The organism is Solihabitans fulvus, from assembly GCF_008386585.1.
GTDB classification, from domain to species: domain Bacteria; phylum Actinomycetota; class Actinomycetes; order Mycobacteriales; family Pseudonocardiaceae; genus Solihabitans; species Solihabitans fulvus.
The window spans coordinates 114,465-226,886 of sequence record NZ_VUOB01000041.1; the positions used below are offsets into that span (position 1 = coordinate 114,465).

The window sequence follows — 112,422 nt, forward strand, 5'->3', positions numbered from 1 at the left end:
CATCGGCGTCCAGCGTGCGGACCGTGCCGTCGGCCGTCCAGCCGACCGAGAGGTAGAACGCGAGCGACGCGGCGTCCGCCTCGGGCACCCAGGCGATGCCCCGCGTGGCGCCCCGCTTGTGCAGGGCGTGCGCCGCCGTGGCGAGCAGCCGGCCGCCGTGGCCCCTGCGGCCCCAGCGCGGCTCGACCAGCAGCGTGCCGACCAGCACGGTGGTCTCGGCGTCCGCCGGCAGGCCGCCGTCCGCCGCGGCGACCTCGTCGCGCGGCGCCGGCCCCGCGGCGCAGAAGCCGACGACCCAGCTGCCCTCGGTGGCGACGAGGAGCGTGACCCCGTCCTCCTCGACGGCCTGCCGCCAGGACCCCGCGACGCCGTCGACGTCGAGGCCGGCGAGCACCGCCTCGGGCAACAGCTCGTTGTAGGCGGTGCGCCAGGTGTCGACCTGGATGCGCGCGATCTCCGGCGCGTCGTGCAGGGTGGCTGGTCGGACGGCGGCTTCGGCCATGCGCGGAAACCTAGCGGACCCGCGCTGTGCCGGAGGCGCGCAGGTGTGGCTCAAGTGGCCCACTTCGCGGGGATCGGCCCCGCGCTGTCGGTGGGTGGTGAGAACATCCGGTCGTGCAGACGATGAGCCCGGCGGTCGCCCGCCGCACCGCGCTGGCTGCCCAGGGTTTCGCCGACCCCCGGCCTTCCGGCCCGCCGACGCGCCGCCACCTGCAACGGGTGCTGTCCAGGGTTCAGCTGATCCAGCTCGACTCGGTCAACGTGGCCGTCCGGGCGCACTACGCGCCGCTGTTCAGCCGGCTGGGGGCGTACGCGCCGGAGCTGCTGGACAACGCGGCGTGGGCGCACCAGGCGAAGCGGCCGAGGCTGCTCGCCGAGTACTGGGCGCACGAGGCCAGCCTCGTGCCGGTCGCCGACTGGCCGCTGCTGCGCTGGCGGATGCGGCAGTTCGAGACGAAGCAGGGCAGGTACTGGCAGGCCGCGCACCGCTCGCCCGCGCTGGTCGCCGAGGTGCTCGCGGCGGTCAAGGAGCTGGGTCCGGTCGGCGCGGGCACGCTGGAGCGCGCGCTCGGCGGGGAGTCGGAGCGGGTGCGGGGCGGCTGGTGGAACCGCTCGGACGTGAAGATCATCTGCGAGTGGCTGTTCGCCATCGGCGAGCTGACCACCGGCACGCGTCGGGGCTTCGAGCGGCAGTACGACCTGCCGGAGCGGGTGTTCCCGGCGGAGGTGCTCGCCGCGCCCGAGGTCTCCGAGGCCGACGCGGCCCGCGAGCTGGTGCGCAGGGCGGCGGTGGCGCACGGCGTGGCCACCGAGCCCGACCTGCGCGACTACTACCGGCTCCGGCCGAACAGCAGCCGGCAGGCGGTCGCCGAGCTGGTCGAGGAGGGGCTGCTCGAACCCGTGACGGTGCCGGGCTGGCGGCACCAGGCGTACCGGCACGTGGACGCGCGGACGCCCCGGCGCGTCACCGGGCGGGCGTTGCTGTGCCCGTTCGACCCGCTGATCTGGGAGCGGGACCGCACCGAGCGGCTGTTCGACTTCCACTACCGCATCGAGATCTACGTGCCGGAGCCCAAGCGGGTGCACGGCTACTACGTGTTCCCGTTCCTGCTGGACGAGGAGCTGGTGGCCAGGGTGGACCTCAAGGCCGACCGCGCGGCCGGCGTGCTGCGCGTGCCGGGGGCGTTCGCCGAGCCCGGCGCCGACCAGGCGAGGACGGTCGTCGAGCTGGCTGCCGAGCTGCGGCTGATGGCCGACTGGCTTGGCCTGGACAGCGTCGCGGTCGGCAAGCGGGGCGACCTGGCGGCGAGCCTGCGGAAGCTGTGTCGCTGAGCGCGCGCCGGGGCGGGTGCGCGCCCCTCGCCGCACACCCGCCCCGGCCGGATGCGCCCCCGGCGCACCTCATCCACTGACGTCACCCCAAGGCCAGCGCTCCCGGGCGGCTCAACCGACCGAGGTGGTGACCACCACGTCGCCGCTGCCGGTGCGGCCGCGCACGAACAGCGACGGCTGCTCGGCCGGTGGCTGGCTTGCGACCTCCAGCTCGCTGCGCGCCTGACCGGAGCTCGAGGCCAGGTCGACCTGCGCGGCGGTGCCCGAACGGATGCCGACGCGGATCTCCCCGGAACCGGTGGCCAGGGTGACGCGGCCGCATGCGGCGTCGGCGATGGTCAGGTCGCCGGTTCCGGTCCGCGCCTGCACGTCGTTCTGCACCGCGCCGAGCCACACGTCGCCGCTGCCCGTGTGCAGCATCGTCTCCCCGCCGACCGAGGACACCTCGATGTCCCCGCTGCCGGTCTTCGCCCGCAGCCCGCCGAGCATCGGGCCGAGCCGGACGGCGCCCGACCCCGACGTCACCTGGGCGGATCCGTCCGCGCGGTCGACGGACACGTCGCCGGTGCCGGCCGACACGTCCAGCCTGCCCGCCGACCCGGTGACGGTGACGGCGGCCGCCCCGGTGCGCACGGTGACGTGCGAGCCGTTCTTGGCCCGCACCACCACCGCGAGCGGGGTGGTCCGCAGCGGCAGCGCCTTCGCCGAGTGCACCCGCAGCACCTGGCCGGTCAGCTCGATCCTGGCCTGCCGCACCGCCTCGGCCGGCGTCGAGTCCTGCCGTTGGCCGCCGAACTGGTCGTTCACCCAGCTCAGCAGGCCGTTCAGCTCCTCGGTCCACGACCCGCCCTGCGCAGGCTCGTGCCGCACCTCGACGTCGACCCCCGGCTCGTCGACGAGCCGCACCTCGACGCGCCCGGTCGTCACGGCGAGGTCGAGTTCGATCGGCCCGTCCGCCTCGAAGCTCTGCCGGCGCACGACGGCCTCCGGGCCCTCGGCGACGCCTTCGGCGGTGAAGTCTTCCGACATCGTGTCCACGTCCCCCTCAGCCCTGTACCCAGCCACGGACGCGGGACGAGCCCCGGCCGCCGTCGTCGCCCCGGTCCGGTCGGCCGCCGCCGCCCCACGGGCCGCCCTGGCCCCATGGCCCGCCGCGCTGCCCCCACGGGCCGCCCTGCCCCCACGGGCCGCCCTGGCCACGGCCCCGGCCGGCGCCGTGCAGCGCGCCCTGCACCGCCTGCGCCACGAAGGTGTTCAGGGACACGCCCTGGGCCGACGCGGCGCGCTCGGCCTTGCCCTTGATCTCGTCGAGCAGCCGGAGCGTGATCCGGCTGATGTCGCCGGTGGCGTCACCCATGGGCGGCGGTGACGTCATCTCCTCCTGCTCGGGTTCCGGCTCCCGGTGGGTCGCCCCGCTGACGACGACCTGCACGTCCCTGCCGTCGAGCCGCACGTCGACCACGCGGTCCTCGAGGGCCACCGTGACCTCCGCTGCCAGGTCGGACAGGGCGTTCATGATCGCCAGCCGGGCGGCCGGCTCGATCGCGGCGGACAACACGGCGGCGGTGCGGCGGGTCTGTTCGTCCCCGGCGGAAGCGGCGGTCGTGAGGTCCTCGCGCAACGTGGTGATGTACGGCGTGAGATCCATGACATCACTATGACGTCACCTGCGACGTCGGTCAAGCGATTCCTGACGCCGGGTGACGTCACCTCGGCGTCGTCCCCGGCCGGCGGTTACGCTGCGCGCGGCAGTCGTGGGGTGCAGACCCGCAGCATGGGTGGGTGCGCCGAGAACAGAAAAGGGGCAGCAGACCGTGACCGAGACGGTGTCGCCGAAGGTGCAGTTGATCGCGAAGACCGAGTTCTTCCCGCCGGAGGACGTGCCCTGGTCCACCGACGCGGAGGGCGGCGAGGCCCTGGCCGAGTTCGCCGGCCGCGCCTGCTACCAGTCGTGGAAGAAGCCGAACCCGGCCACCGCGACCAACGCCGGCTACCTCCAGCACATCATCGAGGTCGGCCACCTCTCGGTGCTCGAACACGGCTCGGCCAGCTTCTACCTCACCGGCATCTCCCGCTCGCTGACCCACGAGCTGATCCGGCACCGGCACTTCTCCTACTCGCAGCTGTCCCAGCGGTACGTGCCCGAGCGGGACGCCGCGATGGTCGAGCCCGACGTCATCGCCAACGACCCCGAGCTGCACGCCGCGTTCCTCGCCGCGGCCGAGGCCAGCGTCGCCGCCTACAACGAGCTGCTCGCCGGCCTCGAGCGGAAGTTCTCCGACGTGCCGAGCGCGACGCTGCGCCGCAAGCAGGCCAGGCAGGCCGCGCGGGCCGTGCTGCCCAACGCCACCGAGACCCGCATCGTGGTCACCGGCAACTACCGCGCCTGGCGGCACTTCATCGCGATGCGCGCCACCGAGCACGCCGACGTGGAGATCCGCCAGCTGGCCGTGGAGTGCCTGCGCCAGCTCCAGAAGGCCGCCGCCAACGTGTTCGCCGACTTCACCATCTCCGCCCTTCCCGACGGCACCGAGGTGGCCTCCAGCCCGCTCGTCCTCGAGGGCTGACCGGGATGAACCGGCTGACGATCGACGTCCGGCCAGGCGAGTACACCGTGGCGCGGCTGCCGCAGGACGCGCCGGTGCCGCCCGGCCTGTTCGACCATCCCGGCCTGGTGTCGGTGACCAGGACACCGGACGAGCTGTCGATCGTCTGCCCGAGCGAGCACGCCCCGGCCACCGACCAGGTGCAGGACGGCTGGCGGCTGCTGACCGTGCGGGGGCCGCTGGAGTTCACCCTGACGGGGATCATGGCCGCGCTGTCCGGCGGCCTTGCCGCCGCCGGGGTCAGCCTGTTCGCGCTGTCCACCTACGACACCGATCACCTGCTGGTGAAGGCCACCGACCTGGACCGCGCCGTCCGGGCGCTGCTGGCTGGCGGCAACGAGGTGCGCGGCACCGACTGACGTCGTCCGGCCCGGCGAATTCCACTCGATCAGCTCTCAGGGCGGCAGTTCCCCCGTTAGGGTGACTGCCGTCCTGAGCTGGTGGAGGAGACCGACGGTGACAGAGCAGCAAGGACAGGCGGTATCGGCCAGACTCGTCGCCGGCAGGTACCGGATTCTCGGCGAGATCGGCCGAGGCGGCATGGGTGTGGTCTGGCGGGCCGAGGACCAGGTGATCGGCCGCCAGGTGGCGATCAAGGAGCTCCGGCTCCCTGCCGACGTGCCGCCGGAGGAGCGCGCGGTCTTCGAGCAACGAGTGCTGCGCGAGGCCCGCACCGCGGGGCGGCTCAACGACCCCGCCGTGGTCACCGTGTTCGACGTCGTCGCCGAGGACGGCACCAGCTACATCGTCATGGAGCTGGTCGAGGCCCCGACGCTGAGCGACGAGGTGACGCGCCGTGGCCCGCTGCCGCCGGAGCGCGTCGCGGCCATCGCCGGGCAGCTGCTGTCCGCGCTGGAGGCCGCGCACACCGCCGGTGTCGTGCACCGGGACGTCAAGCCGGGCAACATCATGGTGCTGCCCAACGGCAGGGTGAAGCTGGCCGACTTCGGCATCGCGCAGGCCGTCGACGACCCGCGCCTGACCACCAGCGGAACCCTCATCGGCTCGCCAGCATTCATGGCGCCGGAGCGGGTGCACGGCCACGAGGCCGGCCCGCCGTCGGACCTGTGGGCGCTCGGCGCGACGCTGTTCTTCGCCGTCGAGGGCTTCATCCCGTTCGAGCGATCCTCCACCGCGGCCACCCTGCACGCGATCATCAACGAGGTGCCGTTCCTGACCCGCTGCCAGGGCCCGCTGGCCTCGGCGATCAGCGGACTGCTGATCGCCTCGCCCGCCGCGCGGCTGTCCACGGCCCAGGTGCGGGCGCTGCTCGACCAGGTCGCTCCCTCGGCGGCCGGCGTGACCGCGCCGATCGCCCCGCCGACCGCCCGCTATCCCTACCCGCAGGCCACCGTCCAGGTGCGGCCACCGGCCCCCGCCCGCCGACGTCGTTGGGGCGTCACGATTCCCGTCACCCTCGTGCTGGTCGCCGCGCTGCTCACCGCCGGCGTGCTCGCGGACCGCTACGTGCTCAACCGCCCCGACACGCCGGTGTCGGCCATGCAGCCGACCTGGACCTACGGCGAAGGCGGCCAGCTGCCCGCCTTCGGGCTGTCGAAGAGCTACTGCGCCAACGGGCGCCTGGAACAGGGCCACCGCTACGCCTCAAGCGGCACGGTGAGCTGCAAGGAACCGCACGACATCGAGGTCTTCGGGGCCAGCGAGACCTTCGACTCCGCACCCAAGCTCGCCTACCCGGGGCTGGCGCCGCTGAGCCGCTACGCCGAGGGATGGTGCTCGCTGGTCTTCTCCTCCGACCAGATCACCATGGCGGACAAGGACACCGCGCTGCACTACGTCGCGATCGTGCCGACCGACAAGGCGTGGCAGTCGCCTGGCGAGGACAAGATCGGCGCGCGCGACGTCTACTGCGTGCTGTGGCGCAAGGACTTCTCGCAGCTCACCAATCCCGTCCTGAAGGAGCGGGAGTAGCGTTCGCCGCATGAGTGTGGCGCGCGAGGAACGTCGGCTGCTCTGCGACCTGTTCGCCGAACTGGGACCCGACGCGCCGACCCGGTGCGAGGGCTGGCAGACCAGGGACCTCGCCGCGCACCTGGCGCTGCGCGAGCGACGCCCGGACGCGGCCATCGGCATCGCGGTGTCCTCGTTCGCCGGGCGCACCCGGCGCGTGCAGGAGAGCTTCGCGGCGCGGCCGTGGGCCGAGCTGGTCGACCTGGTGCGCTCCGGCCCGCCGCGCTGGTCCCCGTACGCGATCACTGCGGTGGACGGGCTGGTCAACGCGGCCGAGTTCTTCATCCACCACGAGGACGTGCGCAGGGCGCGGGAGGACTGGCAGCCGCGGCCGCCGGAGTCCGCGCGCGACGAGGTGTTGTGGCGCAACGTCACCAGGGCCGGCAGGCTCACCTACCGGCGCAGCCCGGTCGGCGTCGCGCTGCGCCGCCCGGACGGCACCGAGGCGACCGTCCGGCGCGGCCCGAACACGGCGACCGTCGTCGGCGAGCCCGGCGAGCTGTTGCTGCACGCCTTCGGCCGCGACCGCGCGGTGGTCGAGTTCGACGGCGAACAGTCCTCGATCGCGGTCGTGCAGGGCCTGGACCGAGGCATGTGACGCGGCCCGCGACACCCCTGACCACCACGTCTAACAGATGCGGGCCCCGTGGACATGCAGGACGCCTGGTCGGCGGCCGGGGGGCCACGCGGTAGCGTCATCGCCATGACCGGATGTCCCACCGCCTCCAAGGGCCGACCCTTCGGCCGGGTGCTCACCGCCATGGTCACGCCCTTCGACGCCGACGGCGCGCTGGACCTGGACCGGGCGCAGCGGCTCGCCGTGCATCTGGTGGAGCTCGGGAACGACGGCCTCGTGGTCAACGGCACCACCGGCGAGTCGCCGACCACGACCGACGCGGAGAAGGCCGACCTCATCCGGGCGGTCGTGCAGGCCGTCGGCGACCGGGCCACCGTCGTGGCAGGCGCCGGCACCAACGACACCGCGCACAGCATCGAGCTGGCCCGCGCGGCCGAGCGGGCCGGCGCACACGGCCTGCTCGTGGTGACGCCGTACTACTCGCGCCCGCCGCAGGCCGGCCTGCTCGCGCACTTCACCGCCGTCGCGGACGCGACCGAACTGCCCGTGCTGCTCTACGACATCCCGCCCCGCTCGGTCGTCCCCATCGAGGTCGACACCCTGCTGCGGCTCGCGGAACACCCCAGGATCGTCGGCGTCAAGGACGCCAAGGGCGACCTGTACGCCGGCAGCCAGGTGATCGCCGGCACCGACCTGGCCTACTACTCCGGCGACGACCCGCTGAACCTGCCGTGGCTGTCCGTCGGCGCGGTCGGCTGCGTCAGCGTCATCGGCCACGTGGTGGCCGACCGGCTGCGCGCGATGCTCGACGCGCACGACAGCGGCGACCTGGCCACTGCCCGCGCCGTGCACCACTCGCTGCTGCCGGTCTGCCGCGCGATGGGCCGCGTCGGCGGTGTCGTCTTCGCGAAGGCCGCGCTCGGGTTGCGCGGACACGACGTCGGCGGCACTCGCCTGCCGCTGCCCCCGGCGACCACGGACGACATCCAGTCCATCGCCACCGACCTCGTGGCGGCAGGCGTGTCCCTCGCGGACACCGCCGCCACCACCAACACGAACATCGGGACGGTCCGCAAGTGACGGCAGTGAACCAAAGCAAGAAGGCCACCCCTCCGCCGCCGTTGGCTGAAGGCGGCCTGCGCATCGTCGCGCTCGGGGGCATCGGCGAGGTCGGTCGCAACATGACCGTCTTCGAACACGCCGGACGGCTGCTGATCGTCGACTGCGGCGTGCTGTTCCCCGAGGACGACCAGCCGGGTGTCGACCTGATCCTGCCGGACTTCCGGGCCATCGAGGACCGGCTGGACGACATCGAGGCGCTGGTCCTCACGCACGGCCACGAGGACCACATCGGCGCGGTGCCGTTCCTGCTCAAGCAGCGGCCCGACCTGCCGGTGATCGGCTCCCGGTTCACCCTCGCGCTGCTGGCGGCCAAATGCCGCGAGCACCGGCAGACCCCCACCCTGATCGAGGTCGCTGAGGGCCAGCACAGCTCGCACGGCCCGTTCGACTGCGAGTTCTTCGCCGTCAACCACTCCATCCCGGACGCGCTGGCCGTGGCCATCCGCACCTCAGCCGGCCTGGTGCTGCACACCGGCGACATCAAGCTGGACCAGCTGCCGCTGGACGGCAGGCTGACCGACCTCGCCGGCTTCTCCCGCCTCGGCGACGAGGGCGTCGACCTGTTCCTGGTCGACTCCACCAACGCCGAGGTGCCCGGTTTCGTGGTGCCCGAGCGCGAGATCGGCCCGGTGCTCGACGGCGTGATCCGCAAGGCGAGCCAGCGCGTGATCGTGGCGTGCTTCGCCAGCCACGTGCACCGGGTGCAGCAGGTGCTCGACGTCGCCGTTGAGCACGGCAGGCGCGTCGCGCTGGTCGGCAGGTCGATGGTCCGCAACATGGGCATCGCCGCCGACCTGGGGCTGCTGCACGTGCCGGAGGGCCTGTTCGTCGACCTCGACGTGGCGATGCAGCTGCCGTCCGACCAGGTGCTGTTCGTGTCGACCGGTTCGCAGGGCGAACCGCTGTCGGCGCTGTCGCGGATGGCGCGCGGCGAGCACCGGCAGATCTCCATCGAGCCAGGCGACACCGTGGTGCTGGCCAGCTCGCTCATCCCTGGCAACGAGAACGCCGTGTTCGGCGTCGTCAACGGCCTTGTCCGGCTCGGCGCGCAGGTGGTGCACCAGGGCAACGCCAAGGTGCACGTGTCCGGCCACGCCCCGGCGGGCGAGCTGCTGTTCCTGTACAACTCGGTGCGGCCGAGCAACGTGATGCCGGTGCACGGCGAGTGGCGGCACCTGCGCGCCAACGCGGCGCTGGCGGTGCGCACCGGGGTGGCCGAGGACCGCGTGGTGATCGCCGAGGACGGCGTGGTCGTCGACCTCGTCGACGGCAAGGCGCAGATCAGCGGTCGGGTCGAGGTCGGGCACGTGTACGTGGACGGCCTGTCGGTCGGCGACGTCGGCGAGTCGACCCTGTCGGACCGGCTGGTGCTCGGCGAGGGCGGGTTCATCTCGATCAGCGTGGCCGTGCAGTCCAGCACCGGCCGCGCGGTGTCGCCGCCGACCGTGTCCGGGCGCGGGTTCTCCGACGACCCCAAGGCGCTTGACCAGGCCGTGGCGCTGGTGGAGATGGAGCTGTCCCGCACCGAGGCCGAGGGCATCACCGACCCGCACCGGATCGCGCAGGCCATCCGCCGCGTGGTCGGCCGCTGGGTCGCCGACACCTACCGCCGCCGCCCGATGATCGTGCCGACGGTCATCCCAGTCTGAGTCACGTCATGAGGGTCCCGTCAGGACNNGTCCTGACGGGACCCTCATGACATCTCGACCGGGAGGGGTTCCGGGGCGGACCGCCTGCGGCTGACCAACTGCACGACCAGCGCGCCCACCAACAGCACCGCGCCGCCCGCCAGCTGGGCGGGGCTCAGCGCCTCGCCGAGCAGCACCCAGGCCGCCCCCGCCGCGACCACCGGCTCGATCAGCGAGAGCACGCTCGCCACCGACGACGGCAGGTGCCGCAGCGCGGTGATCCCGGTCAGGTAGGCCAGCACGGTGCCGAGCAGGGCGAGGGTGACCAACATCGACCACACCGGCGGATGCCACGGGCCGAAGTCGGTCGGCCGGCCGAGCACCGCACCGTCGAGCAGCTGCCACGGCGGGCTGAGCAGCACGACCGGCACCGCGCCGACCAGCATGCCGAGCGTCACCAGCCCGACCGGGTCGCCGGAGCTGACGGCGCGCTCGCCGAGCAGGAAGTACGAGGCCGAGCAGAGCGCCGCGCCCAACCCGGCGAGCAGGCCGACCGCGTCCAGCCGCAGGCCCTGCCAGACCTGCGCGACCATCGCCAGCCCGAGCAGGGCGAGCAGCGTGCCGGCCCACATCGTCCTCGGCAGCTGGGTGCGGCGGACAAACCTCACCCACAGCACCACCAGGATCGGCGACAGGTACTCCAGCAGCATCGCGATGCCGACCGGGAGCCGGGACACCGCGACGAAGTAGCACAGCTGCACACCCGCGACGCCGAGCAGCCCGTAGCCGAGCAACAGGCGCCACTCGCCCCGCGCAGGCCGTAACCGCCCCGGCGCGGCGACGCCGACGACGAGCAGCAGCATCAGCGCCGCGAGGCAGATGCGCGCGCTGGCCACCTGCGGCGCGCTGAGCCCGACGTCCATCACGGCCTTGGCGAGCGGCCCGGAACTGCCGAAGCAGAACGACGACAGGACCAGGAGCGCCGTGCCCAGCCTCGGTCGGACAACTGGTCGGGCACCCGAGGCAGCGACGTCGACACTCACCCGCCGAGTATGCAAGACGCGACCGACACGCTCGTCCGATTTGCCTGGCACGGAAGGAAGCCCTGGGCCATCGCTGCTGAGCTATCCACAACAGGCCCGGTCATCCACAGGCGACCGCACCTCGCTGGCCCCGGCCGAAGATCGTCCGTAGGCTGGCACAGGGCACGGCCCCCAGGGCGGGTGGGGTTCCGGCAAAGTCGGTGGACCTGGTGTGGAGCAAGCACGCCCCCCGGGTTGATCATGTGGTTGTCGAAGCTCGCGGAGCTGGGCGCGCGCCGCGATCCCCGTCACCGGGCGGCACCAGCCGCCCACCGAGTCCACGCTGCGCCGCCTCCTGCACCGAGTCGACGGTGACCACCTGGACGCGGCACCCGAACTCGCGCCCGACGAGCCTGTCGTGATCGCGGTGGACGGCAAGACCCCGCGCGGCACCGTGCCCCGCACCGCCGACGCCCTGCACACCACCCGCGACCACGTCCACCACCGCACCGGCCACGGCGCGCACTACGTGTTCACCGTCAATGCCAACCAACATCTCCTGGCCGCCCGCCTGAAATACCTGCCCTGACCCGACAACACCGGGCCCGATAACACCGGGCACGACAACACCGACACCGGGCACGGTCGTACCGAACACCGCGTCCCGACCACGCTGCCCGCACCCGCCGATCTCGGATTCCCCGCCGCGGCGCAGGTCGCCCCCATTACCTGCCACCGCACCCACCGCGGCACCGGCAAGGCCGAGACCACCCACATCGTCACCAGCCTGCCCACCGACCAGGCTGGTCCCACCTGGATCGCGGACTGTCTACGAGGGCACTGGCAGATCGAGAACCGTCTGCACTGGGTACGGGATGTCACCTACGGCGAAGGCGCCCCCGGGTACGCACCGGACACGCACCCCGGGCGCCCCTAGGGTCGCCAGGGGCTGCGGCGGCCGTCGGTCGGCCGCGTCGGGTCGTGGAAGCGCGGGCCGTCCGGCTCGTCGGCCCGCAGCGGTGCGAGCCCGCCCGCGATCGACCGCATGATCCGCTCGTGCGCGCGGACGGCGTCGCCCGGCGTGCCGGCCGTGAGCCCGCCGAGGTCGACCGGCGCGCCGAAGTGCACGCGGAACCTCGGCCGGTCGCGCACCGAACGCAGCCACGACGCGGCCAGCGGCGCGAAGTCCGCCCAGCCGTCGACCGTCTCGGTGCCCCACCACACCGCCTCGTGCGCGCCCCACTGGCTGATCGGCACGACCGGCACGCCCGCCGCGAGCGCGATCCTGGCCACGCCGGTCTTGCCGCGCTCCGGCCACAGGCCCGGTTCGTGGCTGATCCGGCCCTCCGGGTAGGCCAGCACGGGCGCGCCGCCCCCGCGCAGCGCCGTCACGGCGCGGTCGAACGCCTCGGCCGCGGTGGCCTTGCCTCGGTCCACCCGCAGGTGCCCGCAGGCCGTGAGGGCCGGTCCCATGATCGGCGCGTCGAGCATGCCGGCGGCGATCATGAACCTCGGCGCGAAGCCGAGCCTGCGGCAGGCCGCGATCAGCACGAACGCGTCGAACACGCCGATGTGGTTGGCCGCCAACACCATCGGCCGGCCGCGCAGCGTCGCCGGCAGGTCGCTGGTGACCTCGAGCCGGCCGGTGAGCCCGACCATGCCCTCATCGATGGCCGCGAGGGTCCGCCATAACAGCGGGGTTGACGAAACGGGGTGGCTACGGCGTGTCGACTCGTACCCGCCGGTCTTCAGGGCAACCATGAACCGGAGCATGGCACGAGGCTTGGCCCGTGCTTTCCGAGCCTGCCCGTGAGTTGCCGGTCCGTGACACGGGTGACCCATGTGGCCGGTGTGACGAAACGACTAACGTAGGGAACCATGGCGGGCCGGACAGGGACCTCCCGGAAGGGCACGACACGCGGCGGAGGCGGGTCGAAGCCCCGGTCCGGCGCATCCAGGGCACGCAGGCCCGCCGCGAAACGGCCGGCCGCGAAGCGATCCAACGCGTCGTTCGGCAAGGGCGTCACCGCGACCTGGGGGCTGCTCGCCAAGGGCGTCGGCGGCATGGCACGGGCGGTCGGCCGCACCAAGGAGCTGGACCCGGCGCACCGGCGGGACGGGCTCGGGCTGGTGCTCATCGCGCTCGCCGTGATCACCGCGGCCGGCGTGTGGTGGCGGGCGGGCGGGCCCGTCGGCGGCTGGGTGGAGATCGCGGTCCGCAGCTCGATCGGCCGGCTGGCCGTGCTGCTGCCGATCGTGCTCGTCGTGCTCGGCATCGTGCTGATGCGCACCGAACCCAACCCCGAGTCCCGGCCGCGCCACGTGATCGGCTCGCTGCTGGTGTCGCTGCCCCTGCTCGGGCTGTTCCACCTCGGCGCGGGACTGCCGACGGCGGGCGAGGCGCGGCGCGACGCCGGCGGCGCGCTCGGCTTCCTGTCCGGCGACTTCCTCGCGCAGGGCCTGACCGGCTGGGTCGCCGCGCCCCTGTTGGTGCTGCTGATGGTCTACGGCCTGCTGGTGCTGACCGGCACCCCGGTGCGGCAGGTGCCCGAACGCCTCCGCGAGCTGTTCGCCCGCCGGACGGAGCCGCTCGACGACGAGGAGGACGCGTCGGCCGAGACGGCCGAGGACGCCCCGCCGGCGAAGCCGCGCCGCCCGTCCCGCCGCCGCCAGGCCTCGATGAGCGACGAGGACCAGCCGGAGCTGCCGCTGGCCGAGGAGGAGCCGCCGCCACCGTCGGCCCGCCCGAGCCGGGCCAAGGCGGCCGAGCCCGCCGAGAAGGCGGCCAAGGCCGCCAAGTCCGAGCAGCTGTCCATGACCAGGACCGTCGAGGGCGACTACCGGCTGCCGCCGCCGACGATCCTCAAGGACGGCGACGCGCCAAGGACGCGCAGCAGGGCCAACGACACCATGATCGAGGCGATCACCGGTGTGCTGGACCAGTTCTCCATCGACGCGCAGGTGACCGGCTTCACCAGGGGGCCGACGGTCACCAGATACGAGGTCGAGCTTGGGCCTGGCGTGAAGGTCGAGAAGATCACCGCGCTGACCAAGAACATCGCCTACGCGGTGGCCACCGACAACGTGCGGCTGCTCGCGCCGATCCCCGGCAAGTCGGCTGTCGGCATCGAGGTGCCCAACAGCGACCGCGAGATGGTGCGGCTCGGCGACGTGCTGCGGTCGGGCACCGCCGTGCACGACAACCACCCGATGGTCATCGGGCTCGGCAAGGACATCGAGGGCAACTTCGTCACCGCGAACCTGACGAAGATGCCGCACCTGCTGGTGGCGGGCTCCACCGGCTCCGGCAAGTCCAGCTTCGTCAACTCCATGCTGGTGTCGCTGCTCGCGCGGGCGACGCCGGAGGAGTGCCGGATGATCCTGATCGACCCGAAGATGGTCGAGCTGACGCCGTACGAGGGCATCCCGCACCTGATCACGCCCATCATCACCCAGCCGAAGAAGGCGGCCGCCGCGCTGTCCTGGCTGGTGGAGGAGATGGAGCAGCGCTACCAGGACATGCAGGTCAACCGGGTGCGGCACATCGACGACTTCAACAAGAAGGTGAAGTCGGGCGAGATCACGGCGCCGCCGGGCAGCGAGCGGGTGTACCGGCCCTACCCCTACATCATGGCGATCGTCGACGAGCTGGCCGACCTGATGATGACCGCGCCGCGCGACGTCGAGGACGCCATCGTCCGGATCACCCAGAAGGCGCGCGCCGCCGGCATCCACCTGGTGCTGGCCACCCAGCGGCCCTCCGTCGACGTGGTCACCGGCCTGATCAAGACGAACGTGCCGTCCAGGCTGGCGTTCGCCACGTCCTCGCTGACCGACTCGCGGGTCATCCTCGACCAGCCGGGCGCGGAGAAGCTGATCGGCATGGGCGACGCGCTCTATCTGCCGATGGGCGCGTCGAGGCCGGTGCGCGTGCAGGGCGCGTTCGTCGGCGACGAGGAGATCGCGGAGATCGTCAACTTCGCGAAGAACCAGGCGCAGCCGGAGTACACCGACGGCGTCACCGCGGCCAAGGCAGGGGAGAAGAAGGAGGTCGACGCCGACATCGGCGACGACCTCGAACTGCTGATCCAGGCGACCGAGCTGATCGTGACCAGCCAGTTCGGCTCGACCTCGATGCTGCAACGCAAGCTGCGGGTCGGCTTCGCCAAGGCCGGTCGGCTGATGGACCTGCTGGAGACCAGGGGCGTGGTCGGCCCGTCCGAGGGCTCCAAGGCTCGCGAGGTGCTGATCAAGCCGGACGAGCTGGAGTCGGTGCTGTGGACCCTGCGCGGCGGCGGCGGTGCCTCGGAGGACGACCCCGAGGACTGACGCCCGCGATCAACGCTCCGTCCGCCGAGCCTGCCGTCGGCGTTGTTGGTCGCGACTCCCGTCGCGACCAACAGCCCGACTATGCCGCGTCCACGATGGCGACGCGGCTGCCGCCGAGTTCGCGGACGCCGAAGTAGTAGATGTCGGCGGTGCGCCGGCACGCCCAGTTGCCGCCGCAGACGTGGTACATGTCGGCGCGGAAGTTGTCGTCGATCAGCTTGCGGTTGGGCTCGGTGAACCGGCCCTGCCGCTTGTAGTTGCGGTAGCCGAAGTCGTGCCGCTCGCAGGCGGGCAGGAACCGGAAGCCGAACGGGCTGTTGGGCACGTGCGAGCAGCCGTCGGAGGACCAGTCGAGCTGCCCGGCGTAGGGCGCCTGGTCGCGGATCGAGATGAAGTCCGACAGCGAGTGGTGGAACAGGTAGTCGTCGGTGATCGACTGGATGTCGGCGGCCTGCGCGGTGCCCGCGCCGAGGAGCAGCGCGGCCGAGGCGGCGATGGCGACGGCAGCGCGCCGGAACACGCGACGCAGGGAAGTCGCTGTCATGGTGGTGCTCCCTCGTGGAGTGATGTGGCCCACGTGGTTTGTACCTGCCAAGATCGACCCCGGACAGCGCCGTTCGGCGTACCCGACGCGAACATCGGGTGATGCTGGGGTGACCGACCGTCAGAGGTTCAGCAGCATCCGCGTGTTGCCCAGTGTGTTGGGCTTCACGTAGGACAGGTCGAGGAACTCCGCGACGCCCTCGTCGGCCGAGCGCCGGATCTCGTCGTACACCTCGGGGGACACCGGGGTGCCGTCGATCTCGACGAAGCCGTGTCGGGCGAAGAAGTCGGTCTCGAAGGTCAGCACGAAGATCCTGGCGAGGCCGAGCTCCTTGGCCACCGTGACGAGCTGGCTGACGATCGCGTGCCCGATGCCGCGCCCGATGGCCTGCGGCACCACGGCGATCGTGCGGATCTCGGCCAGGTCCTCCCAGAGCACGTGCAGCGCCCCGCAGCCGAGCAGCTCACCGCCCGCCTCGGCCACCCAGAACTCCTGGACGTCCTCGTACAGCGTCACGAGCTGCTTGGTGAGCAGCACCTTGCCCGCGTACTGGTCGACGATGGCCTTCATGCGCCGCACATCTCCGGTGCGGGCACGACGCACCACGATGCGGTCGTTCACAGCTACGTAACCTAGTCGGTCGCTCTCGGGGGCGTCTCGGCAACTGATCAAGCGAGTGAAGTTTGCTTCCGGGGGCAGCCTGAGGCTCATTCGTGAGGTTAACTTGCACGAACACGAGTGAGTCTGTGCTGAGGGAGGTGTTCTGTGCTGCGCAGCTTCCGGTTGGGCAACCACCGATCGATCTGGGGCGAGCAGGAGCTTCTACTCATGCCGGCCTACGACAAGGACCGTCCGGCGCTGCCGGTGACCGCGATATACGGGGCCAATGCGGCGGGTAAGTCGAACGTGCTGGACGGTCTGCGGTTCATGCAACGCGCGGTTCGTGAGTCGTACGGCTGGGAGCCGGGCCGCGGTGTGCCACGTCAGCCCTTTCGGCTGGATTCGGCAGCCACGCGAGAGCCGTCCACTTTCGTCATAGAGGTGCAGCTCGAAGGAATTCGCTATACGTATGGTTTCTCTGTTGATGGTGAGCGAGTGTTGGAGGAGTGGCTCCTCAGCTATCCGCACAAGCGTTCGCGAGTGATATTCGAGCGTACCCTGGACGAGATCAAATTCGGTAGCACGGTTCCCGCTCAACGAGGAAGAACTGAAATTCTGGAAGAGCTCACCCGGTCGAACGCCCTCTTTCTGAGCGTCGCGGCCAGGACGAATTTCGAGCTCGCGCTGCCGGTGTATGAATGGTTCAGCTCCCGACTGGTCTTCGCTGAAGTCTCTGTCCGATCCAACTCCTTTCGGCGGGCCGCGGAATTCCTGGTAAGCGAGCCGGGTCGTACGAGCGAAATGGTTGGTCTACTCCGGGCGGCTGATCTCGGAGTTCGTGATCTCGCTGTGGTCGAGGTTGATCTCTTTGCGGGCTATTCGCCAGAGGAAAGACGTCGGATCATGCAATATGCTGAGCGTGGTAAGGAAAAGAATTCTGAGATCAGGCTTGTGCACGGCAAGAGTGGAGTAGCTTTCGAGCCGAATGAGGAATCGGCCGGAACGCGCGTATGGCTCGGCTTGCTCCCGTCGGTGCTCGCCGCGCTCGCTGACGGTTCGCAGTTGGTGGTCGACGAGATCGACACGAGCCTGCACCCTGGCCTGACCCAACGTCTGGTGGCACTGTTTCGTTCGCCCAGTACGAACTCGGGCGGCGCTCAGTTGATCTTCACCACGCACGACACGACTCTGCTCGACCCGCCGCTGGCGGAAGAGGGATTGGGGCGAGACGAAGTCTGGTTTGTCAACAAGGACGGCCGTGGGGCGACTGACCTGTATCCGTTGACCGATTTCACTCCACGTAAGGAGAGTAATCTGGAGCGCCGCTATCTCTCGGGCAGATACGGCGGTGTTCCGGAAGTTGACGAGCAGGACTTCCGCTCGGTGCTCAAGAATGTAGATCTCGTTGAGGCCGGCAATGACGGCATCGCGTAGAAACAGTCAGCATCGCGATGTCATTCGGAAGCGTTACGAGCGTTGTCAGATCCTGATCATATGTGGCGGGCAGAGGACTGAACCAGCATATTTCACTGGCTTGAAGAGGCTTAGCAGTGTGAAGCTGAAAGTTAAGTCGAAGGTGGATTCACCGGAAAGTTAAGTCGAAGGTGGATTCACCGGAAAATCTTGTCCGGTATGCCGTTGAACTCAGGCGTCATCGCGATGAGGAGTTCGACGAGGTTTGGTGCGTCGTCGATGTCGATGAATTTGATATTGAGCGGGCCGCTGGTCTGGCGCGTCGACATGGCGTGCAACTCGCCGTGTCGAATCCTTGCTTCGAGTACTGGCTTCTGCTGCATTTCAAGGACCACGTTAGCTTTCTCGATGGCTACAAAGGCGTTCGTGCAGTGCTGGGCAAGTACGTCTCCGGATACGACAAGAAGCTCGACTTCACCCTGTTCGAGCCCAAGGTCGAGGACGCTGTCCGGCGGGCCAAGGATGCTGGTCGGATCGGGCAGGAACACGCCGTCAACCCCTCGACCGGCGTGTGGCGGCTGGTCGAGCGGGTGGTCGACGCCCCGTGAGTTCCTGATCAAGGGCTGCTGGCGGCTACCCTGAGCGCCGTGTCTTCTCCCACCACCCCACGTCGCGTCGCCATGCTGACCCTCGGCTGCGCCAGGAACGAGGTCGACTCGGAGGAGTTGGCCGGTCGGCTCACTGCGGGCGGCTGGGAGCTGGTGGACGCCGAGGCCGACGCCGGCGGGGCCGACGTCATCGTCGTCAACACCTGCGGTTTCGTCGAGTCCGCCAAGAAGGACTCCGTCGACACGCTGCTCGCCGCGTCGGACACCGGCGCGAAGGTGGTGGCCGTCGGGTGCATGGCCGAGCGGTACGGCGCGGAGCTGGCCGAGAGCCTGCCCGAAGCCAACGCCGTGCTCGGCTTCGACCACTACCAGGACATGGCCGCGCGCCTCGACGACATCGTCGAGGGTCGCAGCATCGAGTCGCACACCCCGGTCGACCGGCGCACGCTGCTGCCGATCACCCCGGTGCACCGGCAGGCCGCCGCGCAGGACGTCCAGGTGCCAGGGCACGGCTGGGGTCCGCGCGTGCTGCGCACCCGCCTCGACGACGCGCCGGTCGCCTCGCTGAAGATCGCCTCCGGTTGCGACCGCCGCTGCTCGTTCTGCGCGATCCCCTCCTTCCGCGGCGCCTTCGTCTCCCGGCACCCCGACGAGATCGTCGCCGAGGCCGCGTGGCTGGCCGAGCGGGGCGTCCGCGAGGTCTTCCTGGTCAGCGAGAACTCCACCTCCTACGGCAAGGACCTCGGCCGCGAGCTCGGCGGCGGCAGCGCCCTCGACCTGCTGCTGCCGCGCCTCGCCGCGGTGCCCGGCATCGACCGGGTCCGCGTCTCCTACCTCCAGCCTGCCGAGACCAAGCCCGGCCTGGTGCGCGCCATCGCCACCACCGAGGGCGTCGCCGACTACTTCGACATGTCCTTCCAGCACTCCAGCGAGCCCGTGCTGCGCCGGATGCGCCGGTTCGGCTCCACCGAGTCCTTCCTCGGCCTGATCGAGCAGATCCGCGCGCTGGCCCCCAAGGCCGGCATCCGCAGCAACGTCATCGTCGGCTTCCCCGGCGAGACCGAGGACGACGTCGCCGAGCTGGAGCGCTTCCTCACCGAGGGCAGGCTCGACGCGGTCGGCGTCTTCGGCTACTCCGACGAGGACGGCACCGAGGCCGAGGGGCTGGCGGACAAGCTGGACGCCGACACCATCGCCGAGCGCGTCGCGCGGGTCTCCGCCCTGGTCGAGCAGCTGACCACGCAGCGAGCCGAGGACCGGGTCGGCGACGAGGTGGTCGTGCTGATCGAGCAGGTCGAGACCGAGGAGACCGACTGCACCGGCCGCGCCGCGCACCAGGCCCCCGAGGTCGACGGCGAGTGCGTGGTGCTCGACGCCGACGACCTCGCGGTCGGTGACCTGGTGCGCTGCGTCGTCGAGGACTCCGAGGGCGTCGACCTGGTGGTCCGCCCGCTCGAGGTCCTGCCGCGAAGCGGACCGCGGTGAGCGCCCGGGGCGAGGACAGCCCGTCCGGTGCCGAGGCCGCGGGGCCCGTGCCGACGGTCGTCCCGCTGCTGAACATCGCCAACGTGCTCACCTTGTCCCGGCTGGTGCTGGTCCCGGTCTTCCTGGTGACCCTGTTCGTCGGCGACGGTCACGAGCCGCTGTGGCGGCTGATCGCCTGGGGCGTGTTCGCGGTCGCCTCGATCACCGACCACGTCGACGGCAACCTCGCCCGCCGGTACGGCCTGATCACCGACTTCGGCAAGATCGCCGACCCGATCGCGGACAAGGCGCTGACCGGTTCCGCGCTGTTCGGCCTCAGCCTGCTAGGCGACCTGCCCTGGTGGGTGACGATCGTGATCGCGGTCCGCGAGATCGGCGTGACGGGCCTGCGGTTCTGGGTGATCAGGCACGGCGTGATCCCGGCGAGCCGGGGCGGCAAGGCCAAGACGCTGACCCAGGTCGTCGCGATCGGCCTCTACCTGCTGCCGATGCCGACCGCGCTGGTCCCGGTCAGGTACGTGGTGATGGGCGCGGCCGTGGCGTTGACCGTGATCACCGGGGTCGACTACGTGATCAGGGCGGTCCGGCTGCGGGCGCGCGGACGCAGGGCCGGGGTCGGGCCGGCGTGACCGAGCTGCTGACCGCGCTCGGCCTGTCCACGGACCGGTTGACGGCCCTGGTGGCCGGGCTGCGGGCCAGGGCCGAGACGGTCGCCACCGCGGAGTCGCTGACGGCCGGGCTGGTGTGCGGGGCGCTGACCAGCATCCCAGGGTCCAGCGCGGTGCTGCGGGGCGGCCTGGTGGTGTACGCGACGGACCTCAAGGCGACGCTCGCCGGCGTGGACGCGGCCCTGCTCGCCGAGCACGGCGCCGTGCATCCCTCGGTGGCCGCCCAGCTCGCCGAGGGCGCGCGGGACCGCTGTGGGGCCACCTGGGGCCTCGGGCTGACCGGTGTCGCTGGCCCGGACCCGCAGGACGGCGTGGCCCCCGGGACGGTCCACCTCGCCGTCGCCGGTCCGAACGGGACGATCGTGCGCACGCTGACCGAGCGCGGCTCGCGGGCGGACGTCAGGGCCGCGTCCGTCGCGGCCGTGCTCGAGTTGCTCGCCGAACGGATCCTTCCCCCAATGGGGTGATCATGATCCCGGTCGGTGCGGCCCTGAGCGGCCTTGACGCAGGAAAAGCCCTGTTGGGGGCGTCAGGACCGCCGAACGGAGGAATCTCTCCGGGAACATCTGGCGTTTCCCGCTCGTTCGCCCTTGGCGGACGTGTCCCGAACTCACTGCCCGTTGTCACAGTGGCTGGGTACCGTGGGGGCACGGCTGGCCGGAAGGAGGCGCGCGATGACCGTGCTGCTACGCGAGGCGATCGGTGATCGGCTTCGTCATGCCCGCACTACCCAACGCCGCACGCTGCGCGAGGTCTCCAGGGCCGCCCGCGTCAGCCTGGGCTATCTCTCGGAGGTCGAGCGCGGCCGCAAGGAGGCGTCCAGCGAGCTGCTGGCCGCCATCTGCGAGGCGCTCGACCTGCCGTTGCACGACCTGCTGCATCGGGTCGCCTCGGATATCGGCGCCGTTGAGCCGGTGACGAGTCCGGCGCCGCTCACCCGCCGTCCCGGCGTGCCGGAGCCCGCCAACGCGGGGTCGTCCGGGTCCGGCATCGAGAGCGGCCGGCTGGTGCCGACGCTGCTCGGCGACGACCTGTCCGACCTCCGGCTCCAGCCGATGCTCACGCACCGGCTGTCCGCGCCGATCACCCAGCCGCGCAACGCGGTGGTGGCCGCCTGACCTGGTGTGGCGTGTCTCACTGACGGCCGTCGCCCCACCGTTCGCCCTTGTCCGATCGGGTGACACGGTGGGGTGACGCGACGTCCATGCTCGGCACCCGGCAGGATTGGGCGCGAGGTCGCCGTGTGGGTGCTCGACGTTGGTTCCCGGATGCCCTGACCCAGGGTTTCCCGGATATCTCCCGGGGTCGGTGGAAGCAGGGCGACTCACCTGACACGATGGAACCAACACCGGTACCGGGTCGTTGCCTGGTCGCGGCGACTCCGCGTATTCGAAGCGGGCGCACCCAGCAGCATGGAGAAGGCAGGCGGAGGAGATGGCCAACCCTTTCGTGAAGGCTTGGAAGTACCTGATGGCGTCGTTCTCGTCGAAGATTGACGAGCACGCCGACCCGAAGGTGCAGATCCAGCAGGCCATCGAGGAGGCGCAGCGGCAGCACCAGGCGCTTTCCCAGCAGGCCGCCGCAGTCATCGGCAACCAGCGTCAGCTGGAGATGAAGCTGAACCGCCAGCTCGGCGACGTGGAGAAGCTCCAGGCCTCCGCGCGCCAGGCGCTTGTGCTCGCCGACGAGGCGCGGAGCAAGGGCGACGAGACCAAGGCACAGCAGTTCGAGAACGCCGCCGAGAGCTTCGCGACCCAGCTCGTCACGGCGGAGCAGGGCATCGAGGACCTCAAGACGCTGCACGACCAGGCGTTGCAGGCGGCCGCCCAGGCCAAGACCGCCGTCGAGCGCAACGCGATGGTGTTGCAGCAGAAGCTGTCCGAGCGCACCAAGCTGCTCAGCCAGCTGGAGCAGGCGAAGATGCAGGAGCAGGTCTCCAGCTCGCTGCGCCAGATGACCGAGCTCGCGGCGCCCGGCAACACCCCCTCGCTCGAGGAGGTGCGGGACAAGATCGAGAAGCGGTACGCCACCGCGGTCGGCTCCGCGGAGCTGGCCGGCAACTCGGTGCAGGGCCGCATGCTGGAGGTCCAGCAGTCCACCACCGCGCTCGCCGGCAGCGCGCGGCTCGACCAGATCAGGGCCTCGCTCAAGGGCGGTTCCGTGGCTGGCGAGGTGACCAGCGGCTCCTCGGCGTCGACCTCGGCGAGCGCGAGCATCCAGCAGGAGATCCAGCAGCGCGTCCAGCAGGCCCAGCAGAACCCGCCGGCCAGCCAGAGCTGACGTCGGCATGGCGTTGGAGCCGAGACGCGGGGTGCCCGACCAGCTCGCCGAGCTGGTCGGGCAGCAGGTGCGCGGTCTCGTCTCCGAGCAGCTCAGGCAGAAGGTCTCCGACTGGCGCAGCCCGAGGGCGAAGCTGTTGCGTCGCCGTCGGCGCGCCGTTCGGGCGACCGCGACCTGGGGCACCATCGGCGGGGTCACCGGCGCTGGGGCCACCGTGCTCGAGGTGGCCGGCGGCCAGGCGACGTTCGCCGTGGTCGGGCTGTTCACCGTCGCGGGGGTGACCGGCCTCGCGACGGTCCGCGCCGCGATCAGGTCCTATCGGCTGCACAAGACGCCGCTGCCCGAGGTGCCACCCGCGCCCGTGCTGCTGCCGCCGGCCGGCTCGCTGGCCAGGGAGCCGATGCAGCGGCTGGCCGAGGCCGAGGACGCGCTCGGCGAGCTGTTGCGGCAGCTGGAGTCGCCCGCCATGACCTCCGTCCCGGCCGACTCGGTCACCCAGGCCAGGGCCACCGGCGCCGAGGCGGCCGGCGCGCTGCGCGCGGTCGCCGGCCAGTTGCAGGCCGTCGAGCGGGCGAGGGACACCGCGCCGCCGCTGCAACGCGGGCCGCTGGTCGACGGCGTCCGGCGGTTGCGGGCCCAGCTCGACGAGGGCGTTGACGGCTACGGCGGCCTGGTCGCTGCCGCGGGCCGGGCCGTGGTGGAGAGCCGCGTGTCCGATCCGAAGCGGCTGCTGACCGACGCGACCGACCACCTCGCCGGCCTGGCCTCCGCGCTGCGTGACCTGTCGCCACGCGGCGGTGTGGCGCCCGACACCGCCAACTGATCCACTTCGTCCGGATCCGCCGTTACGTCACGTTGCGTAATGGTATTAGGCTGATTCCCGCCTCGACAGCGGGTTTCTTCCGGCATTCGTGTGATTACCGGATAGTTATCAACGCCAAACGGCTACGACGCGTGGCAGGATTCCGGCAGAGACGGCTGCCGGGAGGGCATTGCGTGGCGTTGTGGACCGTGCACGGCGACGGTCGGCTGGTTGCCGACAGTGAGGCCGTCGCACCAGACGAGCGGCTGAGCTGGCCGCTGACCGTGGGTTTCGGCGCGCAACACCTTGTCGCGATGTTCGGCGCCGTCGTGCTCGTGCCCGTCGCCACCGGTCTGCCCGTGACCACCACGCTGCTGTTCTCCGGGATCGGCACGCTGGTGTTCCTGCTGCTCACCCGCAACCGCGTGCCGAGCGCGCTCGGCTCGTCCTACGCCTTCATCGCCCCGCTCCAGGCCGCGCACGAGCAGGGCATCGCCGCCCAGCTCGGCGGGGTGCTCGCCGTCGGCCTGCTGCTGGTCGTGGTGGGCATCGCGGTCAAGGCCCTCGGCGTGCGCCTACTGGAGTCGGTGATGCCGCCGGTGGTGACCGGCGGCGTCGTCATCCTCATCGGGCTCAACCTCTCGCACGTGGCCACCGCGTCCTTCCAGGTCCAGCCGCTGCTCGCCTGGATCACCGCCGGCACGATCCTGCTCGTCGGCGTGCTCGGCAGGGGCCTGCTGACCAGGGCGTCGGTGCTGATCGGGGTGCTGGCCGGGTGGCTGCTCGGCGTCGGCGTAGGGGCCATCGGCGAGGACCGGATCGACAGCCTGCGCGCGGCGTCGTGGTTCGGTCTGCCGGAGTTTCACGCGCCGGAGCTGCGGCCCTCGGTCACGCTGCTCGTGCTGCCGGTGGTGATCGTCCTGGTCGCCGAGACCGTCGGCCACGTGAAGGCCGTCGCGGCGGTGACCGGTGCCAACCTGGACGGCAACGTCGGCGACGCGCTGATCGCCAACGGCCTGTCCAACACCATGGCGGGCGCGGGCGGCGGCGTCGGCACCTCGACCTACGCCGAGAACATCGGCGTGATGGCCGTGACGAAGGTGTACTCCACCGCCGCCTACGCCGTCGCTGGTGTCGCGGTGGTGCTGCTGTCCTTCTCGCCCAAGTTCGCCGCGCTGGTCAACACGCTGCCGCCGGGGGTGACCGGCGGCGCGACGCTCGTGCTGTACGGGCTGATCGCGCTGATCGGCGTGCGCATCTGGCTGGACGCCAAGGTGGACCTGTTCCACCCGGTGAACTTCATGGTGGTCGCGGCGGCCCTGGTCGCCGGCGTCGGCAACCTCACCCTGACCGTCGGCGGCATGCAGCTCGGCGGCATCGCGTGGGGGTCGATGCTGATCGTGATCCTGTACCCGGTGCTGCGGCTGCTCAGGTCAGCGCGCGATTGATCCGGCGGATCAGGCCGGGACCCTGGTAGATGAACCCCGAGTAGGTCTGCACCAGGCTCGCGCCCGCGTCCAGCAGCCTGGTCGCGTCGTCCGGCCCGAAGATCCCGCCGACGCCGATGATCGGCAGCGCGCCGCCCGTCTCCGCGCTGACGAAGGCGACGACCTCGCGCGCCCGCGCGGCCAGCGGCCGGCCGCTGAGCCCGCCCGCCTCCGTCGCCAGCGCGGTGTCGCTCGCGGCGAGACCGTCGCGGCCCAGGGTCGTGTTGGTGGCGATCAGGCCGCTCACCTGGTGTTCCGCGCAGACCTCCAGCAGCTCGGCGATGGCCGAGTCGGTGAGGTCGGGGGCGATCTTCACCAGCAGCGGGGTGCGGCGGCCGCCCCTGGTGCTCGCGAGTTCCGTCGAGGTCGCCTGGAGTTCGCCGAGCAGCTCGCCGAGGGCCGTGCGGTCCTGGAGGGTGCGCAGGCCGGGGGTGTTGGGGGAGCTGATGTTCACCGCGAAGTAGTCCCCGTGCCGGTAGAGGGCGCGCAGTGAGGCTCGGTAGTCCTCGACGGCCTCCTCGACGGGGGTGACCTTGGACTTGCCGATGCTGATGCCGAGCGGGACGGGCAGCGGGCCGAGCCGGTCCAGTCGCGCGGCCAGGGCCTGCGCGCCGGCGTTGTTGAAGCCCATCCGGTTGATCAGCGCCTCGCTGTCGGAGAGCTGGAACAGGCGCGGCCTCGGGTTGCCCGGCTGCGGGTGCCTGGTCACCGTGCCGACCTCGACGAAGCCGAAGCCCATGGCGGCCCACGCCGGGATCGCGCGGCCGTTCTTGTCCATACCGGCGGCGAGCCCGACGGGGTTGGGGAAGCGAACGCCGAACACCGTGCGAGCCAACGACGGCGTGCGCACCGAGACGGCTCGCTGGGTCAGCGACATCAGCGGCCGGGCCGCGCTGAGCCGGGCCAGCAGGTTCACCGTGGTCTCGTGCACCCGCTCGGCATCGCTGCCGTGCAACCGATACAGCGGTTTGCGGATGAGCTGCCTGTAGAACACGGTTCGCCTGACCCTCCACTCGCGACGGTGTTTGGACCGCGCATCACGCTACTGGAGTGCGCCTGAGAGTCCGCGACGTGGGCCGACGCCGTTTCCGGCGGCTGTCGGGCCTGTGATCAGCGACGCAGCGGCGGCAGATCGGCAGGGTCGAGGGTCACCGGCACGGGCGTCGCTGTGCTGAGCGTGGTCCTGGTGCCGGGCTTCAGCGTGGCCTCTTCGACATACGCGCCGCCCTGCAACCGGTGGACGACGATCTCCGGGGCACCCGCGCCCGCGGCCTCGACCCGCCAGTAGAACGGCACACCGGCGGCCGCGTAGCTGGCCGGCTTGGTCAGCCGGTCCCGTTTGGTGCTGCCGGGCGAGACGATCTCGACCGCCAACACGAGGTGATGCACGTCGAAGGAGGCGCCGATCGGCGGGATGTCGAGGATGGCGAGGTCGGGCACGAAGGCCTGATTGAAGCTGATCTTGATCCCGATACCGCTCACGACAAACAGATCGTCGCGGTCTGCGGCTCGCAGCGCGTCTCGCAGGATGTAGCGCAGCTCGTCGCTGGCGTACTGATGCTGACCGGTGGGTGGCGGTGTGATGGCGAACTCCCCGTTGATCAACTCCACCCTTGGCCAGTTGGACTCGGGAAGCGATTCCCAGTCCTCAACGGTGTAGCGGCCGTGTCCGTGCACAGCACTGCTCACGGTCGGCACCACCTTCCTGCCCGGAGTTGGTTCCAGTGTTGCACGACGGCGTCCGTCACGTCAGTGCTGGTCAGACCGGCTGAACTGGGTCAGCAGGGGAACGGGGCAAGGTGCGGCGGGGGCAGCTGAGCTGCCGGACAACTGGACGCACGCTCGGGCCGAACGGACTCTGCGGGAGACCATAGGCCACGTCTCGGGCTCAGAGAAGTCCGTTTTGCGCGCTTCACTCGAATGGGTTCGGGCCTGGCTGGCACTTCGGGCAGAACCACGTCGGCCGCTCCCGGGTGCCCGTGCCCTGGATCGCGCGGTGGACGGTCGTGCCGCAGCGGCGGCAGCGCTGGCCGCCGCGCTCGTACACCCAGTGCTGCCGGCCGCGACCGAGCTCGCCCGTGGTGCTCTGCTCGGGACGCCAGGCGTTGCGCAGCAACAGCTTCCGGCACAGCTCGACCGTCCTCGCCGGGTCGACGGCGGCGGCCGGGGTCCACGGCGACACCCCGAGCAGGAAGCAGACCTCGGCCTTGTACAGGTTCCCGACGCCGGCGAACACCGTCTGGTCCAGCAGGGCGAGGCCGAGTTCGCGCCCGCCCGCCTCGGACAGCCTGCGGACCGCCTCGACCAGGAGCTCCTCGCCCCACTCCTGGTCAAGCAGGTCCGGGCCGAGGTGGCCGACCAGGCCGGACTCCTCCGCCGTCGGCAGCAGGGCCAGGTCGTGCAGCAGGAAACCGACCGCGACCCGCTCCCGCGTGGCCAGCACCGCGCGGGCCTGGTGCGCCGGGCGCTGCCACCGGTCGCCCGGCCGGTAGAGGTGCCACGAACCGTCCATCCGGAAATGGCTGTGCAGACTCAACTCACCGGAGAACCGGGTGAACAGATGTTTCCCGACGGTCCGCACACCGAGCACGGTTCGCCCGCTCAGGTCCACCGTGGACAGCTCGGGATGTCGCAGCTCCCCGCACAGCAGCACCTGTCCGGCCAGCGCCTCGTCGAGCCTGCGCCCGGCGAGGAAGACGGTGTCACCCTCGGGCATCGGCTCAGCCGATCTCCTGCGCCGTCCCTCGGGCGATCACGCCAGCTCCTCCTCGGCCTCCTGGCGCACCGCGCCCCTGCGGCTCCGGCTCATCCGCAACACCCTGGCCAGCACCAGGTTGAACGCCAATGCCACCTCGCGCGCGCCCGGCGTGCCCCACTGGTGGATCGGCATGCACGCGCCCTGCGCCTGCTGCACCGCCAACCGGTCCGGCAGCGCCACCGGCATCACCAGCGGGCCGAAGATGTCGCGCAGCTCGTCGATGCGGAACTGGTGCTCGTGCGATCTTGGCCGCACCCGGTTCACCACCACGCCGAGCGGCTGGAGCTCGGGGTTGTGCACCTCCCGCTCGGCCTGCACCGCCTCGAACGCCCGCTGCACGCCGGACACCGCGAACATGGTCGGCTCGGTGACCAGCAGCGCGCGGTCGGCGGCGACCAGCGCCGAGCGGGTGAGCTGCCCGAGCGACGGCGGGCAGTCCAGCAGCACCAGGCCGTAGGGCACGTCGTCCTCGGTGACCAGCTCGGGCAGCTTCGCCAACGCCTGCCGCAGCCTGGCCAGCCGCTTCTGGCTCGGGTCGGGATGGTTCAGCGACTCGGCGTCCTCGGAACCGACCAGCACATCCACACCCTCGCCCCACGCGCTCGGCGAGATCGCGGCGGCGAGGGTGGAGCGCTTCGGGTCCTCGAGGACGTCGTAGATGCTCGCCTCGGTTTCCTCCGGCTCGAGCGTCGATGTGGCGTTGCACTGTGGATCCAGGTCGATGACCAGGGTGCGCACTCCTCGGCGAAGGGCCGCCGAGGCCAGTCCGAGCACCACCGTCGTCTTACCTACGCCACCCTTGAGGCTGAGCACCGCGACCGTATGCACGTCGTGCAGCCTACGGTCTCTACCCTTGGTGTCCATGCGACCGGACGCCGTACACCGTGTGCTTGACGCCGAGCTGACCGCCGCGCGCCAGCGGCTCGGCGGCCAACCACCCAGGGTGCTCGACGTCGGCGGGGGCAGCGGCGTGTGGGCGGTGCCGCTGGCCGCGGCCGGCTGCGCCGTCACGGTCATCGAGCCGAGCCCGAACGCGCTGGCGACGCTGCATCGCAGGGCCGTCGACGCCGGTGTCACCGACCGGATCACCGCCGTGCAGGGCGACACCGACGCGCTGGCCGAGCTGGTCGGGGTGGGCAGCGCGGACCTCGTGCTCGCGCACGGCGTGCTGGAGGTCGTCGACGACGCTGGCTCGGCGCTGGCGGCCCTCGCCGAGGCCACCGCCCCCGGCGGCGCGGTCTCGGTGCTGGTGGCCAACCGCTACGCGGCCGTGCTGCACCGCGCGATCGCCGGTCGGCTGGTGGACGCGCGTCGGCTGCTGGACGACGAGGCCGGTCAGCTCGCCGGGAGCAAGGACCCGCTGCTGCGCCGGTTCACCGTCGAGGGCCTGGAGGGTCTGATGGTCGCCGCCGGCCTGACGGTCGAGCTGTTGCAGGGCCACGGCGTGGTCGCCGACCTGGTGCCAGGAGTGGTGCTGGACGCCAGCCCCGGCGCAGCGGACGCGCTCGCCGAGCTGGAACTCGCCGCGGCGGCGCACCCGCCGCTGCGTGACGTCGCCGCTCGGCTGCACGTGCTGGCGCGCCGGGCCGCCTGAGCCAGCACGATTTCCGTATCCGGGTATTTGCCCGAATCATTTGGCTGATTGTCGTTTGCTTCTGGAAAAGTATGGCTCCATTTGCGTGCCCAAGCGACCGACTGGTCCTAGAAGTAAAGGACAGGGTCCAACCCGCCGGGCACGTTGGGACGCCTCATGAGCAGCTTGCTCGAGAACCACCGAAGCGTGGATCACGTGCAGTGCGCCGTCGACGGCGACCGCTGGGCGGTCGAGCGGCTGCTCGGGTCGATCCGGCCGCTGGTGGTGCGGTACTGCCGCGCGCGGGTCGGCCGGCAGGAGCGGTCCTTCGACTCGGCCGACGACGTGGCCCAGGAGGTGTGCCTCGCCGTCCTCACCGCGCTGCCCGGCTACCGGGACACCGGCAGGCCGTTCCTCGCGTTCGTCTACGGCATCGCCGCGCACAAGGTGGCCGACGCGCACCGGGCCGCCGCGCGCAACCGCGCGGAGCCGACCGCGCGGGTGCCGGAGGTGTTGGCCACCGAGCCGGGCCCCGAGCAACGGGCGCTGCTCGGCGAGCTGTCCGAGCGGTTGGGGCTGCTGCTGCGCGGCCTGCCCGACCGGCAGCGGGAGATCGTGCTGCTGCGGGTGATCGTCGGGCTGTCGGCCGAGGAGACGGCGGACGCGATCGGCTCGACACCCGGCGCCGTTCGGGTGGCGCAGCACCGGGCGCTCGCGCGCCTGCGCGCGGCACTGTCCGGAGAGGACGTTCGATGACTTGGGGGCTCTTGGGGCGACCGTCGGCCGATTAGCCTCCTGTCAGGCCGGTTGGCGTAGTTGACTATGCGGCATGGTCGACGCGATCCAGCGGTTCTACGATCAACTAGCCGCCACCTATCACCTGGTCTACGCGGACTGGGAGGCCAGCGTCCACCGCCAGGGGCAGGCGCTCGACCAGTTGATCCGGGCGAACCTCGGGCCGGGCGGGAAGGCCGTGCTCGACTGCGCGTGCGGCATCGGCACCCAGGCGCTCGGCCTAGCCGAACTCGGCCACACCGTGACCGGCAGCGACCTGAGCCCGGTCGCCGTCGCGCGGGCGAGGGCCGAGGCGGCGCGGCGCGGCCTGCGGTTACCCGCGGTGGCGGCGGACATGCGCGGCCTTCCGTTCCGGGAGCACAGCTTCGACGTGGTGGTGTGCGCGGACAACGCACTGCCGCACCTGACCACCCAGCAGGACGTCCTGCTCGCCACCATCGGCATGCGCCGCCTGCTCAGACCCGGCGGCCTGCTCATCGTCACCACCCGCGACTACGACGCGATGCGCGCGACGAGACCGGCCTCGACGCCGCCGACGGTCAACCTCACCGAGAACGGTCGGGTGGTGACCTTCCAACTGCTGACCTGGCATCCCGGCGGCGCGCACTACGACTACGAGCACTTCCAGGTGCACGCGGTCGGCCAGGGCTGGCACACGCAGATGCGCCGCGCCACCTACTGGGCGGTGACCAGGGCCGAGCTCGGCGAACTGGTGACCAGGGCGGGCTTCGCCACCACCACCTGGCACGAACCGGACAGCACCGGGTTCTTCCAGCCCGTGTTGACCGGGCGAGCGGGCTGCCCGACCGAGCGCGACCTGCTTGCGGGCCACTGTCCTGTTCGGACCGACCGCATTGGCCGCGACCCGGACTGAGCGCTCGGCCGAAGGCGTGGACTGGCTGAAAGCGCGAACTAGCGGCCGCGCCGGAACCGCTCGGCCATCGCGGGATCGTCCTCCCACCACGGTTTCATCGTCTGCTGCACCGGTGCGGGAGCGTCGCCGGGCGGCACCGGCTCGCCTGCCTCCTCGGCCGCCCTGCGGTCCAGTTCCTCGTCGATCGCCACGGCCTCGGCCTCGTCCTGCCGCATCATCCTGCGCAGCAGCGCGACGAGGAACGGCAGCCCGGCCAGGTCGCCGATCAGCCACAGGCAGCCGGCGCCGATCACCTGGTCGACGTGTGGGCTCGGTCCCCAGTCCCTGGCCAGCGCGAGGTAGTGGTCGCCGGCCACCAGGTGGCTGGTCAGCGCGAGGGTGACCGCGAGGCTCGCGTCCAGGATCACCTCGGCGAAGGTCAGCCACACCGAGACGATCTGCGGGTACTCGCGGGGGACGGGGTCCAGTTGCAGCCGCGACCAGAAGTACAGGAAGCCGGTCAGCACGAGCTGCACGTGCAGCAGGCCGTCCACGACGCCGTTGCGCAGGCTCAGCTCGTACCAGGGGCTGAAGTACAGCGTGATCGGCGTCGCGATCAGCAGCGCCGAGCTGATCAGCGGGAACGTCACGAACCTCGCGGGCCTGCTGTGCAGCACGGCCTCGACCCTGCCGCGCGCGGCCGGTGACAGCGTGGCGAGCAGCAGGGTCACCGGCGCGCCGAGCGCGAGCATCAGCGGCGTCACCATCAGCAGCCAGATGTTCTGCACGGCCCTCGGCCAGAACAGGGTGTCCTGGTAGACGCCGAGGAAGGACGACTTCACCAGCAGGTAGCTGCCGAGGCCGAGCGCGACGAAGCTGATCGTGCGGGCGCGCGGCCACGAGCCGCCGTCCCGGCGCAGCCCGCGCACCGCGCGCAGGTACCAGGCGGCGGTCAGCAGCACGATCGCCAGCACGACGGGATCGACGCGCCAAGCCGTGAACACCTGGACGACGCCGAGCGGGCTCGGTCCGTGATAGGCCGCGAGGTGGGCCGGCGTGATCATGTCGCTGCCTTCGTCGTGCCGGTGGGGTCGGACGTCCGGGACTCCCCCGTCGGCGAGCGTATCCGACCGGGGGAACCGGCCGTCGGGCCAGGAGGTTCCGGTTAGAATTCGCTCGATTCGAACGTTCGTTCGAGTGACTGGGTGAGCTGAGTGGAGGCGGGATGGGGCGCAGCGGTGAACTGCCGCGCGGGCTGCTCGACCGCTTCCGCGCGGTCGAGGACGGCTGGCCCGAGGACGACGGCTGCCCGATCCTGCACGTCGACATGGACGCGTTCTTCGCGTCGGTCGAGCTGCGCAAACACCCCGAGCTGCGGGACGTGCCCGTGGTGGTGGCCGGCGGCAGCGTGCGCGGGGTGGTCCTGTCGGCCAACTACCCGGCGCGCGTATTCGGGGTGCGCTCGGCGATGCCGGTGGCGCGGGCCCGCAGGCTGTGCCCGCAGGCGGTGTTCCTGCCGCCCAACTCGGCCGACTACCGCGAGGTCTCCACCGGCGTCATGCGGATCTTCCGGGAGATCACGCCGTTGGTCGAGCCGCTGAGCCTCGACGAGGCGTTCCTCGACGTCGGCGGCGCGCTGCGGCGGCTGCGGATGACGTCGGGGGAGATCGGCCAGGACATCAGGGCGCGGGTCCTCGCCGAGCACGGCATCAACTGTTCGGTCGGGGTCGCGTCGGTGAAGTTCGTGGCGAAGCTCGCCTCCGGCATGGCCAAGCCGGACGGCATGCTCGTCGTGCCGCGCGGGGAGACCCTGGCGTTCCTGCATCCGCTGCCGGTGTCGGCGCTGTGGGGCGTCGGCAAGCGCACCGGCGAGCACCTCGAACGGCTCGGCCTGGAGACCATCGCGGACGTCGCGGCCGCCCCGCTGGCTCGGCTGCGCCGCGTGCTCGGCACGGCCGCCGCCGACCACCTGCACGCCCTCGCGCACGGCAGGGACGCGCGGGCCGTGGTCGCCGAGTCGGCCGAGAAGTCGATCGGCGCGGAGGAGACCTTCGAGGTCGACCACTACGACAGGGTGCTGCTGCGCCGCGAGCTGCTGCGGCTGTCCGAGCGGACGGGCGCGACGCTGCGGGCCAGGGGGCTGCGCGGGCGCACCGTGTCGATCAAGGTCCGGTTCGACGACTTCACCACGATCACCCGCTCGCGCACGCTCGCCGTGGCCACCGACCTGACCCACGAGATCTACCGGATGGCCTGCGTGCTGCTGGACGAGCAGGTGCCGCCCGGCGCCGTCCGGCTGATCGGCGTGCGGGTCGAGCAGTTGGTCGCCGGGGACGGGGCCGGCGAGCAGCTCAGCTTCGACACCCCGGACCGGGGCTGGCGGGAGGCGGAGATCGCCGCCGACGAGGCGCGGTCGAAGTTCGGCACCTCGGCCGTTCGGCCGGCGGCGTTGCTGTCCAAGGACAAACCGCTGCTGTCCAAGGACAAGCCGGCACCGCGCTAGTTGTCGGTGCGGTGTCCGGGGACCGGTCGTGCCGGGATGACGCTCGCCGATAAGGTCCGAACCCGGGGCGGGTTGCGCAGACCGGGAGGAGCCGACGTGACGGGCCGGTTCGGCGCGCTGTTGCGGACCCTGCGGCGACAGGCGGGCCTGACGCAGGAGGAGCTGTCCGATCGCTCCGGCGTCGGTGCGCGCAGCATCCGAGGGTTCGAGACCGGGGAGCGGGCCGACCCGCGCGTGGTCACCGTGGGGTTGCTGGCCGACGCGCTGGAGCTGACGCCGGACGTGCGGGACCAGCTGCTGGCCGCCGCCGTCGGCACCGACCACGGGGATACGGGCGATGGCGGTGCGGCCGGGCGGGTGCCTCGGCAGCTGCCCGCGCCGCCTGGCGTGTTCGTGGGCCGGCACCACGAGCTGGCCGCGCTGGACAAGGCCCTGGACACCTCGGCAGGCCACGGCGGGACGGTCGTGGTGTCGGCGATCGGCGGTGGCGGCGGGGTCGGCAAGACCTGGCTCGCCTTGCGGTGGGCGCACCACAACCTCGACCGGTTCCCGGACGGCCAGCTGTTCGTCGACCTGCGTGGCTTCGCCCCCGACGGCGAGCCCTCCGCGCCGGGGCAGGCGGTGCGGGGGTTTCTCGACGCCCTCGGTGTGCCGGCGTCCTCGGTGCCCGCCGACCTGGACGCCAGGGCCGGTATGTACCGGAGCCTGGTGGCGGGCAAGCGGATGCTGGTGGTGCTGGACAACGCCCGCGACACTGCCCAGGTCGTCCCCCTGTTGCCCGGCAGCCCCACGTGCACGGTCCTGGTGACCAGCCGCGATCGGCTGACCGGCCTCGCCGTCGCGCACGGCGCGCTGCCGGTGCCGTTGGACGTGCTCACCGACGCCGACGCGCACGATCTGGTGGCCCGCCGCATCGGCCACGACCGGTTGGCCGCCGAGCCCGAGGCGGCGGCCGCGTTGTTGCGGCACTGCGCCGGGCTGCCGCTGGCGTTGGCCGTGGTCGCCGCCCGCGCCGCGCTGTACCCCGACATCGCGCTCGCGGTGCTGGCCGGCGAGCTGCGCGACACAGCCACCCGGTTGGGCGCGCTGGACGCGGGTGATCCCGCCGCCAGCGTCCGCACGGTGCTGTCCTGGTCGCATGCCGCGCTGGAACCCGAGCAGGCGCAGGTGCTCGCCCTGCTCGGGGGCGCGCCGGGCCCGGACATCTGCCTTGCCGCCGCCGCGAGCCTCACCGGCAGGTCCGAGAGCGAGGTCGGCGCGGCCCTGCGGGCCCTTGAGCGAGTGTCGGTGATCGAGCGGCACACGCGCGGCCGGTACCGGATGCACGACCTGGTCAAGGTCTTCGCCGCCGACCAGGCCCGCCGCGACCTGCCCGAGGACACCGTCGACGACGCGCTGCGCAGGCTGGTCGGCTTCTACCTGCACACCGCCGACGCGGCCGACCGGCTCCTGGCCCCGCACCGACAGTCCGCCACGCCTGACCCGCTCGAACCGGGCTGCGTGCCCCTGCCGCTGACCGACGCAGCGGCCGCCCTCGCCTGGTTCGACGCCGAGCACCAGTGCCTGCTGCCAGCCGTGCAGACCGCCGCCTCCCGAGGGTGGCACCAGGCCGTGTCGAATCTGGCCTGGTCCCTCGGCACGTTCCACGCGAGGCGGGGGCACCGCCACGACCAGCTCGCCATCTCGCAGATCGGGCTGGCGTCCGCCGAGCACCTGCCCGACCCCGCCGCCCGCATCCGCGCCAACCGGGTCCTCGGCTATGCCTACAGCGACGTGGGGCGGCACGACGAGGCGATCGTGCACATGGACCGGTCTCTCGGCCTGGCCGAGCAGCACCACGACCGGCTCAGCCAGGCGCACGTCCACCGGATGCTCGGGCGGGCCTGGGAACAGCGGGGCGACGACCGGCGCGCGCTGGAGCACGCCACCCGCGCCCTCGACCTCTATCGCGCCCTCGACCATGTGATGGGGGAGGCCGACGCGCACAACCTGACGGGCTGGTTCCACGCGCAACTCGGCGACTACGACCGGGCCCGCGCACACTGCCGGGCCGCCCTCGAGACGCATCGCCGTCGGCACGACCCCGAAGGACAGGCCGGCGCCCTGGACAGCCTCGGCTACATCGACCATCGCACCGGCGATCACCACCAGGCCGTGCGCCACTACCGGCAGGCCATCTCGCTGCGCCGCGACCTCGGCCACACCTACCAGATCGCCGAGTCCCTCGAGCGGCTCGGCTACTCGCACCTCGCCCTCGGCCAGCGCGAGCAGGCCCGCACGGTGTGGCGGGAGGCGCTGGAGCTGTACCAGGCCCGACGCCCGAGCGCGGACGAGGAACGGATCCAGGACGCCCTCGACTCGCTGGACACCGGCCAGCCGGAGGCCAGCGCCTAAGACGTGTCCGGTCAACTAGGGCGATCCGGTGACATCGGGCGGCCTAGCGACTTCCGGCGGTGGCGAGAAGGTCGCCGAGCGGGTCAACGTGGTCCCTGGCGGTGCGATCCACTCCTGCACGGGTCTGCTCCGCCGCCTTTTCCCAGCACGGCACCCTGCACCGAACTGATGGAAAGGACCCGTCATGGTCAGACGTCTCCTGGGCGTGTTCGCGGCCGCGATCGTGGGGGCGCTCGCCCTCTCGTCCGGCGTCGCGACGGCGGCCCCGACCCAGACCCCGGCCGCCCCCTCGGTCACCGTGGACTTCACCGGCATCGTGGCGCTCAGCAACTGTTCCGGCTCGGTCGTGCGGATGGCCAACTCCGGCCCGAACGACCCGGCGTTCGTGCTCTCCAACGGCCACTGCCTCGAGTCGGGTTTCCTGAGCCCCGGCCAGGTCATCGTCAACCAGGCGTCCCGGCGCACCTTCGACCTGCTCGACCCGACCGGGCAGTACTCGCTCGGCACCCTGCGCGCCACCAAGATCGCGTACGCGACCATGACCAACACGGACGTGTCGCTCTACCAGCTCAGCTCGACCTACGCGCAGATCCAGCAGCGCTACGGCATCAAGGCGCTGGAGATCTCCTCGGCGCACCCGACGCAGGGCGCGGACATCCGGGTCGTCTCCGGCTACTGGCAGACGATCTACTCCTGCAACCTCGACGGCTTCGCGTACCGGCTGCACGAGGGTGACTGGGTCTGGCAGGACTCGCTGCGGTACACGTCGTCGTGCGACGTGATCGGGGGCACCTCCGGCTCGCCGGTCATCGACACGGCCAGCGGCAAGATCGTCGGGGTCAACAACACCATCAACGAGAGCGGCGAGAGCTGCACGCTGAACAACCCGTGCGAGGTCGATCAGGCCGGGAACGTCACGGTTCGCCAGGGCATCGGCTACGCCGAGGAGACCTACCTGTTCAACTCCTGCGTCGCCGCCGGCAACAAGATCACGCTGACGCTGCCGGGCTGCACCCTGCCGAGGCCCTGACTCGGGTCGTGCCGCAGGGCCGGTTGGGCGAAACGTCCGGCCGGCCGGCCCGGCGGCGCGTTCGGCCCGATCGCCGTGGAGTGGTCAGCAATATTTTCGATCATGGTGATTGGGCCGCGTGGCGGTATGGCGGAGGCCTGCTGCTGCGCCGGGCGGATGATGGTGACCAGCACCAACCGCACTCGAGGGCAGACTGGGTAGTCGAGTTGGCGCGCGACTCGTATCCTGAATGGTGACGTCCCCCAGAGGGGCGCCCGCCGGGTCCGGCGGCAACCGTGAACACCCGGCGCCCGCGACCGCTGTGCCGGAGGAGGAGCCATGCCACTCTCCGAGCACGAGCAGCGACTGCTCGACCAGATCGAGCGCGCGCTCTACGCCGAGGACCCGAAGTTCGCATCCACTGTGCGCGGTGCCCGCCTGCGCCGTCCGTCTCGACGGCGGCGGCTCCAAGGCATCGCGCTGTCCGTGCTTGGTGTCGCGCTGCTCGTCCTTGGTGTGATGCTGCCGCTCAAGCTCGCCGGCATACCGGTGGTGAGTGTGGTCGGATTCCTGCTCATGTTCCTCGGGGTCGTCCTTATCGTGAACACGTTGCGTCACGGTGATGAGGTCGTCGAGGAGAACGAACAGGAAGCCCACCGCACGAGCCGCAGTCGCAGTTCGTTCTCCCAACGGATGGAAGAGCGTTTCCGCCGTCGCTTCGAGGACGAGTAAACGCCGAACGAGAACTGGGCCCGTGCCACCGATCCGGTGGCACGGGCCCAGTCTCCTGTGCTGGCTGACTGTCGCGGCTGGCTAGCTGTCGCGCCGCTCCTCGGCGTGCAGCACCGACCTCGGCAGCACCTTCGCGCGCAGCGCCAGCGGCGCGTTGCGGCCGAGGCTGCGCCGCACCTCGTCGACGGCCTTGGGCAGGGCGGGGTCGACACCGGACCTGCCGTACCAGGACAGCTCGATCGCCCCGATGACCGCGCGCAGGCCGTCGCGGCCCTGCTCGTCGAGGCTGTGCTCCCTGGCCAACCTGCGGGCGGCCGCCCGCACGGTGTCGCTCGCCGGGATCGTGGTGCCCCGGTCGAGGGACTCGGCCAGCAGCTCCTGCCACGCCGCCCCGGCCGCGTCGGACCCGAGCGCGGCGACCGCGCGCAGCCGCCTTCGTCGCCGCAGCCGCCTGATCGCCGACGGCGTCGCCGCGACACCGAGCAGCAGCGCCAGCACGGCGAGCCACCAGGACACCAGCGCCACCGCGAACATCGCCGCGAGGCCCCAGCTCACCACGGCCACCGGCACCGCGGCAGGACCGAGCCTGCGGACCCAGCCAGGCACCCCGCCGGGGCCGCGCGGCCGGGGTGATCCTGGGTCGTCGTCGCCGTCGTCGGGGGAACTCCGCCCGGCGGGCAGCGCGGCACCGTCCTCCGGTGTCGGCCGCCGGGACAGCCAGGCCACCAGCGCGGCCAGCGCGCCGATCACCAGCAGGACGCCCGCCGTCCACGGGATCCACGGCTGGGAGCCGCCGCCCCGCGTGCCGGCGGCCTGGACCGTCGAGGTCGTCGTGGTGGTCGGCGCGACGCTGCTCGGCACGATCACCTGGCTCGACGTCTGGGTCTTCGACCCGTCGGGCAGGTTGCCCTGGGTGTTGTTCGGACCGGTGTTGGCCAGCATGTACGGCGGGGTGACGCCCCGGCCGTCCGACAGCGGGGTTGGGTCGAAGGTCATCCAGCCGTAGCCGGCGAAGAAGACCTCGACCCACGCGTGCGCGTCCTGCGTGGTGATCGTCCTGGAGTCGCCGGACTGGAAGCCGCCGGTGAACCCGATCGCCACCCGCGTCGGAATGCCGAGCGTCCGCAGCATCACCGCCATCGCCGAGGCGTACTGCTCGCAGAAGCCGGTCTTGCCGTTGAACACGAAGTCGTACAGCGCGTCCGAGGTCAGGTCGCCCTTGGTCTGGGTGCTGTACTTGAACGCGCTGCCCTGCCCGTTGAAGAACCGGTTGATCGCGGCCACCTTGTCGAAGGTGCTGCCCGCGTTCTGGGTCAGGTCGGCCGCGAGCTTGCTGACCCTCGGGTCGACGCCGCTGATCTCCGTGTAGCTGCGGTCGACCTGGGCGTCCCCGCCCGCGGCGCGGAGGCTGTCCGAAGTCGGCTGCCCGAGCACGGCCTGCTCGACGTAGCTGCCCGGCTTGCTCCTGCGCTGGCTGTAGACGACGCCGGTGGTCTTGTCGTACCGCCAGCTGTCGTCGACGTTGTCCAGCTTGCGCGGTTCGCCGTAGATCGGCAGCCAGTTGTCGGTCCAGCCGACCGGCTCGATCTCGATCCTGGTCGTCTTGCCGGCGCCGTCGTCGCCCGCCTGCGGCGGCAGCGGGCCGCTGGCGGACACGCCGGGATCCATCGCCGAGTCGCTCTTCCAGCCCTCGTTCGCCGCGTAGGTCCGCAGCGTCACCGCCCGCAGGTAGGTCGCGTCCGGCAGGCCCTTGACCCGGAACACCTCCTGGGGCGTGCCCTGGTTGAGCAGGCCGCGCAGGGAGGTCATCGGCTTGAGGCCGATGCCGCCGGCCCCGCCGCCGGAGTTGCCGCCGCCGGGCAACCGCCCGACCGTGCCGACGAAGGTCAGCGTCGCCCCGGCGATCAGCGCGACCACAAGAGCGAGCGAGGCCACCGTCGTCGCGGTCGGGCCCGAGCCGGACGAGCTGCCGGTGCGCGACCGCCCGCGCCACGCGTCGTGCCGGTGCTGGCCGTCGACCGCGAGCAGCAGCGCGAACGCGCCGGCGCCGAGCACGAAGGACCACCACGGCAGCATCGCGTCGGACAGCGAGGCCGGCACCGCGAACACGCACAGCAGCACCAGGCCGGAGGCGGCGGGCGCGGACGCGCCTACGGCGAGGGTGTCCACCACGATCGCGACCAGCCCGACGGTGAGCACGATCAGGCAGCGCATCCCGGGGCTGGCCGCCACCGGCGGCACGCCCGTCTGGATCTCGTCCATCGACTGCTGCAACAGCGTCGCGAGGTCGTGCATCGCGGCAGGGCCGGGCAGGATCACGAACAACCCCGACCGGCTGAACACCGCGACGGCCAGGCACAGCAGGGCGAACGCCTGCCCGATCGCCACGAACGGCACCGGCAGCCGCGTCGCGCGCAGCCCGATGCCGACGGCCACCACGACGGTGATCGCGACGGCGAGGTAGACCAGCCACAGCATCCCGTCCACCACGCCGGCCAGCGCCGTGGAGGCGCAGAGCACGGCGAGCCCGGCGATCACCGGGGTGGTGGAGGCCGGCCAGGACCGGCCAGCGGGCGATGGCGGGGCAGGCGATGGCGGGGTGGGAGTTGTCAGGTTTGGGTCGAGAGCTGTCGGGTTGTTGTCAGCCACGGCTCAGACCACCTCCGTGCGGGCGGCGACACGGACCGCGGTGGGGCGGAGTCGTTGCGGCGCCTGGTGTCGGGTTGTTGTCGAGCACGGCTCAGACCACCTCCGTGCGGACCACGCCGCCGCGGTACGCGGCGCTGAAGCACAGCTGCTGCCACACCTGGTTCATCGGCGTGGACGGCTTGGCGATCGTCACGCCCCAGCCCGCGCCCTGGAGCAGCCGCTCGGCCTCCTTGGGCTCCGGCGCGGAGTCCTCCGAGCCGCCGGCCCACGCCGAGACGTCCAGCAGCACGGCCAGGCTCCTGGTGCCGCGCGGCCGGAACCGCACCAGCTCCGAGATCGCGCCCGGCGCCGCCGCGCCGAGGATCGCGATGACCTCCTGCCCGCCGCCGGGATCCGTGCCACAGGCCAGATCCCTGCGGTGCGACGGCTGGAGCGCGGCGAGGGCGTCGAGCACCACGTCGTCGCTGTGCCCGCCGTCGCCGCTCCCGCCGGCCAGCACCTTGCCGTCCTCGGACACCAGGCGAATCTGGTGCCCGAAGTGGTGCAGGTGCAGGCAGACGCTCGCGGCGAAGGACACCGCCCACTCCAGGCTTGAGCCCGGCCCGCTGCCCCGGTGCGCGGCCGCCCGGTGGTCGAGCAGCACCGTGGTGCCGCCGCGCCACGGCCGTTCCTCGACGCGCACCATCAGCTCGTCGCGCCGGGCGGTGGACCGCCAGTGCACCTTGCGCAGGTCGTCGCCGTGCCGGTACGGCCGGACCACCGCGTCGTCCTCGCCCTGCCCGGCGCGCAGCCGGATCGAGCCGTCGTCGCCGGAGCCCATGCCGGAACCGCCGGGCAGCCCGGCCAGCTGGGTCACCTTCGGCACCACGATGAGCTTGCTGCGGCCGGCCAGCTCGCGGTCGAACTCGGCCAGCCCGAACGGATCGGTCACCCGAGCCATCAGCGGGCCGACCTGCTGGATGCCGCGCAGCACCGGTTGCAGCGGGTACCGCAGCGGCGTGACCGCGTTGCGCGGCAACCGTTCCACCACGAAGCGCGGCTTGCTGCCGAGTGCGTAGGGCACGCCGTCCTCCAGCAGCAGGCCGCCAGATGGCAGGCGCCCGTTGCTGCGGATCTCCACCCGCACCTCGGTGGCCCCGCCGACCGGCACCCTGCTGGGATACAGGAACCGCGCCGCGCGCAGGCCGATCCTGGCCCGCGACGCGAGCATCGCGGCGAGCACGGGCAGCGCGATCACGAACGCGGCCACCCGCAACAGGTCCCGCTCGTTGAGCACGATCGAGCACAGGCCCGCGGCGAACCCGGCGGCGAGCAGGCAGCGGCCGCGCGTGGTGAGGCCAGACAGCGTGCCGGCCATGGCTACCTGCCAGCCCGGTTGTCGCGCGCCCACTGACCGGTCGGGTCGGCGGCGCCGTGCGGCACCGGAACCCGCTGGAGCAGCGCGCGGATCAGGTCGACGGGGGAGCGGCGCGCGGCCTGCGCCTCCGCGGTGAGCACCAGCCGGTGGGCCAGCACCGGCACGGCGACGGCGTGGATGTCGTCCGGCACCACGAAGTCCCTGCCGGCGAGCGCGGCCTGTGCCCTGGCGGCCCGCACCAGGTGCAGCGTGGACCGTGGCGACGCGCCGAGCCGCAGCTCGGGCAGCCTGCGGGTGGCCGAGACCAGCTCGACGGCGTACCGCTGGACCTCGGGGGACAGGTGCACCCTGCGGACCGCGGCGACGAGCTTGCGCACCTGGTCGGCGTCGGACACCGGGCGCAGGTCGCGCATCGGGTCGTGGCCCGCGTGCTCGTCGACCATGGCCAGCTCGGCCTGCGGGTCGGGGTAGCCGATGGAGACGCGCGCGGTGAAGCGGTCGCGCTGCGCCTCGGGCAGGGCGTAGGTGCCCTCCATCTCGATGGGGTTCTGCGTCGCGATCACCATGAACGGCGAGTCCAGCGTGTAGGTGTTGCCGTCGACGGTGACCTGGTGCTCTTCCATGCACTCCAGCAGCGCGGACTGCGTCTTGGGCGAGGCGCGGTTGATCTCGTCGCCGACCACGATGTTCGCGAACACCGGACCCGGCCGGAACTCGAAGTCGTTGTCCTGCCGGTTGTAGATGGACACACCGGTGATGTCGCTCGGCAGCAGGTCCGGGGTGAACTGGATGCGGCTGACCGTGCAGTCGATGGACCTGGCCAGCGCCTTGGCCAGCGAGGTCTTGCCGACGCCCGGCACGTCCTCGACCAGCAGGTGGCCCTCGGCGAGCAGCGTGACCAGCGCGATCCGCACGACGTCCGGCTTGCCGACCAGCACGCGTTCGACGTTGCCGGCGATCCGCTGGACCGTGGTGTGCAGTTCGGCCAACACGTCGTCGACGCGACGGGCCGGCTCGATCCCGTGATCGCCGGTGGCGCCGCCGTACGAATGGTCGGGCAGCGCGGTTGGCGGGGTACTCGGCGTCACTCGACCTCCAGGTTGCTCAATGGCAACAACACAGCCGGCGGGCGGATCCCGCGCACCGGCGCACGAGCCCACCGCACACGAGAAGCCTTTCCTGCGCGGTGAGCGTTTAGAGCAGTGTGTCAAACCTGGACGCGGCCACCGACCCTGTTGGAACACTTTTCGCGTTGCCGCCCAGGGCACCCGTGATCGGTCCTGTTCCATCATGACGCCGAGCGACCCTCGTGGTTGCCCCACAGTTCCCCACCGGGCGCCGTCCGTGGCCGCTTTTCGGGTGCCGCGGGGGGCCTGGCGGACCCGTTGGGGCTACTCGGCCGGGCGAAGGGCGCCACCACGCCCCACTCCGCCCCCACCGGCCCTACCTGCGAAAACGACTCCCGACGCGCCGTGCCGTCGACGCGTTCAGCGTTGACTGTGGTGAAAAGTGGGGTACTGTGGCGGCCGGTGGGGCAGACGGGGGCCCTGCTGCCGGTCCGGCCCCACGACGGGTCTGGCTCGGTGGGGAGGTGGGAGCCGATGTTCCTCGGCACGCACAGCCCCAAACTGGACGACAAAGGTCGGCTCACGCTGCCAGCGAAGTTCCGGGACGCGCTAGCGGGGGGTCTCATGGTCACCAAGGGCCAGGACCACTGCCTCTATGTGTTTCCCAGGGCCGAGTTCGAGCAGATGGCGCGCAAGGTCGCGGACGCACCGTTCACCAACGAGGCGGTCCGTGCCTATCAGCGTTACCTGTTCGCTGGCACCGACGAGCAGCGGCCGGACGGCCAGGGCCGGGTCTCCATCGCACCGGAGCTGCGTCGCTACGCCGGACTGACCAAGGAGTGCGTGGTCATCGGCGCGATCACCCGGCTGGAGATCTGGGACGCGGAGGCCTGGCAGCGCTACCTCGACGAACACGAGGACAGCTACGCCAAGGCGCAGGAGGAGGTGCTGCCCGGCGTGTTCTGAGCATCCGTTTCCACACACCATGCTTTGCGCCGCTTCGGCTCGAAGCGTGGCCGACGGAGACGGATCGTGGCCGCAGTCGCGGTGACGCGTGACTCGGGTGCCGTGAGGCCTCGGTCCGCTCGGCTATCGGCCCTGGCGCACCTTCCCCGGCGCCAGGTTCGACGGGCGGGCGGGGACCTGACGACACCCAACCCGGAGGGGGTCCGGGCACACGCGCCCGACGCGTCGGCGTCGAGTGGATCGCGCGCGAACATCCAGCGAAACCAGCGGTGTTGGCGCGGTAGGAGACCTGTGGAGGCGGGCCGAGCGAGTGAGAGGGGGTTGGCCATGTCGGAACGACAGCAGCACGTCCCCGTGCTGCTCGATCGGGTGCTGAGCCTGTTCGCCCCGGCACTTGCCGACCGCCCCGCCGTGCTCGTCGACTGCACTCTCGGCCTCGGCGGGCATTCCGACGCCCTGCTCGGCGCGCACCCGCAGCTTCGGCTGATCGGGCTGGACCGCGACCCGCAGGCGATCGAGCTGGCCGGCAGGCGGCTCGCGCCGCACGGCGACCGCGTCACGCTGGTGCACGCCGTGTACGACGAGCTGCCCGACGTGCTTGACGACCTCGGCCTGCCTGCCGTCGACGGCGTGCTGTTCGACCTCGGCGTCTCCTCGCTGCAACTGGACGCGGCGGAGCGCGGCTTCGCCTACGCCAAGGACGCCCCGCTGGACATGCGGATGAACGTGGGCACCGGGCCGACCGCGGCCGACGTGCTCAACACCTATTCGGTCGGCGAGCTGACCAGGGTGCTGCGCGACTACGGCGAGGAGCGCTTCGCCAACCGCATCGCCAACACCGTGGTGCGGGAACGCGAGCGCGAGCCGTTCACCACCAGCGCGCGCCTCGTGCAGCTGCTCTACGACACCGTGCCAGCGGCGACGCGGCGGACCGGCGGCCACCCGGCCAAGCGGACCTTCCAGGCGCTGCGGATCGAGGTCAACGGCGAGCTGGAGGTGCTGCGCAGGGCCATGCCCGCCGCGCTCGGCGCGCTGGCCGTCGGCGGCCGGATCGTCGTGGAGGCCTACCACTCGCTGGAGGACCGCATGGTCAAGCGGGCCATCGGCGAGCTGGCGGTGTCCACCACCCCGCCCGGCCTGCCGGTCGAGCTGCCCGGCCACGGTCCGCAGGTCCGCCTGCTCACCAGGGGCTCGGAACAGGCCGACGAGCAGGAGATCGAACAGAACCCCAGGGCCGCCTCGGTGCGGCTGCGGGCAGCGGAACGGATTCGGGAGGCGACATGACGGCACCACCACGGAGCCGCACGGCCGCGCCCCCGGAGCGCTCGGCCGCCACGCAGCCGGAGCGCACCGAGGGCCGCCCCCGTTCCGCCGCGGCGGAACGCGCCTACGCCCGCCGCGCGCAGCGGCAGGGCGGGCAGCGCCGCGTCTCCCCGCCGCGCCGCGCCAGGACCGTCGCACCGAGGGCGCCGTTCGTCGTGATGGTCATGGTCGTGATGGTGGTCGGGCTCGCCGCGATCATGTGGCTGTCCAGCCAGGCCGCAGGCGACTCCTACCAGCTTCAGAAGGCGCGCGAGCAGGCCACCCAGCTCACCGAGCAGGCCGAGCAGCTGCGCAAGGACGTCAACGACGCCGAGGCGCCGGCCGCGCTGGCCAAGTGGGCCGAGGAGCACGGCCTGGTCCGGCCGAGCGACCCGGCGCGGCTCGTCGTGCAGCCGGACGGCTCGGTCAAGGTCTACGGCGACCCGAAGCCCGCCGAGAGCCCGTCGGCCAGCCCGCCGCCGCCGGCCCAGCAGCAGACGCCGCCGCAGCAGACCTCGGTGGCACCGCCGCCGTCCGGCCAGCAGACGGCGCCAGGAGGTAACTGATGCAGCGTGCGGGCAGCGGACGGCCTGGGCGGCGCCCGCTGTCGGTGCGCGGCGCGCGGCAGACCAGGCGGCGACCCACCGGCAACCACAAGGTGCGCATCGGGGTCGGCAGGCTGCTGATGGTCGCCGCGCTCATCGCGGCCGGCGTCAAGCTCGTCGTGGTGCAGGGGTTCGAGGCCGACGCGCTGGCCGCGCGGGCGGAGAGCCAGCGCACCACCCCGCAGCCGATTCCGGCGGCAAGGGGCGCGATCCTCGACCGCAACAACCGGCAGCTCGCGTTCAGCGTCGAGTCCAGGGTGCTGTACGTGATCCCGAGCCAGCTCAAGAAGAACTGGGACGACCTGGTCGGCAAGCACCAGCAGCCGGCGGGCGCCACCTTCGAGTCGATGACGGCCGACATGGCCGCGTTCGTGCACAAGGTGATCGGCGACGAGTCCTACGGCGAGAAGCTCGACGAGCCGAAGATGCTGGAGAAGCTGCGCTCCGGCGACCCCTACGCGGAGCTGGTGCAGAACGTCGACCCGGCCAAGGCCAGGGTGATCACCGAGAAGTGGGGCGGCGAGATCGGCGCGGACCCGCGGGCCGTGCGGCTCTACCCCAACGGGGACCTCGCCTCGAACATCATCGGCGCGGCCAACTGGCGCAAGGAGACCAAGCCGCCGGCCACGCACGGCATCCTCGGCCTGGAGAACTCCGAGGACAACACGCTGGCCGGCCGCAACGGGCGGCGCGTGGTGGACACCGCGCTCGGCAAGGACGGCGTCGTCATTCCCGGCACCGAGCGCGATCTCGACCCGGCGACCCCTGGCTCCAGCCTCCAGCTGACGATCGACACCGACACCCAGTACGAGGCGCAGCGGCTGCTGACCGACTACAAGAACCGCAGCGGCGCGAAGAGCGCCAGCATGGTCGTGATGGACGCGCGGACCAGCGAGATCTACGCGCTGGTCAACGACAAGACCTACGACCCGAGCAACTTCGGCGAGGCGTCGGAGGACCAGCGCAACAACATCGCCGTCACCTCGCCGTTCGAGCCGGGCTCGGTGAACAAGATCGTCACCGCGTCGGCGGCGATCGAGGACGGCGTGGTCAAGCCGGACACCGTGATCAGGGTGCCGGGTTCGATCCCGGTCGCGGACGTGACCGTGCGGGACGCGTGGCCGCACGGCCCGGTCGACATGACCTTCACCGGGGTGCTCGCCAAGTCCTCCAACGTCGGCACGCTGCTGACCGCGCAGAAGGTCGGCGAGGACAAGTTCGCCGCGATGCTCAACAAGTTCGGCCTCGGGCAGTCGACGGGCTCCGGGCTGCCCGGCGAGGCCGCCGGGATCGTCCCGCCGCAGGGCCAGTGGTCCGGCAGCACCTTCGGCAACCTGCCGATCGGCCAGGGCCTGACGATGAACCTGTTGCAGATGGCCGGCATGTACCAGACCATCGCCAACGACGGGCTGCGCGTGCCGCCGAAGATCATCCGGTCGGAGGTCGGCCCGGACGGCACGAGCAAGGAGCCGCAGCGCCCGGACAGCGTCAGGGTGGTCAGCCCGGAGACGGCGAAGACGGTGCGCGACATGTTGCGCGCCACCATGCAGAAGGTCCCGACCGACCCCAACCAGAACGGCACCGGGTCGTCGGCCGCGCTGCCCGGGTATCAGATCGCCGGCAAGACGGGCACCGCGCAGACCGTGGATCCCGCCTGTGGTTGCTACAGCAACTCGTCCTACAACATCACCTTCGCGGGAATCCTGCCGGCGGACAGCCCCCGGTTCGTGGTGGGCATCGCGCTGCTCAACACCGCGCCGCTGCCGGGCAATCCGGCAAGCGTCTCGGCCGCCCCGCTGTTTCACCAGGTGGCCTCCTATCTGACCCAGCGGTACCAGATTCCGCTGTCCAACCCGGCCGAGGTCCCGCCTGCCACGCTGATGCCCTGACCGGGTGCGGCGGGCGCCCGCGGCGCCGAGATTTCGCAGTGCCGGTGAATTCCCTCCCGGAAGGGGGAAGTCCCGCCGCTCTTTTACGCTCGTCGGGCAGGTTCCCCCGATTGGCACAGCGCCATTCCGCTACCTTGGGCCCATGTCACAGAAAACTGGCCCCGGGATCCGTCGGCGCCTGTTGGCGAAGGCGTTGACCAAGCTCCGGGAGCGGGCCGGGCTGGGCTTCGATGACGTGATCGGGCACCTTGGCTTCTCCAAGTCCAAGATCAGTCGAATCGAGTCGGCGGCCACCGGCGTGTCCATCGTGGACACCCAGGCGCTCGGGCGGCTTTACGGGGCCGACAACGGCACGCTGGAGTGGCTGGACCGAATGGCCCGAATTGCCAAGAAACGCGGTTGGTGGCATGTCTACGGGACCGTGCTGGTCGACTGGTTCGTCGAGTACATCGCGCTGGAAACCGAGGCGATGTCGGTCGGCACCTACGAGATCGACCTGATTCCCGGCCTGTTCCAGACGCCCGCCTACGCGCGCTGGGTGGTGCGCGCCGGGGTGCCCGACGCGACGGACGAGATCGTCAACAAGCGCGCCGAGCTGCGGCAGACCAGGCAGCGCAGAGTCGAGGACGGGTCGCTGACGGTGTGGGCGATCATCGACGAGGCCGCGCTCCGGCGGAACGTCGGCGGCCGCGAGGTGCACGAGGAGCAGCTCAACCACCTGCTCAAACTCACCGAGAAGCCGAATGTCACCTTGCAGGTCCTGCCATTCGGCAAAGGCGCGCACATGGCCATGGGCACCGCCTTCACGCTGCTGAAGTTCAACGAATACCCCAGCGTGGTGTACATCGACAACCTGACCGGCGGGCTCTATCTGGACGACGAGACCGAAATATCGCGCTACGGACTGGTGCTTGAGCACCTGCGCGCCGCCGCCCTGGATCCCCAGGAGTCAATGGTGCTGATCCGAGAGGTGCTCGCGGCGGACTGAGACAACACTGGGAGGACAGGCCATGCACGCCGCCCTATTCGCCCTTGCCGTCTGGCGGACGAGCAGCCGCAGCAACGGCATTGCGAACTGCGCCGAGGTGGCCGTGACCCCTCGCGCGGTGGGCCTGCGGGACACCAAGAATCGCGGCGGCGGGACGCTGGTCTTCGCCGGCGGGTCAATGGTCGCGTTCCTGTCCTCGGCCAAGCAAGGCGAGTTTGATCTCCCCTGATCACCGGTCGGATACGCGCGAACGGCCACGCAACGATCGAACACGCTGCGTGCGCCGGTAGCCTTTCGCGACGTGCCTGCCAAGCTCAAGGGTCCTGCCGAACAGACAGGCAAGGTCGTGCCCGCGCCACCGCGCCCCAGCCACATCGAACCCGTGTCCGTCGCGGAACTCGCGTCCGTCGCCGACGCGCTGCTCACCACGCCTGAGCAGTCGCACGTGACGGTGCGCGGCGCGACACTGCGCGCCCAACACGTCCAGCCCGGCGACCTGTTCGCCGCGCTGCCCGGCGCGCGGGCGCACGGCGCCGACTTCGTCGAGGCCGCGCTGGCGGCCGGAGCCGCCGCGGTGCTCACCGACCAGGCCGGCGCGGACCGTGCCGCGCTGCGCGAGGCTGGCGTGCCCGTGCTGGTGCACGCCGATCCCCGAGCGGTGCTCGGCGTGCTGGCCGCCCGGATCTACGGCAACCCCTCGCGGCACCTGAGCGTCTGGGGCGTCACCGGCACCTCGGGCAAGACCACCACCAGCTACCTGATCGAGTCCGTGCTGCGGGCCGACGGGTACGACACCGGGCTGATCGGCACCGTGGAGACCCGCATCGCGGGCGAGCGGCTGGACAGCGCCTTCACCACCCCGGAGGCCCCCGACCTCCAGGCGCTGCTGGCCGTCATGCTCGAACGCGGCGTCAGCGACGTCGTGATGGAGGTGTCCAGCCACGCCCTCAGGCTCAACCGGGTTGCTGGCGTCGAGTTCGCGGTCGGCGCGTTCACCAACCTCTCCCAGGACCACCTGGACTTCCACCCCGACATGGAGGACTACTTCCAGACCAAGGCCGCGCTGTTCGACGGGCGCGCCGACGTCGAGGTGGTCTGCGTCGACCAGGACTGGGGCCGCAGGCTGGTCAAGCCGGACACGATCACGGTGTCCACCACCGGGGAGCCCGCCACCTGGACCGCCTCGGACGTGACGGTCACCCCGTCCGGCGAGCAGTCATTCCTCGCGCACGGACCCGACGGGCTGACCATCCCGATCACGTTGCGGCTGCCCGGTTCCTTCAACGTCGCCAACGCGCTGCTGGCCATCGGCTGCCTGCACCACGGCGAGACGCTGCCGAAGATCATCGCGGCCGGGCTGGCCGGCGTGCAGGTGCCCGGCCGGATGCAGCGGGTCGACCTCGGCCAGGACTTCACCGCCGTGGTCGACTACTCGCACAAGCCCGCCGCCGTCGCGCTCGCCCTGGACGCGGTGCGCGCGGGGGCGACTGGCAGGGTGATCACCGTGCTCGGCTGCGGCGGCGACCGGGACGCGGCCAAGCGCCCGCTGATGGGCGAGGAAGCGGCAAGGCGCAGCGCGCTGCTGATCGTCACCGACGACAACCCGCGCAGCGAGGAGCCGTCGGCGATCCGGGCCGCGATGCTGGCCGGCGCGCTGGACGTGCCGGCCGCCGAGCGCGGCGAGGTCGTCGAGATCGGCGACCGCAGGGCGGCGATCCGCGCGGCGGTGGCGCGGGCGCGATCCGGCGACGTGGTTGTCGTCGCCGGCAAGGGACACGAGACCGGCCAGGAGGTCGCAGGCGTGATTGCACCGTTCTCCGACGTCGAGGAGCTCGCGGCGGCCATCGAGGCGGCGCGATGATCCCGCTGACGCTCGCGGAGATCGCCGGGGCCGTCGGCGGTCGCCTGCACGGAGCCGACGGCACCGAGCGGGTCAGCGGCACCGTGGAGTTCGACTCGCGCAACCTGGGTGCGGGCGGCCTGTTCGTCGCCGTGCCGGGCGAGCGGGTCGACGGACACGACTTCGCGCGGCGCGCGGTCGAGGCGGGCGCGGTCGGCGTGCTCGCCGCGCGCGAGGTCGACGCGCCAGCCGTGATCGTGCCGCCGGTGGGCGACGCGCACCGAAGGTCGGTCGCCCTGACCGGCGACAAGGACGGCTCCGGCGCCGCGGTCCTGGCCGGCCTAGCCGCGCTGGCCCGGCACGTGGTCGACCGGTTGCCGGGACTCGCCGTCGTCGGCGTCACCGGGTCCTCCGGCAAGACCTCGACCAAGGACCTGATCGCCCAGCTGCTCGCGCCGCTCGGGCCCACCGTCGCGCCCCCCGGCTCGTTCAACAACGAGCTCGGCCACCCGTGGACGGTGCTGCGCGCCGACGAGTCCACCAGGCACCTCGTGCTCGAACTGTCCGCGCGGGGGCCGGGCCACATCGCGGCGCTGTGCGCGACCGCGCCGCCGAGGATCGGCGTGGTGCTCAACGTGGGCACCGCGCACCTCGGCGAGTTCGGCTCGCAGGAGGCCGTCGCGCAGACCAAGGGCGAGCTGGTCGAGGCGCTGCCGGCCGCCGAGGACGGCGGCGTCGCGGTGCTCAACGCGGACGACCCGCTGGTCGCCGCGATGGCCGCGCGGACCTCGGCCCGCGTCGTCCTGGTCGGCCTCGACTCCGGCGCGCAGATCCGCGCGACCGACGTCGTCCAGGACGAGCTGGCCAGGCCGAGGTTCACGCTGGTCACCCCGCAGGGCTCCGCCGAGGTCTCGCTGGAACTGCACGGCGCGCACCACGTCGGCAACGCGCTCGCCGCCGCCGCCGTCGCGCTGGAACTCGGCGCGAGCGTCGCCGACGTGGCCGCCGGGCTGTCCGGCGCGCAGCGCATGTCGGCCCGCCGCATGGAGGTCAGCACCCGCTCCGACGGCGTGACCGTGCTCAACGACTCCTTCAACGCCAACCCCGAGTCCATGCGCGCCGCGCTCAAGACGCTCGCGACGATGGCGCGGGCCGGCGAGCCGAGGCGACGGGCCTGGGCCGTGCTCGGCGTGATGGGAGAACTCGGCGACGCCTCCGTCGCGGCGCACGACGAGATCGGCCGCCTCGCGGTCCGGCTCGACATCAGTCGGTTGATCGTGATCGGCCAGGACGCCAGGCCGATGCATCAGGGGGCCTGCCTCGAAGGCTCCTGGGGAGAGGAGTCGGTGCTCGTGCCGGACGTCGACGCGGCCATCGCGCTGCTGCGGGCCGAGCTGCGGCCGGATGACCTGGTGTTGGTCAAGGCGTCCAAGTCGGCCGCCCTGTGGCGGGTCGCGGACGCGATTACGGAGGCGACAGCGTGAAGAGCATCCTGATCGGTGGGGCCGTCTCGCTCATCGTCTCCATCATGCTCACGCCGTACCTGATCCGGGTGTTCTCCCGGCAGGGCTTCGGGCAGGAGATCCGCGAGGAGGGGCCCGCTGGCCACAAGGCCAAGCGCGGCACGCCGACCATGGGCGGCGTGGCGATCCTGGTCGCCATGTGGGCCGGCTACCTCGCCACGCACCTGGTGAACCAGCTGTACGCGTCCTCGTCGGGGCAGACGCCGTCCGCGTCAGGGCTGCTCGTGCTGCTGCTGACCAGCTCGCTCGGCCTGGTCGGCTTCCTCGACGACTTCATCAAGATCCGCAAGCAGCGCAACCTTGGGCTGAACAAGACCGCCAAGCTGGTCGGTCAGTTCGTCGCCACCATCGTCTTCGCGATCCTGGTGCTGCACTTCCCCAACAAGTCCGGTTTCACGCCGGCCTCGGTGAACCTGTCGTTCGTCCGGGACATCACGGTGGTGTCCTTCGGCGTCGTCGGCTTCGTGGTGTTCTGCTACGTCGCGGTCAGCGCCTGGTCGAACGCGGTGAACTTCACCGACGGCCTCGACGGCCTCGCCGGCGGCTCCACGGCGATGGTGCTGGCCACCTACGTGGTCATCTCGTTCTGGCAGTTTCGCTACAACTGCTCGAACAACGCCTTCGCCGGCTGCTACTCGGTGCGCGACCCGCTGGACCTCGCGCTCGTCGCGGCCTGCGCCACCGCGGGCTGCGTCGGCTTCCTGTGGTGGAACGCCGCCCCGGCCAAGATCTTCATGGGCGACACCGGTTCGCTCGCGCTGGGCGGCCTGATCGCCGGGCTGTCCATCGCCACCCGCACCGAGCTGCTGCTGATCGTCATCGGCGGCCTGTTCGTGGTCGAGATGATGTCGGTGGTCCTCCAGATCGCGGTGTTCCGCGCGAGCGGGCGACGACTGTTCCGAATGGCGCCCTTCCATCATCACTTCGAGTTGGCCGGCTGGGCGGAAACCACGGTGATCATCAGATTCTGGCTGCTGGCCGGGATCTGCTGCATGTTCGGCCTCGGCCTGTTCTACAGCGACTGGCTCAGCGCCTGGGGAGGCTGACCGTGCGGCAGAGCAGTCTCACCGGCCGGCAGGTCCTCGTCACCGGGGCCGGCGTCTCCGGTCCCTCCGTGGTGCGGGCGCTGCGCGGGGTCGGCGCCGAGGTCACCGTCACCGACCGGGCCGAGGACCGGCTCGCCGAGCTGGCCAAGATCCCCGGGGTGCGGGTCGCGGTGGGGCTCGCCGAGCCGCCCGACGGCACCGATCTCGTGGTCACCAGCCCCGGCTGGCGCCCGGACAGCCCGCTGTTCGTCGCGGCGGCGGCGCGCGACATCGAGGTGATCGGCGAGGTCGAGCTGGCCTGGCGGCTGGCCGCCGAGCTGCCCGACCCGCCTGCCTGGCTGGTGGTGACCGGCACCAACGGCAAGACCACCACCGTCGGCATGCTGGAGTCGATCCTGCGTGCGGCCGGGCTCGACGCCGTCGCCTGCGGCAACATCGGCCTGCCCGTGCTCGACGCGCTGCTCGCCGGGCACCGGGTGCTCGCCGTCGAGCTGTCCAGCTTCCAGCTGCACTGGTCGCCGTCGGTTCGCCCGACCGCTGGCGCGCTGCTCAACCTCGCCGAGGACCACCTCGACTGGCACGGCGGCATGGCGGCCTACGCCGCGGCCAAGGCGCGCGCGCTGACCGGCGCGGTCGCCGTCGGCGGGGTCGACGACACCGCCGTCGCCGAGCTGCTTGCCGACGCGCCGACCGGCCGCCGCGTCGGGTTCACCCTGGCCGAACCGGACCGCGACCAGCTCGGCGTCCGCGACGGCGTGCTGCTGGACCGCGCGTTCGCGCAGGACCCCGGCGTCGAGCTGGCCAGGGCGCAGGACGTGCGCCCGCCCGGCCCGTCCGGCGTCGCCGACGCGCTCGCCGCCGCCGCGCTCGCCCGCGCGTTCGGGGTGCCGGCCGAGGCGGTCCGGGACGGGCTCGCCGCGTTCCGGCCGGCCGCGCACCGCGCCGCGCTCGTCGCCGAGGCCGACGGCGTGCGGTACGTCGACGACTCCAAGGCCACCAACCCGCACGCGGCGGTCGCGTCGCTGCGCGCGCACGACAGCGTCGTCTGGCTCGCCGGCGGCCAGCTCAAGGGCGCGTCGGTCGACCAGCTCGTCGCCGAGACCGCGCACCGGCTGCGCGGGGTGGTGCTGTTCGGCGTCGATCGGGGCGTGATCGCCGCCGCGCTCGCGCGACACGCGCCCGATGTCCCCGTTCGAGTGCTTGACACGGGAGACGATGAGCCCATGACTGCGGCGGTGCGCGCGGCCAGCGCAATGGCACGACCTGGCGACGTGGTGCTGCTCGCACCCGCCGCCGCGTCGTTGGACATGTTCACCAACTACATGCAGCGCGGCACCGCGTTCTCCGACGCGGTGCTGGCGTTGACCAGGCACGGTCAGGAGCGGTGACCCTCGTGGCTCGACAGCCCAGGGACACCCGCGCGGTCGGTCGGGTCGCGACCCTGCGCAGCGCGTTGACGGCGTGGCTCGGTCGGCCGTTGGCGGACTTCCACCTCATCCTCGCGGTGTTCGGCCTGCTCACCGCGATCGGGCTGGTCATGGTGCTGTCCGCGTCGACGGTCGAGTCCTACACCGCCGACGGCTCCGCCTACGCGGTGTTCCAGAAGCAGCTCGTCTACGCGGCCGTCGGCATCGTGCTGTTCTGGATCGCGCTGCGGGTTCCGTTGCGCCGCATGCGATACCTCAGCAGCGCGGCGATCCTGTTCAGCGTCGTCACGCTGGTGCTGGTGCTGCTGATCGGCACGAAGGTCAACGGCGGCAAGCACTGGATCCGCATCGGTCCGCTGTCCTACCAGCCGGTCGAGTTCGCCAAGCTGGCGCTCGCCCTGTGGGGCGCGCACGTGCTGGTCACCAAGCGCGCGCTGCTGCACCAGTACCGGCACCTGCTGGTGCCCGTGGTGCCGATCGCGCTGCTGATGTTCGCGCTGGTGATGGTGCAGCCCGACCTCGGCAGCACGGTCACGCTGATGGTGGTGCTGGTCAGCCTGCTGTGGTTCGTCGGCGCGCCGATGCGGCTGTTCGGCGTGATCGCCGCCGGGATCCTCGCCGGCGTCGTCGTGCTGGCCATCGGCGCGACCTACCGGCTGGCCAGGGTGCTCTCCTTCATCAACCCCGACGCCGATCCCGACGCCGCCTACCAGGCCAAACAGGCGCTGTTCGCGCTCGCCGAGGGCGGCCTGCTCGGCAAGGGGCTCGGGCAGGGCAGCGCGAAGTGGCGATACCTGCCCAACGTGCACAACGACTTCATCTTCGCGGTGATCGGCGAGGAGCTCGGCTTCCTTGGTTGCCTGGTGGTGCTCGGCCTGTTCGGGCTGCTCGCCGTGATCGGCCTGCGCATCGCCATGCGCAACACCGACCCGTGGATCCGGCTGGTCGCCGGCACGCTGACCGTGTGGCTGGTCGCGCAGGCCGCGATCAACATCGGCTACGTCGTCGGCCTGCTGCCCGTCACCGGGCTCACGCTGCCGCTGATCTCCTCCGGCGGCACGTCGTTGGCGGTGACCATGCTGGTGATGGGCGTGCTGGCGAACTGCGCGCGGCACGAGCCCGAGGCCGTCGCCGCGCTGCGCTCGCACGGCCCCGGTCGCGTCGGAGGGTTGCTCAAACTGCCGGCCCCCGAGCCGTACCGACCGCTCGGCCGCCGCAAACCGGGGCGGCCGTCCACGCCGCCGCGCGGCCCGGGCCGACCGACCGGGGCGACCGCGCGGGCCAACACCGCACAGCTCATGGACGAACGCAGGCGGCAGCGTCGACCGACCGCGCAGAGCGACCCGTACCGGCCGTCCCCGCGTTCGTCGGGGTCGCGCCGCCGGTGACCCGGCTCACACCTGGCGGCAGGTCCAGTCGTCAGCGGGGTTCTGCGCGTCAGAGCCGGCAGACCAGGAGACCAGTCGGCCCGGAGAGGATGGCGAACCGTGGCCACCCGCGATGACACGCAGCGAGCGCAGGCGCGCGCCAAGCAGCAGCAGGCGATGGAGCAGCACAAGCAGGCGTTCGAGCAGCGCAAGCAGGCGATGGCGAGAGCGCGCGAGGACGTCACGCGCGTTCTGGGGGAGCCGACCGGAAAGCGCCTGCGGGCGTTCGACGACGGCGGGCTGTACGTCGAACCGGGCTGGCCCCAGTTCTGGGCATGGCTGATCGATTTCTTCGTGGTCGTCGCCGCGGTGGCCGGCACGGCAGGCGCGTATTACGCCGCCCACCGTTATGACTTCAACGCCGCCGGCAGGGCGACGGGAATCGGCATCCTGCTCGTTGTGGTTGCGCCGCTGGTGTACGGCCTGTTCTACGGCAACGGCCGCGCCATCGGCGGGCTGCTGGCCGGCACGCGACTGGTCAGGAAGAAGGACGGCAGCCGCATCGGACTGGCCAAGGCGGGCTGGGCCATGCTGATCCGCACCATCGGGTTCGTGATCCTCGTGCTCGGCGCACTCGCCGGAGACTCGTCGGGCGTCGAGGAGGTTCGCGTCAGCATCGACGTCCGTGCGACGGCCCTGCTGCACAACGCGGGCTTCCGGAGCCTTCCCCGCTGAGGGCGACGCCTTCCCGTTGGTAGGGTCGCGCTTATCCCGAGCTTCGTCATCGTTGCATCCGCAGTGGAGGACACCCTGTCTGGCGACCGGCTTACCCAGAATGGTCCGTGCGTGGTGGTGGCCGGAGGCGGCACCGCGGGGCACATCGAGCCCGCGTTGGCGCTCGCGGACGCGATCATGCGGCTGCGCCCCGACGCCAGGGTCGTCGCACTCGGCACCGAGCGCGGGCTGGAGAGCCGGCTGGTGCCGGCGCGCGGTTACCAGCTCGAACTGATCCCGCCGGTGCCGATGCCCCGCAAGCCGAGCCCCGAGCTGCTTCGCCTGCCGCTGAAGGTCCGCGAGTCGGTGCGCCGCACCAGGGAGGTGTTCGAGCAGGTCCACGCGGACGTCGTCGTCGGCTTCGGCGGGTACGTCGCGCTGCCGGCCTACCTCGCCGCGCGCGGCCGACTCCCGATCGTCGTGCACGAGGCCAACGCCAAGACGGGGCTGGCCAACAAGGTCGGCGCGCGGTTCGCCGCCAAGATCGCCGCGGCCACCCCGGACAGCGGGCTGTCCGGGGCCGAGGTGATCGGCATCCCGCTGCGGCACTCGATCACCACGCTGGACCGGGCGGCGCTGCGCGCGGAGGCCCGCCAGCACTTCGGCCTCGACCCGCACGCCCCGACGCTGCTGGTGGTCGGCGGCTCGCAGGGCGCGCGGACGCTGAACGTCGCGGTGTCTGGCGCCGCCGTCGCGCTGGCCAAGGCCGGCATCGGCGTGCTGCACGCGCACGGCCCCAAGAACACCCTTGCGGTGCAGGCGGTCGAGGGCGCGCCGCCGTATGTCGCGGTGCCCTACCTGGAGCGGATGGACCTCGCCTACGCCGCCGCCGACGCCGTGCTGTGCCGGTCCGGCGCGATGACCGTGGCCGAGGTGTCCGCGGTCGGCCTGCCCTCGGTGTTCGTGCCGCTGCCGCACGGCAACGGGGAACAGGCGCTCAACGCGCGGCCCGTGGTCGACGCGGGCGGCGGGCTGCTCGTCGCCGACGAGGAGATGACCCCGGAGCGGATCATCGAGCAGGTCATCCCGATGCTGACCGACCCGGCCCGGCTGGCCGGGATGAGCAGGGCCACCCAGATCGCCGGCCACCGCGAGGCCGACGAGGTGCTCGCCAGGATGGTCCTCGAGGTGATCAAGAAGTGAGCGACCCGACGGCCGAGTCCGACGTCCTGGCCCGCGTGCACCTGGTCGGCATCGGCGGTGCCGGCATGAGCGGCATCGCGCGGATCCTGCTCGCCAGGGGCGGCAAGGTGTCCGGCTCGGACGCGAAGGACTCCCGCACGGTGCTCGCCCTGCGCGCGCAGGGCGCGGCCATCGCCGTCGGCCACGACGGGGCCAACCTCGACCAGCTGCCCGGCGGGCCGAGCGCGGTGGTGGTGTCCACCGCGATCAAGGAGGACAACCCGGAGCTGGCCGAGGCGCGCAGGCGAGGGATCACCGTGCTGCGCAGGGCCGAGGCGCTGGCCGCGCTGATGGCCGGCCACCGGGTGGCCTGCGTGGCCGGCACGCACGGCAAGACGTCCACGACGTCGATGCTCACGGTGGCGCTCCAGCACTGCCGGATGGACCCGTCGTTCGCCATCGGCGGCGACCTCAACGAGTCCGGCGCGAACGCGCACCAGGGCAGCGGCGGCGTGTTCGTCGCCGAGGCCGACGAGAGCGACGGCTCGTTCCTCGCCTTCTCGCCGTCCGTCGCCGTGGTCACCAACGTCGAGGCCGACCACCTTGACCACCACGGCACCGTGGACGCCTATGTCGCGGTGTTCGACGCGTTCCTGGCCAGGATCGAGCCGGGTGGTGTGCTGGTGACCTGTGCGGACGACCCTGGCGCCGCCGCGCTCGCCGACCGTGCCGAAGCGGCCGGCATCCGGGTGCGCCGCTACGGCCGCGCCGCGACCGGCCCCGGTTCGGCCAGGATCCTGGACTACCGGCCGGACGACGGCGGCGGGCTCGCCACCGTGGAGGTCGACGGCTCGACGGCGGAGATCAGGGTCGCGGTGCCCGGCGAGCACATGGCCGACAACGCGGTGGCCGCCGTGCTGGCCGGACTCGAACTCGGCGCCGGGCTGGACGGCCTGCTCGAGGGCCTCGCCGCGTTCGGCGGGGTGCGGCGCAGGTTCGAGTTCAAGGGCAGGGTCGGCGGGACGCGGGTCTACGACGACTACGCGCACCACCCCACCGAGGTGGCCGCGCAGCTGCGGGCCGCGCGGCCGGTGGCGGGCGACGGCAGGCTGATCGTGGTGTTCCAGCCGCACCTGTACTCCAGGACCCGCACGTTCTCCGACGAGTTCGGCGTGGCGCTCGGCCTCGCCGACGAGGTGATCGTGCTGGACGTCTACGGCGCGCGCGAGGAGCCGCAGCCGGGAGTGAGCGGCGCGCTGGTCGCCGGTGCGGTGCGGTTGGACGAGGCCAAGGTGCACTACGAGCCGTCCTTCGACCGGGTGCCCGAGCTGGTGGCCAAGATCGCGGGCTCGGCGGACCTCGTGGTGACGATGGGCGCAGGCGACGTGACAATGCTCGGCCAGGAGATCGTGGCCGCGCTGACCCATCGCGAGAGCGGGCAGGAGGCATGAGCACCCCGGTCCGGGGGCGCGGCGCGGGGCGTTCGGCCGGGCGCGATCCGGACCGGGTGCGTTCCGTGCGCGGTCGTTCGGTGCGGGACCGGTCCGCGCGGGTCCCCGGCCGGCGCCGACCGGCCCGGCGGCGGTCGACCACCCGCCGCACCGCGATCCGGCGCCGCTGGGTCGTCGCGCTCGTGTTCCTCGGCCTGCTGGGTCTGGGCTACGCGGTGATCTACACGCCGCTGCTCGGGGTCGGCACCGTCGAGGTCGTCGGCGTCAAGGACCTGACCCAGGACGAGGTCCGCGCCGCGGCGGCCATCGAGTCGGGCACGCCGATGGCGCGCCTGGACACCGACGGCGTCCGCACCCGAATCGCGGCGCTGCCAAGGGTCGCATCGGTGACGGTGACCAGAAGCATGCCCGGCACGGTCCGCCTTGCGGTCGTCGAGCGGACTCCGGTCGGCGTGCTCAAGGCGGCCGACGGCGCACACCTGGTCGACGGAACGGGCAAGGACTTCGCGACCGTCCCGCAGCCCCCGCCCGGCCTGCCGGAGCTGCAACTGCCCAAGGCCGCGCCGGGAGACCCGGTCACCAGGGCCGTGGTCGGCGTGCTGGCCGCCGTGCCGGACAAGGTGCGCCCCGAGGTGCTGGCGGTGACCGCCAAGTCCGCCGCCGACGTCCGGCTGGCCCTGTCGGCAGGCCGCGAGGTCCGGTGGGGCAGCACGGACAAGTCCCCCCGCAAGGCAGAGGTGCTCCAGGCCCTGCTGACCGTGGACGGCAAGGTGTTCGACGTGACCAGCCCCGAGCTGCCGACGGTGTCCTGACGCAGTGCCGCCGAGTTGTCCGCCGGGCTGGTGGGCAGCCGGTCATCCGGGCCGCGCAGCGTGTCCGGCGCCGGCGTCACTGAGGCGGCTGTCCTTGGCCTGGAACGTACTGGGCCGGCTGTTCCGGGACGGGGCTGTACTGGATCGGTTGTCCCGGGACAGGGCCGTACTGAATCGGTTGTCCCGGAACGGGGGCGTACTGGGCCGGCTGGCCCGGCCCCCAACCGGGCGGGGGCGAGGACGGGACAGGGCCCGCGGGGGCCCCTCTCCGGCTCGCGATCACAACGGCCACGAGCGCGAGGACCAGGGCGACTACGGCGAGGATCGTCCCGAGTAACGCGAACACGTGCCAGAGGCTCTCGTCAGCGGCGACGCTCCCCGCTGCTTCCTTCATCACCATCCGGCCATCATCGCAGCGCGGCCGGGAGCCGAACCAGACATCGCCCAAGGTGGCCTGATCAGGCCACGTCGGTCTCGCGCTGGCCCCGACGGGCTTATGGGACGGCCCCCTAGCCGACGATGGCGCGCAGGGCCGCGACGTGGCCCTCGTAGGCGGTTCGGCCCTCCGGGGTGAGCCGCAGCCAGACCCGCTGCCTGGTGTCGCGCACCGCGCGCCGCTGGGTCACGTAGCCCGCGTCGACCAACACCGTGATCTGCTTGCTCAGCACGGAGTCGCTCACCTCGAGCGCGGCGCGCAGCGCGGCGAACTCGGCCTCGACTACGGGGTGCAGCAGGGCGCAGATCCGCAGCCGGTGCGGTCCGTGGATGGTCGCGTTGAAGCCGTCGGCCGGCTCGCCGCCGGCTACCACAGCCGCCGGCCGGCCAGCAGGGCGCCGATCGCGGCGACCGGGGCCGCCACCAACCACAGCCACCACAGGCCAGCGAAGTGCGCGAGCACGCCGACGGTGATCAGCAGCGCGGCCCAGACGCCGGTGATGAGCCAGGTCACCTTCCTGCGGTCCTCGGTGATCCTCGGCCTGATGCCGGTCCGGTCGATGCGCCTGCCGATCAGGGCACCGGTCCCGGCGGCGAGCGCGATCGCCGCCAGCGGCGCGGCGATGCCGGGCAGGAGTTGGGCCAACATCAGCCCGCCGACCATGGCGGCCAGGCTGGGCGGGTACCACTTCGGCGAAGGGGTGCGGTGCAGCGTCGCCTGGGTCTGCTCGATCGCGGCCAGCGCCTCGGCCGCCTCCGTCGGGGTCGGCCGTCCGTCTCCTGTTTCCATGCTGGAAAGTCAACGCGACACTTTCCACTCTGTCAACCCGTCAGTTTCCGTTGCGGAAAATGTCGGGTGAGCAGGTGATACTTGGCGCCATGACGATCATCACAGAGCGGGTCGACCCGCCATGGGCCGGCGACGAGCGCGCCACCACCACCGGTTTTCTGGACTACCTGCGCGGCACCGTGCACCTGAAGTGCGCCGGACTGTCCGAAGAGGACGCACGCCGTTCCGTGTTGCCGTCGCAGCTGATGACGATGGCCGGGATCGTCTCGCACCTGCGCTGGGTCGAGGAGTACTGGTTCGAGGTCGTGCTCGCGGGACGGCCCAGTCTTGCGCCGTATACCAAGGAGGATCCCGACGCGGACTTCCGAATCCCGGACGGGGTGACGATCACGGGTCTGCTGGGCGACTACGCTGCGCAGTGCGCGGTCAGCCGCGACGTCGTCGCGGGGCTGGATCTCGACCACGAGGTCCCGTTCCGGGGTGATGGCACTGTCTCGGTGCGATGGGTGCTGGTCCACATGGTCGAGGAGACCGGCCGGCACGCGGGCCACCTCGACGTCGTGCGCGAGTTCCTCGACGGGGTGACCGGCGAGTAGTTCTCGGGCTCAGTGTCGAAATGACGTGCGCCAACACTCGGCGTGGCAACTGGACCCGTGCATCGGTGGTGCATACCGTCCAGCAACGACATACGGGGTTGACATAACTCTTGATCTCTTGTTGAGGTTGAGAGTTTCAATCCGGGTGGCGAGCGGTTCGGGGAGTCGACCCGCTCGGGCCGGCACCGGCACCCACCCAGCACCACAGCAGGAGCCACGATCAGGAAGGCGGATCCCATGACGCCCCCGCACAACTACCTCGCCGTGATAAAGGTCGTCGGCATCGGTGGCGGCGGCGTCAACGCCGTGAACCGCATGATCGAGGTCGGCCTCAAGGGCGTCGAGTTCATCGCGGTCAACACCGACGCGCAGGCGCTTCTGATGTCCGACGCGGACGTCAAGCTCGACATCGGCCGCGAACTGACCAGGGGTCTCGGCGCAGGCGCCAACCCCGAGGTCGGCCACAAGGCGGCCGAGGACCACCGCGAGGAGATCGAAGAGGTCCTCAAGGGCGCCGACATGGTGTTCGTGACCGCGGGCGAGGGCGGCGGCACCGGCACCGGCGGCGCGCCCGTGATCGCCTCGATCGCTCGCAAGCTCGGCGCACTCACCATCGGTGTGGTCACCCGGCCGTTCTCCTTCGAGGGCAAGCGGAGGGCGAAGCAGGCCGAGGATGGCATCCAGGAGCTGCGCAACGAGTGCGACACGCTCATCGTGATCCCCAACGACCGGCTGCTCCAGCTCGGCGACATCGGCGTGAGCCTGATGGACGCCTTCCGCTCCGCGGACGAGGTGCTGCTCTCCGGTGTGCAGGGGATCACCGACCTGATCACCACGCCCGGTCTGATCAACCTCGACTTCGCCGACGTCAAGAGCGTCATGTCCGGCGCGGGCAGCGCCCTGATGGGCATCGGCTCGGCGCGCGGCGAAGGCAGAGCGGTGCAGGCCGCGCAGAAGGCCATCAACTCGCCGCTGCTCGAGGCGTCCATGGAGGGCGCGCACGGCGTGCTGCTGTCCATCGCTGGAGGTTCGGACCTCGGCCTGTTCGAGATCAACGAGTCCGCCTCGCTGGTGCAGGAGGCCGCGCACCCGGACGCCAACATCATCTTCGGTACGGTCATCGACGACTCGCTCGGCGACGAGGTGCGCGTCACGGTGATCGCGGCCGGCTTCGACAGCGGCGGCCCGACGCACAAGAAGCTCGAACCGACGGCGGTGACCTCGCGCGGGCCGGTCGCGTCCGGCCAGGCCGGTCAGGTCGGCGGCCAGAGCGCGGCCCTGCCGCACACCGAGCCGCACAACCAGGTGCCGCAGCCGCAGGCCCCGTCGCTGCCGCAGCAGAGCCAGGGCGGCGCGCACCACACCCAGGGCACCTACCAGCAGAACCAGGGCACCCAGCCCGGCCTCGGCAACGGGTCGAGCGGGTACGCCGCGAACCACCCGTCGCAGGCGGGCCAGCGGCCGAGCGGACTGCCGAGCCACCACGGCACCGGCAGCACGCTGCCCGGCCGCCCGGTTCCGGTGACCGACGACCCCGACGACGAGGTAGACGTCCCGCCGTTCATGCGCCGTCCCTGAGTCTCGCCCCGGATCGCGCCAAACCCGGGAGCACCAAGAGCTCCCAACCCCGGGACGCACCAAGAGCTCCCAACACAGTGACTGCCTGGCGGAGTGACTCCGTCGGACGGCCATCGTGTTGGGAGCTTTAAACTTGGGTCGCTCATGTCGGTTTTGCGATTGAGGGGCCCAACTTGCGCGTTCGTCGAGTCGTCACCACCAGGGCGGGCGGCAGCTCGAAGTCGCCGTATGACTCGTTCAACCTCGGTGATCACGTCGGCGACGATCCGGCGGACGTCGCCGCGAACCGTCGTCGCCTTGCCGATGCGGCCGGCCTCGCCGAGGACCGGGTCATCTGGATGGAGCAGGTGCACGGCAGGACCGTCGGCGTGGTCGACGGCCCCCGCACCGAGCCCGTCGAGGCCACCGACGCCCTGGTCACCGCGGAACCCGGCCTCGCACTGGTCGCGCTCGTCGCGGACTGCGTGCCGGTGCTGCTCGGCGACCCGGTCGCCGGAGTGATCGGCGCGGTGCACGCCGGCCGGGTCGGCGCCAGGGTCGGCGTGCTGCCGGCCGCGCTGGCCGCGATGACCGAGGCGGGCGCCGCCGTCGAGCGGATCGAGGTGCTGCTCGGCCCCGCGGTGTGCGGCGAGTGCTACGAGGTCCCTGCCGCCATGCAGGCCGATGTCGAGGCGCACCTGCCGGGCAGCGCGAGCAAGTCGCGGGCCGGCAAGCCGGCGCTGGATCTGCGCGCCGGGCTGTGGAACCAGCTCGCCACGGCGGGCGTCGCGCGGATCGGCGTGGACCCGCGCTGCACCGTCGAGGACCGCACGTTGTTCAGTCACCGCAGGGAAGGCACCACTGGGCGATTGGCCGCGATCACCTGGATCGATCTGGACGACGCGACATGAGCGGGCACAACGGGCGAATCACCCGGCCCGGCGCACGTGAAATCCCGTCGGCGCCAAGAGCGGAGCGAGGACGTCGATGAGCACCGCCGAGGTCGATGAGCGCCGGGTGATGCTGGCGGCATCACTGGAGGACGTGCGGCAGCGGATCGCGGCCGCCTGCGTCGCCGCCGGCCGCGATCCGGCCGCCGTGCGCCTGCTCGCTGTCACCAAGACCTTCCCTGCCACCGATGTCGCCCTGCTGACCGACCTCGGGCTGACCGCGTTCGCGGAGAACCGCGACCAGGAGGCCGGCCCCAAGGCCGTCGAGCTGGCCGGGCTGCGCGGGGACGCGCCGGTGCACTGGCACATGGTCGGCCGGTTGCAGCGCAACAAGGCCAGGTCGGTCGTTGCCTGGGCGGACACGGTGCAGTCGGTCGACTCGGTGCGGCTCGCCGAGGCGTTGGCCAAGGCCTCGGCCGCCGCGCGCGCCGAGGGCCTGCGCACCCGGCCGTTGGACGTGCTGCTCCAGGCGAGCATCGACGGCGACCCGGCGAGGGGTGGTTGCCCGCTGCCGGATCTTCCCGAACTCGCCGACGCGGTAGCTGGATCTGGTGAACTTGTCTTGCGGGGCGTGATGGCCGTGGCCCCGCTAGGGTCTGATCCAGCGAAAGCATTCGCTGCATTGAGTGACGCAGCCGTACGGTTGCGTGAAGATCACCCCGGAGCGGTGGAGTTGTCCGCCGGGATGAGCGGTGATCTGGAGCACGCGATCGCCCACGGGTCGACCTGCGTGCGTGTCGGAACCGCCTTGCTCGGCGGGCGAAGGCTAGCCTCGCCCTAGCCGTTGAGGGGCGGCAGGGGTCCGGGCCGCACCGTACCCCTACGGCGGGGAGTCGCGGAGGAAGGGCTGCCATGAGCGCGTTGCAGAAGCTGAAGGCCTACTTCGGGATGGTCCCCGCGGACGACGCCGACGGCTACGAGGACGAGCGTGCCGGCAGGTATGCCGACCACCGGGGGGACTACCGGGCCGACTACCCGGGCGAGCCGGAGGACTACGACGCCTACGCCGAGCGCGGCGGGCGGCGTGGCCGGCTGTTCGGCGGCGGCCGGTCCGACTACCGCGCCGAGCTGGCCGACGACGGCGACGACTACGAGCCGGAGGCCCCGACCAGGGCCCGACGCAACTGGTCGCAGGAGGCCCCGGTGCACGGCGCGCTGGCGGTCGAGCCGCAGCGCGAGCCGGTGACTAGGCTCCGCCCTGTGCAGGAACACCAGACCAACTATCACCTCGGCCGCATCACCACCCTGCACCCGCGCAGCTACAGCGAGGCGCGCACCATTGGTGAGCACTACCGCGACGGCACCCCGGTGATCATCAACCTGACCGACCTCCAGGACTCCGACGCGAGGCGTCTCGTGGACTTCGCCGCTGGTCTGGCCTTCGCGCTGCGAGGGTCGATCGACAAGGTCACCAACAAGGTGTTCTTGCTCTCACCGCCCAACATCGACGTGACGGCGGAGGACCGGCGACGGCTTGCGGAGGGTGGGTTCTTCAACCGCACCTAAGAGATGGCACAGTTGCTAGTGTGGAACCGGTCAGGATCGTTCTGTACTACCTGCTGTTCTTCTTCTGGCTGCTGTTGATCGCGCGCGTCGTGGTCGAGCTCGTCCGGACGTTCGCCCGCGAGTGGCGACCGGCCGGCGGAGTTGCGGTCGCGCTGGAGAGCATCTACACAGTGACCGATCCACCGGTCCGTTTGGTCCGTCGGGTGATCCCGATGGTCCGGATCGGCGGCGTCGGACTGGACCTGTCGATTATGGTGCTGTTGCTGGTTGTGTTCATACTGAAACAATTGGCGTATCCCGGGTGACGGGGACCCGGGTGACCACAGCCCATGGAGTGCGTGAGGTGATCTGATGTCGTTGACCCCCGCTGACGTGCATAACGTTGCGTTCAGCAAGCCTCCCATCGGCAAGCGGGGCTACAACGAGGACGAGGTGGACGCGTTCCTCGACCTGGTTGAGGCCCAGCTGGCCCACCTGATCGAGGAGAACAACGATCTCCGGCAGCAGGTCGAGCAGCTCGACCAGCAGCTGGAGTCGACCCGCGCCGACCTCGACGACGCAAGGACCAAGGTGTCGTCCGGCGCCATCGCGGCCAGCCGCGTTGAGGAGCCCCGTCGACTCGCGCCGGTGCCGCCGCCTTCGGTCATGGAGCAGACGGCCCCCGGTGGCGGCGGTGGTGGCGGCGATCACCACGTGCAGGCCGCCAAGGTTCTCGGGCTCGCCCAGGAGATGGCCGACCGGCTCACCGGTGAGGCCAAGTCCGAGGCGGACGGCATGCTGTCCGAGGCGCGGACGAAGTCCGAGCAGCTGCTCTCGGAGGCGCGGGCCAAGTCCGACACGATGGTCAACGAGGCGCGCAGCCGCGCCGAGACCATGCTGAACGACGCGCGGACGCGGTCGGACGCCCTCGAGCGTCAGGCGCGCGAGAAGGCCACCGCGCTGGACCGGGACGCGCAGCGCAAGCACGCCGAGGTGATGGGCAACATCACCCAGGAGAAGAACGCGCTCGAGAAGAAGATCGACGAGCTGCGCACCTTCGAGCGGGAGTACCGCACCAGGCTCAAGACGCTGCTCGAGTCGTCGCTGCGCGACCTTCAGGACCGTGGTCCTGCCGCGCCGTCCGACGGCCGTCAGCAGACGGGTGGCTACACGTTCGGTGCGCGCGCCGCTGAGGCGGGCTGAGTCAGCTCGTGCCAGGGCGGGTCCTTCTGGGTCCGTCGAAGCCGGGCTCCATCGCGAGCGGAGTCTGACTGGTGCTGTTCCTAGTTCTGCTGTTGGTGCTGGCCGCCTTCGGGCTGCTCGTCGCCGCCCTGACCACCGGGCTCACGCTGTGGGCGTGGGTGTCGGTCGGGGTGAGCGTGCTCGCCGCCCTGCTGTTGGTCGTCGACTGGACGGTTCGCCGCCGGTCGAGGTCCGTCAGCGGGGCGGTGACGGGCTCGAGGGCGGCCGGCACCGCCGCAGCGAACGAGGGTGTGATCAACGCCTCAGCGGTGTCCGGTGATCATCAGGTTACCGAAGGTGATCTTGACGGCGACACCGGGGGTATGCAACCCGACACGCGGGATGCCGCGCCAACCGGAACCAAGCCGGGTGACAAGGCATCAGCCTCGGGCGCGGCCGTAGCCTCGGGCGCGGCCGTAGCCTCGGGCGCGGCCGTCGGCGGGCCGGACGTGGATCCCGCCGAAGAGGACACCGACGCGGCGGATCTGCTGACCGTCACCGAGCTGACCGACGAGGTGCGGGTGCTCGACGAGCGGCCCGGCTACCACCTCGCGGCCTGCTCGTGGCTCGCCGGCCGTCCTTCGCTGGCGCTGCCGGTGCGCGAGGCGCGCCAGCTGGGTTTCGTGCCCTGCGCGGTGTGCCGCCCCGACTCGACGCTCGCCGCGCGGCATCGCGCCAAGGCATAGCGAAGCCGGCCGCCCGCCCGTGTTCCGCCGGCGGGAGCGGCCAGCGACACACTGCTCGCCGGGCAACACGGACAACCGGTTTGCGCGCGCGGGTTACCCTTAATGCACAGACATCGATCCGGCCATCACCGGGGAGTCTCCGGAAGAACGGGCGGTTCACCGCCTCAGTAGAACCGGACGGGCCGGCCCGTCACAGCCGGTTACGAGAGGCTGGTCCACTGCGGACCGGCAAGCGGGGTGGTACCGCGGGACGTCGGCGTGTCAGCACGCGGCGTGTCGTCCCCGTGTGGGTTCCCATCGGGAACCCGTGCGAGAGACGGACGAACCGCGAGGAGCACCACCGATGGCCTACCCCAAGGCTGGCACCGACGGCGTACCGGCGCAGCCCTCCTTCCCGGCGTTGGAGCAGGACGTGCTCGGCTACTGGGCCGAGGACCGCACCTTCCAGGCGAGCGTGTACCACCGCCCGGCCGGCGAGAACGGCGCGAACGAGTTCGTCTTCTACGACGGCCCGCCCTTCGCCAACGGCCTGCCGCACTACGGCCACCTGCTCACCGGCTACGCCAAGGACGTCGTCCCGCGCTACCAGACCATGCGCGGCAGACACGTCGAGCGGCGCTTCGGCTGGGACACCCACGGCCTGCCGGCCGAGGTGCACGCCGAGAAGCAGCTCGGGATCTCGCACAAAAACGAGATCGAGGCCATGGGCATCGAGAAGTTCAACGAGATCTGCCGCACCACGGTCCTCCAGTACACCGAGGACTGGCGCGCCTACGTGACCAGGCAGGCCCGCTGGGTGGACTTCGACAACGACTACAAGACGCTCGACCTCGACTACATGGAAAGCGTCATGTGGTCGTTCAAGTCCTTGTGGGACAAGGGTTTGGTCTACGAGGGCTTCCGGGTGCTCTGGTACTGCTGGCGCTGCGAGACGCCGCTGTCCAACACCGAGACCAAGATGGACGACACCTACCGGGACCGCCAGGACCCGGCCGTCACGGTCGGCATGCGGCTGGACAGCGGCGAGCTGGCGCTGATCTGGACGACCACCCCGTGGACGCTGCCGTCCAACCTCGCGATGGCCGTGCACCCCGAGGTCGACTACGTCGCCGTCGAGCACGATGGCGAGCGCTACCTGCTCGCCGAGGCGCGCCTCGCGCACTACGCCCGCGAGCTCGGCGAGGACGCGGCCGAGCGCGTCGTGGCCCGCTACAAGGGCGCCGACCTCGTCGGCCGCCGCTACACGCCGGTGTTCGACTTCTTCGTGGGCCGCGAGAACGCGCACCAGATCCTGCCGGCCGACTACGTCACCACCGACGACGGCACCGGCATCGTGCACATCGCGCCCGCCTTCGGTGAGGACGACAAGGTCGTCACCGACGCGGCCGGCATCGAGCCGGTCGTCCCGGTCGACTCGCGCGGCGAGTTCACCGACGAGGTGCCGCCCTACGTCGGGCAGCACGTGTTCGACGCGAACAAGGCGATCATCCGCGACCTCAAGGCGAGCGGCGCGCTGCTGCGGCACGAGACCTACGACCACCCGTACCCGCACTGCTGGCGCTGCGCGAGCCCGCTGATCCAGCGCGCGGTCAGCTCATGGTTCGTCGCGGTGACCAAGTTCAAGGACCGGATGATCGAGCTGAACCAGCAGATCAACTGGTCGCCGGGGCACATCAAGGACGGCCAGTTCGGCAAGTGGCTGGAGAACGCGCGGGACTGGAACATCTCGCGCAACCGGTTCTGGGGCGCGCCGATCCCGGTGTGGGTGTCCGACGACCCCGAGTACCCCAGGGTCGACGTGTACGGCTCGCTGGACGACCTGGCGCGCGACTTCGGCGTTCGCCCGACCGACCTGCACCGGCCCAACATCGACCAGCTGACCAGGCCCAACCCGGACGACCCGACCGGGCGCTCCACCATGCGCCGGGTGCCGGAGGTGCTGGACTGCTGGTTCGAGTCGGCGTCGATGCCGTTCGCGCAGGTGCACTACCCGTTCGAGAACCAGGACTGGTTCGAGCACCACTACCCGGGCGACTTCATCGTCGAGTACAACGGCCAGACGCGCGGCTGGTTCTACAACATGCACGTGCTGGCCACGGCCCTGTTCGACCGGCCGGCGTTCCGCAACTGCATCGCGCACGGGATCGTGCTCGGCGACGACGGGCAGAAGATGTCCAAGTCGCTGAACAACTATCCGGACGTGAACGAGGTGTTCGACCGGGACGGCTCGGACGCCATGCGCTGGTTCCTGATGTCCAGCCCGATCCTGCGCGGCGGCGACCTGATCGTCACCGAGCGCGGGATCCGCGACGCGGTGCGCCAGGCCGTGCTGCCGCTGTGGAACTCCTGGTACTTCCTCGCCCTCTACGCCAACGCCGAGGGCAGGGAGGGGACCTGGCGCGTCGACAGCACGCACGTCCTCGACCGGTACGTGCTGGCCAAGACGCACGACCTGGTCGCCACCGTGACCGAGGCGATGGACGCGTTCGACCTGTCCGGGGCCTGCGCGATCGTGCGCGAGTTCCTTGAGGGGCTGACGAACTGGTACGTGCGCCGCTCGCGGGACCGGTTCTGGGCGGGCGACGCGGACGCGATCGACACGCTGCACACCGTGCTGGAGGTGACCTGCCGGGTGGCCGCGCCGCTGCTGCCGCTGACCACCGAGCAGGTGTGGCGCGGGCTGACCGGCGGCCGTTCGGTGCACCTGGCCGACTGGGTTGGCGCGGACGAGCTGCCGGCCGACGACGCGCTGGTCGCCGCGATGGACCAGGTGCGGCAGGTCTGTTCGACGGCGTTGTCGTTGCGCAAGGCCAACAAGCTGCGCGTGCGGCTGCCGCTGGCCAGGCTCGTGGTCGCGGCGGAGGACGCCGCCGCGCTTGAGCCGTTCACCGAGCTGATCCGCGACGAGGTCAACGTGAAGGAGGTCGTGCTCACCACGGACGTGTCGGCGCACGGCCACTTCCAGCTCGCGGTGAACGCGAGGGTGTGCGGGCCGAGGCTCGGCCAGGACGTGCAGAAGGTGATCCGCGCGGTCAAGGCGGGCGAGTGGACCACCAACGCGGCAGGCGGGGTCGTCGCGGCGGGCATCGAGCTGTTCCCCGAGGAATACGAGCAGCGGCTGGTCGCCACCGACCCAGGGGCGACCTCGGCGCTGCCCGGCGGGGCGGGCCTTGTCGTGCTGGACACCGTGGTCACCAAGGAACTCGCCGACGAGGGCGTCGTGCGCGACCTGGTCAGGTTGGTGCAGCAGGCGCGTCGCGCGGCCGATCTCGACGTGTCCGACCGGATCGCGCTGACGCTGGAGTTGCCGGCCGAGGTGGCCGACGCGGTGCGCGCAGGCGAGGCGTTCCTGGCCGCCGAGACGCTTGCCGACTCGGTGACCCACGGCGACGCAGGGATCGACGCGTTCGAGGGCACCATCGGCGACGGCGTCAAGGTGCGGGTGGCCGTCGCGCGGGTGTAGTTCGTCGCGAAGGGGCCGCGATGTCGTTGCTGTCAACGACATCGCGGCCCCACCGCGTTGTGTCCTGCTAGTTGCGCCTGTCGGCGCGGTTGGCGCGCCGGACCGCGAACAGGACCCGGTCGACCAGTGCGGTCGGCGGTGGGTCCAGTTCGAGCACGAGTCGGTCGAGCGCGCGATCCAGCCAGGTCATGGCGTTCATCGCCAGCCTTCCTCTCCCTCTAGTCGGTCCCGTAGCGTTCGCAGGCAGCGCCCCCTCGTCGGGCCGATGCTGCCCCTCGGCATGTTCAGCGCGTCGGCGACGGACCGGTACTCGACCCGGCCGGCGAGCACGGTCAGCCGCAACAGCTCCTGGCACCGTTGCGGCAGCTGGACGAAGGCCGCCCACAGCATGCGGTCCCGGTCCTCCATCAGCGCCTGCGGCTCCGGCAGCCACTCCTCGCTGGTCAACTGCTCGGCGACCTCCTGGGACAGCGGCAGCTGGGCGCGGCCGGCTCGCCTGGAGCGCTGCGCCTCCCGGCGCGTGGTGGTGATCAGCCAGCCGACCAGGGCCCTCGGCTCGACCAGCCGGTCCAGGTGCCGCAGCAGCGCGAGCCACACGGTCTGCACCACGTCCTCGGCGGCCTCCTTGCCGACGCTGTTGCCCCTGGCCACGTGCCACACCAGCGGGGTCAGCTCGGCGACGAGCACGTCGAGCGCGCGGCGGTCGCCGTCCCGCGCGGCCCGCAGGCAGGCCGCGTGCCGGTCGGGGCCGATCAGGCCCTCCCACGGCCGGGGCGCGCCGGTGGCGACGGGAGCGGGCCGCGTCCGCCGGCCGGTCGTCCGCGACGGCGGGTCCTCGGCGCGGGCCTCGGCCAGGATCGCCGCGACGCCGACGCCGTCCGGCGCTGGCTCCTCCTGGATGGCCTCGCGCAGGGCGTCGCGCAGCTCGTCGAGGCGGCCGGTGAGGTCGCCGGGCTCCGCGGACCTGTCGTGGCTTCCGTTAGCGGTCATGGTCGTTCCCCCTGCCACGTCGTCCCGGTCGTGCCGCGAATCGGCGTTCGGGATTGCCGACCACCTCGGCCACCCTGGCCCGCGCGGTGGAGACGTACTTGCGCACCGTCGCCCGGTCGCAGCCGAGCACCTCGGCGGTCTCGTCGTCGGAGATCTCCCAGAAGCGCAGCACGAGCGCGGTCCGCAGCTGCTCGGGGAGCTTGCCGATGGCCCTGAGCGTGTCGCTGAGTTCCTGCCAGTGCTCGGGATCGCGCTGGCGCTGCACCAGCACCCGGTAGGTGCCGCGCTGCCAGCCGGTCAGCTCGTCGGTCAGCTCGCCGGGTCGTTCCAGGCTGCGGGCCTGGTCGATGATCAGGTTGCACATCGTCCTGACCAGCCAGGCCCGCTTCGAGGTGTGCACGGTGTCCCAGCGCCGCCAGAGCCGCACGAACGCGTCGTGCGCGGCTCCCTCGCCGTCCAGGTTCGGGGCCATCATCGCGGCGATGCGCAGCAGCCGGGTGTGTTCCTCGTCGTAGAGCTGGGTGAACTCCGCGTGCCGGGCCTCTGGCTCGGCGTCATCCTTGGGTTGCGCGGGAGGTTCGGTCACCGCACGTCCCAGCCGGTCGGTTCTCCTGTCGCCACGGCGTCGACGCCGGTCGGATCTGTCATCTCCCGCCCTCCCTCCTGGGAGTGTGGACCAGTCCTGCTTTGGTCCCTCACCTCAAGGACGGATGGGGCGCGCGATTGTGGACGCGCCTTTCTCGCCGCGGGCTCAGGGCCGCGTGCTCGGGTGCCCAGTTCGGGTGCTGAGTTCGGGTGCTCAGTTCGCCGCGACGGCCTCGGGCGGGCGCCCAAGCCCCGCGCGCACCAGCCGAACCCACGGCGACCACCGCGCCGGCCTGGCCGGCGGGTGCCCGACGGCGACGGCGGCCAGGTCGAGCAGGTCCTCGATCAGGGCGTCGTGCATCCAGCGGATCGCCAGCGGCCACGCGACGCGCCCTGAGCCGACCGGCGTGCCGACGACGGTGTGCCGGACCACGCAGGTGCCCGGCGAGGCGCCGTCGAGGACTTCGAGGGTGTGCGTACCCCTGAGCTTGGCCGGTTCGAAAGTGAACTCGGCCAGCCGTCCCGGCCGGTAGGCGGTGCAGGAGTAGCGGATCGGGCCGTGCCCGCCGATCGCGCCGACGGCGAGCGGCCGGTCCAGCACCAGCGGCGGCCAGTTCTGGCCAGGCCACAGGGAATTGCCCGGCTCGGCGATCCGGTCGAGCAACTCGCCGACGCGCTCGGCCGGCACGGGCAGCGCGCGTTCGTGGACGTTCCTGATCATGTCGAACACCTCCGTACGGTCCCGTATGGAACTGACCGTACGGTAGCGTACGGAACCGTGGCGGAGAAGAGCGCGGGACAGCGACGGCGGACACGGTCGGACTGGGCGGCCGCGGCGCTGCGCGCGCTCGCCGAGGGCGGCGTCGCGGCCGTCGCGGTGGAACCGGTCGCCGCCAGCCTCGGCGCCACCAAGGGCAGCGTGTACTGGCACTTCCCGAACCGGGAGGCGCTGCTGACCGCGGCCCTGGAACTGTGGGAGACCGAGCACACCGAGGCGGTGATCGAGCTGCTCGAACCGATCGCCGAGCCGTTGGCCAAGCTGCGCACGCTGTTCAGTGCCGTGCTGGAGGACACCGACAACCGGGTGCTGCTCGCGCTGCTCGCCTCGGCGGAGGACCCGGTGGTCGCGCCCGTGCTCGGCCGGGTCACCGAACGCCGGATCGGTTACCTGGCAACGTTGTTCGGCGAACTCGGCTGGACGCCGACGCAGTCCCGTCGGCGCGCGGTGCTGGCGTACGCGGCCTACGTCGGCCAGGCGCAGCTGATGCGCAGCTCGCCGAAGATGTTGCCGGCCAACAAGGTCGGCCGGCGCGCCTACCTGGACGACGCGCTGCACGCGCTGGGCGTGCCGCCGGCTTCGAAGGGTTAACCCAGACCCGCTCGTTGCAGCCCGATTAGTCCTTTCCGGTGACTTCAGGAGACAATGGGGTCACCGACAGGCGATGACCGGGAGGCGGAGTGGACGGACTCACGACCGCGCTCGGCATCGGTGCCGTGGTGTTGCTCGTGTCCGTCATTGCGGTGCGGGTCTCCACCAGGCTCGGCCTGCCCTCGCTGCTGCTGTATCTCGGCATCGGCGTGCTGCTGGGAGAATCCGGGCTGGGCATCCGTTTCGACGACGCCCAGCTGACCCAGGCGCTCGGCATCTCCGCGCTGGTGCTCATCCTCAGCGAGGGCGGCCTGACCACGCGCTGGTCGGACGTCCGGCCCGCGCTCGGGCTCGGCGTCGTGCTGTCCACTGTGGGCGTCGGCGTCAGCATCGCCGTCACCGGCACCGCGCTGCACTTCCTGCTCGGCCTCGACTGGCGCGTCGGGCTGTTGTGGGGCGCCGTGTTGTCCTCGACCGACGCGGCGGCCGTGTTCAGCGTGCTGCGCTCGGTCCGCGTCGGCAAACGCCTGGCCGGCACGCTGGAACTGGAGTCCGGCCTCAACGACGCGCCCGTCTTCATCGCCGTCGTGCTGCTCGCCTCCGGTGACCTGAGCTGGACCGCGCCGCTGCTGCTGGTCTACGAACTCGGCGTCGGCGCGGTGCTCGGCTGCGCGCTCGGCTGGATCGGCGCCGCCGCGCTGCGTCGCGCCGCCCTGCCGGCCACCGGCCTGTACCCGCTGGCCACCGTCGCGGTGTGCGTGCTGGCCTATGCGGCCGGCGACCTCGCGCACGCGTCCGGACTCCTCGCCACCTACACGGCCGGACTGATGCTGGGCAACGCCAAGCTGCCGCACCGGTCCGACACGCTGTCCTTCGCCGAGGGGCTCGGCTGGTTGGCGCAGATCGGCCTGTTCGTCCTTTTGGGACTGTTCGCCGCGCCGGGCCGGCTGCTGCACGCCGTGGTGCCCGCGCTCGTCGCGGGCGCGGTGTTGCTGTTGCTGGCCCGCCCGCTGTCGGTGCTGCTGTCCGCGCTGCCGTTCCGGATGCCCTGGCGGGAACAGGCGTTCCTGTCCTGGTCCGGGCTGCGCGGCGCGGTGCCGATCGTGCTCGCGCTCGTCCCGCTGACCAGGGGAGTGCCCGACGCGCAACACCTGGTGGACGTGGTGTTCGTGCTCGTCATCGTGCTGACCCTGGTGCAGGGCAGCACGTTGCCGCTTGCGGCGCGGTGGCTCGGCCTCGCCAGGCCGACCTCGGAACCGAGGGAGATCGAGGTCGACTCCGCGCCGCTGGACGAGCTCGGCGCGAACCTCGTGCAGGTGCGGATCCAGCCGGGATCCCGGCTGCACGGCGTGTACCTGTCCGAGCTGCGGCTGCCGACCGGCGCGACGGTCAGCCTCGTGGTGCGCGAGGGCGCGGGCTTCACCCCGAAGGCCACCACCCGTCTCCAGGAGCGCGACCAGCTGCTGGTGGTGACCACCGAGGCCGCCCGCACCGCGACCGAGCAGCGCATCCGGGCCGTGGACCGCGCGGGCCGCTACGCCCGCTGGAAGGGCGAGTCGGGCTCCGCCGACTGATATGGAATCCCGCGTCTGCGGGTTCCCCTGAGGGATACACGGTCGCTCCCAGGATGTGGGCGAGGGTCGCGGAGCCGAAATTCGTCGGCTAAGGTCGGATTCAAGGTCATGAGCGCCAGCGTCAAGCCCCGGCTCGCTGGCCGGCAACCCTCCAACCGCGGTGGGGTGCCCCGGGTGAGGACCTGGTCCGTCGCGGGTCGCGGCGGGCAAGCGCGGACCCCTCGCGGGTCCCCAGGGACCCCGGAGGTCTGTCATGACGCTCGCCGTGCCCCAGGCCCGTACCGCCGCCTCGACGGCCCCGATCCCCGCCGTGGTCGGCGGATCGCTGCGGGTGCCGCTGGTCACCGGCGAGCACGTCGACTACGCGAACCTCGACCACGCGGCCAGCGCGCCCTGTCTGACGCCGGTCCGCGACGCCGTCGACGAGCTGCTGCCCTGGTACGCCAGCGTGCACCGCGGCGCGGGCTTCGCCTCCCAGGTGTCCACCCGCGTCTACGAGCAGGCCAGGAACGCGCTGCGGCGCTTCCTCGGCGCGCGCTCCACCGACGCGGTCGTGTTCACCCGCAACACCACCGACTCGCTGAACCTGTTGGCCCGCAGCCTGCCCAGGCACACCTCGGTGGTGCTGTTCGACACCGAGCACCACGCCGCGCTGCTGCCGTGGCGCGGCCCGAACGTGCGCCGCGTGCAGACCCCGGCGACGCCGGCCGCCGCCGCGCTCGCCCTCGACGAGGCGCTGGCCGCCACGCCGGAGGGCCCGCGCCTGGTCGTGCTCACCGGGGCGTCCAACGTCACCGGCGAGCTGTGGCCCGTCGCCGAGCTGGCCAGGATCGCCCGCCGGCACGGCGCGCGCGTGGCGCTGGACGCCGCGCAGCTCGCCCCGCACCGGCCGATCAACGTCCGGACGCTGGACGTCGACTACGTCGCGCTGTCCGGCCACAAGCTCTACGCGCCCTTCGGCGCCGGTGCGCTGGTCGGCAAGGCCGACTGGTTGCAGGCCGCCGAGCCGTACCTCGTCGGCGGCGGCGCGACCCGTCAGGTCACCGACTGGGGCGACCACCTCGGCGTGGCCTGGTCGGCGGTGCCCGAGCGGCACGAGGCCGGCTCGCCCAACGTGGTCGGCGTGCACGCCCTCGCCACGGCCTGCGACGTGCTCGGGCAGCAGTGGGACGCGGTCAACGCGCACGAGCAGGCCCTGCTGCGCCGCCTGCGCGCGGGCCTGGCCTCCGTGCCCGGCCTGCGCGAGCTGAGCCTGTTCGGCTCGGGCCACGACCGGGTGGGCGTGGTCAGCTTCACCGTCGACGGCCAGGACATCGGCCTGCTGGCCGCCGCGCTGGCCGCCGAGTACGGCATCGGCGTGCGCGACGGGGCGTTCTGCGCGCACGTGGCGACGACCCGGCTGCTGCGTCAGGCGGGTTCGGACGACACCCGCGCGCTGCGCGCCAGCCTCGGGCTCGGCAGCACGGCCGAGCACGTCGACCGCCTGGTGCACGCGCTGCGCACGCTCGTCGCGGACGGCCCGAACTGGCGCTACCGCAAGGACGACGGCCGTTGGGTGCCGGAGCAGGACAGCCGCCCGCTGCCGCCGTTCCTCGCGGGCTGACCGACCGTCCTGGTCAACTCCTGGTGCAGCCGCAGGCCGATCGTGTCGACCTGACGCCGGATGGCCTGCGGCACGGTCGTCTGGGTTCCGGTCAGGTTCAACACGCACGACACGCGCCCGTCCCACGGGTCAAGAACGGGCACAGCGACGCAGGCGAGATCGTGCTGAGTCTGTACGGAGTGTTCCCATCGACTGACCGCCATGGTTCTCCTGGTCATGAGGGCGAGCGCGATGCCGTTGACGCCGGCGTGCCTGATGTCCCACCTGGCGCCCGCGACGAAACCCAGCTTCTCGGCGGCATCCTGTGTTCTCCGGTCGCCGTCCCGCCACAGCACCACGCCGTCACCGTCGACGACGACCATCATCTGTCCGGTGGCCTCGGCCAGCGCGGTCATGGCGGACAGCACCCATGAGTGCGTTGCGAGCTGGGACGTTCGGCGTCGGTGCATCACCTCGTCCGGGCTGGGGGTCTCCATCTCGACGCCGCGCTCAGGATCCAGCTGAAGGTACTTGGCCACCCGCCACGCCCGATCGATCACCGGGCGCGGGAGGAGCGGAAGGGGCTCTCCTCGGTGGAACGCGTCGTAGATCCTTTCTCCCGAACGCATCCATCGGCGGGATTCGCGATCGCCGCCAACCGTGAACGGTTCGAGCGTTCTGCGCGCATGTCGACGGTTCGAGCGGACCGTCGCCGGTGACGCGCCCAACGCGTCGGCGATCTCGTTGGGCTGGTACCCGTCGTAGAGTCCGGCCACGACCTGCCGTTGTCGTTGCGGCAGGATCGCCAGGAGTTCTCGCACGGTGTCGATCTCGCGATCCCGGTGACAGATGTCGGCGGCGGAGAGCTCACGTGGTCGGCCAGTCCAGTTCTCGGCCCTGATCTGGTCGCGGAGTTGGCACTTCTTCATGGCGGACAACGTGTACATCGCCGCCCGGCGAAGATAGGCGCCCCGGTTCCGCACCTGTGTCGCGCGACTGAAAGTCTTCATCAGCACCAGCTGCACCGCATCCTCGGCGTCGAACCAACTCGCCCCTTTCTGAACCAGAAAGCGCACCAATGGGTGACGCCACTGCGTGAAGAAATCCTCGAACGGGACGAGGGCAGTGCTACTCATGGCGACCTCCGCCTGCCGCGTGCCGAGTTCGCTGGCTCGCCGGCCGACCGTGCTTTCGCCTGGTCCGCGACCTGGAGACGCTCGACAGGAGAACCTCTCTGGCGTCGAGTGCGCCCCTGAGCGCCGCCACGGCGAGCCCGCCATACAGGATGATGTTGCTGGACAAGGTCGTCTCCTCTGGGTCTACAACACTGGAAACCTCAGTGGTTGGAAACATGTGCATTCTCTGGTGTCAGCGGCGCGTAGTTGCGTGCAACGCTAGCTGGGTGAAACTGGCGGGTGTGCGATGTCGGGCAAAGGCCGCCGCGACAATAAATTAAGCATTCTGCGATATTGCATATGCTGGCGGAGCGGCAAACCGGGGCCCCGGACGCGCGGCCGGCGTCCGGTGAAGTTGTCGAACAGCCAGGCTGGGCGCGAGATCGGTGCCTATCATCGCCCGGTGACCACTGTGTTGATCATCGGTGCTGGCGACATGGGCGACCAGGCCGCGCGGCTGGACTCCGTGCTGGCGACGACCCACCCGACGACCTGACCGACGACCTTCCACCCCCAGCGACACGCGAGAGGAATCCGCAGTGACCGACGATCGGCCCGAGCTGGTTGGCGGCTGGGAACTCGCCCGATACGGCCACACCGAGAACTACCGCAAGCGATTGGCCAACAACGTCACGGTCATCGCGAACTGGGACAACGAGTCCGGCACCGGCAGCGTGGAGGCCCGCGTCGAGCCGCTGGGGATCGGGCGGACGCTGACCAGCAGCCGCAGGAAGTTCCGGGACAAGGAGGCGTTCTGGACCGCCGCGCACTGCGTGGTGGAGATGGCCGCGAACCTGCCGTCGCTGGGTGCGGGACGCGAGAGCCCAGCCGACTTCGGACTGTCCGGGGAGGTCGCCGGGACCGTCGAGGCCGAACCCGGCAGTGCCGGTGTCCCGGAGGCCGAGCTGACCTTCACCCTGGTCGACGGCCGGACGGTGACCCTGACCCTCTCCGACGAGCAGGCGTTCGACCTGTGCCGGCGCATCGACAAACTCGACAGCTACGTCTGGTTCGAGCAGCGCGCCGAGAACGAGGACGACGCCGACGACGCGGACGACGGGGACGAGGGCGCTGACGACGCTGGCGAGGACGGCGTCGGCGTCGAGGTTGAGACCGTCGAGGCTGCGGCCGTCGAGGTGCCCGATGTCAGCGCGGTCCGGTCGGGCCCGGACACCGGCCATGACGTGGTGACGATCCTGGACGCCCAGTTCGGGATCACCGAGGACTACCTCATGGCGCACGTCGACTGGTCCGCCCTGATCGTCGTGGGTGAACCCGCCGTGAGTTCGCTGATCGAGCGGGGTGCCGAGCTGGTCGCCGCGTTGCGGCCGCGGTGGGATCCGGTCGTCCTGGATCGGCCCGGTGAGCAGTGGGTCGTCGTGCGCCGCGCCGACCTGGTGTAGTCGGCCGGCGGAAATTGGTTGGGTGGATGACGCTCGGACTGATAAAGTCCGGGCGACCGTGAAATCGCGCTAGGAGGTGAGCCCCATGAACGCAGTAGGCGGATGGGCGCTCCCCCTCGGAGTCACGGTCGGGCGATACACATAGGTGTCGCCGGGAGCGCCTCAACAAGGCAATCCCGAAGGTGGCACGCTATGAATTCTGCGCATATTACGTCGAGTACGGACGAGCACCCGGTCGTGATCACCCGGGTCGCGGACAGTCACTGGCACGCCCTTGAGGACGACCGGACGGTCGGCCGAGGCGAGGCCACACGCCGGCCGGACGGGCGGATCTTCCTCAGCATCGACTCGTGGCACGACTTGGTCTTCGACCGGCTGGCCGGCGTGATGCTGGCGGACCTGCCGACGCCGCTGTACACGGTGGTCGACGAGGCCGACCTCGACCTGACGTCCAGTTGGGAGCGGGCCGGCTTCACGACCCGGCGCCGCGAGTGGGAGTACGTCGTGCCCACCGACCCCCGGGTCACCGGGCTCGACTCGGTGCGACCGCCCTCAGGGGTGACGATCGTGGCCGCCGGTGCGGCGAAGTTGGGCCCGCTGCGCGAGTTGGACCGCGCGATTCGCGACGAGGTCGAGAGCACGGTCGGCTGGCAGGAGATGCCGGCCGAGGTGCTGCCCCGCCCGCACGGGATCACCATGCCGGACCTGCCGAAGTACGCGGTGGCGGCCCAGGCCGACCAGTACGTGGGGCTGGCTCGGGTGGTGATGATCACCCGGCTGCCACGGATCGGGATCATCGCGGTCCGGGCCGGCCAGCAACGCGGCGGCATCGCCCGCGCGCTGCTGGCCCACGTGCTGGGCTCGCTGCACAGCGCCGGGATCGACACGGCATCGGCAGAGGTGAACGAGTCCAACGCGGCTGCCACGGCGCTGTTCGACGGCATCGGCGCCCGGCGGGCGAGCAGCAGCCTGGAATTGATCCGCCGCTGACGCGACGTTCGTTTCCCTTCCTTCCTTATTGATTGCACAGTCCTTACCAATCGCACAGTCACCGACTGGAGAAAACGAGAACATGTCAAAGACAGCAGGGGGCATCGAAGTCGAGGGCACCGTCGTCGAATGCCTGCGCAATGCCACTTTCCGGGTGGAGCTCGAGAACGGGCACAAGGTGCTCGCGCACATCAGCGGAAAGATTCGAAAGAACTACATCAAGATCCTGCCGTACGACCGGGTGCTCGTCGAGCTGAGCCCGTACGACCTCAACCGAGGCCGGATTCGCTTCCGGTACAGGTCGTAGCAGCCGGACAGGTCGTAGCGGCCGGGTAGGCACGTCGTCGGCCTGAGGTGACGGGTATCGGCGTCCGGTTTCGAGCCGGCCGCCGATACCGCTGCCGATACCGCTGCCGCCTCTCGCCCTGCGCCGGAGCCGCGGCCCGGCCGGCGGCGACGCGGATGGCGGCTCGTCCGCTCTGACGAGCCCGCCGAGTGCCCGGCGGGCCGTGCTGCGCGAACGTGCTGGACAATGGGTCCGTGAGCACCGAGCCCAGCACCGAACCGACCGAGGCCGTCGTGCCGAGCCAGCAACCCAGACGACGACTCGGACTGTTGGCCGTCGCGGCCGTCGCGGCGCTCGGGTTGGACCTGCTGACCAAGACTTTGGTCGTCGCGAACCTGGAGCACACCGCCCCGGTGAAGCTGCTCGGCGGCCTGGTCTACTTCAGCGTGCTCCGCAACGGCGGCGCCGCGTGGGGCATCGCCTCGGGCATGACCTGGGTGCTCGCGATCGTCGCCGTCGGTGTGGTGTGCACGATCATCTGGCTCGCGCCGAGGCTGCGGTCGGTCGGCTGGGCGCTGGGCCTCGGGCTGGTGCTCGGCGGCGCGCTCGGCAACCTGACCGACCGGATCTTCCGCGCGCCGAGCCCGTTCCAGGGCCACGTGGTCGACTTCATCTCCGTGTTCGCCCCCTACGGCGACAAGTTCCCCGTGTTCAACGCGGCCGACTCGGCGATCTGCGTCGGCGGCGCGCTGATCGTGCTGATGGCGCTGTTGCAGCGCGACTACGACGGCACCTCGACCAAGAACAAGAGCAAGGCCAAGAGCGACAGCTCTGCCGCGAACGACAAGAAGAACGAGGACGAGACCGCATGAGTGGGTATCGGACGCTGCCGGTGCCCGACGGGCTGGACGGCATGCGGGTTGACGCCGGGCTGGCCAAGCTGTTGGGCCTGTCGCGGACCGTGGTGGCCGCGCTGACCGAGTCGGGCGATGTGCTGCTGGACGGTCAGGAGGCCGGCAAGTCGGACCGGCTGGTCGCGGGCTCCACGCTGGAGGTCACGCTGCCGGAGCCGGAGCGGCCCGTGCAGGTGCAGGCCGTGCCGGTCGAGGGCCTGCAAGTGTTGTTCGAGGACGACGACGTGATCGTCGTGGACAAGCCGGTCGGCGTCGCCGTGCACCCCAGCCCCGGCTGGACCGGTCCGACGGTGGTCGGCGGGCTGGCGGCGTCGGGCGTGCGGATCGCGACCTCGGGCGCGGCCGAGCGGCAGGGCGTCGTGCACCGGTTGGACGTCGGCACCACGGGTGTGATGGTGGTGGCGAAGAGCGAGCACGCGTATTCGGTGCTCAAGCGCGCGTTCAAGGAACGCACCGTGGACAAGCTGTATCACGCGCTGGTGCAGGGGCATCCCGATCCGACCAAGGGCACCATCGACGCGCCCATCGATCGGCATCCCAAGCACGACTACAAGTTCGCCGTGATGGCCAACGGGAAGCCGAGCATCACGCACTACGAGGTGGCGGAGGCGTTCCGCGCGGCGTCGCTGTTGGACGTGCACCTGGAGACCGGGCGGACGCACCAGATCAGGGTGCACTTCTCGGCGCTGCGGCACCCGTGTGTCGGGGATCTGACGTATGGGGCGGATCCGGCGCTGGCCAAGCGGTTGGGCATGGCGCGGCAGTGGTTGCACGCGCGGACGCTCGGGTTCCACCACCCGGCGGACGGGCAGTGGGTCGAGTTCACCAGCGAGTACCCGGCGGATCTTCAGGCCGCGCTGGATATGTTGAGGGCCGAGGGCTGAGCTAGTTCGCGGCTAGTTCGCGCGGGGCGCGCAGTGGCATGAGGTGAGGAGTGCCGAGCCGACCGCCATGGGGACCCACTGGCTGCCGGTGCCGTTGCAGTCGGGGCAGGTGTCGGGCGGCCAGAGCAGGTTGAGCTGGTGTTCGACGGTGTCGAGCAGCTGGCGCGCGCCCTCCTCGGTGAGGCCGAGGAAGACCTCGCCGGTGCTGGCGTGGAGTTGGACGCAGATGCGGGACATTTCCTCGCTGGCCCAGCTGCGGATTTCGGTGTCGGCGCGGATATCGGCGACGAGAATGTGACGTTCCATGTCAACCCCTGCGTGCCTACGGGAATGGTCGCTGCTAGATTGCTCGCGCTCACTGCCAGCGGCAAGCTTATTCGGGCATAGATTCCCATCTTCACTCGATCGGGGTCGACATGGCATCGAAACCCACGGCGAAGCGGCGCCGCGTAGCGCGGCGGCTGCGCGACCTCCGCGCGCAGGCCAACCTGACGCACGAGGACGCGGCCAAGCATCTCGGCTGTGGTCAGCCCAAGATCAGCAAGATGGAAGGCGCGATCATCGGCCTGAACGCCGATGAGGTCCGGCAGTTGGCCGAGTTCTACGGCGCTCCGGCGCAGACAGTGGAGAGCTTGGTCAGGCTGACCAGGGAGTCGCGTAAGCGCGGCTGGTACTCCAGCTACGACGGCACACTCAGCTCGGACAGCTTGGACTACATGGAGTTGGAGACCGATGCGGTCAGCGTCGCCAACTTCCAGATCGACCTGTTTCCCGGCCTCACGCAGACCGGTGACTACGCACGCGCGGTCATCCGCGCGGCGGATCCGACAGCTCCTGAGGAGCTGATCAACAAGCGGGTCGAGCTACGGATGAAGCGGCAACAACTGGCTGCTGACAACGGACTTTCGTTGTGGGCGGTTATCGGCGAGTCGGCACTGATTCGGCCAGTTGGCGGAGCTGAGGTGCATCGCACCCAGTTGGCGCACATCCTTGAGTTGGCGGCCCGGCCGGGCGTCCAGTTTCAGGTGCTGCCGATGCGCGCGGGCGAGCACATCGCAATGGGTGTGCCGTTCTCGTGCTTCCGCTTCGATGACGGTGACGGTGTTGTGGCGGTTGATCATCTCAAAGGCACATTGTATTTGGAGGAAAGCCTCGACGTTGAGCGGTATAGGCTGGCGTTCCAGCACTTGTGCGGTGCGGCCTTGAGTCCGCAGGACTCGCTGGCCTTGATGCGGCGATACATCGACAAGGAGTGCAGCGAATGGGACCGGTCGGTCTGAACCTGGCTCACTGGCGCAAGTCCAGTTACAGCGGTGGCAACGCCGACTGCGTTGAGGTCGCGTTCGGCTCCGCCGCCGGAGTCCGAGACAGCAAGAACCCCGGCGGCGGCCACCTCTCCGTCAACCCTCGACGCTGGAGCGGCTTCCTCGCCGCCGTCAAGGTCGGCCGGTTCGACCGCCCCTAGTCTCGACTGACCTGCGGCTATGGCGCTCGTTGGTATCCTTGGCCGGTACGCGCGAGGAGAGGGGTCCGCGAATGACCGCGTTGGCCGCCCTGCCCGACTGGATGGTGCTCCCGCCCGAGGGAATCACCGCGGAGGACTACGAAGCCCTCCCCGAGGACATCTGCCGCCGCATCGAGATCGTCGACGGAGCCATCGTCGTGAACGCCGCTCCCCGCCGCGCACACCAGATCATCGCCCGCCGCCTGGCCAACCTGATCGAGGACGCCTGCGGCCCCACCTTCGCCGTCGCGACCGACGTCGACCTCCGGATGCGCGAGTTTCCGCTGCTCAACCGCCGCCCGGACATCGTCGTCTACGACGCGTCCGTCACCGACGACGCGGTGCTGCGGCCCGAGGACTGCCTGCTGGTCGTCGAGGTGATGTCGCCGGGCTCGGTGACCGCCGACCAGACCGACAAACCCGCCGAGTACGCGGCCGTCGGCATCGGGCACTTCTGGCGGATCGAGAACAGCGACGACGGGGATCGCAGGCTGACCGTGTTCCGCTACCGGCTGGACCCCACCACCGGTTCCTACGCCTCGGCCGGCGTGAACGTCGCCGAGATGACCGTCTCCGACCCCTTCGACCTGGCCGTGGTCTTCGCGGACCTGTACTAGCGAGGCGCTAAGGCCGGCGGCCAGGTGTCGATGTGGCGGTGGCCTTCCCGCGCGGCGTCGACGAACTCGCGAAACGCGGCGAGCGCGGGGTGCGGGTTGTCGCGTCGCCAGATCAGCGAGTGCGGGTAGACCGGTGTCGGGTCGCGCACGTCGATGCGGCGCAGGTCGTAGTGGGGCGGCCAGACGAGCCGGATGTGCGGGCTGACGAAGGTCGCCAGCGTCGGGGAGTCGGCGATCAGCTCCATCATGTCGTCGGTGCCGAAGTTGGGGCCGACCGCGTCGATGACGAGCCCGAACGCGGCGGCGAGTTCGTCGTAGAAGGCGGCCCACTCGGTGCCGGCTGCGTTGCCCGGCATCCAGATCCGGCGCCCGGCCAGCTGGGCCGGTGTGACGACTCCGGCGGCGGCCAGCTCGTGGGCGGGGCCGGTGAGGAGCTGAATGGGGTCGTCGAGGACGCGCGCGGCCTCGACGTCGTCGGGGAGCTGCCGCGCCGGCACGACGACGGCGCGGAAGGACGCGTCGATCGTGCCGGACCGGACGGCGGCGATGGCCGCGTCGGCGTCGGGCAGAGTGGTCACGACGTCGAGTTCGATCGCAGGATGCGCGCGGTGGAAGTCGCGCAACAGCCGCGCTGGTGCGATCTTCGTGCTGAGGACGTCGACGCGCAGCGCGCGCCGGCCGGGCCGCACGGAGTCGACCGCCCGTTCCTCGGCGAGCAGGAGATCGCGGGCGTGCGGCAGGAAGGCCCGACCGTCGATGGTGAGCCTGGCACCGCGCGGCGTGCGGGTGAACAGCCGCACGCCGAGATCCTGTTCGAGCGCGGCGATGCGCTTCGAGACGGCCTGCTGGGTGATCGCCAGATCGTCGGCGGCGTCCTGGAACTGGCCGGCGTCGGCTGCGGCGAGGAAGGCGCGCACGGCATCGAGGTTCACGTCGAGGAAACGTAGCGGCACAACGTCTGGTTGTGGCTCGCCGGCCGGTCGGTTGTTTGATCCGCCGGTCTCTCGCTCGCTTTGATCTGCCAGGTCAACGACGGGTTGGTCGAGCCAAAGCGATGGCGGGGGTGTGGCGGAGATGACGGGCAGGCGGTCGCTCGGGCGGCAGTTCGAGTGGCTCTGGGCGGCGTTCGCGGTCAGCGCGATCGGCTCGTGGCTCGCGTTCGACGCGGTCCCGCTGATCGCGGTCCTGGTGCTGCACGCTGGCACGGCCGAGGTGTCGGTGCTGGCCGCCGCGGGACTCGCGGTCGGTGCCGTGGTGGCGGTGCCGCTCGGGCCGTGGGTGGAGTTCCGGCGCAAGCGGCCGGTGATGATCGCGATGGACCTGACCCGGTTCGCTGCGGTGTTGAGCGTGCCGGCCGCGTACGCGCTGGGGTGGCTCGGTTTCGGGCAGCTCCTGGTCGTGTCGGTCATCGTCGCCGCCACCGACATCACGTTCACGGCGGCCAGCGGCGCGACCCTGAAAGCGTTGGTGCGGAAGGAGGATCTGCTCCGCGCGAACGGGCGGTTCGAGTCGACCACCTGGACCGCCACCATCCTCGGGCCGCCGCTCGGCGGGGCCGCGGTCGGGCTGTTCGGCCCGGTCGCGACGCTGCTGGTCAACGCGGTCAGCTACCTGCTCTCTGCGGTGGGCATCCGGGCGATCGGCGGGCGGGAGCCGAGGCCCGCGCGCGCCGCCGCGCCGAAGTGGCGGGCGGGCGACGTGCTCGAGGGATGGCGGTACATCCTGACGAACTCGGTGCTGCGTCAGCTGTTCTGCAACACGATCCTGGTGAACGGCCTGATCATGGCGATCGCGCCGCTGCTGACCGTCCTCATGCTCGGGCCGCTCGGGTTCACGCCGTGGCAGTACGGGCTCGCGTTCGCCCTGCCGTGCGTCGGTGGGCTCGTCGGCGCGCGGCTGGCCGCCCCGCTCGTCACGCGGTTCGGCCGGCGCAGGGTCATGCGCACCGCCGGAACGCTGCGGGCGTGCTGGTTGGTCGGGTTGGCCTTCATCCAGCCCGGTGTCTCCGGGCTGGTGCTCGTCATCGTCGTGGAGCTGGGGATGATCACCTGCATCGGCGTGTTCAACCCGGTGTACGCGACCTACCGGCTCGAACACACCGAGACGGGCCGGGTCGCCCGCGTGTTGTCCGCGTGGTCGGTGACCGGCAAGGCCACCACCGCGGCCACGACCGCGCTGTGGGGCCTGCTGGCCGGCGTCACCGGCCCCCGCGCCGCGATCGCGATCGCCGGCCTGCTCATGCTGGCGACTCCGTTGCTGCTGCCCAAAAAGGACCGTCTGGCGCGGCAGGAGCGGGAGCCTGCCGTGCTGGACAGTGTCTAATGCGGGGCCGCCGGGCCTCCGGCACGAAGGCCCGGCGTGGCCCGTCAGGAGGGCTGGCGGGTCGGCATGATCGTGATCTGCTGGAAGTTCACGTGCGCCGGCTGCGCGACGAGGAAGTTGACCGCCTCGGCGACGTCCTCGGACGCGAGCCAGGTCATCTCCTTCTTCGCGCCATCCAGCCACGCCAGCGCGCCGGCGTCGGTGACGTGGCCCTGGAGCTCCGTGCCCACGATGCCCGGCTCGATCACGGACACGCGGACGTCCTTGGCCCCCAGCTCCGCGCGGAGGGTGCGGGACAGGTGCGTGACGTAGGCCTTGGTGCCCGAGTAGACCGCGAAGCTCGGGAAGATGTTCTGGGCGGCGATCGAGGAGGTGTTGACCAGGTCGGCCACCCCCCGGTCCGCCGCCGCCGCGACCAGGTGCGGGACGAACGCGCCGATCGTGTTCATCAGCCCGGTCACGTTCAGGTCGATCTGGTGCTGCCACTGCTCCACCGGCACCTCCTCGACCGGTGCGGGCAGCATGACGCCGGCGTTGTTGAACAGCAGGTCGGTCGTGCCGAGCACGGCGGCCACCCGCTCGGCCGCGTCGCGCAGGGCGGCGGCGTCGGTCACGTCGACCGGCAGGGCCAGCGCCGACCCGCCGGCCTGCTCGATCTCCCCGACGAGGTTCTCCAGTCGGTCGGCGCGGCGGGCGAGTACGGCCACCCGCGCGCCGGACGCGGCCAGCCGCCTGGCCGTGGCCTCGCCGATACCGCTGGAGGCGCCCGTCACGACGGCGACGCGACCGGCCAGCGCAGTGGTGGCGGGCACTGTCGAGATGGTCATCTGTGCGCTCACTTTCGTGTGGTTCGCGGCGGTTCGGCCGCGTTGTCGAGACAACCACCGGGCGGAGCGCCGAAGTCGGCCCAACCGAGCCCTGCCCGACCTCGGTGCGGCGAACCTCGGTCCAGCAGACCGAGGTTCGCCGGGGCGGGGCGCGGCCAGGCCCGTCAGACTGGATTCATGGACCACAACGTCGAGCTGAAGGAGTTCCTGCGCTCGCGCCGCGCCCGCCTGAGCGTGGACGACGTCGAGCTCGGCGGCACGGCCGGCGTGCGCAGGGTGCCCGGGCTGCGCCGGGAGGAGGTGGCCCAGCTCGCCGGGGTGAGCGTCGACTACTACAGCCGGCTCGAACAGGGCCGCCATCTCAACGTGTCCGACGAGGTCCTCGACGCCGTCGCCCGCGCCCTCGGCCTCGACGAGATCGAGCGGTCCCATCTCTTCCAGCTCGCGCGGACCAGTCCCCGTCGCGGCAGGCGCCGCCCGCCTGCGCGGGTGCAGCGGGTCCGGCCAGGAGTGCGGCGCGTCCTGGAGACGCTCGACGACGTGACCCCGGCGTGGGTGTTCGGTCGGCGGATGGACGTGCTCGCCAGCAACCGGCTGGCCAGGGCGCTGATGACCGACTTCGAGGCGCTGCCACCGAGGGACCGCAACGTGCTGCGGTACACCTTCCTCGACGAGTCAGCCCGCGACCTCTACGTCGACTGGGCGGAGGTGGCCAGGGACAACGTGGCCGTCCTGCGCCTCGACGCCGGGCGTCATCCCGACGACCCGCTGCTCGCGGAGCTCGTCGGCGAGCTCGCGGTCAAGAGCCCGGAGTTCCGCCGCTGGTGGGCGAGCCACAACGTCCGCGAGCGCAGCCACGGAACCAAGCGCTACCACCATCCGCTGGTCGGCGACCTCACCGTCGACTACGAGTGCGTCGCCGTGCTCGGCGACGCCGACCAGACGCTGTGCGTCTACACGACCGAGGCGGGCTCGGCGTCGGAGACGGCGCTGCGCCTGCTCGCCAACTGGACCGGCGCCCCGAACTCCGCCGTCAGGTCCGCGTCCGAGTAGGCCTTTTCTCGCTCGCGTCAGGAGTGGGTCCAGCCCCACCCACCCGTACGGCCAGACCCATGCCGAGCCGACCGGGCGCTCCGTAGCGTCGTTTTCACAACGACACGGAGGAGAACGAACGATCATGGCGACGACCACGACGACCCAGCCCGGCGACTCCCGCACCCAGGCGGCCTTCGACACGGTGCGGAAATGCGTCACGCTCTTCGGCGCCGTCGGCGCCATCGTCCTCGGGACGGTCGCCGTGATGGCGTTCACCGGCCACGAGGCGACCCCGTTCATGTGGATCAGGGGAGCGATCCTGCTCGCGGTCGCCCCGCTGATCTACCGGATGGTCGTCCGCGCCTCGCAGGGGTCATACAAGGCGTTCGACCGCGTGCGCACCCTTTCGACCATCGCGCCGATCGCGATCATCGGCGTCGACCTGATCCCCGGCATCTGCCCGCCGTGGTACGCCGTGCTCCAGGGCCTGTCCACCCTCGCCCTGGTCGGCGTCGCCGTCACGACCCGAGGTTCCGCGCTGAGCGCCGCTTTCCCCAAGCAGAAGTGACACCAGCACGACGACCGAGTCCCGACAAATCCGTTGCCGCACTCGATCACCGAACGCGATGATCGCGGCATGGGCTCAACTCTTGCGGACGGCCGCGCCGGCGTCGACGCCGATCTCGTGCGGCGACTGATCGCCGCGCAGTTCCCGCAGTGGAGCGACCTGGCGGTGATCCCGGTCGAGGTCGATGGTTGGGACAACCGGACCTACCGGCTCGGCGACGACCTGACGGTGCGGCTGCCCACCGCGGCCGGTTACGTCCCGGCCGTCGCGAAGGAGAACCACTGGCTGCCCCGGTTGGCGCCGGCACTGCCGGTCGCGGTGCCGGTCGTCCTGGCCGAGGGCGTCCCCGGCGAGGGATATCCATTCCCCTGGTCCGTTCGCGGTTGGTTGCCCGGTCAGACGGCCGATCCGGAACACCTCGACGACCTGTCGCAGTTCGCGATCTCGGTGGCCGAGTTCCTCCGTGCCCTGCAACGCTGCGACACCGTCGGCGGCCCGGTCGGCGGTGAGCACAGCTTCTACCGGGGAGCCTCGCCCGCCGCCTATGACGAGGGCACCCGCCGCGCCCTGGCCGCGCTCGCCGGCCGCGTCGACACCGCTGCGGCCGCCGTCGTCTGGCAGACCGCCCTGGCCACCGAGTTCGATGCCGCGCCCGTGTGGTTCCACGGCGACATCGCCTCAGGGAACCTCCTGGTCGCGGACGGAAAGCTGACGGCCGTCATCGACTTCGGCACCTGCGGCGTCGGCGACCCGGCCTGTGACCTGGTGATCGCCTGGACGATGTTCACCGGCGACAGCCGACAGGCCTTCCAGCAGACGGTCGACCTTGACGAGGGAACCTGGGCGCGGGCCAGGGGCTGGGCGCTGTGGAAGGCACTGGTGATGCTGGCCAAGTGCATCGACGGCGACCAGGAACGGGCCGCCGTCCACCGCCGCGTGATCGACGAGGTCCTGGCCGACAGCGTCGGCTAGGACGAACCGGCCGGTCGGCTCAGTTCTCGACGGTCCAGACCAGGCTGTGCAGCTCGTCGTCCGGGCGCGGGGCCCAGCGCACCGAGTGCACCTGCACGTCCTCCGGCAGCACGTAGACGGTGTGGCCGCCCGCGGTCTCGCCCGGCGGCACGCCGATCCGGTGCGGCGGCCGGGACGACAGCGACACCGGGGCCTTGGACACGTTGCCGCCCTTGGTGACCAGCACCAGGTACATGTCGGGCAGCGCCGCGAACGGCACCTGGCCCTTGTTGGTGAACTCGGTGTGCACGACCACCGACCGCTCGCCCGGCTCCAGCCGGTAGCCGGCCGCGGTGAACAGGAAGTCGGCAGGGTCGACGACCTCGACGAGCTGGATCGACAGCCGCTCGCCCTCAAGGCCCTCGGTCTGGAGTGCGGTGCCGATCTTGCCGGTGCGCTGCCCTGGAGCCCCGGTCTCGCCGCCGAAGATCGCCTGCGGGCCCTGGGACTGCGGCTGGTCGCCGCGCGCCCAGGACGCGGACTGCGGCGGTCCCCAGGTGCTGATCGGCTCCGGCTGCGCCGGGAACGGCTGGCTCGGCGGGCCCTGGTGCTGCTGTGCGGGGAAGGGCGCGCTCGGCGGGTACTGCTGGACGGGTTGCTGCTGGTAGCCGCCCTGTTGGTAGCCCTGGCGGTTCGCCGGGGCCGGGTATCCGCCGGACGGCAGGTTCTGCGCCGGGTAGCCGCCGTTGGGGGGCTGGGCGTTGTAGGCGCCGCTCGGGGTGCCCTGCACCGCGTAGCCGCCGCTGCTCGCGCCCGGCTGGGCGTAGCCGCTGCCGGTGGCCGGTGGGGCGTAGCCGGCGGCGGGGGAGCTCTGCGGTCCGGTGTAGCTGCCCCACGCCGCCGCGTTGGCCAGCGCGGTGCGCACGCCGTTCGGGTCGCACTCGACGCCGACCAGCAGCGGCAGCCCGCTGCCGGACAGCGCGACGAGCCGCGCGGCGGCCTCCCTCGGGTCCATACCGAGCCGGGCCGCGACTTCGTGCACGGCCGCGCGACCCATCTCCGCGATCATTGCGAGGAGACGGGCGTCGACTGGATCGGGCGCCACCACGGCCCGCACGCTACCCGCCCGTCCGGATCTTCGCGTCGGTGGCTGGCCGTGGGACGTGCGCTAGATCAGATCGTGTCCGAGTCGTCCCTGCCTCCCCCGAACGCGCCTACCGGATCCCCGTGACCCTTGTCACGATTGACGCCGATACCTGAGGATGATCGAGAGCCCTCGACAACGCCCAGCTCGTCCACGAGGAGGCGCGTTCGCATGCGACGGAGAACCGCTCTGGCCCGGTTGGTCCCCGCTCTGCTGGTCGGGGGGCTGCTCGGCGGTTGCCTCGGACAGACGCCGAACGCGGACAACAAGAACAACGCGGACGCCAAGGACATCACCCTCACGATCGTGGCGAACTCCGTCGCAGGCGGGAAGAACGCGGCGGGAGCGGCGTGGATCACTGACTGGGTGATCCCGAAGTTCACCGAGGCGGAGAAGGCCAAGGGCGTCAACGCGACAGTGAAGTTCGAGGCCAACGGCGCGGCCGACGAGGACTACAAGACCAAGATCGCGCTCGACTTCAAGACCGGGGGCGGCGGCGACATCGTCGAGCTGGACGGCATCTGGCTCGGCGAGTTCGCTCAGGCCGGCCAGCTCAGGCCGCTGGACGACGTCGTCGGCAAGGACACGGTGTCCGCCTGGGACGGCTGGTCCCAGATCCCGGACGCGGTGCAGGCGCTCGGCAACTTCCAGGGCAAGCGGTACGGCATCCCGATCGGCACCGACGGGCGCGTCCTGTACTTCAACAAGAAGCTGTTCGCGCAGGCCGGCCTGCCGAGCGACTGGCAGCCCAAGAGCTGGGACGAGGTGCTCGCGGCAGGACAGTCGCTCAAGCAGCTCGCCGGGGTGACCCCGATCCAGCTCAACGCCGGCACCGCGATGGGCGAGGCGACCGCGATGCAGGGCGTGCTGCCCGCGCTGGTCGGCACCGGCAAACCGATCTACGCCGACGGCAAGTGGCAGGGCGCGACGCAGAACGTCAAGCAGGTGCTCGACCTCTACCGGCGCATCTACTCCGGCGGCCTCGGCGACCCGCTGCTCCAGCAGGAGGCCAAGGGCCGCGACAGGTCCTTCGCCGAGTTCGCCGACAACAAGATCGGCATCCTGCTGGAGAGCGACTACCTGTGGCGGTCGGTGGTCGAGCCGACCAAGGGCGTGGCCAAGATGGCCGACCGCGACACGGCCGTCGGCTGGGCGCTGATCCCCGCGATGCGGCCGGGTGGCGGCGTGAACAACCAGAACTTCGTCAGCATGTCCGGCGGGGCGGTGAGGGTGATCAACCCGAACAGCAAGTACCCGAAGCAGGCGTGGGACCTGATGCAGTTCATGAACTCCGCCGAGGCGACCAGGGCGCGGCTCGGCGGCGCCGCGCAGATCACCCAGCGTTCGGACGTGAACAACCAGGTGCTGGCCGGCGACCCGATGCTGAGCTTCGTCGCCAGGTCCGTGCTGCCGATCACCCAGTACCGGCCGGGGCTGGCCGACTACCCGAAGGTGTCCGCCGCGTTGCAGCAGGCGACCGCCGACGTGGTCAGCGGCAAGAGCCCGGACGAGGCGGCGGCGGCCTACCAACAGGCCCTGGTCAAGGCGGTCGGCGAGGGTTCCGTTGCCGGCGGCTGAACCTGAGGTGGTGCTCGAGCGGGAAGTCCCTGCCCCACAGCGGAACCGGCGCGCCGGGAGTCGGGCCGCCGCGACCGACGCCGCCGGCCTCGGCCGCGCGCGGGCCGTCGGGTTCGTGGCACCCGCGCTCGTGCTGATCGGCGTGTTCCTGGTCTTTCCCGCGCTGTGGACGATCTACATCGGCGTCACCGACTACCAGCTCACCGGGGCAGCCGCGGCGGCCCCGAAGGTCGTCGGGCTGGCGAACTTCCTGTCCGCGCTGAACGACGGGCTGTTCCACAACGCGGTCTGGCTGACCGTGCTGTTCGTGCTCGGCTCTGCGGTGATCGGCCAGAACCTGCTCGGCTTCGCGCTGGCCTGGCTGCTGCGCGGGGTGCGGCCGTGGCTGCGCCGGACCGTCGAGTCGATGGTGCTGCTGTCCTGGATCCTGCCAAGCACCGTGGTGGCCTACCTGTGGTTCGCGGTGCTGGACCGCAACGGCGGCACGCTCAACGCGCTGCTCGGCACGCCGGGCACCGCGTGGCTGGTCACGTACCCGATGGCCAGCCTGATCGTGTTCAACACCTGGCGCGGCACGGCGTTCTCCATGCTGCTCTACACCTCCGCGCTGGCCGCCGTGCCGCCCTCGCAGCTGGAGACCGCGCGGCTGGTCGGCGCGAGCGGCTGGCAGACCGTGCGGGATGTGGTGTTCCCGCACATCAGGGGGCACGTGCTGACCAACACGCTGCTGATCAGCCTGTGGACCGCCAACGACTTCACGCCGTTCCTGCTCACCGCGGGCGGCCCCAACCACGCGTCCGAGACGCTGCCGGTGTTCATCTACCGGCAGGCGTTGGAAGGCGGCCAACTCGGCTACGCCTCGGCCGTGTCCCTGTTGCTGCTGCTGGGAAACCTGCTCGTGGCGCTCGTCTACCTGCGACTGCTGCGGAGGCGCGGATGACCCGGGGGCCCGCCTGGATGCTGCGCAGGATCGCGTTCTACGTGCTCATCGCGGTGCTGCTCGCGTTCTTCGCGATCCCCATGCTGTGGCTGGCCAGCGCGCCGTTTGACACCAAGCCGGGCCTCGGCATCCGGTGGCCGGACTGGACGACGGGCAACATCACCGCGACCTTCCGGCATCCCTACGCGCTGACCTCGCTGGTCAACTCGCTGGTGCTGTGCCTGATCGCCACGGCCGTCACCACCGCGTTCGCCACCCTCGCCGCCTACGCGTTGTCCCGCGTGCGGATCCCCGGCCGGGACCTGTTGCTGTATCTGCTGTTGCTGCTCTCCAGCGTGGTCACCGGCACGGCGGCGATGGTGCCGATCTTCGTGATGATGTTCCAGCTCGGCCTGATCAACTCCCAGTTCGGCACGGCGCTGGTGATCTCCGGCGGCATGCTGCCTGCGGCGATCTTCATCCTCAAGGACTTCATGGACGCCGTGCCGAGGTCGTACGAGGAGTCGGCGAGGGTGTTCGGCGCGTCGTCGAGGCAGGTGCTGGCGCACGTCGTGCTGCCGGTGTCGCGGCCGGGCATCGCCACCATCCTGGTGTGGGCGTTCGTGAACGCGTGGGGCAACTTCCTGCTGCCGTTCCTGTTGTTGCGCGACGTGAGCCAGCAGCCGGCCGCCGTGCTGTTGCGCACCCTCCAGGACGAGGGCGGCAGCGCGAACCTGACGGTGATCCCGGTGTTCTCGCTGCTGTACTCGATTCCCGTGGTGGTGCTGTACCTGGTGGTGAACAAGCGGTACGGATTCCGGTTCCACGGCGGCATCAAGGGGGGTTGACACATGGCCGGCATCGAGATCGCCGAGCTGTCCACGGTGTATCCGAACGGGGTGCGCGCGGTGGACGGCCTCGACCTGACCGTCGCCGACGGGGAGTTCTTCGCGCTGCTCGGCCCGTCCGGGTGCGGGAAGACCACGCTGCTGCGGACGATGGCGGGGCTGGAGCAGGCGTCCGAGGGCGCGGTGCGCATCGGCGACCGCGACGTGACCAGGCTGGATCCCGGCGCGCGGCGAGTGGCCATGGTGTTCCAGGACTACGCGCTGTTCCCGCACATGACGGTCGCGGAGAACATCGCCTACCCGCTGCGGGTGCGCCGGATGTCCAAGGTGAGCCAGCGCGACGCCGCCGAGCGCACCTCGGCGGGCCTGAGCCTCGGCGCCCTGCTCGACCGCAGGCCCGGCCAGCTGTCCGGCGGCCAGCAGCAGCGCGTGGCGCTGGCGCGAGCCATCGCCGTCGAGGCGGACGTGCTGCTGCTCGACGAGCCACTGTCCAATTTGGACGCGAGACTGCGGCTGGAGGCCAGGACGTTCCTGAAGAAGCTGCAACGGGATCTCGGCCTGACCACGGTCTTCGTGACGCACGACCAGGCGGAGGCGTTGGCGCTGGCCGACCGGATCGCCGTGATGGAGTCGGGCTCGATCCGGCAGCTGGGCAGCCCCAAGGAGGTGTTCCAGCGGCCGGTGGACACGTTCGTGGCGAACTTCATCGGGTCGACGCCGATGAACCTGCTGGACGGGCTGATCGCCGACGGAATGGTGGAGGTGGCGGGCGCGCGCCTCGCCCCGCCGGAGGGCCTTGACCTGGTCGAGGGGACGCCCGTGGTGGCCGGTATCCGCCCGGAGTACCTGAGGGTGGTTCCTGGTGCGCAGGAGGTGACCGAGGGTGTCGCGGGGATCCTGGGCGCGGTGGCGATCGTGGAGAACCTCGGGGTGACGTCGCTGGTGACCATCGAGTGCGCGGACGGGACGCTGGTCGGGCTGACGGTGCCGGAGCAGCACGAGCCCGCGGTGGGTACGCGGTTGTGCGTGGTGCCGGAGGCCGGGCGGCTGCTGCTCTACGGCGGGGAGGACGGGCTGCTGCTGTCGGCGCGGCCCTCGGATCACTCGGCCGAGTTCGACCGCAGCCGCGCCTGAGGGGTGGTGTCTATCTCACAACCCCAGCACCCCGGCGGGCGGCGCGGGCGAAGCCACCGCGCCGGCGTCCGTGACCACCCCGGCACCCCCGGTGAAGTCTCGCAACGACCGCCCGTGCTCCACCCGTCCCGGGAACGGGTCCGAGGCCGCCAACCGCGTCAGCTCCGGGATCGGCAACTCACGCCGGGACCCCAACAGCACCAGGTTCCCGAACCGCCGCCCGCGCAGCACCGGCGCGTCCGCGATCAGGCACACCTGCGGGAACACCGCCGAGACGGTCGCGACCTGAGCCCGCGCGAACGCCAGCGGCGCGCCGTCGGCCACGTTCGCCGCGTACACGCCGTCCGGCCCGAGCACCCTGGCCACGGCCGTGACGAACTCCACCGAGGTCAGGTGGGCCGGGGTCCTCGACCCGGCGAACACGTCGCCGACCACCAGGTCGAACGCGGCCTCCGGCGCCTTCGCGAGCAGCGCCCGCGCGTCGCCCTGCCGGACCTTGAGCCGCCAGGTGCGGTCCAGCGGCAGCTCCCGGCGGACCAGCTCGATCAGCCTGCCGTCGATCTCGATCACCTGCTGACTCGACCTCGGCCTGGTCGCCGCGATGTACCTCGGCAGCGTCATGCCGCCCCCGCCAAGGTGCAGCGCCTGTAGCGGCCGCCCGCGCGGCGCGAGGTGGTCGACCACGTGCCCGAGCCTGCGCACGTACTCGAACTCCAGGTACCCGGGGTCGTCGAGGTCGACGTGCGACTGGGGCGTGTCGTCGACCAGCAGGGTCCACGCCCTCGGACGGTCGCGATCCGGCCTCAGGGTGGCCGTTCCGGAGTCGACCTGCTCACAGATCGGCTCCGGCCCGCGCCGCCGCCGCTCGGTGGATCGCGCGCCTCGTCGCTGGTCGGCCATGTGGCCCAGTATCGCCCGGCCGCAGATTGTCGGTGGGGTGGCGTATACACCCGGGGTGTCCTTGTTCATGTCGATCTTCGGCTCGGACTAGGCTCGGTGGTGGTCCGGCGGCGGCAGTGTCCGCGCCTCAATTTCTTGATCAAGGAGGCTGTCGGGTATGGCCGACTCGTTCGTGCACCTGCACGTGCACACCGAGTACTCGATGCTCGATGGCGCGGCGCGGCTCAAGGACATGTTCGCCGAGTGCGAGCGCCTTGGCATGACCGCCGCCGCGATCACCGATCACGGCAACATGTACGGCGCCTACGACTTCTACCGGCAGGCGACGGCGGCCGGCATCACCCCGGTGATCGGCATCGAGGCGTACCTGGCCCCGGAGTCGCGGTTCAACAAGAAGCGCGTGCTGTGGGGCGACCCTGGCCAGAAGAGCGACGACGTCTCCGCCAGCGGCGCTTACACCCACCAGACCATCTGGGCCCGCAACAACGAGGGCCTGCACAACCTGATGCGCGCCGCGAGCCTCGCCTCCATCGAGGGCCAGCTCGGCAAGTGGTCGCGCATGGACCGCGAGCTGCTCGCGGAGAACTCCGCTGGCCTGATGGCCACCACCGGCTGCCCATCGGGCGAGGTGCAGACCCGGCTCCGCCTCGGCCACGAGAAGGAAGCCCTCCAGGCCGCCTCGGACTGGAAGGACATCTACGGCGCGGAGAACTTCTTCGTCGAGCTGATGGACCACGGCATCGAGATCGAGAGCCGCGTCCGCGACGGCCTGCTCAAGGTCGGCAAGGAACTCAACCTGCCGTTCGTGGTGACCAACGACTCGCACTACACCTACCCCGAGGAACGGGAGTCGCACGCCGCGCTGCTGTGCATCCAGACCGGCAAGACACTCCAGGACCCGACGCGGTTCAAGTTCGACGGCTCGGGCTACTACCTCAAGTCGCCCGACGAGATGCGGGCGATCGACTCGTCCGAGGCCTGGCAGCAGGGCTGCGCGAACACCCTGCTGGTGGCCGAGCGGGTCGACACCACCGGCATGTTCGAGTTCCGCAACCTGATGCCCCGGTTCCCGATCCCCGAGGGCATGACCGAGGACGAGTACTTCCGCCAGGAAGTCTGGCTCGGCATGGAGCGGCGGTTCCCCGGCGGCATCGACGAGGAGCACCGCAGGCAGGTCGAGTTCGAGATCGGCGTCATCCTCCAGATGGGCTTCCCGGCCTACTTCCTGGTCGTCGCCGACTTCATCAACTGGGCCAAGGCCAACGGCATCCGGGTCGGCCCCGGCCGTGGCTCCGCCGCAGGCGCGCTGATCGCGTACGCGATGGGCATCACCGACCTCGACCCGCTCGCGCACGGCCTGATCTTCGAGCGGTTCCTCAACCCGGACCGCGTCAGCCCGCCCGACATCGACATCGACTTCGACGAGCGTCGGCGCGGCGACGTGATCCGCTACGTTACGGAGAAGTGGGGCGAGGACAAGGTCGCCCAGGTGATCACCTTCGGCACGATCAAGGCGAAGGCCGCGATCAAGGACTCCGCGCGGGTGCTCTACGGGCAGCCCGGCTACGCGGTGGCCGACCGGATCTCCAAGGCGATGCCGCCGCCCGTGATGGGCAAGGACATCCCGCTGTCCGGGGTGTTCGACTCGACGCACAAGCGCTACGGCGAGGCCGCCGAGGTGCGCACCCTCTACGAGACCGACCCGCAGGTGAAGTCGATCATCGACACCGGCCGCGGCCTCGAGGGCCTGATCCGCAACGCTGGCGTGCACGCCTGCGCGGTCATCATGTCCGCGGAGCCCCTGACCGATCACATCCCGCTGTGGAAGCGCGGCCAGGACGGCGCGATCATCACGCAGTTCGACTACCCGACCTGCGAGACGCTCGGCCTGCTGAAGATGGACTTCCTCGGCCTGAGCAACCTCACCATCATCGACGACGCCCTGAAGAACATCGAGATCAGCGGCAAGCCCCCGCTCGATCTCGACCAGGTCACCCTCGACGACAAGAAGACCTACGAGCTGCTCTCGCGCGGCGACACCCTCGGCGTGTTCCAGCTCGATGGTGGCGCGCTGCGCGACCTGCTCCGCCTGATGCGGCCGGACAACTTCGAGGACGTCTCCGCCGTCATCGCCCTGTACCGGCCCGGTCCGATGGGCGCGAACTCGCACACGAACTACGCGCTGCGCAAGAACGGCGCGCAGGAGATCACCCCGATCCACCCCGCCCTGGTGGGGGGCCTCGGGGAGGTCCTTGACACGACCTACGGCCTGATCGTGTACCAGGAGCAGGTCATGGCGATCGCGCAGAAGCTGGCCGGCTACACGCTGGCTCAGGCGGACCTGCTGCGGCGAGCCATGGGTAAGAAGAAGAAGGAGATCCTCGACAAGGAGTACACCGGCTTCGAGGCCGGCATGATCAAGAACGGCTACCCGGCCGACGCGATCAAGACGCTGTGGGACATCCTCGTCCCCTTCGCCGACTACGCCTTCAACAAGGCGCACTCCGCCGCATACGGCCTGGTCGCGTACTGGACGGCCTACCTCAAGGCCAACTACCCGGCCGAGTACATGGCCGCGCTGCTCACCACGAACTCCGACAACAAGGACAAGTCCGCGATCTACCTCGCCGAGTGCCGCAGGATGGGCATCACGGTGTTGCCGCCGGACGTCAACGAGTCGGAGCGCGACTTCGCGCCGGTCGGCGAGGACATCCGGTTCGGCCTCGGCGCGATCCGCAACGTCGGCGCGAACGTGGTCGACTCGATCACCAAGGCGCGCAAGGAGAAGGGCAAGTACAGCGACTTCTCCGACTACCTGCGCAAGGTGGACACACAGGCGTGCAACAAGAAGGTCGTCGAGTCGCTGATCAAGGCCGGCGCCTTCGACTCGCTCGGCCACCCGCGCAAGGGCCTGCACATGATCCACACCGAGGCCGTCGACGCGATCATGGACACCAAGAAGGCCGAGGCGATCGGGCAGTTCGACCTGTTCGGCGGCGGGGACACCGAGGAGGTCGGCAGCATCTTCGACGTGAAGGTGCCCGACGAGGCGTGGGAGCTCAAGCACCAGCTCGCGCTGGAGCGGGAGATGCTCGGTCTCTACGTCTCCGGCCACCCGCTCAACGGCGTCGAGCACATCCTGGAGTCGCACTCGGACACCTCGATCGCGCGCATTCTGTCCGGCGAGGTCCCGGACGGCTCGCAGGTCACCATCGGCGGCATCCTGTCCACGGTCACCAGGCGGGTCAACAAGAACGGCGAGCCGTGGGCGTCGGCCCAGCTGGAGGACCTGGTCGGCGGCATCGAGGTGCTGTTCTTCCCGAAGAGCTACGTGGTGCACGGGATGAGCGTGCTCGAAGACGCCATCGTGCTGGTCAAGGCGCGGGTGGCGAAGCGGGACGACCGGATCTCGTTGATCGCCAACGACCTCGCCGTGCCGGACCTGAGTTCCGCCGGCACCACGGCGATGCGGCTGAAGATGTTCGCGGCCAAGTGCACCCCGAAGGTGGTGACCCAGCTCAAGGACGTGCTGTCCGCGCATCCCGGCACCGCCGAGGTGCACCTGAGCCTGGTCAACGGCCAGCGCACCACCGTGCTGAAGCTGGACGACGCGCTGCGGGTGAGCATGTCGCCCTCGCTGATGGGCGACCTGAAGGCGTTGCTCGGCCCCAGTTGCCTTGGGTAGCCCCTCGGTCGAGTTGTTGCTCTGAACGGGTGATCTTGTCGCCTCGCGGGGACACCGACGGCCGCCGCCGCGTTGGAGTTAACGGGGTTAACTCAACGTGGCGCGACGGTCCGCCGGTCGCTCCAGCGAGGAGGACATGGATATGTCTGTCAGCTCAGCAAACGCGCTGGAACAGCTCGCCGAGAACTTCATGCGGGATCCGTACGAGCTGTACGCGCGGCTGCGGGAAGACAGCCCGGCCACCGAGGTGCTGCTGCCGCGTGGCATGAAGGTCTGGCTGATCACCCGGTACGAGGAGGCTCGCGCCGCGCTGGCCGATCCGTCCCTGCGCAAGGACTTCCGGGCGATGCAGGAACTGTTCGAGAAGAACTTCCAGGGGGAGGACGGACGGCCGCCGTTCGAGGAAACGGTGCTGGCGCAGCACATGCTCAACAGCGACCAGCCCGACCACACGCGGCTGCGCAAGCTCGTCACCAAGGCGTTCACCTCGCGAAGGGTTGAGCTGCTGCGGCCCAGGATCGAGGAGATCACCGACGAGCTGCTGGACAACATGGCAGGCAAGCAGCAGGTGGACCTGCTCGACACATTCGCCTTCCTGCTGCCGATCACGGTGATCTGCGAGCTGCTCGGCGTGCCCGTGGCGGACCGGGACGCCATCCGCGTCTGGTCCAACACCCTGCTGGACTCCTCGGCGACGCCGGACACCATCAACGAGGCCGCCGGCGCGATGGCCGCGTACATGGTCGGTCTCGTCGAGGCCAAGCGGGCCGAGCCGGGCGACGACATGCTCAGCGCGCTGGTGCACGCCAGCGACGACGGCGACAGCCTCGACCAGAACGAGGTCGTCTCGATGATCTTCCTGCTGCTCGTGGCGGGGCACGAGACGACGGTCAACCTGATCGGGAACGGCACGCTGGCCCTGCTCCGCTCGCCGGACCAGCTGGCCGCGCTGCGGGCGGACCGGAGCCTGCTGCCGGGCGCGATCGAGGAGTTCCTGCGCTTCGAGAGCCCGGTGAACACCGCGACCTTCCGGTTCACCGCCGAGGACACCAAGGTCGGCGACATCACGATCCCGGCAGGCGAACTGGTGCTGGTAGCGCTGGGCGGCGCCGACCGCGACCCGCACAAGTTCATCGACCCCGACACCCTGGACATCACCCGCCCAGCGACCGGACACCTGGCCTTCGGCCACGGCATCCACTACTGCCTCGGCGCGCCGCTGGCCAGACTGGAAGCGGAGATCGCCTTCGACAAACTCCTCACCCGCTTCCCCGACCTGAGGCTAGCCGTCGACCCACACGAGATCGAATGGCGAACCAGCTCAATCATGCGAGGAGTCCGCGAACTCCCCGTAGCCCTAACCCCAGAAACCCCCTAACCGTCCCTTAGTACGGCAACGCCGGACGCCCCGCACCGCTTTTAACTTCGTAACGGTGCGGGGCGCGCGTTTTTCACTTTTCAAACGGCCAGAGCGTCCTCACCTATCAAGCGGCCGGGCCGTCCCACCCGTCACGAGCCGTTCGCGGTCGAACATCGCCGCGACGGCCCGCCAGCCGAACCCGTCGATGACCAGCAGGACCGCCGCGAAGGCCAACGCGATGCCGGACGACGGGGTGATCACATTCAGCGCCATCAGGGCCACGACCACCAGCGGGGGCAGGCTGGCGAGCGTGCCGAGCTGCTGGGCGGCCCGGACGTCTCGAGATCGAGCGGAGATGGCGATGCCGACCCAGATCGACCAGCCCGCAAGCAACGGCGTGAACAGCAACTGGACCAGCACGTGGGACCCCTCGAACACCGCCGAAGCGACGTCGCGCTGAGCGAACAGCGCCGCCGCGCCGAGGAAGACCCCAAAAACCGTGTATGCGATCACGAGTGTCGGAATGAACGCCGCAAGCGCTTTGCCAACCAGGAATTCCTCGCGGCGAATAGGCGTGATCAGAACCGGCTCCAGGGTTCCCTGCTCCCGCTCGCCGACCACCGAATAGGCCGCCAACGTCGACGGCACGATCGCGGGGATAAGCAGCATGTAAAGCAAAGACAGCCCGATCCGAGTGTCGAGCTTCACGACCGAAGCCGACCCCGCCCCCGAAGCCGGCACGCTAAACAGCTGGATCATCGGCAGAACCACGAAGACGACCGGCAGTACAGCCATGGTGATGATGACGAAGCGATTCCGTCGGTAGTCCAGGAGTTCCTTCCTGAGGATGGCCCCGACACGGGTCCAGCTGAAGGTCATCGTCGCCTCGCCTCCACGTCCTCGTCGATGAGTTCCAGATAGACGTCCTCCAACGAGTGGCGGGACTCCGCGATGGACAGGATGTCGGCGTCGGCACCCACCAGAGCCCGCGCGACAGCGGGTGCCGCAAGATCGGGATCCGACACGGCGAGCAGGTAGCCAGACGACACCTGGTCCCACCCCTGGACGCCGGGCAAGGCCCCGAAGACCTGGCCAGGATCGTCGAGCGGTGTGCGGACACGGACGTCGAGCTTCTTGGTGAACAGCCGCTCCCGCAGCTCGTCCGGCTTGCCGACCAGGCGCAGCGTCGTGTTCAGGATCGCCACTCGGTCGCAGAGCCGCTCGGCCTCCTCCAGCCGGTGCGTGGTGAGGAAGATGGTCACGCCCCGCGCCCGCAGGGACGTGATGAGCTCGTGGACTTCGCGCGCCGCGACCGGGTCCAGCCCGGACGTGGGCTCGTCCAGAAACAACACAGCGGGGTCGTTGAGCAGCGCCCTGGCCAGTGCGACCCGCTGGCGCAGGCCCTTGGACAGTGATCCGCACAGATCTTGTGCGCGGTCGGCGAGGTTGACCGCCCGTAGCGCCCGCTCGATGCGCCCGCGCGCGTCGGCCAGCTCGTAGAGCCCGGCGAAGCACTGAAGGTTCTCCACCACGGTCAGCCGCAGATACAGCCCCGGTGACTCGGGCATGATCGAGATCCGCGCCCGGATCGCCGGCCCGTTCTCGGCGTTCAGGGGCATGCCGGCAACGACGGCCGAGCCCGAACTGGGCGCGATCAGCGTCCCAAGAGTCCGGACGGTTGTCGTCTTGCCGGCGCCGTTCGGGCCAAGGAACCCGAAGACCTCGCCGTAGCCGACCTCGAAGGAGACATCGGCGAACGCGGTGCGCTCGCCGAAACGCTTGGTCAGTTGCTCGACAACAACGGCCGGCCCGACGCCGGTCATCGTTTCCACTCACCGGACGCCATGGGCTGCTCCCAACCCGTCATCTGCCACTGTGCGACGCAGCGCACCTGCTTCCATTCTGGAGCAGCACGCCCAACACGCAATGCCCGACACGCAATGCCCAACACGCAATGCTCAACACGCAATGCAGACTGTGCCGGTGACCCCCGACGAGCTACTGGCGCTGGACCGCGCCCACGTCTGGCACCCGTACGCCCCGATGCCCGGCACCCGCGAGCCGCTACTCGTATCCGCCGCCTCGGGCACCCGGCTCCACCTCGCCGACGGCCGCGAGCTGATCGACGGCATGTCCTCCTGGTGGGCGGCCATCCACGGCTACCAGCACCCCGTGCTGGACGACGCGGCCCGCAGCCAGCTCGGCCGGATGAGCCACGTCATGTTCGGCGGCCTCACCCACGAGCCCGCCGTGACGCTCGCTGCTCGCCTGGTGGAGATCACCCCGGAACCGCTCCAGCACGTCTTCCTCAGCGACTCCGGCTCGGTCTCCGTTGAGGTCGCCATCAAGATGGCCCTCCAGTACTGGCGCTCCAACAACCGCCACGGCAAGCACCGCCTGCTGACCTGGCGCGGCGGCTACCACGGCGACACGTTCCACCCGATGAGTGTCTGCGACCCCGACGGCGGCATGCACCACCTGTGGGGCGGCGTCCTGCCTGGCCAGGTCTTCGCCGACGAGCCGCCTGCGGGTTTCGACTCCGGCATGGACACCGACTACGTCGCGCACCTCGCCGAGCTGATCGAGCGGCACGCCGACGAGCTGGCCGCCGTCATCGTGGAGCCGGTCGTGCAGGGTGCCGGCGGCATGCGCTTCCACGACCCGCGCTACCTGCACGTTCTGCGCGAGCTGACGCTGGCCAACGACGTGCTGCTGATCTTCGACGAGATCGCCACCGGCTTCGGCCGCACCGGCGAGCTGTTCGCCGCCGACCACGCCGGGATCAGCCCGGACATCATGTGCCTCGGCAAGGCGCTCACCGGCGGCTACCTCACCATGGCGGCCACCCTGTGCACCGGCCGCGTCGCCGAGGGCATCAGCGGCGGCGAGGTGCCGGTGCTCGCGCACGGCCCGACCTTCATGGGCAACCCGCTGGCCGCCGCCGTGGCCAACGCCTCGATCGACCTGCTGCTCGGCCAGGACTGGCGCTACGAGGTGAAACGGCTCGAGGCAGGGCTGGCCGCCGGGCTCGCCCCGGCGCGCGACCTCCCCGGCGTGTGGGACGTCCGCGTGCTCGGCGCCATCGGCGTCGTCCAGCTTGACCACGAGGTGGACCTGGCCGCCGCCACCGACGCTGCCGTGCGCGCCGGTGTGTGGCTGCGGCCGTTCCGCGACCTGATCTACACGATGCCGCCGTACGTCAGCACCGACGAGGACATCGCAGCTGTGACCGCAGCCGCTATCTCCGCCGCAGCCGTGTCATGAGAGACGCCTGCAAAGCCATGAGGGACGCCGTCAAGACCCCAGCCAAGATCAAGCGGTGAGGGCTTTCTCAACGGCCTCGGCCAGCTGGGTGTCGCTGGGCTCGACCAGCACCACACCGCCGGGCAGCACCACGACCGGGATGTTCTGCCGGCCGCCGGCCAGCTCGATCGCCTGGTCGCGGGCCTGGTCGTCGTGTTCGACGTCGATCGCGGTGTAGGGCACCTCGTTGCGCTTGAACCAGGCCTTGGCCCGGCGGCAGTCGCCGCACCAGTCGGCGCCGTACATCACGATCTCCGCAGTCCCCGTCATACCTCGACGATAACCCGGCCGGAGGCGCTGCCGGCCACCCGAGGCGGTGGCCGTAACCTGTGGGGCCGTGAGCGTGCTGATCGTGACCGGAACGGGCACCGAGATAGGCAAGACGATGGTGACTGCCGCGATCGCGGCACTCGCCACGGCCGAGGGTCGGCGCGTCGCGGTGCTCAAGCCGGCGCAGACCGGCCTGTTGCCCGGCGAGCCCGGTGACGTCGACGAGGTCGCCCGCCTTGCCGGCGACATCACCGCCCGCGAGCTGCGGCGCTACCCGGAGCCGCTGGCCCCGGCGACGGCCGCCCGCCGCGCCGGGCTGCCCGAGGTGCATCCTGCCGACGTCGCCGCGTCCGTCGTCGGCTTGGCCGCCGAGCACGACCTCGTCCTCGTCGAGGGCGCTGGCGGGCTGCTGGTCCGGTTCGACTCGGCGGGCGCCACTCTCGCGGACGTCGCGTGGGCCGTCGGCGCGCCCGTGCTGGTGGTCGCCGAGGCAGGCCTCGGCACGCTGAACGCGACCGCGCTGACCGCGGAGGCGCTGCTGCACCGGGGCCTCGAGTCCATCGGCGTGGTGGTCGGTCGGTGGCCGGCGGAGCCGGACCTGGCCGCGCGCTGCAACCTCGCCGACCTCCCCGACGCGGCGGGCGCACCCCTGCTCGGCGTGCTGCCCGACGACCTCGGCGCGCTGCCCAGGGCGGAGTTTCTCGACGTCGCGCGGCGCTCGCTGTCGCCGTGGTTCGGCGGCACGTTCGACCCGGAGGCGTTCTCCGCGCAGTTCGCGGCACGTTGACGCACTGCGTCCCCAGAACGGCGACGCACCGCGTTCCCAGAACAGTGACGCACCGCGTTCGTCCGATCGCCGCGCGATAGCTCGATCAGTGACGCACGTCGCGTCGGTGCGCGGCGAGGTGTGCGGCAGACTTGTCCGAGCCTCCCGCCCCGTGGACTTGGAGACAGCGTGACCGCAGCCCCGCAGACCGCAGCAGCCGATACCGACCCGCGCGACGTCCTGTCGATCGCCCGCGAGCAGGTGCTCGAGCGCGGCGAGGGGCTGTCCGAGGAGCAGGTGCTCCGAGTCCTCCAGCTCCCCGAGGACCGCCTCGAGGAGCTGCTGGCGCTGGCCCACGAGGTCCGGATGCGCTGGTGCGGTCCCGAGGTCGAGGTCGAGGGCATCGTCAGCCTGAAGACCGGCGGCTGCCCGGAGGACTGCCACTTCTGTTCGCAGTCCGGCCAGTTCCCCTCGCCGGTGCGTTCGGCCTGGCTGGACATCCCCGGCCTGGTCAGGGCCGCCAAGCAGACCGCGGCGACGGGGGCGACCGAGTTCTGCATCGTGGCGGCCGTGCGCGGCCCGGACAAGCGGCTGCTCTCGCAGGTGCGGTCCGGCATCGAGGCCATCAGGGCCGAGCCGGAGACCAGCGACATCAACATCGCCTGTTCGCTCGGCATGCTGACCCAGGACCAGGTCGACGAGCTCGCCGACATGGGCGTGCACCGCTACAACCACAACCTGGAGACCGCGAAGTCGCACTTTCCCGAGGTCGTCACCACGCACTCCTGGGAGGAGCGCTGGGACACCCTGCGGATGGTCCGCGACGCCGGCATGGAGGTCTGCTGCGGCGGCATCATCGGCATGGGCGAGACGCTCGCCCAGCGAGCCGAGTTCGCCGTGCAGCTCGCCGCGCTGGAGCCGGACGAGGTCCCGCTGAACTTCCTGATCCCCAACCCGGGCACGCCGTACGAGAACTACCCGGTGGTCGAGGGCGTCGAGGCGTTGCGCACGGTGGCGGCGTTCCGGCTCGCGCTGCCCCGCACGATCCTGCGGTTCGCCGGCGGCCGCGAGCTGACCTTCGGCGACCTCGGCGCGAAGCAGGGCATGCTCGGCGGCATCAACGCGATCATCGTCGGCAACTACCTGACCAACCTGGGCCGTCCGGCCGTCCAGGACCTGGAGATGCTGGACGAGCTCAGCATGCCCATCAAGGCGCTCAACCAGACGCTCTGAGGGATCGCTCAACCAGACGCTCTGAGGGAAACCGGGACACATGGACGAGTTCTGCGGCTGGTGCGGCAAGTCGACCGGCGAGGGCGAGCACGGCGCGTGCGCGAGCAGGCTGGGGCTGGTCGACCCGCCGAGGTTCTGCTCGGCCTGCGCGCGTCGGATGGTGGTCCAGGTGACGCCAGCCGGGTGGTCCGCGAGGTGCAGCAGGCACGGGGAGTCCACCTCGGAGCAGGCAACCGACTAGTGTCGGACCTCCGCGGTTCCTGGAGGAGGTCAGTGGTGTCGGACCAGCCGGTGGATGCGTCGGTCGAGCGCGCGGTTCCGGTTCGCGTGCCACCAGCGCCGCAGCCCGAAGCCGCCGCGGTGGAGATCCCGCCGTTCGGGTACTACCACCCGTTTCCGTTGGCGCACCGCAAGCCGAGGGTCGTGGTCAAGGCCGACCTGCTCCCTGCGGTCAGCGTCGGCTCCCTGGTGATGCTGCTCGGCCTGCCGCTTGGCTGGCTGTGGTCGCGGCTGGCTCCGGCCGAGAACATTCTGGTGGTCCAAGGCGGAAAGCTGATCCCGGTGCCGCTGGAGAGCTACCACCGCTTCGACGACCTCGTGCTGTTCGTGCTCCTCGGCCTCGGGGCCGGGCTGGTCACGGGCGTGGCGATCTGGCTGCTGCGCGAGCGGCGCGGCCCGGTGGTCATGCTGGCGGCGATCGCCGGTTCGCTCGGCGCTGCCTGGCTGATGAAGGGCGTCGGCGTGGCCTGGGCGGGCGGCCGATACGCGGTGACCGCCGCGCCCAAGATCGGTGACGTGGTGCCGAACGCGCCGGTGCTGGAGAGCGCCTGGGTGCTGATCGCCTGGCCGATGGCCGCCGCCCTCGCCTACGGCGCGCTGGCGGCCTGGAACGGCATGGACGACCTGGGGCGCCGGCTCAGCTGAGCGCTCCTCAGTGCATGGCCCGCCCGCGATGGGGCCGCGTCAGTTGAGGCTCGGTGGCGCGCCGAGGTCGACGAGCGGGGCCGGCACGGCGTGCAGGGTGCTGAGGATGCCGGCCTCGCGGTTGAGCATTCGCCGGACCAGCCGCAGCCGCCTCGGCACGGACGTCTCCTCCAGCAGCCGCTGGCGGTCCTCGACGGCCAGCAGGCAGTCGCTGGCCAGCACGTAGGCCAGCGTCTCGGGTTCGGTGTCGGCCGGCGGCTCGGTCCAGTCCTCCTGCTGCCACGCGGCGGCGCAGTAGCGCTGGTGCGCCGAGCGGGCGGCGTCGGCGAGCACCGGCACGGTGTCGGCCGCTGCCGTGGGGGCCGGCGCGTCCGGCAGCCATTCCACCTCGCCGAGCAGGTACGGCGCGCTGCTGTCGTCCACGTCGAGCAGCCGGAACCGCCGCTCGCCCCTGGTGACGATGTCGAAGCGGCCGTCGGGCAGCCTGCGGGCCTCGCGCAGCAGCGCGGAGCAGCCGACGGTCCGCATGGACTCGACGTCGTCGACGACGTCCCAACCCTGCTTGATCGAGACGACGCCGAAGCTGCGGCCCGGCACGGCCCCGGTCATCAGGTCGACGGTGAGCTGGCGGTATCTGGGCTCGAAGATGTGCAGTGGCAGCGACACGCCGGGCAGCAACACGGTGCCCAGCGGGAACAACGGAATCGTCTCGGCCACACAGGTACGTTACGTCGCCGACTCCTGGTGTGCTGGTCAATGAACCCCAGGGCAGGGGAACGAGGTTCGGCCCTCAGCGGAATCGGCCAGGTGCCGCAATGGCAAGCCTCACGCGCGAGCGCTGCCCGGCGGGCGCAGCACGGCGAACGGGTCGGTGACCAGGATTCCCCCTGCGGTGAAACGAAAGAGCGCGGCGGGCCTGCCGCCGGAAGGGCCGGGCGGCGCGGTGTGCCCGGTGGGTTCGAGCAGGCCGCGACGGGACAGCACCCGTTGCAGGTTCGTGGCGGAGACGCGGTAGCCGAGGGCGGCGGAGTACAGCTCGCGCAGCGCGGAGACGGTGAACTCCGGCGCGGCGAGCGCGAAGCCGAGGTTGGTGTAGGACAGCTTGGCGCGCAGGCGGTTCCGGGCGCGCAGCACGATCGCCTCGTGGTCGAAGGCGGTGTCCGGCAACGCTTCCACGGGGTACCAGGAGGTGTCGTTCGGCAGTTCGGGGTCGTTGTCGCAGGGGACCAGCCCGAGGAAGGCGGTGGCGACAACGCGCTCGCCGGGCACCCGGTCGGGCGCGCTGAACACGGCGAGCTGCTCCACGTGGGCGAGCTGTCGTACGTCCACCTTCTCGGCGAGCTGCCGCCGGATGGACGCCTCGACGTCCTCGTCGGCGCACAGCCGACCACCGGGGAGTGACCACCGGCCACTGTGTGGTGCCAACGCCCGTTGCCAGAGCAGGACCTGTAGTGATCCCTGCCTCACTTGGAGTACTGCGGCGAGAACCTCGTGCCCAGCTTGACCCGTTCGGGTGTTAATATCGACCACGTTTTCGATTCTAAGGCGAAAACCTCGGAAACGGAAACTCGCGGCCGGCACCCGTCGGCTGCGGAGTCTCGACAAGCACCTGCTTGCGGAATCACGCATCCCGCCGGCGGGGTCGAGCGATCTTCACGGCGCGAGGAGGACCCCATGGCCGCTACTGCACCACTGGAGCGGACCGCGAGCGAGACGAGCGTGTTCGAGTCCGCCTACGGCGGAGTCGAGCCGGACGCAGCCTGGCGCGACGAGGTGCTTCGCCTCGCCGCCGAGAAGGACGCCGTGATCCTCGCGCACAACTACCAGCTGCCCGAGATCCAGGACATCGCCCACCACACCGGCGACTCGCTCGCGCTGAGCCGGATCGCGGCCGCGAGCGACGCGTCGACCATCGTGTTCTGCGGCGTGCACTTCATGGCCGAGACGGCCAAGATCCTCAGCCCGGACAAGACCGTGCTCATCCCGGACGAGCGGGCGGGCTGCTCGCTCGCCGACTCGATCACCGGCGACCAGCTGCGCGAGTGGAAGGCCGAGCACCCCGGCGCCGTCGTCGTGTCGTACGTGAACACCACGGCCGAGGTGAAGGCCGAGACCGACATCTGCTGCACGTCGTCCAACGCGGTCGAGGTCGTCGCGTCGATCCCGGCCGACCGGGAGGTGCTGTTCCTGCCGGACCAGTTCCTCGGCGCGCACGTGCGGCGCAAGACCGGCCGGGAGAACCTGCACATCTGGGCGGGCGAGTGCCACGTGCACGCCGGCATCAACGGGCCGGAGCTGGCGGCGCGCGCCGCGGCCGATCCGGACGCCGACCTGTTCATCCACCCCGAGTGCGGCTGCGCCACCTCGGCGCTCTACCTCGCCGGGGAGGGCGCGGTGCCCGCCGAGCAGGTGAAGATCCTGTCCACCGGCGACATGCTCGTCGCGGCCCGCAGCACCAAGGCGAAGTCCGTGCTGGTGGCGACCGAGATCGGCATGCTGCACCAGCTGCGCAAGGCCGCCCCGGAGATCGACTTCCGCGCGGTCAACGAGCGGGCGTCCTGCAAGTACATGAAGATGATCACCCCGGCCGCGTTGCTGCGCTGCCTGCGCGACGGCCTCGACGAGGTGCACGTCGACGCGGAGACCGCGCGCAGGGCGAAGGGCGCCGTGCAGCGCATGATCGAGATCGGGCAGCCCGGGGGCGGGGAGTGAGCACGCAGGCGATCGCGGCCGAGGGCGGTTCCTCGGTGCGGTGGGAGGCCAGCGCCGACCTGATCGTGGTCGGCACCGGGGTCGCCGGGCTCACCGCCGCGCTGCACGCCCAGTCCCTTGGGCTGCGGGTGCTGGTGCTGAGCAAGGGCGACGGGTCCGAGGGCAACACCCCGTGGGCGCAGGGCGGCGTGGCCGTCGTGCTGCCCGGCGAGCACGACGAGGGTGACACCGTCGAGCGGCACATCGCCGACACGCTCGTGGCCGGAGCGGGGCTGTCCGAGCGGGACGCCGTCGCGGCGATCATCGCGGACGGGCCGGCCGCCGTTTCGATGCTGCGGAAGCGGGGCGCGGTCTTCGACATGTCGGCGGACGGCACCCTCGCCCGAGGCAGGGAGGGCGGGCACAGTGCGTTCCGCGTCGTGCACGCTGGGGGCGACGCCACCGGGGCCGAGGTCGAGCGCGCGCTGTTGGCGGCGGCCAGGGACGGGCGGGTGCCCGTGCTGGAGCAGCACGTGGCCGTCGACGCCCTGCGCAATCCGGTCGGCGCGGTGTGCGGGCTGCTGGTGCTCGACGAGACCGGCGTGCCAGGGGTGCTGACCGCGCCGGCCGTGTTGTTGGCGACGGGCGGGCTCGGGCAGCTCTACCAGGCGACGTCCAATCCCGAGGTCGCCACCGGGGACGGACTGGCGCTCGCGCTGCGGGCCGGGGCGTTGGCCGCCGACCTGGAGTTCCTCCAGTTCCACCCGACCGTCCTGTACACCGGGCGCGGCGCGCGCGGACGGTGTCCGCTGGTGACCGAGGCCGTGCGGGGCGAGGGCGCCGTGTTGGTGGACGCCACCGGCGCCAGGGTGATGCTCGGGGTGCATCCGCTGGCCGATCTCGCGCCACGGGATGTCGTGGCGGCGGCGATCACCCGGCGGATGGCCGAGGAGCCCGGTGGGATCGACGATCACGTCTTCCTTGACGCCACGCACCTGGACGCGGCGACGTTCCGGCAGCGGTTTCCGACCGTGCTCGCGGCGTGCCTCGCCACGGGGGTGGATCCGGTGCACGACCCCATTCCCGTCGCGCCGGCCGCGCACTTCGCCT

Annotated in this window: 109 protein-coding genes and 1 riboswitch (2 of these 110 running past the window's edge); of the genes, 77 read left to right on the forward strand and 32 right to left on the reverse strand. The window is 71.1% G+C overall.

All coding sequences use genetic code 11. The features are described from left to right. Positions 1-502, reverse strand: partial view of a GNAT family N-acetyltransferase gene (locus tag F0L68_RS22445; RefSeq protein ID WP_149851609.1) — the 5' portion only. The gene continues 59 nt to the left of window position 1, outside the view; only the first 502 of its 561 coding nucleotides appear in the window; the start codon lies at positions 500-502; its stop codon lies off the left edge, out of view. A gap of 122 nt (positions 503-624) precedes the next feature. On the opposite strand from F0L68_RS22445, the gene F0L68_RS22450 reads away from it, so the two are divergent. Then, positions 625-1,833 carry a winged helix-turn-helix domain-containing protein gene (locus F0L68_RS22450; RefSeq protein WP_149851915.1) on the forward strand — a complete coding sequence of 403 codons (1,209 nt, stop codon included), beginning with the start codon at positions 625-627 and terminating at the stop codon, positions 1,831-1,833. Between the two features lie 111 nt (positions 1,834-1,944). On the opposite strand, the gene F0L68_RS22455 is transcribed toward F0L68_RS22450, so the two are convergent. Both F0L68_RS22455 and F0L68_RS22460 read right to left on the reverse strand, forming a co-directional pair. Further along, a complete protein-coding gene (locus F0L68_RS22455; protein WP_149851916.1) occupies positions 1,945-2,862 on the reverse strand; it encodes a DUF4097 family beta strand repeat-containing protein in 918 nt (305 codons plus the stop codon). A gap of 16 nt (positions 2,863-2,878) precedes the next feature. Then, positions 2,879-3,481 carry a toxin-antitoxin system HicB family antitoxin gene (locus F0L68_RS22460; RefSeq protein WP_149851610.1) on the reverse strand — a complete coding sequence of 201 codons (603 nt, stop codon included), beginning with the start codon at positions 3,479-3,481 and terminating at the stop codon, positions 2,879-2,881. Positions 3,482-3,647: 166 nt separating this feature from the next. Between F0L68_RS22460 and thyX the strand changes: the two genes are divergently transcribed. From thyX to F0L68_RS22490, 6 genes are all read left to right on the forward strand, one after another. Further along, on the forward strand, positions 3,648-4,400 hold the full coding sequence (thyX, locus tag F0L68_RS22465; RefSeq protein ID WP_149851611.1) for an FAD-dependent thymidylate synthase: 753 nt from the start codon (positions 3,648-3,650) through the stop codon (positions 4,398-4,400). A 5-nt stretch (positions 4,401-4,405) separates the two neighbouring features. After that, the gene (locus F0L68_RS22470; protein WP_149851612.1) at positions 4,406-4,798 is read left to right on the forward strand and encodes an ACT domain-containing protein; all 393 of its coding nucleotides are present in this window, start codon (positions 4,406-4,408) and stop codon (positions 4,796-4,798) included. Positions 4,799-4,895: 97 nt separating this feature from the next. After that, positions 4,896-6,371, forward strand: coding sequence for a serine/threonine-protein kinase (locus F0L68_RS22475; RefSeq protein WP_223199034.1), 1,476 nt, complete (start codon positions 4,896-4,898; stop codon positions 6,369-6,371). A 10-nt stretch (positions 6,372-6,381) separates the two neighbouring features. Further along, a complete protein-coding gene (locus F0L68_RS22480) occupies positions 6,382-7,008 on the forward strand; it encodes a TIGR03085 family metal-binding protein (RefSeq protein WP_149851613.1) in 627 nt (208 codons plus the stop codon). Between the two features lie 105 nt (positions 7,009-7,113). Then, on the forward strand, positions 7,114-8,067 hold the full coding sequence (gene dapA, locus F0L68_RS22485; RefSeq protein ID WP_149851614.1) for a 4-hydroxy-tetrahydrodipicolinate synthase: 954 nt from the start codon (positions 7,114-7,116) through the stop codon (positions 8,065-8,067). Beyond that, positions 8,064-9,758 carry a ribonuclease J gene (locus tag F0L68_RS22490; RefSeq protein WP_149851615.1) on the forward strand — a complete coding sequence of 565 codons (1,695 nt, stop codon included), beginning with the start codon at positions 8,064-8,066 and terminating at the stop codon, positions 9,756-9,758. Before dapA ends, F0L68_RS22490 begins: the two co-directional genes overlap by 4 nt. Before the next feature lie 44 nt (positions 9,759-9,802). Here F0L68_RS22490 and F0L68_RS22495 read toward each other — a convergent pair whose 3' ends face one another. Then, positions 9,803-10,780, reverse strand: coding sequence for an EamA family transporter (locus tag F0L68_RS22495; protein WP_149851616.1), 978 nt, complete (start codon positions 10,778-10,780; stop codon positions 9,803-9,805). Between the two features lie 397 nt (positions 10,781-11,177). On the opposite strand from F0L68_RS22495, the gene F0L68_RS42555 reads away from it, so the two are divergent. Beyond that, positions 11,178-11,348: a hypothetical protein gene (locus tag F0L68_RS42555; RefSeq protein ID WP_188316743.1), complete on the forward strand. Its 171-nt coding sequence runs from the start codon at positions 11,178-11,180 to the stop codon at positions 11,346-11,348. Positions 11,349-11,692: 344 nt separating this feature from the next. Here F0L68_RS42555 and F0L68_RS22500 read toward each other — a convergent pair whose 3' ends face one another. Continuing rightward, positions 11,693-12,520: a lysophospholipid acyltransferase family protein gene (locus F0L68_RS22500; protein ID WP_223199035.1), complete on the reverse strand. Its 828-nt coding sequence runs from the start codon at positions 12,518-12,520 to the stop codon at positions 11,693-11,695. Positions 12,521-12,637: 117 nt separating this feature from the next. Here F0L68_RS22500 and F0L68_RS22505 point away from each other — a divergent pair, with 117 nt between their 5' ends. Continuing rightward, positions 12,638-15,088: a DNA translocase FtsK gene (locus F0L68_RS22505; RefSeq protein WP_149851618.1), complete on the forward strand. Its 2,451-nt coding sequence runs from the start codon at positions 12,638-12,640 to the stop codon at positions 15,086-15,088. A gap of 79 nt (positions 15,089-15,167) precedes the next feature. Here F0L68_RS22505 and F0L68_RS22510 read toward each other — a convergent pair whose 3' ends face one another. Both F0L68_RS22510 and F0L68_RS22515 read right to left on the reverse strand, forming a co-directional pair. Further along, complete coding sequence (locus tag F0L68_RS22510) at positions 15,168-15,632, reverse strand: phospholipase (protein ID WP_149851619.1); 465 nt, start codon at positions 15,630-15,632, stop codon at positions 15,168-15,170. A gap of 120 nt (positions 15,633-15,752) precedes the next feature. Then, positions 15,753-16,253, reverse strand: a complete 501-nt coding sequence (locus F0L68_RS22515; protein ID WP_223199036.1) for an amino-acid N-acetyltransferase — start codon at positions 16,251-16,253, stop codon at positions 15,753-15,755. Positions 16,254-16,397: 144 nt separating this feature from the next. Between F0L68_RS22515 and F0L68_RS22520 the strand changes: the two genes are divergently transcribed. The 9 genes from F0L68_RS22520 (at position 16,398) to F0L68_RS22560 (ending at position 24,936) form a co-directional block, all read left to right on the forward strand. Further along, the gene (locus F0L68_RS22520) at positions 16,398-17,666 is read left to right on the forward strand and encodes an AAA family ATPase (protein ID WP_149851621.1); all 1,269 of its coding nucleotides are present in this window, start codon (positions 16,398-16,400) and stop codon (positions 17,664-17,666) included. Between the two features lie 146 nt (positions 17,667-17,812). Further along, positions 17,813-18,253, forward strand: coding sequence for an RloB family protein (locus F0L68_RS22525; protein WP_149851622.1), 441 nt, complete (start codon positions 17,813-17,815; stop codon positions 18,251-18,253). A gap of 72 nt (positions 18,254-18,325) precedes the next feature. Continuing rightward, on the forward strand, positions 18,326-19,738 hold the full coding sequence (rimO, locus tag F0L68_RS22530; protein WP_149851919.1) for a 30S ribosomal protein S12 methylthiotransferase RimO: 1,413 nt from the start codon (positions 18,326-18,328) through the stop codon (positions 19,736-19,738). Continuing rightward, entirely contained in the window at positions 19,735-20,367 is a 633-nt protein-coding gene (gene pgsA, locus F0L68_RS22535; protein ID WP_188316745.1) for a CDP-diacylglycerol--glycerol-3-phosphate 3-phosphatidyltransferase, read from the forward strand. Before rimO ends, pgsA begins: the two co-directional genes overlap by 4 nt. Next, positions 20,364-20,873 (forward strand): CinA family protein, encoded by a 510-nt coding sequence (locus F0L68_RS22540; protein WP_438672308.1) that lies wholly within the window; start codon positions 20,364-20,366, stop codon positions 20,871-20,873. The genes pgsA and F0L68_RS22540 overlap by 4 nt, the downstream gene beginning before the upstream one ends. A gap of 207 nt (positions 20,874-21,080) precedes the next feature. Continuing rightward, the gene (locus F0L68_RS22545) at positions 21,081-21,524 is read left to right on the forward strand and encodes a helix-turn-helix domain-containing protein (RefSeq protein WP_149851623.1); all 444 of its coding nucleotides are present in this window, start codon (positions 21,081-21,083) and stop codon (positions 21,522-21,524) included. Between the two features lie 316 nt (positions 21,525-21,840). Beyond that, entirely contained in the window at positions 21,841-22,686 is an 846-nt protein-coding gene (locus F0L68_RS22550) for a PspA/IM30 family protein (protein ID WP_149851624.1), read from the forward strand. 7 nt (positions 22,687-22,693) lie between these two features. Next, entirely contained in the window at positions 22,694-23,509 is an 816-nt protein-coding gene (pspM, locus tag F0L68_RS22555; protein WP_149851625.1) for a phage shock envelope stress response protein PspM, read from the forward strand. A 173-nt stretch (positions 23,510-23,682) separates the two neighbouring features. Next, entirely contained in the window at positions 23,683-24,936 is a 1,254-nt protein-coding gene (locus F0L68_RS22560) for a uracil-xanthine permease family protein (protein ID WP_149851626.1), read from the forward strand. On the opposite strand, the gene F0L68_RS22565 is transcribed toward F0L68_RS22560, so the two are convergent. From F0L68_RS22565 to F0L68_RS22580, 4 genes are all read right to left on the reverse strand, one after another. Next, positions 24,917-25,969: a quinone-dependent dihydroorotate dehydrogenase gene (locus F0L68_RS22565; protein ID WP_149851627.1), complete on the reverse strand. Its 1,053-nt coding sequence runs from the start codon at positions 25,967-25,969 to the stop codon at positions 24,917-24,919. The genes F0L68_RS22560 and F0L68_RS22565 overlap by 20 nt on opposite strands. 116 nt (positions 25,970-26,085) lie before the next feature. After that, positions 26,086-26,676 carry a Uma2 family endonuclease gene (locus tag F0L68_RS22570; RefSeq protein ID WP_149851628.1) on the reverse strand — a complete coding sequence of 197 codons (591 nt, stop codon included), beginning with the start codon at positions 26,674-26,676 and terminating at the stop codon, positions 26,086-26,088. Positions 26,677-26,887: 211 nt separating this feature from the next. Further along, on the reverse strand, positions 26,888-27,691 hold the full coding sequence (locus F0L68_RS22575; RefSeq protein WP_149851629.1) for a DNA-formamidopyrimidine glycosylase family protein: 804 nt from the start codon (positions 27,689-27,691) through the stop codon (positions 26,888-26,890). 36 nt (positions 27,692-27,727) lie between these two features. Further along, the gene (locus tag F0L68_RS22580; protein WP_149851630.1) at positions 27,728-28,561 is read right to left on the reverse strand and encodes a ParA family protein; all 834 of its coding nucleotides are present in this window, start codon (positions 28,559-28,561) and stop codon (positions 27,728-27,730) included. Between the two features lie 34 nt (positions 28,562-28,595). Between F0L68_RS22580 and F0L68_RS22585 the strand changes: the two genes are divergently transcribed. The 3 genes from F0L68_RS22585 to F0L68_RS22595 all read left to right on the forward strand — a co-directional run bounded on the left by F0L68_RS22585 (position 28,596) and on the right by F0L68_RS22595 (position 30,975). After that, on the forward strand, positions 28,596-29,327 hold the full coding sequence (locus F0L68_RS22585; protein ID WP_149851631.1) for a class I SAM-dependent methyltransferase: 732 nt from the start codon (positions 28,596-28,598) through the stop codon (positions 29,325-29,327). A gap of 156 nt (positions 29,328-29,483) precedes the next feature. Further along, complete coding sequence (gene shbA, locus F0L68_RS22590; RefSeq protein WP_149851632.1) at positions 29,484-30,062, forward strand: RNA polymerase sigma factor ShbA; 579 nt, start codon at positions 29,484-29,486, stop codon at positions 30,060-30,062. A 73-nt stretch (positions 30,063-30,135) separates the two neighbouring features. Continuing rightward, positions 30,136-30,975: a class I SAM-dependent methyltransferase gene (locus F0L68_RS22595; protein ID WP_149851633.1), complete on the forward strand. Its 840-nt coding sequence runs from the start codon at positions 30,136-30,138 to the stop codon at positions 30,973-30,975. A 38-nt stretch (positions 30,976-31,013) separates the two neighbouring features. Here F0L68_RS22595 and F0L68_RS22600 read toward each other — a convergent pair whose 3' ends face one another. Beyond that, positions 31,014-32,018, reverse strand: a complete 1,005-nt coding sequence (locus tag F0L68_RS22600) for a cytochrome c oxidase assembly protein (RefSeq protein WP_149851634.1) — start codon at positions 32,016-32,018, stop codon at positions 31,014-31,016. Positions 32,019-32,179: 161 nt separating this feature from the next. Here F0L68_RS22600 and dinB point away from each other — a divergent pair, with 161 nt between their 5' ends. From dinB to F0L68_RS22620, 4 genes are all read left to right on the forward strand, one after another. Beyond that, positions 32,180-33,457 carry a DNA polymerase IV gene (gene dinB / locus F0L68_RS22605; protein WP_149851635.1) on the forward strand — a complete coding sequence of 426 codons (1,278 nt, stop codon included), beginning with the start codon at positions 32,180-32,182 and terminating at the stop codon, positions 33,455-33,457. 96 nt (positions 33,458-33,553) lie between these two features. Then, positions 33,554-35,851, forward strand: coding sequence for a tetratricopeptide repeat protein (locus F0L68_RS22610; RefSeq protein WP_223199037.1), 2,298 nt, complete (start codon positions 33,554-33,556; stop codon positions 35,849-35,851). A 184-nt stretch (positions 35,852-36,035) separates the two neighbouring features. Continuing rightward, positions 36,036-36,881: a S1 family peptidase gene (locus F0L68_RS22615; RefSeq protein ID WP_149851637.1), complete on the forward strand. Its 846-nt coding sequence runs from the start codon at positions 36,036-36,038 to the stop codon at positions 36,879-36,881. 318 nt (positions 36,882-37,199) lie between these two features. Then, entirely contained in the window at positions 37,200-37,592 is a 393-nt protein-coding gene (locus F0L68_RS22620) for an SCO2097 family morphological protein (protein WP_149851638.1), read from the forward strand. A gap of 81 nt (positions 37,593-37,673) precedes the next feature. Here the strand turns inward: F0L68_RS22620 and F0L68_RS22625 are convergent, their stop codons facing one another. From F0L68_RS22625 to F0L68_RS22635, 3 genes are all read right to left on the reverse strand, one after another. Then, positions 37,674-40,241, reverse strand: a complete 2,568-nt coding sequence (locus F0L68_RS22625; protein WP_223199038.1) for a transglutaminase TgpA family protein — start codon at positions 40,239-40,241, stop codon at positions 37,674-37,676. A gap of 91 nt (positions 40,242-40,332) precedes the next feature. After that, on the reverse strand, positions 40,333-41,598 hold the full coding sequence (locus F0L68_RS22630; RefSeq protein ID WP_149851639.1) for a DUF58 domain-containing protein: 1,266 nt from the start codon (positions 41,596-41,598) through the stop codon (positions 40,333-40,335). 2 nt (positions 41,599-41,600) lie between these two features. Beyond that, positions 41,601-42,617, reverse strand: a complete 1,017-nt coding sequence (locus F0L68_RS22635) for an AAA family ATPase (protein ID WP_223199072.1) — start codon at positions 42,615-42,617, stop codon at positions 41,601-41,603. A 582-nt stretch (positions 42,618-43,199) separates the two neighbouring features. On the opposite strand from F0L68_RS22635, the gene mraZ reads away from it, so the two are divergent. The 15 genes from mraZ (at position 43,200) to F0L68_RS22710 (ending at position 59,777) form a co-directional block, all read left to right on the forward strand. Further along, positions 43,200-43,631 carry a division/cell wall cluster transcriptional repressor MraZ gene (gene mraZ / locus F0L68_RS22640; protein ID WP_149851926.1) on the forward strand — a complete coding sequence of 144 codons (432 nt, stop codon included), beginning with the start codon at positions 43,200-43,202 and terminating at the stop codon, positions 43,629-43,631. A gap of 327 nt (positions 43,632-43,958) precedes the next feature. Beyond that, entirely contained in the window at positions 43,959-44,915 is a 957-nt protein-coding gene (rsmH, locus tag F0L68_RS22645) for a 16S rRNA (cytosine(1402)-N(4))-methyltransferase RsmH (protein WP_149851640.1), read from the forward strand. Next, on the forward strand, positions 44,912-45,499 hold the full coding sequence (gene ftsL, locus F0L68_RS22650; protein WP_149851641.1) for a cell division protein FtsL: 588 nt from the start codon (positions 44,912-44,914) through the stop codon (positions 45,497-45,499). Before rsmH ends, ftsL begins: the two co-directional genes overlap by 4 nt. After that, entirely contained in the window at positions 45,499-47,427 is a 1,929-nt protein-coding gene (locus F0L68_RS22655; RefSeq protein ID WP_149851642.1) for a peptidoglycan D,D-transpeptidase FtsI family protein, read from the forward strand. The genes ftsL and F0L68_RS22655 overlap by 1 nt, the downstream gene beginning before the upstream one ends. Before the next feature lie 142 nt (positions 47,428-47,569). Continuing rightward, positions 47,570-48,415 carry a helix-turn-helix domain-containing protein gene (locus tag F0L68_RS22660; protein ID WP_149851643.1) on the forward strand — a complete coding sequence of 282 codons (846 nt, stop codon included), beginning with the start codon at positions 47,570-47,572 and terminating at the stop codon, positions 48,413-48,415. A gap of 22 nt (positions 48,416-48,437) precedes the next feature. After that, entirely contained in the window at positions 48,438-48,644 is a 207-nt protein-coding gene (locus tag F0L68_RS22665) for a DUF397 domain-containing protein (RefSeq protein WP_149851644.1), read from the forward strand. A 72-nt stretch (positions 48,645-48,716) separates the two neighbouring features. After that, positions 48,717-50,276 carry a UDP-N-acetylmuramoyl-L-alanyl-D-glutamate--2,6-diaminopimelate ligase gene (locus F0L68_RS22670; RefSeq protein ID WP_223199039.1) on the forward strand — a complete coding sequence of 520 codons (1,560 nt, stop codon included), beginning with the start codon at positions 48,717-48,719 and terminating at the stop codon, positions 50,274-50,276. After that, positions 50,273-51,739, forward strand: a complete 1,467-nt coding sequence (locus tag F0L68_RS22675) for a UDP-N-acetylmuramoyl-tripeptide--D-alanyl-D-alanine ligase (RefSeq protein WP_149851645.1) — start codon at positions 50,273-50,275, stop codon at positions 51,737-51,739. Before F0L68_RS22670 ends, F0L68_RS22675 begins: the two co-directional genes overlap by 4 nt. Beyond that, positions 51,736-52,824 (forward strand): phospho-N-acetylmuramoyl-pentapeptide-transferase, encoded by a 1,089-nt coding sequence (mraY, locus tag F0L68_RS22680; protein ID WP_149851646.1) that lies wholly within the window; start codon positions 51,736-51,738, stop codon positions 52,822-52,824. The genes F0L68_RS22675 and mraY overlap by 4 nt, the downstream gene beginning before the upstream one ends. Before the next feature lie 2 nt (positions 52,825-52,826). Beyond that, entirely contained in the window at positions 52,827-54,212 is a 1,386-nt protein-coding gene (murD, locus tag F0L68_RS22685) for a UDP-N-acetylmuramoyl-L-alanine--D-glutamate ligase (protein WP_149851647.1), read from the forward strand. A gap of 5 nt (positions 54,213-54,217) precedes the next feature. Next, positions 54,218-55,639: a putative lipid II flippase FtsW gene (gene ftsW, locus F0L68_RS22690; RefSeq protein WP_223199040.1), complete on the forward strand. Its 1,422-nt coding sequence runs from the start codon at positions 54,218-54,220 to the stop codon at positions 55,637-55,639. A gap of 99 nt (positions 55,640-55,738) precedes the next feature. Beyond that, positions 55,739-56,353: an RDD family protein gene (locus tag F0L68_RS22695; protein ID WP_223199041.1), complete on the forward strand. Its 615-nt coding sequence runs from the start codon at positions 55,739-55,741 to the stop codon at positions 56,351-56,353. Between the two features lie 63 nt (positions 56,354-56,416). Further along, on the forward strand, positions 56,417-57,535 hold the full coding sequence (gene murG / locus F0L68_RS22700; protein WP_149851649.1) for an undecaprenyldiphospho-muramoylpentapeptide beta-N-acetylglucosaminyltransferase: 1,119 nt from the start codon (positions 56,417-56,419) through the stop codon (positions 57,533-57,535). Next, entirely contained in the window at positions 57,532-58,965 is a 1,434-nt protein-coding gene (gene murC, locus F0L68_RS22705) for a UDP-N-acetylmuramate--L-alanine ligase (protein ID WP_149851650.1), read from the forward strand. The genes murG and murC overlap by 4 nt, the downstream gene beginning before the upstream one ends. Further along, positions 58,962-59,777 carry a cell division protein FtsQ/DivIB gene (locus tag F0L68_RS22710; protein ID WP_149851651.1) on the forward strand — a complete coding sequence of 272 codons (816 nt, stop codon included), beginning with the start codon at positions 58,962-58,964 and terminating at the stop codon, positions 59,775-59,777. Before murC ends, F0L68_RS22710 begins: the two co-directional genes overlap by 4 nt. A 509-nt stretch (positions 59,778-60,286) precedes the next feature. Here F0L68_RS22710 and F0L68_RS22720 read toward each other — a convergent pair. Then, positions 60,287-60,586, reverse strand: coding sequence for a transcriptional regulator (locus F0L68_RS22720; protein ID WP_149851653.1), 300 nt, complete (start codon positions 60,584-60,586; stop codon positions 60,287-60,289). Further along, positions 60,580-61,002, reverse strand: coding sequence for a hypothetical protein (locus F0L68_RS22725; protein WP_149851654.1), 423 nt, complete (start codon positions 61,000-61,002; stop codon positions 60,580-60,582). Before F0L68_RS22725 ends, F0L68_RS22720 begins: the two co-directional genes overlap by 7 nt. 89 nt (positions 61,003-61,091) lie before the next feature. Here F0L68_RS22725 and F0L68_RS22730 point away from each other — a divergent pair, with 89 nt between their 5' ends. The 9 genes from F0L68_RS22730 (at position 61,092) to ileS (ending at position 70,981) form a co-directional block, all read left to right on the forward strand. Beyond that, a complete protein-coding gene (locus F0L68_RS22730; RefSeq protein WP_149851655.1) occupies positions 61,092-61,598 on the forward strand; it encodes a DinB family protein in 507 nt (168 codons plus the stop codon). Between the two features lie 237 nt (positions 61,599-61,835). Beyond that, complete coding sequence (ftsZ, locus tag F0L68_RS22735) at positions 61,836-63,176, forward strand: cell division protein FtsZ (protein WP_149851656.1); 1,341 nt, start codon at positions 61,836-61,838, stop codon at positions 63,174-63,176. A gap of 173 nt (positions 63,177-63,349) precedes the next feature. Further along, positions 63,350-64,066, forward strand: coding sequence for a peptidoglycan editing factor PgeF (gene pgeF / locus F0L68_RS22740; protein ID WP_149851657.1), 717 nt, complete (start codon positions 63,350-63,352; stop codon positions 64,064-64,066). A 76-nt stretch (positions 64,067-64,142) separates the two neighbouring features. Continuing rightward, positions 64,143-64,886, forward strand: coding sequence for a YggS family pyridoxal phosphate-dependent enzyme (locus F0L68_RS22745; protein WP_149851658.1), 744 nt, complete (start codon positions 64,143-64,145; stop codon positions 64,884-64,886). Between the two features lie 71 nt (positions 64,887-64,957). After that, positions 64,958-65,611, forward strand: coding sequence for a cell division protein SepF (locus tag F0L68_RS22750; RefSeq protein ID WP_149851659.1), 654 nt, complete (start codon positions 64,958-64,960; stop codon positions 65,609-65,611). Between the two features lie 20 nt (positions 65,612-65,631). Beyond that, positions 65,632-65,916 carry a YggT family protein gene (locus F0L68_RS22755; RefSeq protein ID WP_149851660.1) on the forward strand — a complete coding sequence of 95 codons (285 nt, stop codon included), beginning with the start codon at positions 65,632-65,634 and terminating at the stop codon, positions 65,914-65,916. Between the two features lie 46 nt (positions 65,917-65,962). Continuing rightward, complete coding sequence (gene wag31 / locus F0L68_RS22760) at positions 65,963-66,793, forward strand: DivIVA-like cell division protein Wag31 (protein WP_149851661.1); 831 nt, start codon at positions 65,963-65,965, stop codon at positions 66,791-66,793. 71 nt (positions 66,794-66,864) lie between these two features. Then, complete coding sequence (locus F0L68_RS22765; RefSeq protein WP_149851662.1) at positions 66,865-67,518, forward strand: hypothetical protein; 654 nt, start codon at positions 66,865-66,867, stop codon at positions 67,516-67,518. A gap of 343 nt (positions 67,519-67,861) precedes the next feature. Beyond that, complete coding sequence (gene ileS, locus F0L68_RS22770) at positions 67,862-70,981, forward strand: isoleucine--tRNA ligase (RefSeq protein ID WP_149851663.1); 3,120 nt, start codon at positions 67,862-67,864, stop codon at positions 70,979-70,981. Positions 70,982-71,048: 67 nt separating this feature from the next. Here ileS and F0L68_RS44580 read toward each other — a convergent pair whose 3' ends face one another. The 4 genes from F0L68_RS44580 to F0L68_RS22785 form a co-directional block, all read right to left on the reverse strand. Then, positions 71,049-71,180, reverse strand: coding sequence for a hypothetical protein (locus tag F0L68_RS44580; RefSeq protein WP_276313877.1), 132 nt, complete (start codon positions 71,178-71,180; stop codon positions 71,049-71,051). Then, entirely contained in the window at positions 71,177-71,737 is a 561-nt protein-coding gene (locus F0L68_RS22775) for an RNA polymerase sigma factor (protein WP_223199073.1), read from the reverse strand. The genes F0L68_RS44580 and F0L68_RS22775 overlap by 4 nt, the downstream gene beginning before the upstream one ends. 223 nt (positions 71,738-71,960) lie before the next feature. Beyond that, positions 71,961-72,557: an RNA polymerase sigma factor gene (locus F0L68_RS22780; protein ID WP_188316748.1), complete on the reverse strand. Its 597-nt coding sequence runs from the start codon at positions 72,555-72,557 to the stop codon at positions 71,961-71,963. A gap of 213 nt (positions 72,558-72,770) precedes the next feature. Further along, positions 72,771-73,277: an SRPBCC family protein gene (locus tag F0L68_RS22785; protein ID WP_149851666.1), complete on the reverse strand. Its 507-nt coding sequence runs from the start codon at positions 73,275-73,277 to the stop codon at positions 72,771-72,773. Between the two features lie 57 nt (positions 73,278-73,334). Here F0L68_RS22785 and F0L68_RS22790 point away from each other — a divergent pair, with 57 nt between their 5' ends. The 3 genes from F0L68_RS22790 to F0L68_RS22800 all read left to right on the forward strand — a co-directional run bounded on the left by F0L68_RS22790 (position 73,335) and on the right by F0L68_RS22800 (position 77,102). Continuing rightward, positions 73,335-73,925, forward strand: a complete 591-nt coding sequence (locus F0L68_RS22790) for a TetR/AcrR family transcriptional regulator (RefSeq protein ID WP_149851667.1) — start codon at positions 73,335-73,337, stop codon at positions 73,923-73,925. Between the two features lie 89 nt (positions 73,926-74,014). Then, positions 74,015-75,499: a potassium/proton antiporter gene (locus tag F0L68_RS22795; RefSeq protein ID WP_149851668.1), complete on the forward strand. Its 1,485-nt coding sequence runs from the start codon at positions 74,015-74,017 to the stop codon at positions 75,497-75,499. A 104-nt stretch (positions 75,500-75,603) separates the two neighbouring features. Continuing rightward, positions 75,604-75,718, forward strand: a riboswitch (SAM riboswitch). A 34-nt stretch (positions 75,719-75,752) separates the two neighbouring features. Continuing rightward, on the forward strand, positions 75,753-77,102 hold the full coding sequence (locus F0L68_RS22800) for an aminotransferase class V-fold PLP-dependent enzyme (protein ID WP_149851669.1): 1,350 nt from the start codon (positions 75,753-75,755) through the stop codon (positions 77,100-77,102). On the opposite strand, the gene F0L68_RS22805 is transcribed toward F0L68_RS22800, so the two are convergent. Continuing rightward, positions 77,030-78,217: a sigma factor-like helix-turn-helix DNA-binding protein gene (locus F0L68_RS22805; RefSeq protein WP_188316749.1), complete on the reverse strand. Its 1,188-nt coding sequence runs from the start codon at positions 78,215-78,217 to the stop codon at positions 77,030-77,032. The two genes, F0L68_RS22800 and F0L68_RS22805, sit on opposite strands and share 73 nt — an antisense overlap. Positions 78,218-78,795: 578 nt before the next feature. Here F0L68_RS22805 and F0L68_RS22810 point away from each other — a divergent pair. The 5 genes from F0L68_RS22810 (at position 78,796) to F0L68_RS22830 (ending at position 82,733) form a co-directional block, all read left to right on the forward strand. Continuing rightward, the gene (locus tag F0L68_RS22810; RefSeq protein WP_149851671.1) at positions 78,796-79,659 is read left to right on the forward strand and encodes a hypothetical protein; all 864 of its coding nucleotides are present in this window, start codon (positions 78,796-78,798) and stop codon (positions 79,657-79,659) included. Positions 79,660-79,896: 237 nt separating this feature from the next. Further along, positions 79,897-80,649, forward strand: a complete 753-nt coding sequence (locus F0L68_RS22815; protein WP_223199043.1) for a GNAT family N-acetyltransferase — start codon at positions 79,897-79,899, stop codon at positions 80,647-80,649. Between the two features lie 82 nt (positions 80,650-80,731). Next, positions 80,732-80,956 carry a translation initiation factor IF-1 gene (gene infA / locus F0L68_RS22820; RefSeq protein ID WP_149851673.1) on the forward strand — a complete coding sequence of 75 codons (225 nt, stop codon included), beginning with the start codon at positions 80,732-80,734 and terminating at the stop codon, positions 80,954-80,956. A 233-nt stretch (positions 80,957-81,189) separates the two neighbouring features. Next, positions 81,190-81,807: a signal peptidase II gene (gene lspA, locus F0L68_RS22825; RefSeq protein WP_149851674.1), complete on the forward strand. Its 618-nt coding sequence runs from the start codon at positions 81,190-81,192 to the stop codon at positions 81,805-81,807. Next, positions 81,804-82,733 carry an RluA family pseudouridine synthase gene (locus F0L68_RS22830; RefSeq protein WP_149851675.1) on the forward strand — a complete coding sequence of 310 codons (930 nt, stop codon included), beginning with the start codon at positions 81,804-81,806 and terminating at the stop codon, positions 82,731-82,733. The genes lspA and F0L68_RS22830 overlap by 4 nt, the downstream gene beginning before the upstream one ends. Before the next feature lie 12 nt (positions 82,734-82,745). On the opposite strand, the gene F0L68_RS22835 is transcribed toward F0L68_RS22830, so the two are convergent. Next, the gene (locus F0L68_RS22835; RefSeq protein ID WP_149851676.1) at positions 82,746-83,039 is read right to left on the reverse strand and encodes a hypothetical protein; all 294 of its coding nucleotides are present in this window, start codon (positions 83,037-83,039) and stop codon (positions 82,746-82,748) included. A 110-nt stretch (positions 83,040-83,149) separates the two neighbouring features. Between F0L68_RS22835 and F0L68_RS22840 the strand changes: the two genes are divergently transcribed. The 3 genes from F0L68_RS22840 to F0L68_RS22850 all read left to right on the forward strand — a co-directional run bounded on the left by F0L68_RS22840 (position 83,150) and on the right by F0L68_RS22850 (position 84,854). Beyond that, positions 83,150-84,013, forward strand: coding sequence for a helix-turn-helix domain-containing protein (locus F0L68_RS22840; protein WP_149851677.1), 864 nt, complete (start codon positions 83,150-83,152; stop codon positions 84,011-84,013). Continuing rightward, positions 83,995-84,198 carry a DUF397 domain-containing protein gene (locus F0L68_RS22845; RefSeq protein WP_149851678.1) on the forward strand — a complete coding sequence of 68 codons (204 nt, stop codon included), beginning with the start codon at positions 83,995-83,997 and terminating at the stop codon, positions 84,196-84,198. Before F0L68_RS22840 ends, F0L68_RS22845 begins: the two co-directional genes overlap by 19 nt. A gap of 71 nt (positions 84,199-84,269) precedes the next feature. After that, a complete protein-coding gene (locus tag F0L68_RS22850) occupies positions 84,270-84,854 on the forward strand; it encodes a Uma2 family endonuclease (protein ID WP_223199044.1) in 585 nt (194 codons plus the stop codon). Here F0L68_RS22850 and F0L68_RS22855 read toward each other — a convergent pair. Next, on the reverse strand, positions 84,851-85,786 hold the full coding sequence (locus tag F0L68_RS22855; RefSeq protein WP_149851679.1) for a LysR family transcriptional regulator: 936 nt from the start codon (positions 85,784-85,786) through the stop codon (positions 84,851-84,853). The genes F0L68_RS22850 and F0L68_RS22855 overlap by 4 nt on opposite strands. A 142-nt stretch (positions 85,787-85,928) precedes the next feature. Here F0L68_RS22855 and F0L68_RS22860 point away from each other — a divergent pair, with 142 nt between their 5' ends. Next, positions 85,929-87,176: an MFS transporter gene (locus tag F0L68_RS22860; protein ID WP_149851680.1), complete on the forward strand. Its 1,248-nt coding sequence runs from the start codon at positions 85,929-85,931 to the stop codon at positions 87,174-87,176. 44 nt (positions 87,177-87,220) lie between these two features. On the opposite strand, the gene F0L68_RS22865 is transcribed toward F0L68_RS22860, so the two are convergent. Continuing rightward, positions 87,221-88,003 (reverse strand): SDR family oxidoreductase, encoded by a 783-nt coding sequence (locus F0L68_RS22865; RefSeq protein ID WP_149851681.1) that lies wholly within the window; start codon positions 88,001-88,003, stop codon positions 87,221-87,223. Between the two features lie 177 nt (positions 88,004-88,180). Here F0L68_RS22865 and F0L68_RS22870 point away from each other — a divergent pair, with 177 nt between their 5' ends. From F0L68_RS22870 to F0L68_RS22880, 3 genes are all read left to right on the forward strand, one after another. After that, complete coding sequence (locus tag F0L68_RS22870; protein ID WP_149851682.1) at positions 88,181-89,056, forward strand: helix-turn-helix transcriptional regulator; 876 nt, start codon at positions 88,181-88,183, stop codon at positions 89,054-89,056. Between the two features lie 124 nt (positions 89,057-89,180). After that, positions 89,181-89,606, forward strand: a complete 426-nt coding sequence (locus tag F0L68_RS22875) for a hypothetical protein (RefSeq protein ID WP_149851683.1) — start codon at positions 89,181-89,183, stop codon at positions 89,604-89,606. A 69-nt stretch (positions 89,607-89,675) separates the two neighbouring features. After that, positions 89,676-90,578: an aminoglycoside phosphotransferase family protein gene (locus F0L68_RS22880; protein WP_149851684.1), complete on the forward strand. Its 903-nt coding sequence runs from the start codon at positions 89,676-89,678 to the stop codon at positions 90,576-90,578. Between the two features lie 19 nt (positions 90,579-90,597). On the opposite strand, the gene F0L68_RS22885 is transcribed toward F0L68_RS22880, so the two are convergent. Beyond that, a complete protein-coding gene (locus F0L68_RS22885; RefSeq protein ID WP_223199045.1) occupies positions 90,598-91,614 on the reverse strand; it encodes an AsnC family protein in 1,017 nt (338 codons plus the stop codon). Between the two features lie 258 nt (positions 91,615-91,872). Here F0L68_RS22885 and F0L68_RS22890 point away from each other — a divergent pair, with 258 nt between their 5' ends. From F0L68_RS22890 to F0L68_RS22905, 4 genes are read left to right on the forward strand one after another with little or no spacing between them, the layout of a single operon-like run. Then, a complete protein-coding gene (locus tag F0L68_RS22890; RefSeq protein WP_149851686.1) occupies positions 91,873-93,279 on the forward strand; it encodes an extracellular solute-binding protein in 1,407 nt (468 codons plus the stop codon). A 10-nt stretch (positions 93,280-93,289) separates the two neighbouring features. After that, complete coding sequence (locus F0L68_RS22895; RefSeq protein WP_149851687.1) at positions 93,290-94,219, forward strand: carbohydrate ABC transporter permease; 930 nt, start codon at positions 93,290-93,292, stop codon at positions 94,217-94,219. Beyond that, positions 94,216-95,046, forward strand: coding sequence for a carbohydrate ABC transporter permease (locus F0L68_RS22900; protein WP_149851688.1), 831 nt, complete (start codon positions 94,216-94,218; stop codon positions 95,044-95,046). Before F0L68_RS22895 ends, F0L68_RS22900 begins: the two co-directional genes overlap by 4 nt. Before the next feature lie 3 nt (positions 95,047-95,049). Beyond that, positions 95,050-96,180 carry an ABC transporter ATP-binding protein gene (locus F0L68_RS22905; RefSeq protein ID WP_149851689.1) on the forward strand — a complete coding sequence of 377 codons (1,131 nt, stop codon included), beginning with the start codon at positions 95,050-95,052 and terminating at the stop codon, positions 96,178-96,180. Positions 96,181-96,195: 15 nt separating this feature from the next. On the opposite strand, the gene F0L68_RS22910 is transcribed toward F0L68_RS22905, so the two are convergent. After that, complete coding sequence (locus F0L68_RS22910; protein WP_149851690.1) at positions 96,196-97,080, reverse strand: spermidine synthase; 885 nt, start codon at positions 97,078-97,080, stop codon at positions 96,196-96,198. 157 nt (positions 97,081-97,237) lie between these two features. On the opposite strand from F0L68_RS22910, the gene dnaE reads away from it, so the two are divergent. Further along, positions 97,238-100,765, forward strand: a complete 3,528-nt coding sequence (dnaE, locus tag F0L68_RS22915) for a DNA polymerase III subunit alpha (RefSeq protein WP_149851691.1) — start codon at positions 97,238-97,240, stop codon at positions 100,763-100,765. Between the two features lie 142 nt (positions 100,766-100,907). Next, complete coding sequence (locus F0L68_RS22920) at positions 100,908-102,143, forward strand: cytochrome P450 family protein (protein ID WP_149851933.1); 1,236 nt, start codon at positions 100,908-100,910, stop codon at positions 102,141-102,143. Positions 102,144-102,242: 99 nt separating this feature from the next. On the opposite strand, the gene F0L68_RS22925 is transcribed toward F0L68_RS22920, so the two are convergent. Then, positions 102,243-103,004: an ABC transporter permease gene (locus F0L68_RS22925; RefSeq protein ID WP_149851692.1), complete on the reverse strand. Its 762-nt coding sequence runs from the start codon at positions 103,002-103,004 to the stop codon at positions 102,243-102,245. Next, positions 103,001-103,948 carry an ABC transporter ATP-binding protein gene (locus F0L68_RS22930; protein WP_149851935.1) on the reverse strand — a complete coding sequence of 316 codons (948 nt, stop codon included), beginning with the start codon at positions 103,946-103,948 and terminating at the stop codon, positions 103,001-103,003. The genes F0L68_RS22925 and F0L68_RS22930 overlap by 4 nt, the downstream gene beginning before the upstream one ends. Positions 103,949-104,108: 160 nt before the next feature. Here F0L68_RS22930 and F0L68_RS22935 point away from each other — a divergent pair, with 160 nt between their 5' ends. Next, positions 104,109-105,389, forward strand: a complete 1,281-nt coding sequence (locus tag F0L68_RS22935; protein ID WP_223199046.1) for an adenosylmethionine--8-amino-7-oxononanoate transaminase — start codon at positions 104,109-104,111, stop codon at positions 105,387-105,389. Between the two features lie 48 nt (positions 105,390-105,437). Here the strand turns inward: F0L68_RS22935 and F0L68_RS22940 are convergent, their stop codons facing one another. Further along, the gene (locus F0L68_RS22940) at positions 105,438-105,698 is read right to left on the reverse strand and encodes a glutaredoxin family protein (protein WP_149851694.1); all 261 of its coding nucleotides are present in this window, start codon (positions 105,696-105,698) and stop codon (positions 105,438-105,440) included. A 67-nt stretch (positions 105,699-105,765) separates the two neighbouring features. On the opposite strand from F0L68_RS22940, the gene bioD reads away from it, so the two are divergent. From bioD to F0L68_RS22960, 4 genes are all read left to right on the forward strand, one after another. Next, the gene (gene bioD, locus F0L68_RS22945; RefSeq protein ID WP_149851695.1) at positions 105,766-106,485 is read left to right on the forward strand and encodes a dethiobiotin synthase; all 720 of its coding nucleotides are present in this window, start codon (positions 105,766-105,768) and stop codon (positions 106,483-106,485) included. A gap of 168 nt (positions 106,486-106,653) precedes the next feature. Next, complete coding sequence (gene bioB / locus F0L68_RS22950; protein ID WP_188316752.1) at positions 106,654-107,697, forward strand: biotin synthase BioB; 1,044 nt, start codon at positions 106,654-106,656, stop codon at positions 107,695-107,697. Between the two features lie 40 nt (positions 107,698-107,737). Further along, a complete protein-coding gene (gene bsaP, locus F0L68_RS22955) occupies positions 107,738-107,938 on the forward strand; it encodes a biotin synthase auxiliary protein BsaP (RefSeq protein WP_149851697.1) in 201 nt (66 codons plus the stop codon). Positions 107,939-107,973: 35 nt separating this feature from the next. Continuing rightward, on the forward strand, positions 107,974-108,621 hold the full coding sequence (locus F0L68_RS22960) for a DUF2567 domain-containing protein (protein WP_438672311.1): 648 nt from the start codon (positions 107,974-107,976) through the stop codon (positions 108,619-108,621). Between the two features lie 39 nt (positions 108,622-108,660). On the opposite strand, the gene F0L68_RS22965 is transcribed toward F0L68_RS22960, so the two are convergent. Further along, complete coding sequence (locus F0L68_RS22965) at positions 108,661-109,338, reverse strand: LON peptidase substrate-binding domain-containing protein (RefSeq protein WP_149851699.1); 678 nt, start codon at positions 109,336-109,338, stop codon at positions 108,661-108,663. A gap of 108 nt (positions 109,339-109,446) precedes the next feature. Beyond that, positions 109,447-110,142: an NUDIX hydrolase gene (locus F0L68_RS22970; RefSeq protein ID WP_276313896.1), complete on the reverse strand. Its 696-nt coding sequence runs from the start codon at positions 110,140-110,142 to the stop codon at positions 109,447-109,449. 153 nt (positions 110,143-110,295) lie between these two features. On the opposite strand from F0L68_RS22970, the gene nadA reads away from it, so the two are divergent. Continuing rightward, positions 110,296-111,333 (forward strand): quinolinate synthase NadA, encoded by a 1,038-nt coding sequence (gene nadA, locus F0L68_RS22975; RefSeq protein ID WP_149851701.1) that lies wholly within the window; start codon positions 110,296-110,298, stop codon positions 111,331-111,333. After that, positions 111,330-112,422, forward strand: partial view of an L-aspartate oxidase gene (locus F0L68_RS22980; RefSeq protein WP_149851702.1) — the 5' portion only. 566 nt of this gene lie beyond the right edge of the window; the window shows 1,093 of its 1,659 coding nt (coding positions 1-1,093); its start codon is at positions 111,330-111,332; its stop codon lies beyond the right edge, outside the window. Before nadA ends, F0L68_RS22980 begins: the two co-directional genes overlap by 4 nt.

Bases quoted from the DNA above. Each gene is read 5' to 3' on its own strand.
- F0L68_RS22665 (WP_149851644.1), top strand. From the start codon at position 48,438: ATGCACGCCGCCCTATTCGCCCTTGCCGTCTGGCGGACGAGCAGCCGC.
- F0L68_RS22805 (WP_188316749.1), bottom strand. From the start codon at position 78,217: ATGAGTAGCACTGCCCTCGTCCCGTTCGAGGATTTCTTCACGCAGTGG.
- F0L68_RS22865 (WP_149851681.1), bottom strand. From the start codon at position 88,003: ATGACCATCTCGACAGTGCCCGCCACCACTGCGCTGGCCGGTCGCGTC.
- pspM (WP_149851625.1), top strand. From the start codon at position 22,694: ATGGCGTTGGAGCCGAGACGCGGGGTGCCCGACCAGCTCGCCGAGCTG.
- F0L68_RS22710 (WP_149851651.1), top strand. From the start codon at position 58,962: ATGAGCACCCCGGTCCGGGGGCGCGGCGCGGGGCGTTCGGCCGGGCGC.
- F0L68_RS22730 (WP_149851655.1), top strand. From the start codon at position 61,092: ATGACGATCATCACAGAGCGGGTCGACCCGCCATGGGCCGGCGACGAG.
- F0L68_RS22620 (WP_149851638.1), top strand. From the start codon at position 37,200: ATGCCACTCTCCGAGCACGAGCAGCGACTGCTCGACCAGATCGAGCGC.
- F0L68_RS22460 (WP_149851610.1), bottom strand. From the start codon at position 3,481: ATGGATCTCACGCCGTACATCACCACGTTGCGCGAGGACCTCACGACC.
- F0L68_RS22450 (WP_149851915.1), top strand. From the start codon at position 625: ATGAGCCCGGCGGTCGCCCGCCGCACCGCGCTGGCTGCCCAGGGTTTC.
- F0L68_RS22675 (WP_149851645.1), top strand. From the start codon at position 50,273: ATGATCCCGCTGACGCTCGCGGAGATCGCCGGGGCCGTCGGCGGTCGC.
- F0L68_RS22845 (WP_149851678.1), top strand. From the start codon at position 83,995: ATGGGACCGGTCGGTCTGAACCTGGCTCACTGGCGCAAGTCCAGTTAC.
- F0L68_RS22455 (WP_149851916.1), bottom strand. From the start codon at position 2,862: ATGTCGGAAGACTTCACCGCCGAAGGCGTCGCCGAGGGCCCGGAGGCC.
- F0L68_RS22500 (WP_223199035.1), bottom strand. From the start codon at position 12,520: ATGGTTGCCCTGAAGACCGGCGGGTACGAGTCGACACGCCGTAGCCAC.
- F0L68_RS22850 (WP_223199044.1), top strand. From the start codon at position 84,270: ATGACCGCGTTGGCCGCCCTGCCCGACTGGATGGTGCTCCCGCCCGAG.
- F0L68_RS22800 (WP_149851669.1), top strand. From the start codon at position 75,753: ATGACGCTCGCCGTGCCCCAGGCCCGTACCGCCGCCTCGACGGCCCCG.
- F0L68_RS22470 (WP_149851612.1), top strand. From the start codon at position 4,406: ATGAACCGGCTGACGATCGACGTCCGGCCAGGCGAGTACACCGTGGCG.
- F0L68_RS22875 (WP_149851683.1), top strand. From the start codon at position 89,181: ATGGCGACGACCACGACGACCCAGCCCGGCGACTCCCGCACCCAGGCG.
- F0L68_RS22785 (WP_149851666.1), bottom strand. From the start codon at position 73,277: ATGATCAGGAACGTCCACGAACGCGCGCTGCCCGTGCCGGCCGAGCGC.
- wag31 (WP_149851661.1), top strand. From the start codon at position 65,963: ATGTCGTTGACCCCCGCTGACGTGCATAACGTTGCGTTCAGCAAGCCT.
- F0L68_RS22545 (WP_149851623.1), top strand. From the start codon at position 21,081: ATGACCGTGCTGCTACGCGAGGCGATCGGTGATCGGCTTCGTCATGCC.
- F0L68_RS22595 (WP_149851633.1), top strand. From the start codon at position 30,136: ATGGTCGACGCGATCCAGCGGTTCTACGATCAACTAGCCGCCACCTAT.
- F0L68_RS22870 (WP_149851682.1), top strand. From the start codon at position 88,181: ATGGACCACAACGTCGAGCTGAAGGAGTTCCTGCGCTCGCGCCGCGCC.
- dapA (WP_149851614.1), top strand. From the start codon at position 7,114: ATGACCGGATGTCCCACCGCCTCCAAGGGCCGACCCTTCGGCCGGGTG.
- F0L68_RS22750 (WP_149851659.1), top strand. From the start codon at position 64,958: ATGAGCGCGTTGCAGAAGCTGAAGGCCTACTTCGGGATGGTCCCCGCG.
- bsaP (WP_149851697.1), top strand. From the start codon at position 107,738: ATGGACGAGTTCTGCGGCTGGTGCGGCAAGTCGACCGGCGAGGGCGAG.
- F0L68_RS22575 (WP_149851629.1), bottom strand. From the start codon at position 27,691: ATGCCCGAGGGTGACACCGTCTTCCTCGCCGGGCGCAGGCTCGACGAG.
- nadA (WP_149851701.1), top strand. From the start codon at position 110,296: ATGGCCGCTACTGCACCACTGGAGCGGACCGCGAGCGAGACGAGCGTG.
- F0L68_RS22505 (WP_149851618.1), top strand. From the start codon at position 12,638: ATGGCGGGCCGGACAGGGACCTCCCGGAAGGGCACGACACGCGGCGGA.
- F0L68_RS22885 (WP_223199045.1), bottom strand. From the start codon at position 91,614: ATGGGTCGCGCGGCCGTGCACGAAGTCGCGGCCCGGCTCGGTATGGAC.
- shbA (WP_149851632.1), top strand. From the start codon at position 29,484: ATGAGCAGCTTGCTCGAGAACCACCGAAGCGTGGATCACGTGCAGTGC.
- ftsZ (WP_149851656.1), top strand. From the start codon at position 61,836: ATGACGCCCCCGCACAACTACCTCGCCGTGATAAAGGTCGTCGGCATC.
- rsmH (WP_149851640.1), top strand. From the start codon at position 43,959: ATGTCGGAACGACAGCAGCACGTCCCCGTGCTGCTCGATCGGGTGCTG.
- F0L68_RS22840 (WP_149851677.1), top strand. From the start codon at position 83,150: ATGGCATCGAAACCCACGGCGAAGCGGCGCCGCGTAGCGCGGCGGCTG.
- F0L68_RS22550 (WP_149851624.1), top strand. From the start codon at position 21,841: ATGGCCAACCCTTTCGTGAAGGCTTGGAAGTACCTGATGGCGTCGTTC.
- F0L68_RS22940 (WP_149851694.1), bottom strand. From the start codon at position 105,698: ATGACGGGGACTGCGGAGATCGTGATGTACGGCGCCGACTGGTGCGGC.
- dnaE (WP_149851691.1), top strand. From the start codon at position 97,238: ATGGCCGACTCGTTCGTGCACCTGCACGTGCACACCGAGTACTCGATG.
- rimO (WP_149851919.1), top strand. From the start codon at position 18,326: ATGCTGACCCTCGGCTGCGCCAGGAACGAGGTCGACTCGGAGGAGTTG.
- F0L68_RS22830 (WP_149851675.1), top strand. From the start codon at position 81,804: ATGAGTGGGTATCGGACGCTGCCGGTGCCCGACGGGCTGGACGGCATG.
- ftsL (WP_149851641.1), top strand. From the start codon at position 44,912: ATGACGGCACCACCACGGAGCCGCACGGCCGCGCCCCCGGAGCGCTCG.
- F0L68_RS44580 (WP_276313877.1), bottom strand. From the start codon at position 71,180: ATGAACGCCATGACCTGGCTGGATCGCGCGCTCGACCGACTCGTGCTC.
- F0L68_RS22725 (WP_149851654.1), bottom strand. From the start codon at position 61,002: ATGGAAACAGGAGACGGACGGCCGACCCCGACGGAGGCGGCCGAGGCG.
- F0L68_RS22600 (WP_149851634.1), bottom strand. From the start codon at position 32,018: ATGATCACGCCGGCCCACCTCGCGGCCTATCACGGACCGAGCCCGCTC.
- F0L68_RS22585 (WP_149851631.1), top strand. From the start codon at position 28,596: ATGCGACCGGACGCCGTACACCGTGTGCTTGACGCCGAGCTGACCGCC.
- F0L68_RS22655 (WP_149851642.1), top strand. From the start codon at position 45,499: ATGCAGCGTGCGGGCAGCGGACGGCCTGGGCGGCGCCCGCTGTCGGTG.
- F0L68_RS22860 (WP_149851680.1), top strand. From the start codon at position 85,929: ATGACGGGCAGGCGGTCGCTCGGGCGGCAGTTCGAGTGGCTCTGGGCG.
- F0L68_RS22920 (WP_149851933.1), top strand. From the start codon at position 100,908: ATGTCTGTCAGCTCAGCAAACGCGCTGGAACAGCTCGCCGAGAACTTC.
- F0L68_RS22925 (WP_149851692.1), bottom strand. From the start codon at position 103,004: ATGACCTTCAGCTGGACCCGTGTCGGGGCCATCCTCAGGAAGGAACTC.
- F0L68_RS22905 (WP_149851689.1), top strand. From the start codon at position 95,050: ATGGCCGGCATCGAGATCGCCGAGCTGTCCACGGTGTATCCGAACGGG.
- infA (WP_149851673.1), top strand. From the start codon at position 80,732: ATGTCAAAGACAGCAGGGGGCATCGAAGTCGAGGGCACCGTCGTCGAA.
- F0L68_RS22510 (WP_149851619.1), bottom strand. From the start codon at position 15,632: ATGACAGCGACTTCCCTGCGTCGCGTGTTCCGGCGCGCTGCCGTCGCC.
- F0L68_RS22930 (WP_149851935.1), bottom strand. From the start codon at position 103,948: ATGACCGGCGTCGGGCCGGCCGTTGTTGTCGAGCAACTGACCAAGCGT.
- F0L68_RS22880 (WP_149851684.1), top strand. From the start codon at position 89,676: ATGGGCTCAACTCTTGCGGACGGCCGCGCCGGCGTCGACGCCGATCTC.
- mraZ (WP_149851926.1), top strand. From the start codon at position 43,200: ATGTTCCTCGGCACGCACAGCCCCAAACTGGACGACAAAGGTCGGCTC.
- F0L68_RS22745 (WP_149851658.1), top strand. From the start codon at position 64,143: ATGAGCACCGCCGAGGTCGATGAGCGCCGGGTGATGCTGGCGGCATCA.
- F0L68_RS22835 (WP_149851676.1), bottom strand. From the start codon at position 83,039: ATGGAACGTCACATTCTCGTCGCCGATATCCGCGCCGACACCGAAATC.
- F0L68_RS22900 (WP_149851688.1), top strand. From the start codon at position 94,216: ATGACCCGGGGGCCCGCCTGGATGCTGCGCAGGATCGCGTTCTACGTG.
- F0L68_RS22615 (WP_149851637.1), top strand. From the start codon at position 36,036: ATGGTCAGACGTCTCCTGGGCGTGTTCGCGGCCGCGATCGTGGGGGCG.
- dinB (WP_149851635.1), top strand. From the start codon at position 32,180: ATGGGGCGCAGCGGTGAACTGCCGCGCGGGCTGCTCGACCGCTTCCGC.
- F0L68_RS22910 (WP_149851690.1), bottom strand. From the start codon at position 97,080: ATGGCCGACCAGCGACGAGGCGCGCGATCCACCGAGCGGCGGCGGCGC.
- F0L68_RS22660 (WP_149851643.1), top strand. From the start codon at position 47,570: ATGTCACAGAAAACTGGCCCCGGGATCCGTCGGCGCCTGTTGGCGAAG.
- F0L68_RS22890 (WP_149851686.1), top strand. From the start codon at position 91,873: ATGCGACGGAGAACCGCTCTGGCCCGGTTGGTCCCCGCTCTGCTGGTC.
- F0L68_RS22630 (WP_149851639.1), bottom strand. From the start codon at position 41,598: ATGGCCGGCACGCTGTCTGGCCTCACCACGCGCGGCCGCTGCCTGCTC.
- F0L68_RS22480 (WP_149851613.1), top strand. From the start codon at position 6,382: ATGAGTGTGGCGCGCGAGGAACGTCGGCTGCTCTGCGACCTGTTCGCC.
- ileS (WP_149851663.1), top strand. From the start codon at position 67,862: ATGGCCTACCCCAAGGCTGGCACCGACGGCGTACCGGCGCAGCCCTCC.